The sequence below is a fragment of the Rhizobium sp. CF080 genome (assembly GCF_000282095.2).
GTDB lineage: Bacteria > Pseudomonadota > Alphaproteobacteria > Rhizobiales > Rhizobiaceae > Neorhizobium.
On record NZ_AKKC02000004.1, the window covers coordinates 575,289 to 688,377 of the forward strand.

Below are 113,089 nucleotides of genomic sequence, written 5' to 3' on the forward strand. Positions count from 1 at the left end.
CCACCGTCGGCGGCGCCGGGTCCGTCAGATCTCGGCCGACTGGAGGAAAGGCCTGAAGATGCGGGCGGCCCAATCGCCGACACTCGAAACGATCAAGTGAAGTGAGGGAATAACGATCAGCGACAGGAGGGTGGAAACCAGCAGCCCACCGATGACCGCGATCGCCATGGGAGCGCGGAACTCGCCGCCGTCGCCAATCCCGATCGCGGATGGCAGCATTCCGCCGATCATCGCGAGCGTCGTCATGATGATCGGACGCGCCCGCTCCGAACACGCCTCGACGATGGCGTCGATGCGGGCAAGGCCGTGGGCTTCGCGCTCGATGGCGAAATCCAGCAGCATGATGGCGTTCTTGGTCACGATGCCCATCAGCATCAAGATGCCGATGACGACCGGAAGCGATAGGGCGCTGCCGCTCAACAGCAGGCCCGCCGAAACGCCTCCGATCGAGAGCGGTAGAGAGGACAGGATCGTCCATGGCGCCAAGACGCTTCCGAACAGGAGGATGAGGACCACGAGAACCAGCAGGAGACCGGATCCCATCGCCACGCCGAAACTGGCAAACACCTCGCCCTCGGTATCCGAGTCTCCGGTCGCCTGGATACGCACGCCTTGTGGCAGGTTTTTGACACTGTCCAGTTGCATAAGCCTGTCGAGCCCTTGGCCCGAGGTCATGCCTGAGGCCATGTCCGCTCCGATCTCGATGCGGCGCTCGCGATCGAAACGTTCGATGGTGGACACGGACTCGTCGAGGCTCATATCGACCACGGCGGATAAGGGGACGGCGGTTCCGTCGGCTGCGGGCACCGTCAGCATTTCCAGCGTCGGTAGGTCATTGCGAGCCCTGCTGTCCAGCAGGACCCGGATCGGAATCTGCCGCGAACCGTCGGTGAATTTCGGCAAACGGCTGTCCACGTCGCCAACGGTCGAAACCCGGATAGTTCGAGCGATCTCAGCCGACGACACGCCGATTGTCGAAGCCTTGTCCATCTCAACCGTCATCCGGAGTTCTGGTCGTGTCGCCGCGTTGTCGGCCGTCGGGTTGACGAAACTCTTGTCCGCCGCAAGCGTCTCGAGGATCGTCTCTGCGGCGTGCTGGGCGAGATCGCCATCGGCGGAAAGAACCGCAAAGGACAGATCCCTTCCTCCTCGCGTATTGAGAAAACGGAGCCGCGCGTCGGCAACGGCCGAAAGTGTTTTCTCGAGGCTTTCCTGGATTGCAAAGGATGAACGGTCCCTTTGCGACTTGTGAAGCAGATCGACCAGGACAGCGGCATAGCGCACATCTTCCTGTCCCGTCGTATTGGCACCGGCTCGCACGAAAACGCTCTCCACCCCATCCTCCAGACGAACGAGGTCGGCGATCTCGTTCGTCGTTTTGCGGGTTTCGTCGAGGCTAGCGCCCGGAGGCAGCTCCACGGACAGCGTCAGACGGCCCGTGTCCTCCTCTGGCAGAAATGCCGTTGGCAGCGATCCCATGACGACAAGCGCGAGAGCGAAAACGCCCAGGGCGCAGCCGACCGTCAACCACCGCCAACGGAGCGTTACCCGTAGCAGCCCTTCATAGGCGATCGCGAGACGTCCTTTTTGCCCTGGTGACGATGCGCGGTTCGTCATGAAATACGCAGCCAAAATCGGCGTAACCAGCCGCGCGACAAGAAGAGAGAAGAACACTGCAATGGCAACCGTCAGGCCGAATTCGCGAAAATAAAGACCGACCACGCCGCTCATGAAACCAACCGGTGTGAAGACCGCGATAATCGTCGCGGAAATCGCGATGACAGCAAGTCCGATCTCGTCGGACGCGTCCAGCGCCGCCCGGTATGCGGACTTGCCCATATTGCGATGGCGCACGACGTTCTCGATCTCGACAATAGCATCGTCGACCAGAATGCCGGTGACGAGGGTGATCGCCAGCAGGCTCAGAATGTTGAGCGAGAAGCCTAAAAGATCGATGGCGAAAAAGGTCGGTATGACGGAGAGCGGCAAGGCGACAGCAGCAACGACCGTCGCTCGCCAGTCGCGCAGGAACAGGAACACGATGACGACGGAAAGCGCCGCACCTTCGAACAACGTCTTCATGGCCGAATGATAGTTGCCGGCCGTGTAGGACACGTTGTCTTCCACGAGCTTGAAGCGGGTGCCCACGTCGTCTGAACTGAGGGCTGCAAGCGCCGTCGCTACTTCCTCCGCCACGGTGACGTCGCTGGCGCCCTGCGACCGGTAGACGGAAAAGCCAACGACGTCGGACTTGTCCAGAGTGGCGAAAGATCGGGGCTCGGCGACAGTATCTTCGACCTGGCCGACATCGCTCAACCGGATGCTGGTCGTATCCGATAGGGAGATCCGGAGGGCCGCGAGTTCCGGCACGCTCCGTGCCACGGCGGCGGATATGACTGCCCGTTCCCGCCCGCCGAGATTGCTTTTCCCGCCGGATCCGTCGAATTGGTTGTCGATCAGGCTCTGGTTCACCGCATTGGCCGTCAGCGACAATGCCTGCAGCCGGGTCGGGTCCAGTTCGACATGGATTTCCCGCTCCACACCTCCGACCCGCTCGACCCGCCCCACGCCTTTGAGGCCCTGCAGTCTTCGCGAGACAACGTCGTCCACGAACCAGGACAGGTCCGAAAGAGTCATGTCCTTGTTGGTGACTGCATAGGTCACCACGGACTGGGCCTCTTCCTCCACCCGTTCGATCACGGGTTCATCGATCGTCTCCGGCAAATCGGAGCGCACCTTGACGACCGCATCACGAACGTCTGAGACGGCGCGATCCGGCGATACCAAGCCCAACTCGAACTCGACTTCCGTGATGGAGCGTCCTTGCGTAACGGTCGATTTCATTTCCTTGATGTTCGGTAACGTCGCCACCGCATTCTCGACCGGACGCGTCACTTCGGTCTCGAGTTCGCCGGGCGTCGCTCCCGACTGTTCGATGGTGATCTTGACGACAGGCTCAATGATCGTCGGGAAGTAGGTGATCGGGAGTTGGGTGAAGCTGTAGAGGCCGACGACCATCAGCACCACGAAAAGAAGAAGCGACGGGAGCGGCTTGCGGATTGCCCAGGCCGAAATGTTCATGCTCATCGTGTCAGGGCTCCCACCCGGTTTTCGAGCGATGCGGCGGCGGCAGGCTCTCGGGTTTGAGGCTCAGGCGGCGTTACCATGACGGCTTTGACCCGTTCCTCCGCCTTCAGGAAAGCCCCCGCCTTCAACGCGATCGCCTCCCCATCCTCGATGCCGCCGACGATCTCGACCAACCCTCCCTGCGATGATCCGATGCTCACGCGGCGCACATCCACCACGCCATTGGAGATGACGTAGACATTGTGTGCGCCGCCCGCGCTTCTGACCGCGGAGCTGGGCACGAGGATGTTTCTGCGTTCGGCGACGTCGATGGCGCCGCGGGCGAACACGCCGGGGGTAAGCCCTTCGTCGTCGGCAAGCTCGACCCGAACAGTCCCGCTTCTTGTCTTGGGGTCCAGTTGGGCGGCGTTCAGGCGGATTTTGCCTTCTATGGCTTCATTCCGGCCAGGCAAGGTAACTTCGGCGCGCATTCCCTCATGCAGACGCACGAAGCTTGTTTCGGTCACCTGCGCCACGAATTCCATGTCGTCGTCTTCGGCGATGACGAAAAGTGGCTCGGCCGACCCGGAAGTCATTGCGCCTATGCGCGCTTTGCGGCTCAATATCTTGCCGGAGCTCGGAGCCCGTATCGTGCTCCGCTCGACAGTCAGTTCGATCTCCTGCCGCTCGCGAGCGATCATCTGTTCTTCAGCCTCGGCGAGTTCCAGCGATTGCCGTGCAAGCCGCAGTTCCGCACCGGCGCGTGCATAGGCATTCTGATGCTCATCGAGGACGTTATCGGCGATGGCGCCTTTCGGCTGAAGCGCGCGGCTGCGCTCAAGCTTCCTGCGGGCTTCTCCCTCACTGATCAGAGCCAAGTCTACCCGGCTGCTCTCGACGGCAACAGCTGCCCTGCCGCGCAGCAGGTTGACCGCGTTCTTCCCCAGCAGCATCTGAGCCTCGGTCGTGTCCAGCAGTACAAGCGCCTCGCCCTGGCTGACATGCTGTCCCGCCTCGACGAGGATCTGCCTGATTTCCTTGCCGAGAACCGATGGATAGACTTGGATCTCCTCTCGCGCGGCGAGTGTTCCCACAACCTCGATCCGCTCGGTAATCGCTTTCTGCCGGGCGACCACTGCCGTCACCGGCATCTGCCGCTCCTCGGCAAGCGAGCCGGTGGGCAGGCAGAAGGCGACAAGCGCAGCTCTTGCCGCACGGTTGGCGCTAGATCTCAGCGCAGAGACGATCTTTGGTGATGCAGTCATGAGGCGACCCTGTTTGTACCGGGGCACCGCAGTGCCCAATGTTTCGGATCGCACTGTAGCGAGGTGGAAAGCCCGCGCTGTTTCGTATTCTTAAGAAATGTTTCGGCGTATCGGCCATCGCCGACATCAAGGGCAACCGGGCGAAATATGACTTAACAACAATCAACATCGGGCAGCCCGAGGGCGGCCTACCATCGCTTCTGGATCATGAAGGAAGTGGTGAGATGGTGACAATTGTTTGCATGAAATGGGGAAGCGAGTTCACCGCTGCTCATGTCAACGCGCTTTATGCGGGCGTGCTGCGGAATATGGACGAAGCCTTTGACTTCGTCTGCCTGACGGATGATGGCCGCGACCTTGCCGCCGGTATCGACGTCCGTCCGATACCCGATCCCGGTCTGCCGGAGCGTGCATGGCGCAGGGGATGCTGGCCGAAGGTCGGCGTGTTCGCCCCGCATCTCTTTCCGCTTGAGGACGTCGTGCTTTTTCTCGACCTGGACGTCATGGTCCAACATTCGCTCGCGCCTTTCATCGACCTCGTCCGCCAACGCCGCCATCTCGTCATTCAACGGGAATGGAACCCTGATCTCTGGAGCCTTCTACCCCCTCTTCTCAGGCCCGACCGCGGCGCGCAGTCCTCCGTCTTCGGCTTTAACCCGGCAAACCTGGAACGCGTATACAGCGATTTCACCGCTGAAACTGCCAGGATTATCGAATCGTTCAAGAACGACCAGACCTACCTGACCCATGCCGTGAAGCGGCGAAGCTATTGGCCGGCCGGCTTCTGTGTCAGCTTCAAGAGAAGCTGCACCCATTATTTTCCGATCAACCTGCTCCAGCAGAAGATCAGGCAGCCGAGGAAGGCGAAAGTCATCGTCTTCCACGGGAAGCCGCGTCCCTGGGAAACACTGGTGGAAAACGGTGTGCGCTGGGGATCAAAACGCCGGTTCGGCATCGGTCCGGTTCCGTGGATAAAGCGGTACTTCGATCAGGCGGACGCGATGCTTGCATCGATCCACCGCAGCTCAAACAGGGAATCGCAGCTGCACCTCGTCAAAAGCCAGGATGGTTTTAGCCAAAGCCATTTCGCAACCAAAGGACAGGGCCAGCCAAGTCCGGAGAACGTCGCTCAGCGCAAAGCATTGCCGGTGCCGCAGAACTTGAGCGGCAAGGTTTCTTCATGACTAACGTAAACGTTGCGTCACATCCTCATATTCTTCTCTACGCCCGCAGCCCTATAGCATCCAGGCTCGGCCAGACGCTGTCGGAGCAAGCATTCTGTGTCACAACTGCAACGGATCAGAGGGAGTTTGTGGCGGCGCTCGAGCAGGATTGCTATTGGGCGATCGTGACTGGCACGGCACATGTCCGGGAGGTCCGGGCAAGGGCGAGCCATCCGATCATCAACTACGAGATCTTCATCCACAGCGTACCGCAGACCACCAATCCCTCTTCGGACACCAGGCCCTATTTCGATGCCGGTGAATTTATCAAGCGCGTCCGCTCCCATGCCAAGAACCCAGCGGACGGAATTTAGAAGAACACGTGCTACGGCCATTGTGGCAATGAGCCGGTCCATCAAAAGTTCGTCTGACCCCATCAGCGGCCCCATCGTGTTACGGAAGGTGACCGTATCACGCGACTTGATCTCCAGAAGCGCGCGATGGCATTTGAAATACCGAGCGCGAATATGGACCTCTCGAAGATCAAGACCCTGATCGACTTTGTCGGACGATCGAACATCACCGAACTGACCGTGACGGAAAAGGACCTGACCGTTCGAATCTTCCGATCGCAGCCAGTGGTTGGAGAGGCCCTGGTCGGAGCGGCGGGGAAGCAACAGCCGATTGCGGGTGCGTCGGATGGCTCAAAACACGCTGAGCAAGCGTCGGTCTTTCCCGTAAAGGCGCCGGTTTTCGGCGTGCTGCATCGGAGTTCGGCACCGGGCGAGCGGCCGTTCGTCAAGCTTGGAGATGATGTGAAGGAGGGGCAGACCCTCTTCATCATTGAAGCGATGAAGGTCTTCAACAAGATCACCGCGCCGCGGTCCGGGCGCATTGCCAGCCTGACCGAAACCGACGGCGGCGAAGTCGAGACCGGCGAACTGCTCGCGGAGATCGCGTGATGCCGGAGACGTTCGACAAGACCGCTTTAGCCAGTCGGCGTTTTGATACGGTTCTCATCGCCAATCGCGGGGAGATCGCGGCCAGGATCCAGAAAGCCTGCCGGGAGCTCGGGCTGAAGACCGTCGCCGTCTATTCCGAGGCTGATCGGGAGGCGCCTTACGGCAAGACGGCCGACAGCGCTCTGTGCATCGGCCCGTCGAGCGCGGCAAAAAGCTACCTCAACAAGGACGTTCTTCTTCTGGCGGCGCGTTTGACAGGCGTCGGCGCCATCCATCCAGGTTATGGTTTTCTCTCGGAAAATGCCGCATTCGCCGATGCGGTCGAAAAGGCCGGTCTGGCATTCATCGGCCCGAGCGCGGCGTCGATCGAAACCATGGGCGACAAGATTTCCGCAAAGAGGGCAATGATTGCCGCCGGCGTCCCTTGTGTTCCCGGACCGGATACGGCGCTTGCCGACGATCCGGCGGTCATTGAGCGCGTTGCCCTGGAGATCGGTTATCCCGTTATCATCAAGGCTGCGGGCGGAGGAGGCGGACGGGGCATGCGCGTCGTGCCGGAGGCAGGCCAGCTGCAAGAGGCGGTCGCGCTCACCCGCGAAGAGGCGCGGCAGGCCTTTGGCTCGCCGTCGCTCTACATGGAAAAATTCCTCCAGCATCCGCGTCATATCGAGATCCAGGTCCTTTGCGACACCCACGGCAATGCAGTCTGGCTCGGGCACCGGGATTGTTCGATGCAGCGCCGCCATCAAAAGGTGGTGGAAGAGGCGCCGGCATCCGGGATCGCGCCGGAAGTGATCCGGCCGGTCGGGAGGGCCTGTGTCGAGGCGTGCCGCCAGATCGGCTACCGGGGCGTCGGAACCTTCGAATTCCTCTATGAGGATGGTGCTTTCTATTTCATCGAGATGAACACCCGGCTTCAGGTCGAGCACCCGGTCACCGAGGTGACAAGCGGGATCGACATCGTCCAGGCGCAGATCAAAGTGGCTCAGGGCGATCCCCTCGATCTGTCCCAGGCTGATGTGAACTGCGATGGCCACGCTTTCGAATGCCGCATCAATGCCGAGGATCCCGATACTTTCCTGCCGTCTGCCGGCGTCATTACCGGTCTCGCCCTGCCCGAAGGGCCTGGAATCCGGGTGGATACCCATATCCATGCCGGGTATAAGGTGCCATCCTATTACGACTCGCTGATCGCCAAGCTGATCGTTCATGCGCCGACGCGCGCGGAGGCGATGGCGAGGATGCGCGAGGCGCTCACCGGGATGTGTGTGGACGGAATTTCCACCAATATTCCCTTCCTGCGCGCGCTTTTCGACGACAGCGCGTTCGCGCGCGGCGAGACGGATATCCACTATCTCGAACAATGGCTGAAACAGCGGAGAGCGCCATGAGTGCGATCGATTTCAGCGATCCCGCGACCATCGCGCTCCTGACCGATGCGCTGACGGCAGCCGGGGTGAGCGGCCTGGAAATTTCGCGGCCAGGTGGACAGTTGCGCATCGTCATCGAGACGGGGAATGAGACACGGATCGATGTAACCACCACAACGCAACCGGCCTCGGTGGTTCAGCCGGTGGTCCTCAAGGCGCCGATGGCCGGCCATTTCTGCCCGGGACGGTCATCGCGATCCGCAGCCGCCGATCGTCTGCCGCGATCGGTTTCCGCTGCAGACATCCTCGGTTTCCTTCGCGTTGGCCCCATCCTGCTTCCGCTTTGCGCCGGCCGTGCAGGCATATTGACTAAGCAGCTTGCCGAGCCCGATGCGCTGGTCGGCTTCGGCGATCCCTTGTTCGAGATCGAGCCTCAATCATGATTGCCACATTGAACAACCATATGCCGTTGCGCGAAATCGTACCCGCCGCCCAGGGCCGCGCTCGCGTTTCCTCGATCGGAGCCCGGTCCTTCCTGCTCGAAGCGCCGGGAGAATTCGATCTCGCCGCACAGCGCCGAATCTGGGCGCTGTCGCAGACGGTCAGAGGCTGGCCGGATATCGCGGAAATCGTTCCGGGAATGACCAACCTGCTGGCGATATTCACGGAGGCGCCGGAGGATCCCGATACTGTCGTGGCACGGCTGCTGGAGGCATGGGGCAATGCCCGCAGCATCGATCTGGCGGGCAAGACCATCGAAGTTCCCGTTCATTACGGCGGTGAGCATGCGGTGGACCTGCCCGCGCTTTGCGACCTTGCCCGGCTCAGCGACCGTGAGGTCGTCCGTATTCATCACGAAGCGACCTACCGTGTTTTTGCCTTGGGCAGCGCTCCGGGCTTCGGTTACCTGCACGGCCTCGATCCGCGCATCTACATGCCGCGAAAGACCGTTCCCTCGCTGAAGATGGCGAAGGGCTGCGTGACCATCGGCGGCATGCAGACCGGCGTAGCAATGCTCACCGGCCCGAATGGCTGGAATTCCATAGGTTTCGCAGAATTGCAGATGTTCGACCCGACGTCGCCCATGCCGGCGATGATGGCGCCGGGCGATACGGTGCGGTTCGTGCCGGCAAGGATCGAGCTATGATCGAGATTGTGGAAACCGGCCCGTTCAATACGGTCCAGGATCTCGGGCGACCGGGCTATCGCGATATCGGCGTTTCGGCCAGCGGCGCGATGGATCCGTTTGCCGTGAGGATCGGTAATATTCTCGTCGGGAATGAAGAGGGTGCAGCCGGGATAGAGGTGCAGACCTTTCCGTTCAGCCTGCGTTTCGACCGGCGGACCGTCTTCGCAGTCACCGGCGCCGACGGCGATCCGATACTGGATGCGTTGGAATTGCTTCCCTGGTGCGCCTATACGGCGGAGGCCGGACAGGTGCTTCAGCTGAAGCATCCGCCGACATTGGCGCGCGCCTATGTTTGCATCGGCGGGGGCCTGGATGTCCCCTCAGTGATGGGATCGCGCAGCACATCCCTGCGGGGCAGCTTCGGCGGCAATGCCGGCCGGCCATTGGTCAAGGGCGATCGGATCGCGCTCGGCAAGAGTGCCGACATTGCCCCGGTGCCGGCGAGTGGCTTGGCTGTCATTGAGCCCGCCGTGGCGCTCCGGGACGTCTTTCCGGATCTCGTTGACGGCACGCTGCCGGTCCGTGCCCTGCCTGGTGGTGAGCATGCCCTATTTCCCGATGACGGCGACGCCTTCTGGAGCCAGACCTGGAAGATTTCTTCCCGTAGCGATCGTACGGGCTATCGTCTGTCGGGCGAGCCCATCAAGCCAACGGCGTCGATCGAGATGCGTTCCCATGGGATCGTGCCCGGAGTGATCCAGGTTCCGCCCGGCGGGGAGCCGATCGTCCAGATGAGCGACGCGAACACGGCGGGTGGATATCCGAAGATTGCCGGCGTGATCGAATGCGACCTGTGGCGGCTTGGCCAGGCTCGCATCGGCAGCCGGATACGCTTCGTGCGGTCAACCCATGCGGAGGCGCGCGCGGTGGAGCAGGCGGTCGCCCGCTATGTCGAAGACGTCCGGACCACATCCGAAATGGTCAAACGCGCCTTGAGGGCGATGGCCTGAAAATATCGATCGGTCAAAGGGAGTTGCCGATGAAAATCGATCTGAATTCCGACATGGGCGAAGGCTTCGGTCCTTATCGGCTATGCGACGACGAGGCGATGATGAAGGTCGTGTCGTCTGCCAACATCGCCTGCGGTTTCCACGGCGGCGACCCGGATACGATGGCGCGCATGGTGCGGCTCGCAAAGGCGAACGGTGTCGGCATCGGCGCGCACCCGGGACTGCCCGACCGGCTGGGCTTCGGACGGCGCGAAATGCCCTTCCAGGCGGATGAGCTGCGCCAGCAGATGCTCTACCAGCTCGGTGCGCTGATGGCGATTGCCGCCAGCGAGCGCGTCGCCGTCGGCCATATCAGCTTTCACGCAGCCATGGGCAACATGATCAACCGCGATCCCGTGCTCGCCGATCTGATGATGGATGCCATTGCGACGGTGGATCCGGGGCTCGTCGTGTTCGTGACGCCCGACAGCGAAATAGAACGGGCGGCCAAACGGGCGCGGTTGAAGACGCTGGCGCTCTTCCTGGCCGACCGGGCCTATGATGCCGACGGCCGGCTTGTCGCCCGCGGTCTGCCCGGCGCCGTCATCAAGGATGAAGGTGCCGTGCGGGCGCGGGTGCGCCGCTTCCTTCGCGACGGAGCTGTCGAGACGATCGACGGGGGCGTGATCGCCATGCCGGCTCGGTCGATCCTCGTGCACAGCGATACGCCGGGTTCCCTTGAGCTTGCGCGTATCGTCCGAAGCGAGATCGAAGCCTCGGGCGCAATGCTCGCGCCGGCCGCCGAACTCGCACTTTAACGCATCCCGACCGCCAGCCCGACGGTCTCCCGTTCCAATCCGTATCGAAAGATCATGTCGATGTCTTCTACCGCCGATCGCCTGAAAAACGTCTCCATATCCGCCTCAGCGGCCATGACCCAGCGTGCCAGGGAACTCGCCGCAAAGGGCGTCAAGGTTGTCAGCCTCTCTTCCGGGGAGCCGGACTTCCCCACGCCGCTGCATGCCATCGAGGCGGCCCATGCCGCCGCACTTGGCGGTGATACGAAATATCCGCCGATGGACGGAACGCCGGCGCTCAAGGCGGCGATCAGCCGGAAGTTCAAGCGGGACAACAATCTCGATTATGATGCCAGCCAGATCGTCGTTTCAGCGGGCGGCAAGCAGGTGATCTTCAACACGATGCTCGCCACCTGCAATCCCGGCGACGAAGTCGTCATTCCGACGCCTTCCTGGGTCAGCTACGCCGATATCGTCAAGTTCGCCGGTGGTGTTCCGGTGGCGGTACCCTGCTTCGAACAGGCGGGCTTCAAGCTGCGTCCAGAGGATCTGGAAGCCGCGATCACGCCGCGCACCAAATGGCTGATCCTGAACTTTCCGAACAATCCGACCGGCGCGGCCTGCTCGCGCGCCGAAATGAAGGCGATCGCCGAGGTCATGCTGCGCCATCCGGATGTCTGGATCCTGACCGACGATATCTACGAACATCTGGTCTATGACGGTTTCGAATTCTGCACCATCGTGGATGCTCAGCCCAGGCTCTATGATCGCGTCCTGACCATGAACGGGGTCTCGAAGGCCTATGCCATGACCGGCTGGCGGCTCGGCTTCTGCGCCAGCGGCTCCAAGGAGCTGATTGCTGCGATCAGCAACGTCAATGGCCAGAACGGCGGCGGCATCACCACGGTCACGCAGGCTGCCGCCATCGCGGCGCTGAACGGGCCTCAGGATCTCCTGAAGGAGCGGGCCGCGATCTACAGGCAGAGGCGCGATTTCGTGCTGGACCGGCTGTCGGAAGTGGAAGGATTGCGTTGCCACAAGCCCGAGGGCGCATTTTACCTCTATCCCAATATGTCGGGCTTGATCGGCAAGACCACCAAAGGTGGGCGAAAGATCGAGACCGACGTCGATTTCGTCATGGCCCTGGTGGACGAACATCATGTGGCGACAGTGCAAGGCGCCGCTTACGGGATGAGCCCCTATTTCCGCATTTCATACGCGACCAGCATGGAAATGCTGGATGAGGGATGCGCGCGGATCGCCCAGTTCTGCAGGGACATGCGCTGACGCGTGATCTGATGATCCGGCGCGGCTGCGATCGCATGGGAGTTCGCCTTACGCCCTCAGCCGTGCGGTCAGCTCGAGAAGGATATCCTTGACCGCCAGCGCCGCCTCAGACAGCGAATTCTGATCGGAAACGCAGAGCGACAGCGTTTCCTCTATTCGCGGCGAAACGAGCCGGCAGATGAGCGGCTCGCTCGATTCCGTCACAATGCGGTCGGCGATGGCTTTCGGCATGATGGTCGCCCCGAGACCGCTGCCCACGGCGCGGGCCAATGTCCTTACGATTTCAACTTCAGCCACGACCTTCAGGTTGATCCGGCTGCGTGTGAACGCCGTGTCGACCGCACGGCGGACGAAATTATAGGCCGGTGGCATCAGAAGCGGCATGCCGTCGAGTGCCGTGACCGGAATGGGTTTGGTATCCGCTTCGATCGCGAAGTCGCGGTGTGCGACGAGGAAGAATTCCTCGCTCAGGATCGGTTCGAACCGAACGCCCTTGATCGGCCCCGCTCCGTGGATCAGCGCCATTTCCAGCCGGCCGTTCATGATCATCTGACTGTAGGTCTGACCGACACTTTCGGTGAGATGCAGCAGGATGCCGGGATGGCGTCGGCGTGTCTCGGCCAGCAGGTCGACGGAGAGCGTGGCGGCACTGCTGAAGGGCACGAGGCCTACGGAAACGCGCCCGGCAAAGGAATTGCCGGCGGCGGAAGCATCTGCCTGGGCCTGTTCCATCTGGCGAAGAATGATCTGTGCATGGCGATACACCGCATGTCCCGCATCGGTCATGCTGACGCCCTGCTGGCTTCGTATCAGCAGCTTCTGGCCGAAATGCTCCTCCAGTGCCGCCAGTTGCTGGCTGAGCGCCGGCTGCGCGATGTGCAGCAGGTCCGCCGCGCGCGTGATGCTGCCGCTGTCGACGATCACGATGAAGGATTTGAGGCGTCTGATGTCCATGCGGATTTTCGCCGTTTGCTCTGAGTAGGCGCATGTTTACAGACGCGATTTTCTTTTGCAACGCCGCGGCTGACGTCGGCCTGGATCGGCCGGCCGCCCCCCGCCGTCATTGCGGCACCAAGACTCCATAACCGTTGCCTATTGGTCCACAAATAATCGGTCTTAGGCAAGAGATTAAAGGTTCGCTACTGTCTGGAGCAACAACAAGGGGATCCGAATGCCATTCTCCGATTACAAAACCGCATTGGTTACCGGCGCCTCCTCCGGTATCGGCGCTGCTGTGGTGGAGCGGCTTCGCCGCGAGAATATCGAGGTCCACGCGGTTGCCCGTAGCGCCGATGCTCTGCAGGATCTGGCCAAACGCACTGGCTGCATCGCTCATGTCATCGACGTCACCGACCGCCCGGCACTCGCCGCACTCGCCGACCGCATCGAGTTCGATATCCTCGTCAACAATGCCGGCGTCGACCGGCCCAAGAAATTCCTGGAAGCGGACGAGGGCGATATCGACCTCCTCGTTGATGTCAATCTCCGTGCCGTCCTGCACATCTGCCGTCTGATCGTGCCGGGAATGGTCGCTCGCGATCGAGGCCATGTCGTCAACATTTCCTCGATCGCAGGCAACTACAACTTCGGCGGCAACTCCATCTATCATGCCGTGAAAGCCGGCGTCGCCATGCTGTCGAACCAACTGCGCATCGATGCGTTCGGCAAGCGCGTGCGGGTGACGGAAATCTGCCCCGGGCGGGTCGCCACGGACATTTTCAACCATGTGCATGGCGACGATCCCAGCATCCGGGAGCGGTTCATCGACGGTTTCGAGCTGCCGCAGGCAGCCGACATCGCCGAAGCGATAGCGTTCGCGATCGCCGCGCCGGTCGCGGTCAATATCGGCCACATGGAGATCACGCCGACATTGCAGGTCATGGGTGGCCTACAGACGGCTCGGCCGCAGCCGGCTCCGGCAGGTCTGGACATTTCCAAGGAGCCGGGGCGGTGAACGGGTTCGATCTCTCGGCTATTCTGAGGAATCCCGAATATACCGCGATGCTCTTGCACGGCATCGAGATGACCTTTGTCATCTATATCGGCTCGTGGCTGCTGGCCATGACGCTCGCGCTCCTGCTTCTGTGCATCCGGTTTTCGCCGCTCCGCTTCGGTGACAGGGTCGTGGCCGCCTATGTCTCCTATCACCGGAACGTGCCGACGCTCGTGCAGCTGATGCTGTGGTATTTCGGCATTTTCACACTGTTCCCGGCAGGCTTGACATCCTGGCTCGCGGCTCACAATGCCGAAGCGATTTTCGCCGTCATCGGCCTCGGCCTGTGCCAGGCGGCCTATTTCAGCGAGGACCTGCGGTCCGGCCTTCGCTCGGTAAGCCCCGGCCAGATGGAAGCCGCCAAGGCTCTCGGGCACGGCTATATCTCCGCGATGCGTTTTGTGATCATGCCGCAGGGCGTGCGTAATGCGCTTCCTCCGCTGATCAACCATAGTGTTTCCCTGTTCAAGAACAGCAGCCTCGCCATCGTCATCGGTGCGTCCGAACTGACGCATGCCGTGAAGGAAGTTGAAAATCTGAGCTTCCGCACCTTCGAAATCTACCTGATCGGTACGGTTCTCTACCTGTTCTTCTCGCTCCTGATCATGAGCGCCGGCGCTTATCTCTCGATGCGCGCCGACCCTGTCCGGAGTGCACGCGCATGATCCACGATATCATCGCCATCATCCAGGACTACTGGCTTCTGCTGCTGATCGGTCAATATCCGAACGGCCCGCTAGGCGGGCTTGCAAATACGCTGATCCTGTCGGCGCTCAGCATCGCGCTCGCCTTCCCGGTCAGCATTATGCTTGCCTTAGCGCGGCTGTCGAAATGGCGGCTGCTGCGGTGGCCGGTTACCGCACTCGTCTACATAACCCGCGGTGTGCCGCTCCTGATGCTCATCCTCTGGAGTTACTTCCTTGTCCCGCTTTGGACGGGAGCAGACGTGCCGAGCTTCGTGACGATGCTGACCACGCTTGTCGTCTACCAGGGCGCCTTCCTGAGCGAGGTCGTGCGCGCCGGAATTGTCGCACTCGGCAGCGGCCAGATGGATGCCGCCCGCGCACTTGGACACAGCTCTCTCGGTGCGATGCGCTTCATCATCCTTCCTCAGGCGCTCTACAACATGATCCCGAGCATCATCTCGACCTTCGTCTCGACGATAAAGGACACGACGCTCGGATATGTCATCAATGTCCCGGACCTCACTTTTGCGGCAAGCCAGGTCAACAACCAGCTTTTGACGCAACCCTTCCAAGTCTTCTTCATCCTCGCGGTCGTCTACTACGCGATCTGCTGGAGCCTGACGCATGTCGCCAACATCGTCGAGCGCCGCATAACGCGCCGCCGTGCGGGTCTGTCCGGCGGCGCGGCGCCGGTCGAACTCGTGCCGGCCAAAATCATATCGGAGCAGCTATGAGCACCTCAGCAGCAGAGATCCAGCAGGTACAGACGATCCGCCTTTCGGACGTTTGCAAAAGCTATGGCGACTATGCGGTCCTCAAGAATATCGAGGCGGAAGTCGCCCGAGGCGAGGTCGTGGTGATCTGCGGGCCTTCCGGTTCGGGGAAATCCACCCTCATCCGTACGATCAACCGCCTTGAGGAGATCAACAGCGGATCGATCACCCTCGATGGTCAGAACATTCATGCGGCGATGCGGACGAGGGAACTCAACCTGCTGCGCAGCAGGATCGGTTTCGTATTCCAGAACTTTAACCTGTTCCCGCATCTCTCCGTCGTCGAAAATGTGTCGATGTCGCCGATCCGCGTGAAGGGCGTGGCCGCGGATGTCGCCCATGACAAGGCGCTCAAGCTTCTCGATCGCGTCGGGCTCGCCGACAAGGCGCGGGCCTATCCCGGCCAGCTGTCGGGTGGCCAGCAGCAGCGGGTGGCGATAGCGCGTGCACTCGCCATGGAGCCACCGGTCATGCTGTTCGACGAGCCGACCAGCGCGCTCGATCCGGAAATGGTGGGCGAGGTGCTGGCGGTCATGAAGAGCCTGGCATCCGAAGGCATGACCATGATCTGCGTGACGCATGAAATGGGCTTCGCCCGCGATGTCGCAGACCGAATCTGGTTCATCGATGCGGGGCAGATACTCGAGACGGCCCCGCCCGAAGAGTTTTTCAAGACACCCCGCCATCCCCGGGCTCAGCGGTTCCTCGCCGATCTGCGCCATTGATACTCACGACCAACGACTAACAACAAAGGAGAACAGCAATGAACTGGAAATTCGTAACTCTTACCGCCGTGTTGGCAGGTGCCGCGGCGGCCTTGCCCGCAAAGGCGGACCAGCTCGACACGATCATGTCGGCCAAGACGCTTCGTTGCGCGACGTTCGCAGACGTGGTGCCCTTCGCAGCACCCGACCCGAAGACGCGAGAAATGGCTGGCTTCGACGTCGATCTCTGCAATGCGATCGCCAAGGAACTGGGCGTCAAGGCCGAAATCAAGCCGGTTTCGGTCGAAGCGCGCGTGCCGGAAGTCAAGCTCGGCCGCGTGGACATCACGGTTGCCAATCTCGCTTATACACTGAGCCGCGCAGAGCAGATTCAGTTCAGCGATCCCTACTATCTCGCCAAGGAAATGCTGATCGTCCCGGCCGATGACCCCGGCAAGAAGAGGGCCGACTACGAAGGCCAGCGCATCGCCTCGACCAAGGGCTCGACTTCGGAAATGTCGATCAAGCTCAACAAGTCCGATCCGCTGACCTTCCAGGATACCGCATCCGCCTATCTCGCCGTCCAGCAGGGCAAGGCGCGCGGCATGGTCGCGAATACGATGACGACGACAAAATTCGTCAACGAATCCAAGACCAAGGGCAAGGAAATGCGGATGATCGAGGATCCGATGCTGTTCCAGCCGATCGGCATCGGTATGGCCAAGGACAATCCGGCCCTGACCACCAAGATCAACGAGGTGCTCCGCAAGCTCGATACGTCCGGCGAGCTCAACAAGATCTGGGACAAGTGGCTTGGCCCGAATACCGAATACAAGATGACGCGTAACGACAAGGTCGTACCGCTTTCCGAACTGAAGTTCGACCCGATCCCCTGAGGCCTTTGGCCCAGGTACTCCATCCAATTGCAAATCATCGAAGACTGCAGGCGGCGGGACGTGCCCGCCGTCCGCCTAACTGTGGGAGGTTTCCATGATCCACATAAAAGATATCGCCGAACGGCCAAGCAAGGCCGACATCGAAGCACTTTCCAAATTTTCGCCGGCAACCATCCACGAAGCGCAGGGACGGCGGGGAGCACTCTCCTCCCGCCTCAAGCCGGTGGATTACCGCATGAAGCTGTGCGGCCCGGCATTCACGGTCAAATGCGCGCCGCGTGACAACATCATGCTGCAGCTCGCGATCAACTATGCAAAGCCGGGCGACATCATCGTCGTGTCCGCCGGCGAATACGAAGAGGCCGGCTCGTTCGGTGACGTTCTGGCCAATGCCTGCCTGGCAAAGGGCATCGGCGGCCTGGTGACCGACACGGGCGTGCGCGACACGCTGCAACTGAGGGACCTCGGCTTTCCGGTCTTCTCGCTGAGCGTCTGCATCAAGGGCACCGTCAAGGAAACCATTGCGGCGGTGAACGACACGATCATCGTCGGCGGTGAAACGATCAATCCGGGCGACATCATCGTCGGCGATGCCGATGGACTGGTCGTTGTCCGCCGCGCGGAAGCACAGGAGGCCGCAAGGCTTTCGCAGGCCCGCGAGGATGCCGAAGCCGGCTATATCGCAGCCTACAAGCAGGGCAAGTCGGTGATCGAGGTCAGCAATCTGGAACCGGTTCTGAAAGCCAAGGGCCTGGTCGTCGATATCTGAGCCCCGCCCGCAATCGTCGCGCCAAGCGACGGTCTTTCTTTTCGGAAAGAGGTTTGAATGACCTTCCCATTATTTGATTTAACCGGCCGGCGTGCGTTGGTGACAGGTTCGTCGCAGGGCATTGGGCTGGCGCTTGCGCGGGGGCTGGCGCAGCACGGGGCTTCGGTCGTGCTGAACGGCCGCGACCCGGTGAAGCTTCGGGCTGCCGCTGGCAGCCTGAAGAATGAAGGCTATGAGGCAAGGGTTTCCGACTTCGACGTCACCGACCCAGATGCCGTGAAGCGTGGAGTCGATGCGATCGAGGCCGAAGTCGGTGTGATCGACATCCTGATCAACAATGCCGGCATGCAGTTCCGCAGCCCGCTCGAGGATTTCCCCATCGACCGCTGGGAGCAGTTGCTGAAGACTAACGTCTCCAGTGTCTTCTACGTTGGCCAGGCGGTGGCGCGTCACATGATCGGCCGAGGGCAGGGGAAGATTATCAACATAGCCTCGGTGCAGAGCGAGCTGGCACGCCCGGGCATCGCGCCCTACACGGCCACCAAGGGTGCGGTGAAGAACTTGACGCGCGGCATGTGCGCGGACTGGGCAAAGCACGGCTTGCAGATCAACGCGATCGCACCCGGCTACTTCAAGACACCCCTGAACCAGGCGCTGGTCGATAACCCGGAGTTCTCGTCCTGGCTTGAGAAGCGCACGCCCGCCGCCCGCTGGGGCAATGTCGAGGAACTGGTCGGGGCGGCGGTGTTTCTTGCCGGCAAGGCCTCCTCCTTCGTGAACGGCCACACGCTCTATGTCGATGGCGGCATCACGACCTCTCTCTAGGGGGCCGCGTTGCGTCCATGGCCCGGCGTGGCGCCAGACCGTCATGAGTCTGTCGGAAACAACATGAACATCACAATGGAGGAAACATGAGCAAGCCCGACATTCTTCTGATCGGCCCTTATCCCGAATGGGATCTCCTCGAGCTGGAAGCGCAGTACAATGTGCGCAAGCTTTACGAAGCCGAAGACCGCGATGCATTCGTTCAGGATCATGCGGACGGCATTCGCGCCATCGCCACGCGAGGCGAACTCGGTGCCCCTGCCGAGCTGATCGGCAGGTTGCCGAAGCTGGAGATCGTATCGGTCTATGGTGTCGGCTACGACGCAGTCAATCTCGACGCCTGCCGGGCGCGCGGCATCCGCGTCACCAACACGCCCGACGTGCTCACCAACGACGTCGCCGATCTCGGTGTCGCGATGATGCTTCTCCAGTCGCGCGGCATGATCGGTGCGGAAACCTGGGTGAAGGACGGCAGCTGGGGGACAAAGGGTCTCTATCCGCTGAAGCGCCGCGTCTGGGGCCGCAAGGTCGGAGTCCTCGGCCTCGGCCGCATCGGATTCGAGGTCGCCAAGCGCCTCAAGGGCTTCGATATGGATATCGCCTACAGCGACGTGTCGGCCAAGCCGTATGCGGAAGGCCTGACCTTCATCGCCGATCCGGTCGAACTTGCCCGGCATTCCGACTTCCTCTTCGTCACGCTCGCCGCCTCGGCTGCCACGCGCCATATCGTCTCTAAGGACGTCATCGAGGCACTCGGACCGGATGGCATGCTGATCAATATCTCGCGTGCCTCCAATATCGACGAGGATGCGCTGCTCGACGCGCTGGAAGCCGGCGCGCTCGGGTCTGCCGCGCTCGATGTCTTCGAAGGCGAGCCGAAACTCAACCCACGTTTCCTGAAGCTCGATAACGTCTTGGTGCAGCCGCATCACGCTTCGGGCACGATCGAGACCCGCAAGGCGATGGGCAAGCTGGTGCGCGACAATCTCGCCGCGCACTTTGCCGGCGCTGCCCTGCCAACCCCCGTCATCTGAGGACAAGCCGATGAAAGCCGTCGTCATTCATGCCGCCAAGGATCTGCGGATCGAGGAACGGGAGGTCGAGAAGCTCGAAGCCGGACAGGTCGAGGTCGCCATCGAGGCGGGCGGCATCTGCGGATCTGACCTTCATTACTACAATCACGGTGGTTTCGGCACGGTGCGCGTTCGCGAGCCGATGATCCTCGGCCATGAGGTGGCCGGTACCATCAAGGCGCTCGGCGAAGGTGTCTCCGGCCTTGCAATCGGAGACAGGGTTGCCGTCTCGCCGAGCCGGCCCTGCAAGGCCTGCGACTATTGCCTGAAGGGCCAGCAGAACCATTGCCTCAACATGCGCTTCTACGGTAGCGCCATGCCGATGCCGCATATCCAGGGCGCGTTCCGCCAGCGTCTGGTTGCCGAACAGTGGCAGTGCCACAGGATCGCGGACAGCGTGTCGATCAACGAAGCGGCGATGGCCGAACCTTTCGCGGTCACGTTGCATGCGGTGGCCCGTGCCGGCGCGCTTACCGACAAGCGCGTGCTGGTCACCGGCTGCGGTCCGATCGGGGCGCTGGCGATCATCGCCGCCCGTGCCCATGGTGCCCGCGAGATCGTCGCGACCGACGTCATGGGCGCGGTCCTCGCCAAGGCGCTGGCGGTGGGCGCCGACCGGGTCATCGACGTCGCCAGCAATCCGGAAGAGCTTTCCGCCTATTCTGCCAACAAGGGTTACTTCGACGTGCAGTTCGAGGCGTCCGGCAACGAGCGCGCCGTACGCTCCGGCCTGGACGTGCTCCGGCCCCGCTCCACATTGGTCCAGCTCGGTCTCGGTGGTGATGTCTCCATCCCGCAGAACTTGGTGGTCGCCAAGGAAATCGAGATGAAGGGCACCTTCCGTTTCCACGAGGAATTCGGCCTAGCTGTCGATCTCATCGGCAAAGGCCGAGTCGATCTCAAGCCGCTGCTCACCGGCATCTTCCCGATCGACGACGCCGTCAAGGCATTCGAAACCGCCGGCGACAGATCCAAGTCCATGAAGGTGCAACTCGCATTCTAGCGATCGCACCTGCTGACGGAGGAAGGGAAGGCAGGCAGGCCTCGATCAAATGCGCGCCGGCCTGGGACGCTGAGGGTAAAGCCCCGGTGGCCTTGCTGGCGTGAGCCGTTCAAAGACTGCTCTCGGAACGCAGGACAAAATGGTCTGCCACGGGCAGGTTCCTCCGTACCGCCTTCATGTAGTCGAGATCAAGCGTCGCCGTGACGCTCGTAACGAAATCCGGGCTTTGGGCGATCACATGGCCCCATGGATTGATGACCATGGAATGTCCGAAACACGCCTTTCTGCCCGCCGCGTGGGAGCCGGTCTGTCCGACGGCCAGGAAATAGGTCTGTGTCTCGATCGCCCGCGCCCGCGCCAGGACCTCCCAATGATCCTTGCCTGTCGAGAGGGTGAAGGCGGCCGGCAGTACGATGAGGTTCGCTCCACGGTCCCGCAACGCCTGAAACAATTCAGGAAAGCGGATATCGTAGCAGATCGCGCAGCCCACCTTGAGGTCGCCGATCCGGTAGGTGACGATGTCTCTGCCGCGCGTGACGGAGTCGGACTCCCGATAGCTGATACCTTCCGGCGTATCGACGTCGAAAAGGTGGATCTTCCGGTAACGGGCGATTTCCGCGCCGTCCGGCCCAAAGACCAGGGACGTATTGTGGAAATGCTCCCCGGATTTTTCGACGATCGAGCCGGCATGCAACGTTATTCCGTGCCGGGCTGCAAGCGAGGACAGAAATACATGGGTTTCTCCGCCGGGGAAGGTCTCAGCGCTGGCATGCATGGCGTGCGGGTCGTCATCCAGGAAGGCGAAATATTCGGGCAATACGACAAGCTGCGGCTTCTCGGCCCTGACGACGTTTTCGACAAGCATGGCTGCGGTCCACAGATTGGCGACCTTGTCGTTCTGCGAGTTCAATTGGACCAGTGGGACTTTCATTGTAAGGGTTCCTTTTGGTCAGGCACAAGCATCAGGGTGTCGTTTTCAGGAGCTCCGCCGTGGTGCTCCAGGCGTCTCTGAGGCCGTGCGCGAGGGCACCGTGTTCCATCGTCAGCACGAGCGTATGGGCTTGGTTCGCAAGGGCGAACTGCTTTTCCGATACAGACCAGGCGGGTAGCAGCCAGTGCTTGCCGGCGGCCTTTGCCGCATCCGCGATGGTTTGCAGATCGGCGAAATCGGCCTCGTCCCGCTTGTACGAGCGGCGGCCGCGGCGCAGCGAAAGATCGCTTGGCCCAACGAAGACACCCGCCACCGTGTCGAGCGCCAGGATCCGGGCGACATCCCGCAGTGCCCCGGCGTGCTCTATCATCGGGTAGCACCTGGTGCGATTGTCCTGATCAATGAACCACTGATCGTCGGGACTGCCATAGGCCACGGTCCGGCCGCCGGCGAAACTGCGGTCGCCCGTCGGCGGGAACTTTGCGAAGGCGCAGACTTTCTCGGCATGAGCGGCATCGAGGATATGCGGAATGACCACCGCATCCGCGCCGAAGTCTAGCGCCTGCTGGACGGGACCGCGCTCCGGTGCGAGCACTTTTGCCAGGACTTCGAGACCCAGTCCCTTGAGCAGGGGAATGAAACGATCGAGCGTGTCCAGATCGAAACTGCCATGCTCGACATCGAGCACGGCGGACGTGTAGCCGATCGCGGCAGCGATTTCGGCGGCGGGGACGTTCGGGCCCGAAAGCCAGACGGCCGATTTGTGCTGAGGGATTGTTGTCATCGTATCACGCTGTTGATCTCAGAAGGAGGAGGTGATGGATCGGTGCTTAGCGGTCGTTATCCGAGCATCTGCCGGACGGCATCGGCGGTGACGGACACGACATGATCGGCCTCCTCGCGGGTGAGGCAGAGCGGCGGAGCGAACCCGATGATGTCGCCTTGCGGCATGGCGCGGGCGATGACGCCGCGCTCCAGCATGGCAGCCACCACGGACGGGCCGATCTTGCGCGCCGGGTCGAAGAAGCGGCGGTCGTCGCGATCTTCGACCAGTTCCACGGCAGCCATCAAGCCCTCGCCGCGCACGTCGCCGACATTGGCGTGATCGCCGAGTGCCTGTGCCAGCGCCTCGCGGAAATAGGCTCCGGTCACACGGGCATTTTCCACCAATCCCATTTCATCGATCAGTTCGAGGTTGGCAATGCCTGCGGCGGCGCAAATGGGATGGGCTGAATAGGTCCAGCCATGGCCGATCGGGCCGAGCTGATCCGAGCCCTCAACCAGCACATTCCACATCCTTTCGCCGACAATGCTGGCGGAAAGCGGCGCATAGCCCGAGGTGAGCCCCTTGGCGATGGTGATGAGGTCCGGTTCGAGGCGATAGTGTTGGGAGCCGAACATCGTCCCCAGACGGCCGAAACCTGTAATCACCTCATCGGCCACCAGCAGGATATCGTATTTGCGCAGTACCGCCTGGATTTCCTGCCAATAGCCCTGCGGCGGCGGCACGATGCCGCCGGTGCCGAGAACCGGCTCGCCTATGAAGGCGGCGATCGTATCCGGTCCTTCAGCCAGAATGAGTTCCTCCAGCCTGCGGGCGCAATGGGCGGAAAAATCGGCTTCGCCCATGCTACGGTCCTCGCGCCGGAAGTAATAGGGCGCCTCGGTGTGCAGGACGGGGCTCCGCGGCAGGTCGAAGGCTTTCTGGAAGGCTTCCAGCCCGGTCAGGCTGCCGGTCATGATGCCGGAGCCGTGATAGCCGCGCCAGCGCGAGATGATCTTCTTCTTTTCCGGCCGCTTGAGGATGTTGTTGTAGTACCAGATCAGCTTGATGTTGGTCTCGTTGGCGTCGGAACCGGAGAGGCCGAAATAGACGCGGCTCATGTTGGGCGGCGCACGCTCCACGATCATGCGCGCCAGCGTGATTGAAGCCTCGGTGCCATGACCTGCATAGGCATGGTAATAGGCCAGCGAACGGGCCTGTTCGGCTATGGCCTCGGCGATTTTCTGGCGCCCGTAGCCCGCATTCACGCAATAGAGGCCGCCAAAGGCATCCAGGCTGCGGCGACCTGCCGTGTCGGTGATGTAAACACCTTCGCCACTGACGATAGTGCGGGTCGGGCTTTCCCCGCGTGCATGTGCACCCATGGCGGTGGAGGGATGAAACAGGTGGTTTCGGTCCCAGGCGGTGAGGTCGTTACGGCCGTCGCTCATGCGCGCTTCCTTTCCGGGCCGTCATGGGCGGCCGTATCGATGCAGAGATATTTGAGTTCGGTGAAGGCCTCGATGCCGTGACGGGAGCCTTCGCGACCCAGGCCGGACTGTTTCCAGCCGCCGAACGGCACCGGACCGCCGGTGATTTTCACGCGGTTGATGGCGACCATGCCGAATTGCAGGGCGCGGCCCATGCGCCATTGCCGCGCGCCGTTTTCCGTCAGCACATAGGCCATGAGGCCGTACTCTGTGTCGTTGGCGCGACGAACTGCCTCCTCCTCGGTGTCGAACACGGTGACGGCGGCGACCGGGCCGAAGGTTTCTTCGCGCATGATGGCCGCGTCGTCCGGCACATCCGCCAGAAGGGTGGGGGTGTAGAACAGCGGTCCGGCGGCGTGGCGGCCTCCTCCGACGAGGCAACGTGCGCCGCGTGAGAGCGCATCGTCGACCTGATCCTCCACCTTGGCAATCGCCCGCTCGTGCATCAGCGGGCCGATCTGCGTGGCGGGGTCGAGCCCGGGCCCCACGCGCAGTGCCGCGATGCGGGCGGCGAACCGTTCCAGGAAGACCCGTTCGATAGAGCGATGGACGAAGATGCGGTTGGCTGCCAGGCAATCCTGTCCGGAGGTGGCGAATTTCGCGTCCATGGCAATATCGACCGCGCGCCCGATATCGGTGTCCTCGAAGAGGATGAGGGGTGCATGGCCGCCAAGCTCCATCACCAGCCGTGTCATGGAAGGTGCGCAGCGTGTCGCGATGAGCCTGCCGACGGCGGTGGAGCCGGTGAAGCTCAGTGCGCCTATCCGGGCATCGTCGCACAGCGCCCCCACGATTTCCGGGGAATCACCGGTCAATACGTTCAGAACGCCAGCAGGCATGCCCGCGCGCTCGGCCAATTCCGCCAAGGCTAGTGCAGAAAGCGGCGTTTCGCCAGAAGGATGGGCAACGGCCGTGCAGCCCGCCGCCAGCGCTGCGGCGGCCTTGCGTGTCAGCATGGCGGAAGGGAAGTTCCAGGGCGTGACCAGCGCTACGACGCCGACCGCCTCGCGCCGCACGATCATTTCAGCATTCGCCAGATGTGAGGTCACGCCCTCCACGTTCAGACGGCATCCTTCTTCGGCATACCACGCTGGAAAGGACGCGGCGTAATCTATCTCGCCCCGTGCTTCGGCGAGTGGTTTTCCCTGTTCCAGCACCATGATGCGGGCGAGATCCTCGCGGTTCTCGCGAATGAGATCGGCCCAGCGGCGTAACAGGACGCCGCGTTCTTCCGGCAGCAAAGCCTGCCAGGCGGGAAAGGCAGCGGCGGCGGCGGAAACGGCCTCGGGGACGCCCTCTGCACCGATGGCCGTGACCCGCGCCACGGCCTGGCCGCTGGCGGGGTCATGAACGGCAAAGTCCTTCGGTCCGGCGATCCAGCGTCCATTGGAATAAGACAGCTCCCGCAGTAGACCAGGGTCGCTCAGGCTGTCGAGTGCGGCATGCCGCCTTTCGCAGCGGCTCAGTCGGGCCTCGCTCATCAGATTTGTCCTCGGCTGTTTGTCGAACGCTGCAAGTATTGCAGAACAGCGCCACGAGATCGGGCCGAAGACGGACCGGGTGCGGCCCGTCCGGTCTGATTTGGAGACGGTTTTCAGTCCGCCCGGTCCTTCACCGCTCTTGTCACGATATAGGTGAAGTAGCGCTGGATGCCGATTTCCATGGCCAGCAGCCGATCCACGAGCCGCTGGTAACTGTCGATGTCGGCGGTTTCGACCATGAGGAAATAGTCGACCCCACCTCCAACCGACCAGCACGAGATGGTCTCCGGTATCGCCTCGACCGCAGTCTCAAATCGCTTGAAATCGGCGTGGCGGTGGCTGGCCAGCGTCACCTCCATCAGAACTCGCACACGCGGCGCCTGCGCGAGCCGCGAGACGCGGGCGTGATAGCCGGTGATCACGCCATTGGCCTCCAGCCGTTTCAGCCGCGCCCAGGAGGGCGTAGCCGAAAGGCCCACCACTTCCGCTAGGGCTTGCTTGGTCAGGCGGCCGTTGTGCTTCATCGCCTCGATTATGCGCAGGTCGATGGAATCAAGCTTCACCGAGGCCTCCCATGGATGGGCGGGACCGCAGGGATGCGGCCTGGCCCTTCTTCAAGTGAAATATGTTTTCATAATGCACATTGAAACAAGCTTGACTATGCTTTTTGCATATGAAATGTTTTTTACATCATCATAAAACAAGAGGGTGAACTTATGTCACTGCCGAGATCAATCTTGCGCGCATTCCTGTCTTCCGCAGCCCTGGCTCTTCCCGGCATGGCTGCGGCCAATACGCTGACGGTGCAGATCACGGCCGATATCCGCAGTTCCCAGCCGGGCATCAACCGCGACGCGGGCACGGATTCCGTCGTGCTGAACGTCGTGGAGGGGTTGGTTGCAGCGGGCGACAAGGGCGAAATCCGCCCGATGCTTGCCAAAAGCTGGACCGTTTCCGCGGACGGCAAGACATATACGTTCGCACTGCGCGAAGGAGTGAAATTCCACAATGGCGCGACAATGACCGCCGCCGACGTGCAATGGAGCCTCGAAAAACTGATCCGCGACCCGGAATTCAGCTGCAAGACATTTTTCGACGGCAGTCGCGATGCCAAGGTCGAGAGCATCAAGGCGGCCGGTGACCATACCGTCGTCGTCACGCTCGACCGTCCGGACGCGATGTTCCTGAACTATATGGCGCAGGCGCAATGCGGCTCCACCGGCATCGTTCACCGCTCCTCCTTCAACGAGGACGGGAGCTGGAAGGCTCCGGTCGCTACCGGCCCCTTCGTCTTCGGCGAATGGAAGCGCGGCGAGGGACTGACGCTGAAGAAATTCGCGGATTACTCCATCACCGGCGACAAGCCGGATGGTTATGGCGGACGCAAGGAAGTGCTGCTCGACGAGGTGAAGTATGTGGTCGTGCCGGATACGGCGACGGCCGTGGCAGGCCTGCGCAGCGGCGCATTGGACGTTCTGCCCTACCTGCCGCCAGGCGAGGCTGCAAAACTGAAGGATGAGAAGGGTTTCACGATCGTAGCTGCGCCGCATGGCGGCCTGGTGACCATGCTGTTCCAGACGACCGACCCGCTGATGTCGAACGTGGCGATGCGCCACGCCGTCATTGCCGCGCTGGACACGCCGCAGATCGTCGATTCCGTCACCTACGGCCTCGGCATTCCCAACAATTCACTCGTCGCTTCCGGCTCCCTTTACCATACCGCCGCGCATGACAAGGGCTATGTCTACGACCCTTCCGCTGTTCCGGGGCTGCTGCAGAAAGCAGGCTACAAGGGCGAGAAGATCACCATTCTCACCAATCGCCGCTCGGCCATCAACTACGACACAGCCATCATCGCGCAGGCCATGCTTCAGTCCGTCGGCATCAATGCCGAGATCGAGGTGCTGGAATGGGCGAGCCAGCTCGACCGCTTCAACAGCGGCAAGTATCAGATCATGGCCTTCAACTATTCCAACCGCACCGATCCGGGTCTCGCCTATCAGACGGTCGTCGGCTCCAAGGCCAAGAAGGCCAATACCGTGTGGGACGATACCGAGGCAAGCGCGCTCGTCAACAAGTCGCTCCAGGAGGCCGACCCTGCGAAACGGCAGGCAATCTTTGACGACCTGCACGCTCGTTTCCTCGATCAGGCGCCGTTGGTCATGCTGGCCAATGGTCTCGATGTCGGCGTCGCCGGCCCGAAGGTCAAAGGTTACCGCACCTGGCAGGGCTTCGCCCGCTTCTGGGGCGTCGAACGCCGCAAATGAGAACGGCTGCCGGATACCGACCATGCTGAAATTCGCCTTTACCCGATTGCTCTCGGCAATTCCCACCCTTTTCATCGTCTCCGTGGCGGTATTCGGCCTCATCCGTCTTATCCCGGGCGATCCGGCCAGCCTGATGCTTGGCGATCTCGCCGATGCCGATGCGCTGGCCGCAGCGCGCAAGGCCATGGGCCTGGACCGACCTGTGCCAGTTCAGTTCGCGATCTGGCTCGGCGACGTGGTGCAAGGCGATCTGGGCCGATCGGTCCTGAACGGTCAACCGGTGCTCGACCTTGTGCTGCACCGCTTCGCGACCAGTGCGCAGATGGTGCTGATCGCGGTCGGCCTGTCCGTTCTCGTCGCCGTGCCGCTCGGCATGGCCGCAGCCTGGCGGCAGAACGGCGGTCTCGACCTTGCCATCGTGTCCATGTCGACGCTGCTTCTGTCCGTCCCCACCTTCTGGCTGGGCCTGATGATCCTGCTCGTCTTCGGCCTCAAGCTCGGTTGGCTGCCGGTTCTGGGCTATGTATCTATTGCCGACAATCCGGTTGCCGGACTGATCTATCTGGTCATGCCGGTCCTGACCCTGGTGCTGCACGAGGTGGGGATCATCGTGCGCATGGCCCGTGCCTCGACGCTGGACGTGCTGCGGCTGGACTACATCACCCATGCCCGCGCCAAGGGAATGAGCGAAAGCGCGGTGCTTCTGCACCATGCCGCCCGCAATGCCTTCGGCCCGACCTGGACGCTGATCGGCCTTATTCTCGGCAATCTTCTCGGCGGTGTTGCCGTGGTCGAGACGGTGTTCACCATCCCGGGTCTTGGGCGGCTGATCGTCGATTCCATCTATGCCCGGGATTACGTGGTGGTGCAGGGTTGCCTTCTGTTCGTGGCGCTCACCTATCTGCTCGTCAATCTGGTGGTTGACCTTCTTTACCCCCTCTTCGACCCGAGAGTGACTGCGGAATGAAACGCCATCAACGAAACTATATCCTTGGTGGCGCGCCCCTGGCCTGTTTCCTCGGCGCCGCGCTCATCGGGCGTTTCTGGACGCCCTTCAATCCGATGCGCATCGATCTGCGCTCGAAATTGCAGCCGCCGGGTGCTGCCCACTGGCTGGGAACCGACGAATTTGGCCGCGACTTGCTTTCCCGCCTCATGGCGGCGGCAGGAACCAGCGTTTCAATCAGCCTCACTACGGTGTTCTTCGCGTTGCTGGCGGGCCTCACGCTCGGTGTGATCGCCGGCTATGCCCGCGGTTGGACGGACCGCGTCGTGATGTCGCTCAACGACGCGCTGCTGGCCTTTCCCAGCATGCTGCTGGCGCTGGCGCTGCTTTCCATTACCGGAGCCAATATGTACGGCATCATCCTGGCGCTCGGCATGGCCTACACGCCTTCCATGGTGCGGGTGGTGCGTGGTTCGGTGCTTTCGCTTCGCGAGCGCGAATTCATCGACGCGTCGCGCATCATGGGCAATTCGGCCGCCTATACCATGCTCCGCCACATCCTGCCCAATTGCCTGGGACCGGTCATCGTGCTTGCTACCTCCATGTTCGGTTCGGTACTTCTCACCGAGAGCGCGCTGAGTTTCCTCGGTCTCGGGGTGCCGCCACCGGCTCCCACCTGGGGCAACATGCTGGCCAGCGCACGTCCGCATATAGCCGAGGCCATGTGGCTCGGCATCTTCCCCGGGCTTTGCATTTCCCTTTCCCTGCTCGGCATCAACCTGTTCGGCGATGCCATCCGCGACCGCTTCGACCCCCGCATGAGAGGATTGTAACGCGATGAACCAGCCTCTCGTTGAAGTCGACCGCCTCAGCCTGTCCGTGCGTGGACTATCGGATCACCAGATCGTCCGCGATGTTTCCTTTCGTGTTGATGCCGGAGAAATCGTCGGCATCGTCGGCGAAAGCGGCTCGGGCAAGACCATGGTGGCGCGCAGCCTCATGAACCTCCAGCCGCCTGCCATCAGCATTTCCGGGGGCGATGTCCGTTTCGAAGGCCGCTCCGTACCCGCCATGACCGGCAAGCAGGTTCGCGCCTTGCGCGGGGCACGGCTTGGCATGGTATTCCAGGAACCGATGACCTCGCTCAACCCGTCCATGACCATCGGCAGGCAGCTCGAGGAACCGTTGAAGCTGCATGCGCGGCTGGATGCGCCAAGGCGGCGCGAACGCATTCTCGACATTTTGCGCCGGGTGGACATTCGTGATCCCGAAGCTGCGTTCCGGGCCTTCCCACACCAGTTTTCCGGCGGCATGCGCCAGCGCATCATGCTGGCCTCCGCCATGCTGCTCAAACCGTCGCTGCTGATTGCCGACGAGCCGACCACCGCGCTCGACGCGCTGGTGCAGCGCGAGGTGCTGGAGCTGATGCTGGAAATGGTGCGCGACGAGAAAACCGCTCTATTGATGATCAGCCATGACCTGCCGATGGTGGCGCGTTATTGCGACCGCATCATCGTTATGCGTCAGGGCGAGGTGGTCGAACAGGGGCCGGTGGCCGAGATCATTTCCCGGCCTCGCCACGATTATACCCGTGAGTTGCTTCAATCCATGCCGATGCGAGGCCCGTTGCGCATCATCGATCAGGCGGCGTCTGCCGTCGTGGAGGTGAAGGGACTGGAGGTAGAGTACCGTACGAAAGCGGGCCTGCTTGCGCCCAAGACCATCAAGAAAGCGCTGCATGGAATCGACCTCTGCATACGCTCTGGTGAGATCGTGGCGCTGGTCGGTGCTTCAGGTTCGGGCAAGACGACGCTCGGCCGCTGCATCGCCGGGCTGGTTCCTGCTTCGTCCGGCGGCATCTTCTTTGCCGGCAAGGTCGTGAAGCCTGGTTCTCCCGCCTGGCACCACTACCGGCTGAACTGCCAGATGATCTTTCAGGATCCGTTCGGCTCGCTCGATCCGCGCATGAAGATCCGCGAGATCGTGGTCGAAGCTCTTCGCCACGACCGCCAAGCGGGCAGGGTGGAAAAGGCGGAACGGGTGCGCGCCGTTCTAGAGGAGGTGGGGCTGGACGGGCGTTATCTGGACCGCTACCCGCACGAGCTTTCCGGCGGCCAGCGCCAGCGCGTAGCGATTGCCCGTGCCGTGGTGGGGCGGCCGCAATTCGTGATCGCCGACGAGGCCGTTTCCGCACTCGATGTGACCGTGCGCACCAAGGTGCTGCAATTGCTGGCCGATCTCCAGCGGCGCCATGGCTTCTCATGCCTGTTCATCAGCCACGATCTCAGTGTGGTCGAGCAGCTTGCCGATCGCGTGGTGGTAATGCGCGACGGCGTTATCGTCGAGGAAGGCAAACGCGACGCCATCTTTGTCGCGCCGCAACACGAATATACGCGCGCGCTGCTTTCGGCCATTCCCACCCTCACCCGCACGGATACCGGCGTTTCGCTGAGCTGGCGTTTCGCACAAGCGGACGGAGCGCTGGCGGAAGCATTGCAATGAAAGATACCAGTATGACCACGGATCTGCCGCGCGCCACCCCGCAATCGCGCGGCACGGACCCTGCGATATTGCTCGCCCTGCTCGACGATATCGAACGCCAGGATATCGAGCTGCACAGCTTTCTCGTTTGGCAAGATGGCGCGCTGATCGCCGACGCCTACTGGGTGCCTTACGGGGCCAGGCGACCGCATATGATGCACTCCGTGACCAAGAGCTTCACCTCCATGGCGGTGGGACTGGCAGTGGCCGACGGCCTGCTGTCGGTGGACGATGCCGTGCTGGGCTTCTTCCCGGATTATTCCGGCCCGAAGGAGGAGAACCTGCGCGCCATGACGGTACGCCATCTCCTCACCATGACCAGCGGCCGTGCGCGCGGCATCTCCGGCGGGTCGTGGCGGCGGATGCGTTCCAGCTGGATCGAGGATTTTCTGCGGCAGTCCACGCCGTATCGGCCGGGCGATGTGTTCGTCTATGACAGTGCGGCAAGCTACATGCTCTCGGCCATTGTGCAACGGGTCAGCGGGCGGAGGATCCAGGATTATCTTGCCGAACGCATCTTCCGCCCGATGCGCATGTCGCAGAACATGACCTGGGACACCGGCACCGATGGCGTCAATACCGGCGGCAATGGTCTGAGCTGCACCAGCGAGGACATGCTGAAGCTTGGCATATTGCACCTTCAGGAAGGCATATGGCGGGGGCGCCAGCTTCTGCCGCGTGAATGGGTGCGAGCGGCCACCGGCCTGCAGGTCTGCGATGTGGTGCTCGGGGTTTTCACTGGCGATCACTATTTGGGACCGGAGGAGGCCGGCGACGGCCAATCCGCCAGTCGCCGCGAGGGCTATGGCTATCAATGGTGGCGCGGCCCGCATGGCAGCTTTTCCGCCAACGGTCTGTTCGGGCAATATTGCATCGTACTGCCTGAGGAAAAGACGGTCGTGGCCTTTACCGGCGGGCTTGAGGATAGCGACCGCCGCGTGCATACGCTGATCTATGACGGTCTGCGACCCGCGCTCGGCGCCGGCGTTGCTGATGTCTCCGGCCAAGGCGAAACGCTGGAGGCCCGTCTGGCCGGGCTGCGGCTCAAGACCCGCCCAGGCATTGCCCGCCCCAACCCGGCAGCTGGACCGTTCTGTGGCATCTGGCGCATGCAACCGAACGATCAGGGAGCCGAAAGCATATCCATCGCGCAGGAGGCAAACGCACTGCGCTTTATCCTTCGCGACGCCGATGGCGTGCATGAAGTGCTGGCGGGTTTCGGCTATTTCCTTGAGGCGACGACGACCATGCCCGGCGCCCGGCTTCACCATTCCTATCAGCCCGATGCGGGTCTTCGCATTCTGGCCTGCGCGCGCTGGCTGACGAGCGTTGCGGACGAAATCGTGCTGGAAATGGACTGGATCTTCGTCGAAACCGCCTTCCGCGACACGGTGCGGCTGCATTTCAGCAATGGCCTGCTGCGCCTCACGCGCAGCGTAAACGTCAATTCTTCCGAACGGGTGTTGCCGGATTTGCTCGGTCGCCCCGCGGCTGGGGTGGATGCGCGAAGGGAGATGCAGCATGGTTGAGGGCCGGCTCGAAGAGGGTGAGGGCGAGCGGGTCGCCATCGCCCGCATGACCCATGAGGAGTTTGCCCGGCGGATGGAGCGGCCCGCTGTCATTCTGCTCCCGCTGGCCTCGCAGGAAGAGCAGGGGCCACATGCGCCGATGGGCGATTTCATGCTGACGGAGATGGTGGCGGAAATGAGTGCACGGGCGGGTGGCGGCCTCACGGCTCCCGTTCTGCCCTTCGGGCATGCCGAATTCTTCCGCACGATTAAGGGCGGTATCCAGTTGCGTGCCTCCACCTTCACTGCCGTGCTGGAGGATATTCTCGCTTCCTTCCTTGATCATGGGCACGAAAGGCTACTGATCTTCAACGGGCACACCACGAATGCGCCGCTGATCGACCAGGTTTGCCGCAAGGTTCGGCGCCAGCGCGGTGTGCTCGTTCCCTCTCTCAACATCTGGCAGAGCGTACCGGATCACCTGTGGAGCGCTCTCTATAATGAGGATGCAGGCCGCGTGCGCGGCCATGGCGGCGAGCCGATGACCTCCGCCTATATGCACCTTTTTCCGGATCTCGTGCGCTTCGGCGCGATGCGCGACCCCGGCCCGCGCGGCAGCGTGTTCGGTTTGCCGATCGGCGGCGTTTCGGCCAGTCGCTTCGAGGGACTGCCGGTGCAGATACCGCTCGATTGCACGGAGGTCGACCCGGCAGGCATGCTCGGTGGGTTGGCTTCCCTGGCAAGCGCCGAAAAGGGCAGGGCGATCTGCGACCATATCGTTCGCCATACCGCTCGGCTCATGCACCATCTGGCCGGTTTCGACCCGCGTGATGCCGTCCGTCCGGCGGCCTCGCGGCCCGACGTTCGGCAGCAAGGAGAAAGCCATGACTGAATTGCGCATCGGCCCCATGCCCGCGACCGTGCCGCGCGAGGTTCTTGCCGCGCTGGAGAAGATAGAGACCGCTAGCATCGGCCATCTGCGCCATACGGGTTTCATGAGTGGTAAAATTCAGGCCGTCACACCTCACCAGAAAGCGCGAGCGGGCGTGGCAGTCACGCTTGCCCTGCCGGCCATGTGCTCCACTCTGCTGCACTACGCGCTGAGCCATCTGCGCCCCGGTGACATGCTGGTGATCGACAGGCTCGGCGACAGCCGCCACGCCTGCCTTGGCGGAGCGGTCGCGCGGGCGGCACGCCTGGCAGGGGTCGTGGGCGTCGTCATCGATGGCCCCTGCACCGATGTGGCGGAAATTCTGGCCGAAGGGCTGCCGGTATGGTGCCGAGGTGTCTCGTCCGTCACCACCCGCCAGCTCGATCTTGGAGGCACTTTCAATCGCCCCGTGGCTTGCGGCGGTGTGCCGGTGCTGCCGGGCGACATCGTTCTGGGTGATGCTTCGGGTGTCGTCGTCTTGCCGGCAGACGAGGCAGCGGAGATTGCCGCCACCTGCATCGCCCGGGAAGCTCGCGTTGCCCGGACCATGCAAAGACTGCTCGACGGCGAGAAGCTCGGCGACATAACGCTGGCGGTGGACAAGGTGAACCTGCGCCTGAACGCGGCCGGCGAAGAAGGAAAAAACGGATGAAGACGATATTCGGTGAATTTCAGGACGTAACGGTGGAGGGCGTGCTTTCGCTGGTCGCGCCACGGGCACCGCTGGTGCCCATGGTATTCGACAGCCCGCATAGCGGATTGGAGATGCCTGCGGATTTTCACCCTGCTGTTTCGGTGGAACGGGTCAGGGTTGCCGCGGACACGCACGTGGATGACCTGTTCGAGTCAGCGTCTACGGTTGGCGCCCCTTTTCTCAAGGCTCATTTCCCGCGCAGCTTCCTCGACGTGAATCGTTCGCTTCTCGACATGGATAGACAGCTGGTGGCAGGCGAGTGGCCGCACCCCACGCGCGACAGCGCGACCGCGAAACGGGGTATGGGGCTGATGTGGCGCTTCGCCTGGGGCGACGAGCCGATGTATGCCGCGCCCATGAGCGTTGCCGAGGCGGAAGAGCGCATCTACCGCTACTGGCAACGCAACCACCATCATTTGTCCGAACTGCTCAACGCCGTCTATGCCCGCTTCGGGAGGGTCTATCACCTCAATTGTCATTCCATGACGGCGGTCGGCCATGCCATTTCCTCCGATCCAGCCGGGACGGTTCGAGCCGACATCTGCCTTGGGGATCTTCACGGCACGTCCGCGTCGAAGGAATTTGTCTCGCTGATCGCAGAGACGCTGAAAGCAGAGGGGCTGGACGTCGCCTTGAACCGGCCTTTCCGGGGCGCCGAACTGGTCACGGCCTATTCAAACCCGGCGCATGGTCGCCACAGTGTGCAGTTTGAGATCAACCGCAAGCTCTACATGGACGAGGCGACGCGCGAGCGGAACGCCGGTTACGAAGCATTGAAGGACGTGCTTGCCCGCATGACCCGCGTGCTGGCCGACTATGCCACCCGGTCGTGAATTGAATTAAGAAAAGGATTTGCCATGTCTGCACGGGAACAGACCGCACCGCTGAATTTCTACCGCCGCGGTCGCACGCCGTTCTTCGCCTCGCGGATGGACCAGCGCTTCTCCTGGTGCTGCTACATGCCCAGTGGCTACGACCCCGCCGGGGAAACTGTGCACCCGCTTGCCGTGCTGGTTCACGGGAGCCTTCGCGATGCCGATATCCTGCGCGACGAATTCATCGACTTCGCGGAGGAACAGCAGTGTGTGCTATTGGCGCCGCTCTTTCCGGCCGGTATCCACGACCCGGAAGACCTGCATAACTACAAACACATGATCTATCATGGCATCCGCTATGACCTCGTTCTGCTCGACATGATCGAGGAACTGGCCGCCCGCTACCGCGTGCGCAGGGACAGGGTGCTGATGCACGGCTTCTCAGGCGGGGCGCAGTTCGCCCACCGTTTCCTCTATCTTCATCCAGGCAGGCTTCGCGCCGTTTCGATAGGGGCGCCCGGGACCGTCACCTTGCCCGACGACAGCGCCTCCTGGTGGGTCGGCATCAAAGGCATGGAAGAGATATTCGGTCAGCGGTTCGACGTGGAGGCCATGCGCCGCGTGGCGGTTCAACTGGTCGTCGGTGACGCGGATATCGAAACCTGGGACGTGACGGTGGGGCCGAAGTCACCCTTCTGGATGAATGGCATCAACGACAGCGGCGATACGCGTGTGGAGCGCTTGCACACGCTGGAAAAGCGGTTGAAGGCCATCGGCATCGAGCCGCGTTTCGACACCGTGCCGGGCGTCAGCCATGACGGGACTGGCATTCAGGGACCAGTGAAGGCCTTCTTTTCCGGCATTCTCGCCGGCAAGGACTGAGGCCGGCCGCTGGTTCGCCCGTTCGATGCAGAGGTTGCGGCAGAGGATGCGGGATGCCATTCCGGCCTTCAATCCTCGATCCGGCTGGGCGTGACCGCCGCGCCGGCAGGCGAGCGACTGAGATGCCGGAACAGGATGGCGGAGGCCAATTTGCGGTCGTCGGCGTTTATCGCCTCCAGAATGGCCAGATGGTCGCGTGCGGCTTTTCGCACACCGGCCTCGCTCAATTCCGCGAATTCGGCATATTCGGTCATGCGTCGCAAGCTGTTCTGCCTCCGGATGGACTGTATAAGGAAACGGTTGTTCGACCAGGAAACGACGGTTTCATGAAAGCGGGCATTGGCTTCGAACCACGCCGATCCCTCGATCGAAACGAGGGGCGCATTGAGAAGCGCCGTCTGTTCGCGTTCCAGAGCTTCGAGTGCCTCGGGATCGGCGCGGAACGTGTCCTCCATAACAGCGCCGCATTCGATGATGGCGCGGAAGGCATAGCTTTCGTTCACCGCCTGGCGGTTGTCGAGGCATTCTGCAAAACGCCAGCCATGGCCGTCACGTCGTTCTGCCAGTCCCTCCGCGGAAAGCCGCATGAGCGTGCGGCGCACGATGCCGCGCGAGGTGCCGAAATGTTCCAGGATCTCGGTTTCGGAAGCTTCGCTACCGATCAGTCCGTTGGCCCGAGCATGCATGATCTGCCGGTAGAGCGTGTCCACCTCGGAGGGCGGCACGAACTCGTCCACGTTCTCGCCCGCCGCCGGTGGCCGGACCAGCGTGAAGCCGCGATTGTCGGTTTGGGCGACTGTGCCCCTTTCCGCCAGAAATTGCAGGACCTGTCGGACGGGCGTACGGGAAATGCCGAACTCACGGGCCAGCGCGGCATCGGAGATCTTTTCGCCCACCGCCCAACGTCCGGTGCTGATGATAGGCATAAGCTTGCGGGCAACTTCGATCTGCAAGGAACTAAGCCCACCTGTATCCAATCCGTCCTGTTCCGGTGTTGCGCCCTTTGTGTTCACGGTGGATCAATCCCTTACGGCATAGAAAAATGATTTATATGTATCCATAATACAAAAATACGCTGACATCCAAAGGAGATTTCGTTTTGTGAAACTGAAACCAGCAGCCTCTGGTATGCGTGGTCCTTCGCGCGGCAATTGCCTGAAGGAGGTTCAAAGAGCGGCCCAGCGTTACCAATTCCACTTGTTTGGCGTCGACAAACCTTTTAGAAGACGTCAGACGTCTATTGTCATTTATTCCGGTGCCACGAGGCCGCATGCGCAAGCCCAAGATCGCAATTATCGGCACAGGAGGAACAATCAGTTCCCTTGCCAACCATCCGCTGGAGATCCTGAACTATGGCGCCAGCGGCTTGCTCGACTGCGATGCCGTGGTCGCGATGTTCCCCGTATTGAACGAACTGGCGGACATTCTTCCGATCCCGTTCAAGGCGGTTCCGAGCTTCAACATCTATTATCCGGAATGGCGGGACCTGCTGCGGCTGATACGGGATACGGAAAGAGGTAATCCGGATCTGGACGGTTTCGTCATACTGCACGGAACCGGGTCGCTGGAGGAAACGGCCTATTTCCTGTCTTTGACTGTCGAGACGGCGAAACCCGTCATCATCACGGGGGCACAAAGGCCGCCGAGCGCGCTTTCCAGCGATGCCGGCCTCAATCTTGCAAACGCCGTGCGCGCGGCGGTCGATCCGGCGTGCCGGGATATGGGCGTGCTGGTTCTGATGAACGACGAGTTGCATGCTGCGCGGGACGTTACCAAGACTTCCACGCTGCGGCTGGATACGTTCCGGTCGCCCGATACGGGTCCGCTCGGGTTTGTCGACGGCGATGCCGTCACGATCTATCGCAAGGCGCTGCGCGGACGGGCGCCGGCTGACCGGTTCGATATTTCGAACCTGGAGGAACTTCCACGAGTGGACATTCTCTATTGCTATACCGGGTCGGACGGTGCGGCCGCCCAGGCTTTCGTCGAGGCTGGCGCGAGGGGTGTGGTCTCTGCCGGCTTCGCGCCCGGCTACACCGGAGATGCCGATGCGGCTGTCCTGAGCAAGGCGGTGCGGGAAAATGGTCTTGTCGTGGTGCAGGCTTCCCGCGGAGGCAGCGGCCGGACGTTCGAGAGTGCCCGCGCCCGGGACAGCGGGTTCATCCCCGTCGACAATCTCAATCCACAGAAGGCGCGGTTGCTGCTTGCTTTGGCTTTGACAAGAACCTCTTCCTCGGAGGAGGTAGCCCAATTGTTCCGTTTCTACTAGCTGTGGAGACGGCCGAATGCGTGGAGTTGACATGACTAAATTGGTAGGCCGGGAACGAACCGTCGTCGCCCGTATATGTGATGGCATATTGGACCTTATTAAAACAAAAGAGCTCGGTTTGGGTGACAGGCTTCCCAGCGAGGAGCGCCTTGTCGAGGATTTCGGGGTGGCCCGGCCAACACTTCGCGAGGCGCTGAAAATCCTCGAACAGGACGGCATCATCCGCACGGAACACGGCCGCGGGCGCTTTGTCATGGCGGGGGCAGCGCTCCACATTGAACGCCCGATTACGACCTTCGAAAGCGTAACCGACATGGTGGAGGGCTATGGTTACTCCACGACGACGCAGCTTTTGAAGCTGACGGAAATGGCTGCGGATGATGAAATCGCGTCCGGCTTGCAATGCCTGAGTGGAACGCCTGTCCTGCGGATCGAACGTCTCCGCAGCGAAGGAACCCGTCCGATCCTCTATTCGATCGATTTCATCAAGGCCGAAACAGCAGGCAATGCGATCAGCACGATCGACTGGTCCGGATCGCTGGTTCAGATCCTCCGCCGCAGGGGCGTGGCGCCCGTCGCGTCAACCGCAAATGTGTCTGCAACACTGCTGCCTGCCGATGCCGTGAAGCATTGGAAACTTGCAGACTTCGGACCCGTGTTGCTGGTGACGGAAACGTGCTTCACAGCTGAGGGCACGCCCATTCTTTTTGCCAAGGACTATCACCACGGTAAGTATTTTACGTTCAGCTTTGCCAGGAGGTGAACGGCATCCCGCGTCCTGCTGAGCGGATAGCGGCGCCGCACGGATTCCGTTCCAAGCTCTCGGTTTTCGCCTACCGTCCGTACAGCCCGCTTGACAGTATTTCATTTTTATTGTTGTTAGTCGTCTGACGTCTTTCGTCTGGAGAGCGTGCCATCCCGAGGCGCGCAGGAGGGAACCGAAATATGATGATGACCGCGCCCTACATTGCCCAGTCTTCGACCGTTGAAGCTCCTCTGAGTGTCGAAATGATCGGAGTGAGCAAATGGTACGGTCATTTTCAGGTTCTCGACTCCATCGACTTCAGTGTTCGCCGCGGCGAGAAGATTGTCGTCTGCGGTCCTTCAGGATCGGGAAAGTCGACGATGATCCGGTGCATCAATCGTCTGGAGGTTCATCAGCAGGGCGAGATCCGCGTTAACGGTATCGTGTTGACCGACAATGTCCGCGTCATCGACCAGATCCGTCAGGATGTCGGCATGGTTTTCCAGAGCTTCAATCTCTATCCGCACCTGACCATCCTCGAAAATTGCGTATTGGCGCCCCGCTGGGTCAAGGGCGTGTCGCGCAAGGAAGCGGAAGAGCGGGCGATGGGTTATCTGGAACGCGTGCGCATCCCCGATCAGGCAGGCAAATATCCTTCGCAGCTCTCAGGCGGCCAGCAGCAGCGTGCCGCGATCGCACGTTCCCTGTGCATGAACCCTGACATCATGCTGTTCGACGAGCCGACATCCGCGCTCGATCCGGAGCTCGTCCGGGAGGTCCTGGACACCATGGTCGAACTCGCCCGCGACGGCATGACCATGGTCTGCGTCACCCATGAGATGGGCTTTGCACGGCAGGTCGCCGATCGCGTCGTGTTCATGGATCGCGGCCGCATTGTCGAATCCGCTTCTCCGAACGAGTTTTTCGGCAATCCGAAGGAAGAGCGTACCCGCAATTTCCTCAGCCAGATCCTGCATTGAGGAGCATTTTCGCGCGCCGTTACGGCGTGCGCAACGAGAATGTCGGACGGTCAACGTTCGCATCGTGAAACGAACACCAGCCAAAGGGAACAAGTGAATGAAAATACCATATCGGACTATTCAGCGGGTCCTTGCGTCGGCGGCTTGTGCCGCTGCCGTTTTCCTTCAGGTCCCGGCCCAGGCGCAGGAGCTTCCTCCGCTCCCGGCAGCGATCAAGAGCGCAGGCGTTCTGCGCTTCGGCGTGAAATGCGACTCTCCGCCATTCGGCTCGACCGGCTCTGACGGCAAGCCGATGGGCATCGAAGTGGAAATGGCCAAGCAGATCGCAACCTATGCCTTCGGTTCGCCGGACAAGGCGGAACTGACCTGCGTCACCAGTGAGGCGCGTATCCCGTCGCTCAATGGTGGCAAGATCGATCTCATCCTTGCTACCCTCGGCAAGTTCCCGGCCCGCGAAGAGGTCATCGACTTTTCCGCCATCTATTTCTGGGGCACCAGCAATGTCATCGTGCCGAAAGACAGCCCGGTGCATAAGCTCTCGGATTTCGCGGGCAAAACCATCCTGATCGTCAAGGGTGGCTCTCAGATCAAGTGGCTCCAGACCAATATCCCCGACGTCAAGATGCTGCAGCTCAACACGACGGCGGACGGCGTGCAGGCATTGCAGCAGGAGCGCGGTGACGGCTTCGTCGGCGACGGCGGCCTGATCTGGACGCTCGCCAGCAACTATCCAGCCCTTCGCGTCATTGACGAAGGGTTGGATCTCGGGGTCAATGGCATCGGTCTTCGCAAGAACGAGCCAGAACTGAAGGCCTTCGTCAACGCGGCCCTCGCCAGGCTGAAGGCCGACAAATTCTATGACGCGGCCGCCAAGAAATTCATCGACAACGATCTGGTTCGTCAAGCCATGCTGAAGGGTTTCACGACGGAGCCTCCGGCACTCAAGTAGAACCGCTTCCACGCCACTGGCGGCTGAAACCGCCGGTGGCCCTCCTCCATCGATTGTCGATAGGCGTTTGAGACATGGACTGGGTTTACATCTACAAGGCGTTGCCCGACCTCATGAACGGGCTGGGCATGACACTGCTCATCAGCGGCGTGGCGATCTGCCTGTCCCTTCTATTGGGCGTGATCGGTGCTGCGCTGCGCACGAGCGGTATCCGGCCCTTGGAAATGCTGGTGACCGGCTATGTCGAATTCATCCGTGGCACGCCGTATCTGGTGCAGATCTTCTTCATCTTCTACGGTCTGCCGAGTATCGGGCTCAAGCTGTCGATCTTCTGGTCCGGCGCTCTCGCGCTCACCATCTGGGCGAGCGCCTTCCATATCGAAAGCTTCCGTGCCGGGCTTGCCGCGGTTGGGCAGGGTATCCGGGATGCCTCGGCCTCTCTCAGCCTCAAGCGCTGGCAGCACGCATGGTTCATCGTGTTGCCGCTCGCCCTTCGGGCTGCCCTGCCGTCGGCGATGAACACCATCGTCGCGACGGTCAAGAATTCCTCCTATCTCCAGGCGATCGGCCTTGTCGAACTGACCTTCGTCGCAGTCGACCGCATCGCCTACGAATTCCGTACGGTCGAGATGTTCGCCTCGATTTGCGTCATTTACCTGTTTTGCGTGTTCATTCTCTCCGGGCTCGGCCATTGGCTCGAACACCGCCTCAACCGTCCTTTCGCCGGGAGATAGGCCATGCTGCTCCTTGAATACAAAACCTTTCTGCTGGAAGGCCTCTATCAGACGCTGCTTCTTTCCCTGGTCGTCGCGTTCGGTGGCAGCTTGGTCGCCATCTTTCTTTCCTTCGGATTGACACAGCAATCGAAGGTCGTCAGCCGCCCGTTCTATCTTGTCGTTGAAGTGTTGCGTGATATTCCGCTGATGGTGGCGGTGCTGCTGACCTATTTCGTGCTGCCGAATATCGGACTGTCGCTCGATCCCTTCTGGTCGACATCGCTTTCCATTTCGCTCTGGGGCGGTGCCAACGGCGCCCAGATCATCCGCGCAGGCCTGATGTCCGTGCCGTCGGCCCAGCGGGAAACCGCCGCTGCCTTCGGCCTGCGTTCCTGGAAGGGCCTCGTTTTCGTCATCCTGCCGCAGGCCATGCCCGTCATCCTACCGCCCTATGTCAGCCTCTTGACGTCGCTCGTCCAGGCGACCTCGCTCGGCGCCGTGGTCGGTGTGCACGAACTGCTGCGTTCTGCCCAGGTGCTGATCGAACAGACGACGATCTCCCGCGGCGGCAGCCCGGCATTTGTCGTCTACGGTTTCATCCTCGTCATCTATTTCGTGCTGTGCTGGCTTATCTCGCGAGCGGGACGGGTGTTGGAGAGCCATTTCGCAAGGCCCTATGCCAGGCAGCCCCACGCGACCCGCAAGTCCGATGTCACGGTGATCGCGGCAAAACCGATCGACCTGACCAACGCCTGAAAGACTGACCGATGGAACAGCATTTGATGGATCAGGAACGCGTTCTGGCCGGCATGGTTTGCGGAGCGGCCGCCGCCTTCTCCGAAGCGGAAATGGCGAGGGCGGCACGGCATTTTGCAGATCTTGTCGGCGTGGCGCTCGCCGCCGCGGATGAGCCTTCGGTCGGAGCCGTTGCCGCGCTTTGTCCGGATGCCGCCGGATCTGTCAGGTCGGCCAGGATATGGGGGACCCACCGGCGGGTGCCTTTGCGCGACGCCGGATTGGTAAATGGTTTTGCCGCGCATTGGCATGATTTCGACGACGACGAGACCGAGCTTGCGATGGCACATGTCACCGTCTCCGCGATGACGGCCGCCGCCGTCATTGGCGACAGCCGGCAGGGCATTGCGGGCGCTTCCATTCTGCAGGCCTACCTCATTGGCACCGAGGTGGCGATGCGCATCGGCAGCCTCGTGAACCCCGGCCACTACCGGCGGGGATGGCATGCGACGGCAACGCTCGGCACTTTTGCCGCTGCCGCGGCGGCCGGGCGTCTTCTCGGTCTGGACGCCGAGGCGATGCGCCATGGGCTCGGTATGGCTGCCTCTTTCGCGGCCGGCATCCGCAGCAATTTCGGCAGCGATACCAAGCCGCTGCAGGTTGGTCAGGCGGTTTCCAACGGCATCTTCGCGGCTGAATGCGCCGCGGCCGGATTGCAGTCGTCGCCGGGCAGCCTGTTCGGCCCGAAAGGTTATGTCGCGCTTCAGGACGGCGACCTGTCGCGTCTGGAAAGCGTCGTCGGCGATTTCGGCAGGCCCTATGGTTTCTCAGCCGGCGGCATGGTCATCAAGGCCTATCCGTGCTGCACCGCCTCGCACAGTGCGATTTCCTGCGTGCTTGATCTTGCTGCCCGCTATCGGTTGGCCGCTGCCGACATCGAACGGATCGTGTGCAGCATCGACCCGGCGGTTTCCGGCATCCTGATCTATGACTGGCCCGAAACGCCCGTCCAGGCAAAGTTCAGCCTGCCATTTTCGCTCGCGGTGGCTGCGGTGTTCGGCCGTGCGGGGATTGCCGAGTTTAGCTATAGGACGCTTGCCGATCCCGCCGTCCGTCGCATGATGGAGCGTGTCGAAGTGGTGGCAGATGCCCACCTGCCGAAGGGCCCGAGCGGTATATCCGTGTCCTCCCGCGTCACGCTCTTCCTCAAGGACGGCAGGCGCATCGAGGCATTTTGCGAGGCAGTTCCGGGCAGTGCTGGCAATCCGCTGGATGACGAGGCGCTCCTCGGTAAATTCACCGCGTGCACGACAGGATTTCTCGGCGAAATGCCGGCGAGGCGCCTGTTTGGCCTTCTGCTGGCAGCGGTCTCCTGCAGCGATTTTTCGGATCTCGTCGGCGCGTTCGCGCCATCATCGGCGCCGGCTGCCGCAACCGGCGTAACGCAATTCGGATAATACAGAGGTACAGCCATGAAGAACGCCGTCAGTTCCCGCCTTTCGGAGCGGACCGCCGAGGAAGTCGCGAATGCCATCTACCGACCCGGCATGGCAACATTCGACGATGTCGCGCTGGAAGCCATGTGCCAGCTCAATGAGGCCCATCTCGTCATGCTCGCCGAAAAGGGCCTTGTGGACCGGGCCGTGGCGAAATCGCTGGCTGCGGCCATAGTCCGCGTCCGGGCGGAAGGGCCAGGGGCGATCGATCTCGATCCCCAGTTCGAGGACGGCTATTTCGCTTTCGAAAACCGCCTTTCGAAAATCGCGGGGGCAAGAGATACCGGTTTCATCCATACGGGCCGCAGCCGCAACGATATCGGCGCGACGCTCGACCGCATGCATGCGCGGGACCTGTGCCTGCGAATGATGGAAAGCCTGGACCAGGCGCGCGCCGCCTGTGCGGCAACGGCGCTCAGGCATGCCGAAACCATCATGCCGGGCTACACCCACCTTCAGCCGGCGCAGCCGATGACCTTCGGTTACTTCCTGACGAATGTGGTCGCGGCTCTTTCGCGTGAACACGACAAGATCGCTGCCGTCTACGACCGCATCAACAGAAGCAGTCTCGGCGCGGCCGCCTTTGCAGGCACCACCTTTGCGATCGACCGCCACCGTACTGCCGATCTTCTCGGCTTCGATGGCATTGTGGAGCCCTGCCTGGAGGCGGTCGGTTCCCGGGATTTCGTCACCGAGCTTCTCTGGTCGGCTACGAGCACGCTGACGGTGCTCAGCCGCGTGGCGCAGGACATGTACGTCTTCTGCACCCACGAATTCTCGGCGCTGACGTTTCCGGACCGCGTGGCCGGCACCTCCAGCATCATGCCGCAGAAGAAGAACATGCTGGCGCTCGAATATTTCCGTGCCGCGGCCGGCCGCAGCATCGGCGCACTGACCGGCGCGCTTTCCAGCGTCAAGGGCAGCAACTATTCGATCGGCCTTGATTCTGTCCGGGAAGGCCTCGCCGAGGCATGGCCATCGCTTGATCTTTTCATTGACGGCATGGCGCTGCTGCGGCTGGTCTTCGAGACGGTAACCCCCGATGCCGAGCGGCTGAAGAAGCGTTGCTACGAGAATTTCTCGACCGCGACGGATCTCGCCGACGGGCTGGTGCGCCAGCACGGCCTGTCGTTCCGGGAGGCGCATCATGTCGTCGGCGGCGCGGTACAACGGGCGCTCAATATGGGCCTCGACGCAAGCGGCATGACGGTGGAGATCCTCAATGCCTCGGCAGAGGAAGAGCTCGGCCGCGCATTGCCGATCGATGCCCAATTCGTTCGGGATTGCCTCGATCCGGTCAAATCCGTGCAGGCCCGCACGACGCCCGGCGGAACCGCTCCTTCCGAGGTTCGCCGCATGCTCGAAACCCTGGAGACCAAGCGCGGAAAGGATGCCGGACTGACGAAGGCGCGCCGCGAGGCAGTCGAGGCCGCGATCATCCGATTGCGAAGCGCGGCCGGTGCACTGGCCGCCTGACGGAAGATCTCCCCGGAAACATCAACACCTACTTTCAAGCAGAAAAAGGGATGCCCCATGCTCAACTTCGATGAAGCCCGATTCCTGAAAATCCAGAAGGGGGCCGCATCGCTCGCCCCGCGGATCGACACCGTGATCGCGTCCGCCCTGAACGGCGGTGCCGAGAACCTCTTCTTCCTCGGCACGGGCGGTGTCGCTTATCTCATGCAGCCCGCCTTCCAGCTCCTGCAGCGCAATTCTGGCTTTCCGACCTTCCTCGACTATCCGGCCGAGCTGGTCATCAGCGGCTCGAAGAACCTGACGTCCAAGTCGATCGTCGTCATGCCGTCGCTTTCCGGCACGACGAAGGAAAGCGTCGCCATGCTCGCCAAGCTAAAGGAGATCGGCGCGACGGTTTTGGCGTTCGTCGGTCATGAGGAAACACCGCTCGGCAAGGGCGGAGACCACGTATTCGTCAACTTCGCCGAGGACGACACGTCCTGCGAGTCTTTCTATATGCAATCGCTGTTCGTGGCGCTTTCCGTCATGAAGTTCCGCAAGGAAATCGCCGATTACGATGCCCTCGTCGGGGAGCTGCAGACGATGCCAGAACTGCTTCTGGAGGTGAAGCGCAGCTTCGAGCCGAAGGCAGAGGCCTTTGCCGCAAAAATCGCCGCCGCCGACTATCACATCTTTGCGGGTGGCGGGAATGTATGGCCGGCGGCGCTTTACTACGCCACCTGCATTCTGGAGGAGATGCAGTGGATTCGCACACGTCCCGTCCATGCCTCGGACTTCTTCCACGGCACATTGGAACTCGTGGAAAAAGGCGTCAGCGTCATGCTCTTCAAGGGAGAGGATGTCCATCGCCCGCTTTCCGAGCGGGTCGAAAACTTCGCTCCGAACTACACCGACAAGCTGACGGTGCTGGACAGCAGGGATTTCGCGCTGCCGGGACTTTCCGAAGAGGCGAGGGCTCTGGTCTCGCCGATCGTGCTGGCGACGGTGCTGGAGCGCGTCAGCGCCCATCTCGAAGTCATGCGTAACCATCCGCTGGTTACCCGCCGCTACTACAAGCGGGTCGCCTACTGATCTCGATTGCCCCATATTGCCGCCGCCGGTATCGGCGGCGGTTTCTGCAACTGGAAGAGCATTATGGCTGAATTCGAAGTCGCGACTGTCGGTGACAATTGCATCGACCGGTTCATGCCGCCGGTCGGCCTCTCGGCGATTGGCGGCAATGCGGTGAACGTCGCCGTGCATCTGCGCAAGCATGGCTTGAAGACGGCCTATTTCGGTGCGGTGGGACCCGATGCCGACGGCAACCGCATGCTCGATTGCTTCGGAGAAAACGGGCTGGTGGTCGATCATATACAGATGCGTGATGGGGTGACTGCCTATACCGAGATCGAGTTTGACCAGGGCGGCGACCGCATCTTCGCATTCGAGGAGTTCGGCGTCTGCCGCGGATACCGTCCGACCGAGGAAGAGGTGCAGATCCTGTTTCGCATGCGGCACGTTCATATCGGCTGGTTCGATGATGGCGGGGTCCTCAGGCGCAGGCTGCATGCCGCCGGCGTGAGCGTTTCGCAGGATATTACCGTCAATCCCGGCGCCGAGGGCCTGGCGATCGCGTTCGCTTCCGCGGGCTCCGAGCCCGGCGCGGCGATCGAGCTTGCAAGGCAGCTCATCACCGAAGGCGCGGCCCTTGCCGTCGTCACTCGCGGTGCGCAGGGAAGCCTTGTGACAGACGGCAATGTCGTCGCGGAGACTGGCATCAGGCCGGTCGAGGTCTCGGATACGACCGGCGCCGGCGATACGTTCATCGCCGGATTTATCGCGGCGCATCTCAAAGGGAAGCCGCATCAGGAATGCCTGGAAGCCGGGCGCGACGCCGCGGCCGTCACCTGCACGCATTTCGGAGGTTTTCCGCAAACGCCGATGGCGATCAAGGCCCATCTTTCAACATAGAGACATGGCTTGAAGCGGCCCGAGGATCACGAAAAACAAGGTGAGCGTAATGATCCGGTTCCAAATTTGTCCAGGCTGAGGCTCATCTTGGCGGCCGTCGGCCCTCACCAGGCCGTCATGACCGATTTGGAAGGCGATGGTCTATCGCGACGCCCGAACTCTCTTCATCAGAACAACATTTGGCAAATCTTGTCGCGGTCCGGGCGCTGCAATTTCCGAACCGTTATGTCGCGCAATGTGTCCATGATCGCCACGCTCCACCTCAACTGGAGGCACGTTGTCGAAATATCGCCCCGGCGTCGTTCCCAGCATGCGCCTGAACATGGCGATGAAGGCACTGACGCTCTCATAGCCTAGATCGCCTGCAATGTTCGTCACCATCTCGCCTGTCGCGAGACGCTGCAGTGCCAGACCGACGTGCAGTTGCTGTCGCCACCGTAGGAACGACATGCCCGTTTCCCGCTGGAACAGACGGCTAAGAGTACGGTTGCTTGCGCCGACGCGCGCCCCCCATTCGTCGATCGTGAGCCGTTGTCCGGGGTCCTGGATCATGGATGCTGTCAGACGGCACAGCCTTCGATCATTCGGCATCGGCAGGTGGATGGGTTCGAGAGGTGCGGCAGCCAGTTCATCGAAAAGTACCTCCAAGAGGCGAGCTCTTCGGTTTTGATCCTCGGCGGAATCATGGGAATGCGCTGCGAAACGAAAAATGATCTCCCGAAGCAGGGGCTGCACGAAAAGGATTCCGCAGTCATTGCTCAATGGAGCCTCAAGGGCAGGATCGATGTAAAGGCTGCCGATCTTGACGTGACCCGCTACTTTGCCGGCGTGATCGACCGCACTGGGTATCCATAACGCGCAATGCGGCGGCACCGTCCATATGCCGCCGGCGGCCTTCACTGTCAGGACGCCGCTGATGACGTACATCAGTTGCGCCTTGTTGTGACGATGGGGCTCGATCTCGCCGAAGAAGGTCGTTTCGGTGATGAGACTGAAGACAGGATGGGCAATCTTGTCCACCGCATCGACGATATTGAAGTCGAGAGCACCCACGACGTCACCTCCAGTGTCGCACCATTTCAAGCTGCGTGCTTTTCCAGCAGAGCCAAGCCCTTTGTGACAGCTTGCTCTTCGTCTGACACGAACAGTATAGCAAATCCGAATGCTTTTGCCGCCGCTGTTGCGGCAACACGTAAGACGGCACTTGCCGAAGTCTGACCTTCGATGACGACCATCCCGCAGCAGAATTCACGCATGCGGTGTTTGATCCGCTTGAAGAACAGAGCCTTCTCTTTCCGTTCCTCCTGCGTTTCATCTTCGTGATCGTCGGGAGAGTGATCGGTGATCACCACAAACCTCTCTCGTTTATCGAGGAGCTGCTCGAACTGCTCGTTGATGGAAATGGCAGACTCCGTTTGCGTCCGCAGAAACACGAGAGGGAAACGGGAATCGTCGAACAGCATGAGAAAAGCTCCGGGATGATAAAATCCAGACCGGCTCGGTTCGTGGCACGGATTCTGGTCAGTGAGCATTCCACTTAATGTCACCCCTCATGCTGTCGCTCTTTCCGACCTGCCAAAAGGTGCCGCGAACCTGCCAATCTTCGTGGATGATCACATAGTCCAACCTTACTCGTCTGACGCCGGCACGTGCACGACCAACCCCTCTAACGTCTCATCGACAAGGATCTGGCAGCATAGCCTGCTCTGCGGTCGGACCTCGCTTGCATATTCCAGCATGAATTCCTCTTCCTCGCTACGAATGCCGGTTCGTCCTTGCCAGGCGTCGTCGACATAGACGTGACAGGTACCGCAGGTCATGGATCCACCACACTCTCCGACGACGCCGGGCACGTCATTCTCGACTGCCGCACGCATCACGCTGGTGCCGTTTTCGGCTCGGACCCTATGTTTCGTACCATCCGGCTCGACAAAGGTAATTTCGGTCATTAGTTGGAACCCGCACTCAATACAGATTGTCGGTGTAATCCTGCTTCATCTTTTTCTCGACCAGGCCAGGTGCTGACATAATCTCAGCGGCTTTCTGAGCTTCAACGCTCTTGTTCAGCTTGATATGGCCGATCGCTATTTTGGCCGGTTCGATGCCCATCGGCGCTTCTGTTGCGGACCAGATGCACGCACGAGCTATCGCTTCGCTTTCGGCGAACTCGACCTTCAGATCGTTGATGCCCGTCACCAATTCCGGGATTTTCCCCTGAACCATGAAGCGGGCGCGAATGTCCGGATCGTCGAAAATGCGGGCGAGTCCGGTCAGTCGAACGAAATACGTGGAACCAGGAACGATGACGACCGCCGCGACCTTCGGCTGGGTGACGATATTCCTGAAGCTGTCGATCCGCTTGTTGCCGGGCCTGTCGGCGAACCATAGAGTGCCGTCGCTGACCTGTACCATCGCTCCTGAGGGGTCGCCCTTCGGGCTGAGATCCGCTCTCCCTCGGTCGTCGACCGTCCCGAAAGCGAGAAAGCGGGCAGCGGAGATCAACTGGTCCGCTCCGGCTGGCGGCGCAGTATCTGGAACGATGGCCCAGAACTCGGAGCGGATCAGGGCCTTGCCGCAATGAAGGTAGCATTCCTCGATGGCGACACGGATCGTATCGCCGTCATTATCGACGACCCACCCATTGAGGCGCAGAAGTTCGTTTGTCGACGGTATCACGAAGAAAGATCCGAAGCCGCTTCCAGGCCGCGCCATATGCGGATCGTCGACTGTCGATGTCGGGATGTGGAGTTGGCGGCTGTCGGCGCTCATCCAGCCGGGTTTGCCGCCGCCCAGGGTGACGCCAATGCCGTCGTCACCACCGAAGCTCGCCATCATCAGTGACGACGAGGCCAGCCAGTGCAGGGCGCCAGCGTCGAGGTGATCGATCGACTTCAGATGGACAAGGGCAGATGCCTTTCCAACCCGGTCTTCGAGGTCATCAATTGTTGAGATAATTTTGTCCACGGCAGCCGCCTTCCGGAATTGCTGGCACCGATGTCCGCGTCCAACTGGTGGGGTACCGGGCGCGCCTCGTGTTCGGACAATATTAGGTCTCGTTCTCTCCCGATCAGAGGGCATATCCGGTCACAATCTGTCGCGACCCTGCCAACTCGGCCTGCACGACCCTGCGCCGGTTCCAGCCTAGGCGGAACAACCCTGTGGGCCGATAGCCGCGCCGATGCGGCAGCCTAGGGAACTCGAAGAGCGAACAGCCGTGATCATGTTAAGGGTCGTTGGTTCACCGCCGGCTGATCTAATGCCCCGCTCTTCCTGGCATCTTGAGGCGCGTGATCAATGTTCTAGAGCGGCGGAGCGCCGTGAAGGCTGCACCGAACGCGGTTATTCCCAGACCGATCGTCAGGATCTGGTTATAACCGCTCCACAACGGTTCAAAGATGGATGCCAATCCTGCTGCGGTGATCGTTGCCATCCGATGCTGCTTGGCCATTGGGCCGGAGAAATCGCTCGGGTTGCCTGTGGCCCGGCCGAGTTCCCGGACATAGGCCGTCAGGACGGCGAAAGCGCCGGCGGCCCAGCCGAGGCCCGGCATGCCGATGCCATATCCGACGCCTGCGAAGATCAGAAGGTCGGCGATGCGATCCGGAAACTCGTTCCAGAACGGGCCGTCCGGCTCTCCCTTTCCGCCTTCGACGGCGACCATCCCGTCGAACAGATTGCAAAGCAGGCGGCCCTGGCAAAAAAGGACGGCCAAAAGCAGGCAGGCAACGCGCTCCCAACCGACCGTCTGTCCCGCCAGATAGAAGGCACCGCCGGCCAGGGCGGCTGCGACCATGCTGGCCTGGGATATCTGGTTCGGGGTGATGGTTTTTGACGCCATCCATCGCGCGATCAACCCTGCCCAACGCGTGTTGCGGCTTGCCAGGGGCCGCCTGTCGCCTGTCTCGGTCATGTCCCGGCACCTCGTCTTGCGGAGATCGAATAATTGTAGATCGTGGCGTAGCTCGTCGATACCAGAAGCGGAACCGCGACTGTCTTGAGGATTTCCGGTGTGCCGCTTGCCGCATGGATTGCGACGAGAGCAGCCGTCGAGCCGAGACAGGCAATGAGCGGCGGCGCCCATAACTGTGTCAGGCCATCAAAGCGCTTCGAAAGCCCGTCGATCACCGATTTCAGGAAAAGCGTCAGGCCGGCGGACATCACGCCCTGCACCAGACCGGAATAAAGCGGCCTTGGCATGTCGTAGGCCCGATTGGCGAAGACGGCCCAGCCACCCATCGCGAGAAACGCGAACAGCACATGCACCGTCCCGCTGCGTGCAAGCCGTTTCAGCGCATCCGGCATCACAGCGACCACCAGTAGCGCACAATATGGAAGAAGATCGGTGCCGAGAAAACGACGGAATCCAGCCGGTCGATCAGTCCGCCATGACCTTCGATGAGATTGCCCCAGTCCTTGATGCCGCGATCCCGTTTGATCGCCGACATCACCAGGCCGCCGAAGAAGCCCATCAGCGTAATGACGAAGGCGAGCAGTCCCGCCTGAACTGGCGTGAACGGCGTTATCCACCAAAGTGCTGCACCGATCAGAGTGGCGCTGATGACGCCACCGACAAAGCCTTCGACCGTTTTCGATGGCGACAGTTTCGGAGCGATCTTGGTGCGTCCGAACAGTTTGCCCCATACATATTGCAGCACGTCGCTCAACTGGACGACGATCACCAGGAAGGCGATGAGCAGCACGTTGCGGCCTTCGTAGCCCGGTATGTTCAGGGTCAGCAGCGCCGGGACATGCGAGGCGCAGAAGACGCAAATCATCAGTGCCCATTGCACCTCCGCAATGCGGATCAGGAAGCGCTCCGTATCGCCCCTGAGCACGGATATGATCGGCATCAGCAGGAACGCATAGACCGGAATGAAGATGGAGAAGATGCCGTATTGTTCCGCCCAGAGCAGGTAGTACTGAAGCGGCACCACGACGAAGAAGGCTGCGGCCAATGCCCAGTGATCGGCCCTGCGGGTATTGATGAGGGTGACAAATTCCCGTAGCGCGGCAAAAGAGCAGAAACCGAATAGGATGAGAACGCCGATGCGGCCTGCCACGAAAGCAATGCCGATGAGGATGACCATGATCCACCAGGCCTTGATCCGGGCATTGAGATTTTCGATCGACGCGTTCGTGCCCGTCGGCGACAGGCGCTGCTGCAGCACGTAACCGATGGCCGAGGCGAGAACGAGTACGCCGAAGATACCGGCTACCAGCGTCAGAAGATCGGAACTCGCGGCACTCATTCACCACTCCCTGCAGGCTTCGGGGACAGAGCTAGAAGGGCGGTCTGCATCCGTTCAAGAAACGCTTCCTTGGCTTCATCCGGTGCGAACCGCAGGGCGCTGCCGAAGGTGACGGTGCAGATCAGCGGTATCGGGACGATCTCGCCCTTCGGCATGACCCGATTGAGATTGTTGATCCAGACCGGAACGAGATCGATATCGGGCCGCGCCGCGACCAGATGAAAGATGCCACTCTTGAACGGAAGAAGCGGGGCATCGGTCTGGTTTCGCGTGCCTTCCGGAAAAAGAATGAGGGATGACCCGGCGTCGATCGCCGTTGCCATCTGCTCAATCGGATCCTCTGTCCTCTTGTCTCGCTCTCTTGCGATGAGAACCGCGTTGAAAACGTCACTGCCGATGAAGCGATTGAGCCGCGATTTCAGCCAGTATTCGGCGCCGGCAACCGGACGGGCCTGATGCCGCAGCCTTGGCGGCAGCACCGCCCAGACCAGAACGAAGTCGCCATGGCTGGAATGATTGGCGAAATAGATGCAGGGGCTGGATGGCAGCCCTTCCTCGGGCCATATGGCGCGAACCGCCGTGACCGCGCGGGCAAACAAGACAATTGTCGCTGCCGCGGCCTTTGCAATAAAAACCTTCATCCATCCCCCGGTCGACTTCGTGATCGCGCCGACCAAACTCTAGCACCGTCGCCGACGGAAGAAAGGAACTTTGCAGACTTCCGACTAAAAACAACGGAGGTGCCATCGCGCTCAAGAGATCCGTCCTCTCGTTGGCCCGGTGTGAGGGAAGAGGCCCCAGAAAACCTCATCCATCTAATCGGTTTTATCGGAGGGCGTGCATTGACGCGCAGCCTCGCTTGCATTTTGTATCCGCCCCAAGGTGATCTTGGCCAGGGAGGCAACATGCAGGTCCTATCGAGTATTGAGGCGTTGCGCGCGGCCCTTGCCGGAGCAAGGGCACAAGGCGGGAGGGTCGGCTTCGTTCCAACGATGGGTTATCTCCATGCCGGACATATGGAACTTGTCTCGCGAGCCCGCGCCGAGAACGAAATTGTCGTTGCCTCGATTTTCGTGAACCCGCTTCAGTTCGGCCCGACAGAGGATCTCGGTCGATATCCGCGTGATCTGGAACGCGACAAGGCGATGCTGGAGAAAGCAGGTGTCGATATCCTGTTTGCGCCCGGTGTCGAGGATATGTATCCGCAGCCCATGAAGACCGTGGTTGATGTGCCGGAGCTTGGATGCGAGCTCGAAGGCGCCGTCCGACCCGGGCATTTCGCGGGCGTGGCGACCGTCGTCAGCAAGCTCTTCAATATCGTTCAACCGAGGAATGCCTATTTTGGCGAGAAGGATTACCAACAAGTCGTCATCATCAAACGCATGGTAGACGATCTCGCGCTGCCGGTGCGTGTCGTTTCCGTGCCGACGGTCCGGGATGCGGATGGTCTCGCCTTGTCTTCCCGCAACGTCTATCTCAGCGAGGAAGAAAGACGCGCCGCCGTCGTCGTCCCTCGCGCCCTGGAGGAGGCGGAGCGCCTCGTCGCTGAGGGCCTCACTGACCCGCAGGTTCTGGAAGCAAAGCTCGTCGGCTTCATCAGCCGCGAGCCTCTGGCAAAACCGGAAGTGGTCGCCGTCAGGGACGCCTCGACGTTGCAGACGATCACGGAAATAGGGGATCCCGTGATCGTCGCACTGTTCGTGCGGATCGGCAAGACCAAGCTTCTCGACAACCGGGTGATTGCGAAAAAAGGCCCATCTGGAACAGGAGAGATGCGATGAGTGCCGCGAGCTCCCCGAAGCGCCTGACGCCCATTCGTATCCGGGCGATGAAGGGTGGAACGCCGATCGTATGCCTGACCGCCTACACGACGCCGATGGCGCGGCTGCTGGATGAACACTGCGATCTTCTGCTTGTTGGAGATTCGCTCGGCATGGTCCTTTACGGCATGGAGAGCACCGTGGCGGTGACGCTCGACATGATGATCGCGCACGGAAAGGCGGTGATGCGAGGTGTCGCCAAATCCTGCGTGGTCGTCGACATGCCCTTCGGAAGTTATCAGGAATCCAAGGAATCGGCCTATCGCAATGCCGTGCGCATCCTGCAGGAAACCGGCTGCGATGCGCTCAAGCTCGAGGGTGGTGAAGAGATGGCCGAGACCATCGCCTTCCTCACCGCTCGCGGCATTCCGGTTCTTGGTCACATTGGCCTGATGCCGCAGCAGGTTCATACGGCGGGCGGATACCGATCCGTCGGCCATTCCGACGAAGAAGTCGCGAAGATCCGGCGTGACGCCGAGGCCGTTAGCAATTCAGGAGCCTTTGCAGTCGTTATCGAGGGCACGGTCGAGACTTTCGCTCGCGAGGTGACGACGGCTATTCCAGTTCCGACGATCGGGATTGGCGCCTCGGTCGCCTGTGACGGGCAGATCCTCGTCTCGGACGACATGCTCGGTCTGTTCAACGACTTCACGCCCCGCTTCGTCAAACGTTACGACGAGCTTGGCAAGAGGGTCGGGGTGGCGGTCGCGGCCTATGCGGGCGACGTTCGTTCCCGGGCGTTTCCCGCTGAAGAGCATACGTTCAAGCGTCGGTCGAAATAAACGGGCCTTCTCCAAATGGGGCTTGATGATCTAACGATGGGTCTAGTTGCGCGGAATAGGGCGGTTCAAATCCCAAAACGATGGATGGGTGTGCCGCGGACGCCGGCTTCGAAGGCGAAGAGCGTTCCGTGCTCGAACGTACCGTTGTTGTCGGTGGAGAGCGTGGTGACGTAAATCGTCGCGAGATCGGGGCTGCCGAAACAGGGCATGGTCGGCGATTTCGCCGGCATTTTGTAGATCTCGACGACCTCGCCTTCCGGCGATAGCCGATTGACGCCGCCCGACAGGATGCCAGCGATCCAGTAGAAACCTTTTGCATCCATGGCGGCGCCATCCGGGCGGCCTTCTTCCGGCGTGAAATCGTGCAGCCGGCGAGGGGGACTGGTGACACCTTTCCGCAGATCGAAATCGAAGGCCTGGGCGAAGAGGCCGCTGCTGTCCGAGTGATACATGGTTCGGCCGTCCGGGCTCCAGGCAAGGCCATTGGACGTCAGGAGCCCGCCATCGACAATCGTGGTGAAGGAGCCGTCGGGCATGACCCGGTAGAGGCGGGCGTTGCCGGTCTGCGGGATCGCCTCGTCGCGCGTGCCCACCCAGAAGCAGCCGTCGGGGCCGACCTTGCCGTCATTGAGCCGGCTGTCAGGGCGCCCGCCGTCCGGATCGCAGAGCAGCTTCATCGCCCCGGTTTTCGGGTTCAGGAGGTGAACGCCGTTTTCCAGCGCGACGGCGATATCGTCGCCTTCGCAGAGTGCCAGACAGCCGATCTTGAACGGCATCTCGAAGCGGTCGACACGTCCATCGGCGCGCAGGCAGATCGCTGCCGGGGCCAGGATGTCGACCAGCCAGAGATCCCCGGTGCGGTCGTCCCAGGTCGGCGATTCTCCGACCTTCAGCGGAAAGTCGATGACCCGTCGTACCTCGGGTGTGATGATTTCCGGTTTGCTCATGACGCAGCCCTCACGGGAACGACCAGGCCATTTTCGTCGCGCAGCCTGACTTGCCCATCGTGTTCGGTTTCGCAGAAGCTCCCGCCCTGGAAGAATGCGGCGACGGCACCTTCGCTTGCCTCTTCGATACGCAGGTGATCGCGACTATTGTCCTGCGGGCGATAGCCGAGGCGCTCGGCAGTTTCGTCACGCCACCAGCCGGAATCGTTCCGAGAAACGCCGTACACGACAGCGGCGGCAATTTCCGGGTGGGTGAGGCCGATCCAGACGAGCTGATGAAGGTCGCGAGGGCTTATCCAGATCGCGGCCGAGCGTTCGCTGTTGGGATAGGCGGCGGCATTGCCGATGCGGATCGACAGCGTTGAGATGCCGGCCTTGTCGTAATAAAAGCCGGCCACCATCTCGCCCCAGCATTTCGACAGGCCGTAGCGTGTGTCGGGGCGGGGAATGTCGGACGGGGTGATCGTCTCGGACCGCGGATAAAAGCCGGTGGCGTGATTGCTGGAGGCAAAGACAATCCGATTCACTCCGGTTGCCCGCGCCGCATCGTAGAGATTATAGGTCCCGAGGATATTGGTTTGCAGCATGTCACGGATATCCGCCTCGCGCGGCAGGCCGCCGAGATGGATGACGCCGTCCATCCCTTCGAGGGCGCTGCGCATGGCATCCGAATCCGCAAGATCACCCTCGAAAAAACTCTCGTTCGACGTCAGCTCTGTCGCCGGCCTGACATCGATCAGCCTGATATGTTGCGCAGCAGGGCGCAGGAAACCCCTGAGCTGCGTGGCGATGTGGCCCGCGCCGCCAGTTATTGCGATCCGTTTCAAAATGCTCCTCCTTGCAGCGCCTCCCTGCGCCGTTATCAGCCGTCGAGAGATTGAGCCTCCACGCCTTGGAACATGCGGGCGCGCGCATTCAGGATATGCGTTTTCATGGCTTTGTGCGCATCTGCTTCCCGGCGCGCCAGGATGGCTTCCACGATTGCCGCATGTTCGTCCTGCACATGGCGGACATGCAGCGGTGTCCGCTTGAGGCTGAGGCTCCGTGTCACGGACATGCCGATCGAAAAATGCGGCTTGAACCATTCCCGCACGATCGTGTGGAACTGGTTGCCAGTCGCCATGGCGATGGCGTCATGCAGTCTTTGATCCTCCTCGGTACCCAGCTCTCCGACCTCCAGGCAGTGCTCGAGTGCCGCCAGCGCCGCCATGATGCGGACTTTGTCATTGACCTGCCAGTTGCGCGCCGCGAGTGCAGCAGCTTCCGCCTCGAGCCCGGCCCGGAATTCGAAAAACCGCTGTACATCGGCCAACGAACCGACCGGGACCTGTTTCAGGACCGAAGAGTCTGGCCGCTGCCGCACGTATGAACCCGAACCTTTGCGCGAGACGATCAACTGGTCGGCGCGTAGGCGCTCCAGCGCCTCGCGCACGACCGGCCGCGATGCGCCGAACATGACGGAGAGATTGGGTTCTGACGGAAGCCTTTCATTGACGGGGAAGCGGCCGTCGGCGATCATTTCTACGATCCTCTCGTAGATGATGTCGCTGAAGCGAGGCTCAGCCTTGGCTGCCGCTATCACGCCGGATTGGTCCATCAACGTCCCTTTTCACGTCTCCATTCGAGGAACTCGGCCTGTGCTTCGGCTTCCGGAGGATAAAGGCCAAAAATTCCGCGGCCCGCCTTAACCTGTTCCTCGACGAAGTCCTCGAACACGGTCTGTTCGAAGGCCTCGTCCGCCACCTCTTGAGCCATGGCGGCCGGAATGACAACCACGCCTTCATCGTCGCCCACCATGATGTCGCCGGGATAAACCGGCACGTCGCCGCAGCCGATAGGCTGATTGAGGTCGAGCGCATGATGGCGAATGAGGTTCGTCGGTGCCGAAGGCTCGGCATGATAGGCCGCGAACGGCAGTGCTGCGATATCCGGGGTATCGCGGAAACCGCCATCGGTGACGACACCGGCGGCGCCTCGTTTCCATAACCGGGTCATCAGGATCGCCCCGGCCGAAGCAGCGCTTGAATCCTTGCGGCTGTCTATGACGAGGACATGGCCGGGCGGGCATTCCTCGATGGCAATGCGTTGCGGATGGCTGCGGCCGGCAAAGACGCCGACATGGTCGATGTCCTCGCGTGCCGGGATGTAGCGCAGCGTATAGGCCGGCCCCACGAGCCTCGGCGCGTCCTTGTTGATCTTGTGCACGCCACGAATGAAAACATTCCGAAGTCCGCGCTTCAGCAGGACCGAGGTCAATGTCGCCGTCGATACCGCCTTTAATTTTTCGCGCGATTCATCATTGAAAGTCATGCGTCTCCTCCCGTTCGGCATGTCTCATAGGCGTGTAGCACTAGTGAACCTGTAAAAATCTGTCAATACTTGTAATCATCTGAAAACCGGCATATGGTCCGTTTTGCCGATGGGATGGAGGTCCACGGCGGTCTGTCGGCGGGGAAACCGTTCAGGTCGCCAACTAGCGTCGGCATGGTCTGAATTGGGAGGAGATTTATGCGCGACGATGAAATCATGTCTTCCGGCGTAACCCGCCGGACGTTCCTGGCGGGTGTCGGCGGGGCCGTGGCCCTGTCTGTGGCAGGCAGCAGCGCGAGCGCTGCCGGGACCAAGGAAGCACCGCAACTGGCGGCGCTGGTGAAGGACGGAAAACTTCCGCCGCTTGCCGAACGGCTGCCACAGAACCCCATGGTCGTGAAGCCCTGGGAAAAGATAGGCACGTATGGCGGCACGCTGCGGCGCGGCCTGCGCGGCTCGTCCGACCACAATGGCATTCTGCGCATGGTCGGCAACCAGGGGCTTGTCCGCTGGAATATGGATTTTACGGCAGTTCTGCCAAACCTTGCCGAAAAGTGGGAGGTGAATGCCGACGCCTCGCAATTCACCTTTCATCTGCTGAAGGGTGCGAAATGGTCCGACGGTCATCCGTTCACGGCCGACGACGTGGTGTTCGCGATCGAGGATGTCGTCAAGAACAAGGAGCTGTACAGCTCCACGCCAGCCCAGATCGCAGTGGCAGGCAAGCCTGTGGTTGTCGAGAAGATCGATGATTATACCGTAAAGTTCACGTTTGCTGCGGCAAACGCGCTCTACCTGGAAAACCTGGCGACGCCGCTCGGCCAGCATCCGACGCTGTTCGCAAAGCACTACTGCAGCAAGTTCCTGCCAAAATACAACTCGAACCTTGATGCAGACGTGAAGGCGGCCGGCTCTGCCAGCTGGACGGAGCTTTTCCGCGCCAAATGCGGCGACATCGAAATCCCGTCGCGTTGGGCAAATGTCGACAAGCCGACGCTCGACCCGTGGGTCGTCAAGGAAGCCTATTCGGGCGGCGCTACCCGGGTGCTCATGGTCCGCAATCCGTATTTCTGGCAGGTGGACACCGAAGGCAATCAGCTCCCCTATATCGATGAGCTGAATTTTGGCATCTCGCAGGACGTTGAATCACTGATGCTCAACGTCATCTCGGGCAAGGTCGACATCCAGGAACGCCATATCAACAGCCTGGCGAACAAGCCGACGCTGTCGCAGAATATGAAGAAGGGCGATTATCGCCTGCTTTCGCTGGTGCCGTCTGCAGCGCAGCAGTGCTCGCTCTACCTCAACATGACCCACAAGGATCCGGGGTTGCGCAAGATCTTTGCGGACAAGTCGGTCCGCCAGGCATTGTCGCTGGGCATCAACCGCCAGGAAATCATCGACATCGTCTATTTCGGCCAGAGCGAAGGCTATCAGACCGGTCCGCGTCCGGGTCACCCCTGGTATCACGAGAAACTGGCACGCCAGTTCACCGAATTTGCGGCGGACAAGGCCAATGCACTGCTCGACAAGGCCGGCCTCGACAAGAAAAATGCCAATGGCATCCGCTTGCGGCCGGACGGTCAGCCGTTCTTCTTTGCTGTAGACGTCATTCCGACACTTTACCCGGACCTCGTCGACGTTCTGGAACTGGTCAAGGCGCACTGGGTCAAGATCGGCGTGGACATGAAGGTCAATACGATCGAACGCGCACTCTACTATACGCGCGGCGACGACAACGCCCATGACGCGCAGGTCTGGCCAGGCCCGGGTGGTCTCGACCCGATGCTCGATCCGCGCGACTTCTTCGCCTTCCACCCGCAGGGATCGCGTTACGCTATTCCCTGGACGCTCTGGTACACGTCCAACGGTACCAAGGGCGAAGAGCCGCCGGAAAGCCAGAAGAAGCGCTTCAAGCTGTTCGACGAAGCCCGTTCCACGGCCGACGTCGACAAGCGCGGCGCGATCATGAAGCAGATCTTCGACCTTGCTGCGGAAGACTTCGAAGTCATGGGTATTTGCCTGGCCGTCGGCGGCTTCGGCGTGATCCGCAACAACCTGCGCAACGTGCCGGAAAAACAGCCGGACAGCTGGTCCTGGCCGAACCCCGGTCCGGCCCTGCCGCAGCAGTTCACGTTCACGAGCTGAGCCGGCACGAGCTGATTTGCCTTGACCGTGCCGCCGCTTCCAGGCGGCGGCACCCCTCCAGTCCCATTGCATGAAGTGCTGAAGCGACAGCCCTCGGCCTCGCATCGGCGCGCCGTGCAATCCGAATTGCGAGCTTTCCATGCTGAAATTCGTCGTTAAACGACTCTTTTGGATGATCCCGTCGCTGTTTGCGGTGAGCTTCCTCGCTTTTGTACTAATCCAGCTTCCGCCCGGCGATTTCGTCACCACCTACATCGCCACCCTGGCCTCCTCCAACGAAGTGATCGACCAGAATACCGCCGCCTCCCTGCGCGAGCGTTTCGGGCTCGATCAGCCGATGCTGATACAATATTTCAAATGGATCTGGGGCATCCTCACCCGCGGTGATTTCGGCATCTCGTTCGAATGGCAACAGCCGGTCTCGGGCCTCATCTGGGAACGCATGGCGCTCACTCTTATCCTGGCCCTCGTGAGCCTGATCGCCACCTGGGCGCTGGCGCTGCCGATCGGGGTCTATTCCGCCGTGAAGAAATACTCGATCGGCGACTACACCTTCACGGCCTTCACCTTCTTCGGCCTGTCTATCCCGTCCTTCCTGCTGGCGTTGGTGCTGATGTATGTCGCTGCGGTCGAATTCGGTGCGGATGTCGGCGGGCTTTTCTCTCCGGAATATGAGACCGCTTCCTGGAGCCTCGCCAAGATGTACGACCTGTTGACGCATCTGTGGCTGCCGGTTGCGATCCTTGCGATCTCGTCTACCGCAAGCCTGATCCGCGTCATGCGTGCCAATATGCTTGACGAGTTGCCGAAACCTTATGTGACGACTGCGCGTGCCAAAGGCCTTTCCGAGTTCCGGCTGCTGATCAAATATCCGCTGCGCATCGCGCTCAACCCATTCATCTCGACGATTGCCTGGCTGCTGCCGAACCTAATTTCCGGCTCCGTCGTCGTCGCGATCGTCCTCAATCTGCCGACCGCCGCCCCGCTGCTCCTGCAGTCGCTGATGGCGCAGGACATGTATCTGGCCGGCGCCTTCGTACTGTTGATCTGCGCGCTCACCCTGATTGGTTCGCTGATCAGTGACATCCTGCTTGCGCTGGTCGATCCGCGCATTCGGCTCGAATAGGAGGACACCCATGGTCGATGTCTCCATCACCAATATCAGGCCGGACCGCGCCGCAGTCGCCTCTCAGTGGCAGCTCATCTGGTGGGCTTTCAAGCGGCACAGGCTGGCCATGGCGGCGCTCGTCGTCACGCTTGCCATGTATATCGTCGCGCTCGTGCCGGGCTTTTTCGCGATCAACGACCCGATCATGCAGAATGCCCGCTCGACCTTCCATCCGCCGCAGCGCATTCATCTCTTCGATACTACCAACGGCTTCCAGTTTGGACCTCATTACTATGGGATGAAGCTGACGCGAGACCCGAACACGCTTGCTGCCGTCTTCGTGGAGGATACGGGAGTGAAGGTGCCGATCGCCTTCTTCGGTCGTGGCTACACCTATTCGGTGCTTGGCCTTTTCAACACCGATATTCACCTAATCGCCACCACCGACAAGACCAAGCCGCTTTATCTGTTCGGCGCCGATCGCCTCGGCCGCGACGTCTATAGCCGCACGGTGCAGGGTGCACAGATATCGCTCTCGATCGGTCTGGTCGGGGTCTTCCTGTCGTTGCTGCTCGGCATCGTTCTCGGTGGCATCTCCGGCTACTACGGCGGCCGGATCGATTTCGTCATGCAGCGCGTCATCGATTTCGTGCTGTCGCTGCCGACCATTCCGATCTGGCTGGCGCTGGCTGCGGCATTGCCGCAGGGCTGGCCGGCGACGCTGCAATACATGATGATCACCATCATCCTGTCCTTGACCGGCTGGGCGCAGCTTGCCCGCGTCGTGCGCGGCCGCTTCCTGTCGCTGCGCACGGAGGAGTTCGTCGCCGCCGCCCGCCTCGACGGCGTCTCGGAGGGGCGCATCATCTTCCGGCACATGTTGCCCAGTTTCTCGAGCCACATCATCGCCTCGATGACATTGGCGGTTCCGGCCATGATCCTGGCGGAAACCTCGCTCTCGTTCCTCGGTCTCGGCCTTCAGCCGCCGACGATCTCCTGGGGCGTGCTGCTGCGCGAAGCGCAGAACATCCGCTCCATCGCAACCGCTCCCTGGCTCTTCATGCCGGGGCTCGCGGTCGTCGTCGCTGTCATGGCGCTCAACCTCTTCGGCGACGGCCTGCGTGACGCAGCCGATCCCTACAACAAGTGAGGCGCCGATGACCGATATCCTGTCCATCGCCCCCCGCCCTTCGATTGCACCGGGCAAGCCGCTGCTTGAAGTCAAAAACCTGGTGACGGAGTTTGCGCTCCGCACCGGTGCCTTCAGGGCCGTCGACGATCTTTCCTTCTCGATCGAACCGGGCAAGACGCTTTGCGTGGTCGGCGAGAGCGGATCGGGCAAATCCGTGACCGCCCGCTCGATCCTGCAAATCATAGACTCTCCTGGTGAGATCGCCTCCGGATCGATTTTACTGCACCGCCCGGACGGCACGTCGCTTGACCTTGCCAAGCTCGACCCGCGCAGCCGGGCGATCCGCTCGGTGCGCGGCCGCGACATCGCGATGATCTTCCAGGAACCGATGTCGTCGCTCTCGCCAGTGCACACCGTCGGCGACCAGATCACCGAAGTGCTCCGGCTGCACCTCAACATGAGCAAGGCGCAGGCAAGGACAGAGGCGATCTCGTTGCTGCGGCAGGTGGAAATTCCGGATCCGGAAAAGGCGCTCGACCGCTACGCGTTCCAGTATTCCGGCGGCATGCGCCAGCGCGCTATGATCGCCATGGCGCTCGCCTGCAAACCGCAGCTGCTGATCGCCGACGAGCCGACCACGGCGCTCGATGTGACGACTCAGGCTGAGATCCTCGACCTGATCAAACGGCTGCAGCAGTCGACCGGCATGGCCGTGCTGTTCATCACCCACGACATGGGCGTCGTCGCCCAGATCGCCGATGACGTGCTGGTCATGCATCATGGCGTCGCCAAGGAATACGGACCGGTTGAGCAGATCTTCCATGCGCCGCAGGATCCCTACACGCGCATGCTGATCGGTTCGGTGCTGAAGCTGGAGCAGAAGGCCGAAATCCGGCTTGCCCGGCCGCCGCTCGACACGACCGCCGAGCCGATCCTCGAAATCCGCAATCTCTCCATGCATTTCGGCGAGATGAAGGCGTTGAACGACGTCTCGATCGCGCTGCTTCCCGGCGAGACGCTCGGCATCGTGGGAGAGAGCGGCTCCGGCAAGACGACGATGGGCCGCTCGATCATGCGTCTGTACGACCCGACTGGCGGCGAGATGCTCTATCGCCGCGCCGACGGCAAGGTCGTTGATCTTGCCAAACTCGGAGGTGCCGAGCTGAAGGCGGCGCGGCGTGAGCTCCGCATGGTCTTCCAGGACCCGTTCGGTTCGCTCAACCCGCGCATGACCGTCGCACAGGTAATCGGCGAACCGCTGCTGGTCAACGGCATCGCCCGTGGCAAGGAACTTGACGAGCGGGTCTGCCACCTGATGGATCAGGTCGGCCTCGATCCGGCCGGACGCGAGCGTTACCCGCATGCGTTTTCAGGCGGCCAGCGCCAGCGCATCGGCATTGCCCGGGCGATCACACTGAACCCGCGCATCATCGTGGCGGACGAGGCGACGTCGGCGCTGGACGTTTCCGTGCGCTTCCAGGTGCTCGACCTTCTGATGCGGCTGCAGGACGAGCTCGGCCTCGCCTACATCTTCATCAGCCATGACATTGGTGTCATTCGCTACATGTGCGACCGGGTGGGCGTCATGTATCGCGGCAGGCTCGTCGAAGTGGGCGAGGCGGACAAGGTCTGCAACGCGCCGGACCACCCCTACACCCAAGCGCTCATCTCGGCCATTCCGCGGCCGGACCCGCGCGACCGCGATCGCTCCGGGCGGTTCCGCTACATCGAACCCAGTCCCTACGCCGAACCTAGCAACGTCAAGAATGGAAGTACTGCACGATGAAGATTACAGGAGTTCGTACCTTTCTCATGCATGCCGGCCAGCCGCATCGCTCCAAATGGGCCTCCGACGGTCATGCGAGCCATGTTACCCAGCACAAGCTCGAGGGCACGCGCAACTGGCTGTTCCTGAAGATCGACACGGATGAAGGCATTACCGGCATCGGCGAATGCTCCGGCTGGCCGCGCGTCATCGAAACCGCGATCAAGGATCTAGCACCCCTTCTGATCGGAGAGGATCCGACCCACATCGAAAAGCTGTGGCAGAAGATGGCGATCGCCATGATGGGCCACGGCATGCTCGGCACGGTCGGTGGCGGCGCCATGACCGGCATCGACATGGCGCTGTGGGACATCAAGGGCAAGGTGCTCGGCGTGCCGGTCTGGAACCTGCTCGGCGGCAAACTGCGCGACCGCATTCCGATCTATTCGCACGCCAACACGGTGGAACAGGCGCTTGCCCTCAAGAACCGCGGCATCAAGGCGTTGAAATGCGGCGGCGTTTCCGATCCCGTCCGCAAGGTCGCCATGCTGCGCGACGCTGTCGGCGACGAAATGGACATCGCGATCGACCTGCACGGCCCACCGTGGATGACGCCGGCCGATGCCTGCCGCCTGGTGCGCAAGCTCGAACCCTATGAACTGCTTTGGGTCGAAGACCCGATCGCACCGGACAATGTCGAAGGGTATCGGCGGATTCGCGATGCTGCGCATATTCCGCTTGCGTCGGGTGAACGTATGGCGACCATTTTCGGGGAGCGTCAGCTCATCGAGGAAGAACTCGTCGACGTCATCCAGCCGGATACGGGACGTGCCGGGGGCATTACCCAGATGAAGAAGATCGCCGCGATGGCCGAGGCGCATCACATCCAGATGGCGCCGCATTCCGGCTCTCTCGGCCCCGTGGCCGAATATGCCGCGCTTCACCTTCTGGCGTCGATCCCGAACGCGCTCATGCTCGAGCGTATCGACGACGACTGGGAAGGCCGCGCGAATGTGATCGTACCGCATCCGATCCAGGAAGGCGGCTCGCTTGCAGTGCCGGACGCGCCCGGCCTCGGCTGCGATATCGACGAAGAATTCGTCGCCCGCTTCCCGAGCGAAGGCAATGTTTCGGTGCCGGTACAGGAAAGCGCCAGTTCTTACGCACCGGGCACCTATGGCGAACGCCTGTATGTGCAGACGCGCTTGTCACGCCGGCATTACTTCAATACGTGAGGGCAGGCCGAGCATGAAAAATTGATCGGAGGCCTTGTCCGGCCGACCCCAATGAAATGTTGGGATGGATAGTAATTGGAAGACGTGTGCTTCACGACTTCATCCAATTCCTATCGACTGATGTGCTGAGGCGTGGCTCGTGCGAGGTTTAGCTCGGGTTTGCAGGGCTAATTTGTTCGATCATAAGGGGTAGGCCAAATGAGGAACGAAATTCCCCTAATAGTCCGCTTGTACTAGCTCTCGAGGAGCGCACAATCGCCGCATTGGAGGAACTTTTCAATGCGGTACACTCTCATCATCGCGACCTTGTTCTTCGCAATCGGACCGGTCCTGACATTCGCTTCGAGCGATCATGTCTTGCCGATGCCGACTGTACACGTCCAGAAATCGGATCGGCTGGCACGGTCTAACTGTCTGGCTTCCGAGTTCGACTATTGCTCCGGCGGCCCTGTTGCTTGCATGCAAACGCAAAGTGGAGAAGCGAGCCGCTATCTTCGCTGCTCGAAACTCGCAGTGACCGCGGAGCGACAATAGCCGGAGGCCTTCCGAGGTAATTCTACGGAGGCAACCTAAGTCCGATGCTGTACGGCTGCTGGGCATCCAGCTATGCCCCCTGTCGGTCGGAGCGAACGTTACGGTGTAGTCCGTGCGCCTCACAAAGGGCGGCAACGTCCTGACAACCTGGGCGGGAACGAGTTACGCTGTGGACGGTGCCGGCGGTGTCCTTGCGCTAGTGGAACGGCAGGCTCTCAAATCGAGAAACCGGGCTGGCTGCCCGTGGGATAATTCGAAACCATCATAACATGAATTAATTACTCATGTTCTATTTGCATGGCGCAACTTCCGACGTATAGAGCTTTCCATCATGTAACGTGGCGATCATGTCCCATGGGTATGGAAAACGACGACATGCGCAGCGGCCTTTATGCCACGCATCGAACTGCCCTGGTGGCCTATGCCGCTTCATTGATGGGGTCCAGGGAAGAAGCCGAGGAGGTTGTGCAGGACGCATTCTCGAAGCTGTCCCCGGACAGCATCAAGGGGATCGACACGCCAATCGCGTATCTTCGTCGAATTGTCCGAAATCTTGCGTTGAACAGACGCCGGCGCCAGAAGTATGAGCTGGCACAAGCGACAGAGCAGGCACCGGATTGGATGCAGCCCCTGAGGGTCTCCACGCCGGAACAGGATGCAGTTTTTAACGACCAGGTTCGGCTGATTGCCCAAGAGCTCACCCAGTTCCCCCACCAGACGCGGCTGATCATCGAAATGCATCGGTTTGACGGCTATACGCTTGAAGAAATTGCCAATCACTTGGGCCTCTCCGTGACCACCGTCCATCGGATCTTGACAAACGCAATGGGTCATTTGACCAAGCGGCTTGCCAGCCGCCTAACCTGAATCAGGCAGGTGGAAAAATTTTGCGAGCTATTTGTCTAAGTAGTCACAAACACAATCTGCTCGCTCACGCCGAGGACTTATGAAGCCGATCGTCCCGAATGAAAATGACATGGAGAGGATCCGGGAAGAGGCGGCGACGTGGCTTCTCGATCTGCAGTCGCCTCACTGTCGCGACTTCGACAGATTGAATGCATGGCTGGAGCAGTCGCCCGTGCATCGTCGGGTGTGGGAAGAAACGCGAACGATGTGGCAAATGCTCGGCTCCGCGCCACTGCATTATGAGCGAGTTAGTTCGCCCCGTGACGAGGCAGTCCGCAACATCAAGATTTCCTCCGTCCCGCAAAGGTCGCGGTGGAGGTTTGCCAACAAGGTGGTGGTCGGAGGGATCGTCTCCGCCTGTCTGTGCCTGGCGGCCGTCCTTGCTGTCCCCCGGCTACTGATAAGATGGGAAGCCGATTACCTGACTTCCGCAGGAGAGGTGAGATCGGTGACGCTGGAGGATGGCAGCAAGGTGCAGCTGGCTGCGGCCTCCGCGATACGGACCGAATTTACCGCAGGACGCCGAAGGGTCATTTTGCTGGATGGCGAGGCTTTTTTTGACGTGACCCACGATGCGGTCAGGCCGTTCGTCGTGAATGCATCCGAAATAGAGGTCGAGGTCCTTGGCACTGCGTTCGACGTGCGGATCGGAGAGGACCATGCGGAGGTCGGGTTGGCTCGCGGCTCGGTCCGCGCAACGATATCCGCGAATGGCACGACATCTACCAAGATACTGGTTCCGGGTGACCTCCTGGGCGTCGACACCGAGACTGGCGCCATATCCAACGAACAACTTCCCGCAGATGACATTGGAGCCTGGCGCAACGGACGTCTCTTGGTATCTAACGCCAGCATCAACGATGTCGTGGCACAGATCCAGCGATATCATCCTGCCTGGATCGTCATCGCCGATACCAATTTCGGTAAGCGCAGGGTGACGGGCGTCTATGACCTTTCCGATCCCGACAAAGCTTTAAGAGCTCTCGTTAGCGCCTATGGAGGAAGAGTTCGTGATTTCTCTTCGTTCGTTAGCGTGATCACTCGGCAGTAGCGAAACGCGCCGATCTGATGGTTTCCTAAAATCTCCCATGCGAGCCTTTTTCGAGGCTTAGTCAGATTTTTCGGGCCATCGCAAAAAAATCCGGAAAAAAACTTGTCTCAATTTGTCTAGTTTCTGAATCCCCTCGGAGCGGGGCATGTTTGGAGACGTAAGACAGAAATGACTTGTGGGGTTTTGTGTTCATTGGGGGCCAACCGCGCCGCGGCGTATCTTTGGGGCGGTACGGCATTGGCGGTGCTGCTTTTCGCCGACACCGGTTATACGCAGCAGAGCGAGATCGTCCAGGCAGATCGTGCTGCGCGACTTTTCGACATCCCTTCGCTGCCAGTTCTGGGCGCGATCAGCGCCTTCAACCGGCAATCTGGTCTGCAAGTTACATTGCCGGCCGGCGTCGGGTCGAATGCCAGAACCAATCCCGTAAAAGGCAGCTATCGCCCGGAGGTTGCTCTTGCGCGCATGTTTGAAGGCACGGGCGTGTCGTATGCGATAGGCGATGCGGCGCAGGCAATCTTAAGCGCTTCCGATGGTACGTCGGGAGAAGCTGCGACGACCCTCCGTCCGATCGTCATCGTGGGCAAAAGCAGGCGCGATGCGACCGCCGGCGCCGGTTTTCAGGGCACCCCCGATTGGGTGTATGACGAGGCCGGCAGCGTCAGCGTCGTGTCACGGCAGGCCATCCAGAACTCTGCCGCGCGTAACGCCAACGATGTGCTCGACAACGTTGCCGGCGTTCTGACGAACAGATCGGAATCGCAAAATCCCGGCATCAGCATCAGTGTCCGCGGTCTGCAGGACCAGAACCGCGTCGCGACCAGCATCGATGGTGCACGACAGAGTTTTCAACGCACCAGTCATGGTTCCAGCCAACGCGTCTACGTCGATACGGCATTTATCCGTGCAATCGAAGTGGAGAAGGGCGGCGTTTCCGGGGTCGGAGGCGCGGGCGCGCTCGGGGGCTCGGTCAATTTTCGCACGATTGAAGCCGACGATATCATCCAGGCGGACCGCCGGTGGGGCGTTGAGGTCGATGCGACGACCGGAACGAATGCCTATAATTTCAATGGATCGATCGCAGGCGCGGTTCGCCTGTCGGACGATTTCTCGATCCTCGGCGGCGTCGCGCACAAGAACATCGGCGATTACGAATATGGCAAGAACGGCACGATTACACAGCTCGATGAACTTGGCAGCGGGACCGCCCGTAACGACGCGGTGATCTTTTCCGGGATGGAGTGGACGACAACGCTCCTGAAAGCAGAAGGAAATCTTTCTGATGACCTCAGTTTCGACCTGAGTTGGATGCGCAACGATGCGGATTCCCAGCAGGGCAGTTACGGGGTCGATGACGTGTTGCGTGCCGACGACCAGACTGTCGTCAACGATACAGTCACAGCCTCCTTTACGTGGGATCCAGGCTCCGATCTGATCAATCTGCAAGGCCGCCTTTGGTACAATAATCTGAAGAACGACGAGCAGCGGGGCTATGCCGATGGTGCTCTCCCTCTGACCTATGGGATGGAGAGTTTTGGCGCGAGCCTCGAGAATACCAGCCAAGTCGATACGTCGGTCGGCCTGCTTTCGCTGAACTACGGTTTTGAAGGGTTCAGGGACAACGGCGAGACCAAAACCCCGGTTCTTCTCGATGAAAACGGCTATGATGGAGCATACGGCTTCAAAGGCGCCAATCCTTCCGGCCAACGCGACACCCTGAGTGGTTTCGCCAATGCGACCCTGGAACATGGCGACTGGCTCACCTTCACGGGCGGACTACGTTACGACTATTACCGACTGACGGGCTCCACCGTCGTCCACGGCTGGGAGCAGACGGTTGTCGGGACGCCCGGCGTAAACTGCCTCCTATGGCGGAACGGAACCTGCTTTCGATGGCAAATCCCTCCGTCCCAGACCATCGTCAATTCCTATCCGCAATACCCAGTTGATGTTGACATGTCCGGAGGCGCCTGGCTTCCGTCGGCAACCGTCGCCGTGAAGCCCTTCGACTGGTTACAGCCATTCGTAAAATATGCCCGCACGTACCGCCCGCCGGCAATTACGGAGGCACTGATTTCGGGTGGCCACCCGCTTGTCGCGCCGCTGGAAAACGCGCCGAATCCGTGGCTGAGACCGGAGAGTGCCGACACGTTCGAGATCGGCGCAAATATCACCCAGGATGCCGTCTTTTCCGCCGATGACAGTTTCCGGATGAAGACCGTGTTGTTCTATCGGAACGTCAAGGACTACATCTCGATGGGCACGATCTTCAACGAACAGGCCGGCCGGCTGTACAATACCCACGTCAACCTGGACGGCACCACGCATATGAAAGGCGTCGAGATCGAAGCGAACTATGATGCCGGCGGATATTATATCGGCGGTTCATTCACCTGGCTCCATACCGATTTCGCCGAGACCTACACCTATCAGGGCGTAGATACCGGTCCCTGGACGGGGGGCGGAACCTATCCTGCTACCCCCGCGATCTTGTTCGCTCCGCCCAAGACCAAGTTCACGATCGATGCAGGTGTTCGACTATTGGAGCAGAAGCTCGTGGTGGGCGGTCGGCTCACGCATGTCGGCGGGTCGGAGCCGGCTTATGGGCAGCTCGTCGGCAATTACCTGACCGAGGACTACACGCTGCTGGATATTTACGGCTCCTACGCGTTCAGCGATAGCGTCAAGCTTCGATTCGCGGTGAACAACGTTACCGACAAGGCCTATGTCCCATCGCTCGGAACAGCATCGTTTCCGGCACCGGGGCGGACCATGACAGCGTCCCTTAACTTCAAATTCTAATGTGATCTTTGCCTGGCCTGTAAACGGCCAGCCGAGGTCAATGAGTTCACGAGATTCCACCTCATGTGGAAACGAGGTTCGTCAAGAGGCGAACATGGATCAACCAAGGAGCAATCAGATGCCTGCAACTATGAACTTAACGGCCTTCAGCAGCGACCTGGTAGGGTATCTCGACATATGGACGGCCAATTTCGGCTATAACAGCAACGGCGCCTTCAGCCCCGCCAGTAATCCACATGAGCAGTGGGTGGCGGGCAATGTGGGCGTAGACAGCTCGGCCGTCCTGCTTGAGGGAAGCTTTTCCTACGCCTCGCCAGGCGGCTTCACGGGGACGCTTGACACACTTGACTTCGGTTGGTCGGCAACCGGTTCCGCGTCATCCGGTTTCGCACTGACTGCTACCGACCTTTCGATCGACCTGGGCGGGGCTGCGCCGACAGCCGCGTTCAATCAAGCGATCTACATGCTCTCGCATGGCGGAAACTTGACCGGTGGTACGGTTTTCGGTCAGTCCTTTGACGGTCTCTACGACTATTTTGGTGATGTCGGAACGGTTCAGAACGGAACGAGCTCAGACGATCGTCTCTACAGCTTTGACGGAAACGACGATCTCAACGGCGGCGCTGGACGCGATACGTTCGTCTTCGATCGGGATATCGCCGGTTCGCTTGCTTCTTCGATCGGGAACGACAGCGTTTCTGGCTTCGTGGCCGGCGCCACCGGCGACTTCATCGATCTCTCGGGCCTCGCGAGCACGTCCTTCGATACCTATGCCGAAGTCTTCGCGGCTTCGTCGCAGGTTGGTGCCGATACGGTTATCAATCTCGGTTCGCTCGGCACGATCACGCTCGAGAGCGTATCCAAGTCCGCTCTGATCTCCGGCAATTTCGTATTCTGACAGGGAACGAATTTGTCGGTCTCCACACACACCAAGGCGCCGTCGCAGCTTCGTGCTGCGATGGTCGTCCCGACGGCCAGAGCGGCACTCATCGGCCTTGCTGTGATCAGCGGCGTCGTAAACCTGTTGGCGCTGACCTCGCCCCTGTTCATGCTGCAGGTCTACGATCGCGTTCTCGCGAGCCGCAGCATTCCAACCTTGGTCGGGTTGAGCATGCTTGCGCTCGGTCTTTATGGAGTCCAGGCGGCACTGGATATTGTTCGATCGCGCATTCTGTTGCGGGTCGGCGAAAGCTTCGATCATCAACTGTCCGGTCGGGTACATGAAGCCGTCCTGCGGCTTCCCCTGGAAACGAAAATGCCCGGAGACGGGCTGCAGCCTCTCCGCGATTTGGACAATGTCCGAGGTTTTCTGTCGAGCCAGGGCCCAACGGCGTTTTTCGACCTGCCCTGGATGCCGCTTTATCTGGGCATCTGCTTCGCTTTTCATTTCTGGATCGGGGTCACGGCATCGGTGGGTGCGATCACGCTGGTCGCGATGACCGCGTTGACGGATCTTCTCTCTCGCGGACCCACGCGTGAGGCGACCAGACACGGGATGGTGAGAAGTGCGGCAATGGAAGCGGGGCGTCGCAACGCCGAGGTCGTGCGCGCGCTTGGTCTTCAGCAACGGCTTTCGATGCGCTGGCGCCGGGTCAATCTGGCCTATCTCGCATCGAACCGCCGGGCCGGTGATGTGGCCGGACAGTTTGGCGCAATCTCGCGTTCGCTTCGGCTTACTCTCCAGTCTGCGATCCTTGGCGTCGGCGCATGGCTCGTCATCGAGCAACAGGTGACGGCCGGCATCATGATCGCAAGCTCGATCATGATGGGCCGGGCACTGGCGCCGGTGGATCTCGCCATCGGAAGCTGGAAACCATTTTTGATGGCGCGACAAAGCTGGGACCGGTTGGGTGGCTTGCTATCGATGATGCCGGAGACGCCGGTCCTGATGGCACTTCCCGCACCGCGCGAAAGGCTCGCTGTCGAAAACCTGACGATCATTCCTCCTGGTCCCACGAAGACGCCAACAATCACCGGCGTGAATTTCTCCGCGCCGGCAGGAAGCGCCATCGGGGTGATAGGACCAAGTGGTTCGGGAAAATCGACGCTGAGCCGCGTTCTCGTCGGTGCCTGGTCCCCGGTCGGCGGGAAGGTGCGGCTCGATGGGGCCAGCCTCGACCAATGGGACCGCGAGGCTCTGGGGAAACATCTGGGCTACCTTCCGCAAGGCGTCGAGCTGTTCGAGGGGACGATCGGCGAAAATATCGCGCGGTTCGATCCTGACGCTGATCCGGAAACAATCGTCAATGCTGCTAAAGCGGCAGAGGCCCACGAACTGATCCTCAGGTTCGAAAAGGGCTATGAGACCGAGATTGGTGAAAACGGCTCGCTTTTGTCCGCCGGTCAGCGTCAGCGGATCGGCCTTGCCCGCGCTCTCTATGGTGATCCTTTTCTTGTCGTCCTGGATGAGCCGAATGCCAATCTGGACTCGGAGGGCGAGGCGGCAGTCGTCAAGGCAATTGCAAGCATCCGAGCTCGAAACGGAATCGCCATCGTCATTGCCCATCGGCCAAGCGCCATCGGCGCTGTCGATTTCATCCTGATGATCGATAACGGGCGGATGGCAGCATTCGGCCCGAGAGATGAAATCCTGGCCCGTGTCCTGAAAGCGCCGGTCCGATCCGCGGCGATCACTTCAGAGCCGCGACCGTTTCAGGTCAGCGGACGCACGGTCGCGCCCTTCAGGGTGGTTGCGGACTCCACCGAAGAGAGATCGGAAACGGAAGAAAAGGGCGACGCCGATGTCAAGCACTAGGAACGATCCGGTCTCACGCTCCATCCGCCGTCACCTCGTTGCGGGAACAGTCATCGGGCTGACCTTTATCTTTGGTGCCGGTGCCTGGGCGGCCATGACGAACTTGGCCGGGGCAGTCGTCGCCTCGGGGCACTTCGTCGTCGACTCCTACGTCAAGCGCGTGCAGCATCCGACAGGCGGCGTGGTCGGTGAAATACTGGTCCGCGAAGGCCAGCAGGTGAGCGCCGGGGACGTGCTGATGCGCCTCGATGCCACCCAGACACGCGCCAATCTTGGTATCGTGACCAGACGGCTCGATGAGCTGAATGCCCGTCTCGCAAGATTGGAAGCGGAGCGAGACGATCTCGCTGAAATCCTGTTTCCCGGTTCGCTGCTTGAGCGTGCAGACAACGCTGACGTCGCATCGATCCTGAAGAGTGAACGAAGACTGTTCGAGTTCCGGAGCAGTTCACGTCAGGGCAACAAATCACAGTTGCTGGAACGGATTGCCCAGTTCGACCACGAAATCGAGGGCCTGAAGGCTCAGGAAACCGCATATGATCGCGGCCTCAAGGTGCTCGAAATCGAAATCGCGTCTCTGCGGGGACTGCACGAGAAGGGTATCGTATCCGTGCAGCGGCTGAACGGCCTGGAGACCCAGGCGGCGACATTCGCCGGAGAGCGTGGTGAAAAGATAGCCTTCCAGGCACAGGCGGCGGGCCGGATTTCCGAAACGAAGCTGCAGATCGCCCAGATCGACCAGGACCTGAAAACCGAGGTCGGCCGGGAACTGCGCGAGGTACAAGGCCAGATTGGCGAATTCATCGAGCGCAAGATCGCCGCTGAAGATCAGCTGAAACGCATCGAAATTCTGGCACCCCAGGCGGGGAGGGTGCATGAACTGACGGTGCATACCGTCGGAGGCGTGATATCGCCTGCGGACGTGATCCTGTCGATCGTGCCGGACCGCGACAAACTTGCCCTTGAGGCGCGCATCCTTCCACAGGATATCGATCAGGTCAGCGTCGGACAGATGGCGGTCATAAGGATGTCGGCCTTCAATCAGCGGACGACGCCGGAGCTCAATGGCACCGTCGCACGCATTGCGGCAGATCTTACGGAAGATACTCGCACGGGGTTTTCGTACTATCTGGTTCGCTTGGCAGTTCCGCACGAAGAGCTGGCTCGACTTGATGGACTTCTTCTTGTTCCGGGCATGCCGGCGGAAGCCTTCATACAGACCGGCCAACGCACCGCGCTTTCCTACTTGGCGAAACCGCTCGCCGATCAGATTGAACGGGCGTTTCGAGAAGAATGAGCATATTGGCCCACAGGTGCGGATGGCGAAGACCTCTCCTGCGGCCCCATCGGTTCACCGCACTGATGGGTTCAGCGCAGCAGTGACTTCAGAAGCCTCGCAACGCCCTTAAGAGGCTCGAGATAACGGTCCGCCATTTCGGCGGCGGGGACACTTGCCGCTGGCGCGCCGATATTGATCGCGGCGACCACGCGGCCGCGATCGTTTTCCAGCGGCACGGCAATCGAACAGAGACCGAGTTCCAGCTCCTGGTCGATGACGGCAAAACCCTCTTCGCGGACGCGGGCAAGCTCTGCCATCAGCCGGGCAGGGTCGGTGAGCGTGCGCGGTGTGAAGGATCTGAGGTTCGTTTGCTTCAGAAGCGCACGGGCCTCGTCTTCGGGCAGCGCTGCAAGCAGAACGCGGCCCATCGAGGCGCAATAGGCGGGGAGGCGGCTGCCGGGCATCAGGTTGATCGACATGACCCGCTTCTGCGAGGCGCGGGCGATATAAACGACTTCGGTGCCGTCGAGCACGCTTGCCGATGCGCTCTGGTGAACCTCCTCGGCGAGTTTGTCGAGGAAGGGTTGGACGATATGGGGCAGAGGGGTGGCCGAGAGATAGGCATGGCCGAGCCGCAAAATCTTCGGCGTCAGCACGAAGAATTTTCCGTCATAGTCCGCATAGCCGAGTTCGGCCAAGGTGAGCAGGCAGCGGCGGGCCGTCGCGCGGTCGAGGCCGGTCGCCTTCGCCACGTCGGCGATCGCCAGCCGCGGCGTCGTTTCACCGAAAGCCTCGATGACCTTCAGGCCTCGCGCGAAACCGCTGACGAAATCCGTTTCCTGCATGGTTTCTCCCCTGAACCCGCCCCTTGTCGAGACCGTCGCTCCGCACCGCTAGTTCAGACAATATGTGCGATATATGAACAAAAGTCAATTATCGCACAATCTTCTTGCTGTCCATCCCGCGCTGATCTATCTCTTTTCCCGGAGGCACGGCGGCCACTTCCGCCGATTATAGCGAAGGAGATATCCCGCATGGACAAGACAATCGGGAGCACGGCGGAAGCCGTCTCCGAGATCGGTGATGGCGCGACCATCATGATCGGCGGTTTTGGCGGGTCTGGCGCCCCGATCGAGCTGATCCATGCGCTGATCGACAAGAGAATCAAGGACCTGACCGTCATCAACAACAATGCTGGCAACGGCCGCATCGGCATTGCCGCGATGATCGACGCGGGCATGGTCAGGAAGATGATCTGCTCGTTTCCGAAATCGTCGGATCCGCGCGCCTTTACCGATCGCTATCTGGCGGGACAGATCGAGCTCGAACTGGTGCCGCAAGGCACGCTTGCCGAGCGCATCCGCGCCGGCGGCGCCGGCATTCCGGCCTTCTACACGCCGACCGCCTATGGTACAGAGCTTGCCAACGGCAAGGTAATCGCCGAGTTCGACGGCCGCCACTATGTGCAGGAGCGCTGGCTGAAGGCCGATTTCGCCATCGTCAAGGCGCAGCTCGGTGATCCATTGGGCAACCTCACCTACAACAAGGCCGGCCGTAACTTCAATCCGCTGATGTGCATGGCCGCGGCCAAGACGATCGTGCAGGTGTCGAAGATCGTGCCGCCCGGCGGCATTGATCCCGAGCACGTCGTGACCCCCGGCATCTTCATCGACCGCGTCGTTGAAGTTCCCGATCCTCAGCAGGAAGAAGTCCTCATTCGCGCCGGAGTGGCCTACGTATGACCCTCAACACCCGAGAAGACATCAAGCTTTCCAACGCCCAGATCGCCTGGCGCGCCGCCCAGGACATCCAGGACGGCGCCTATGTGAACCTCGGCATCGGTTTCCCGGAAATGGTCGCCCGTTACCAGCCGCCCGGTCGCGAGGCGATCTTCCACACCGAAAACGGCATCCTGAACTTCGGCGAAGCGCCGGCTGAAGGCGAGGAAGACTGGGACCTGATCAACGCCGGCAAGAAGGCCGTGACGCTGAAGCCGGGTGCCGCCTTCTTCCACCATGCCGACAGCTTTGCCATGGTGCGTGGCGGCCATCTCGACGTCGCCATATTAGGCGCGCTGCAGGTGGCCCAGAACGGCGACCTCGCCAACTGGCGGGTCGGCTCCAAGGGCGTGCCGGCCGTCGGCGGCGCCATGGACCTCGTACATGGCGCCAAGCAGGTCTGCGTCATCACCGAACACGTCACCAAGAACGGTGAGCCGAAATTAGTTGAAGCTTGTACCTTTCCGTTGACCGGCGTTGCCTGTATCACTCGGGTCTATACGAGCCATGCCGTCATCGACATCGTCGAGAAGCATTTCGTCCTGCGCGAAAAGCTGACCGATATGACAGTCGAGGAACTGCAGGCCATGACCGGCGCCCGCCTCCATATCGATGGACCGGTCGCCGATCTCGTCGTGCCGAAACTGTAAAAGAGAAGATCATGACCGAAGCCTATATCTGCGATTATATCCGCACCCCGATCGGCCGCTTCGGCGGTTCGCTCTCCTCCGTTCGTGCCGACGACCTTGGCGCCATCCCCCTGAAGGCGTTGATCGAGCGCAACGCTTCCGTAGATTGGGAAGCCGTCGCGGATGTCATCTACGGCTGCGCCAACCAGGCCGGCGAAGACAACCGCAACGTCGCCCGCATGTCGGCGCTGCTTGCCGGCCTGCCGGTCAGTGTCGGCGGCACCACGATGAATCGCCTCTGCGGTTCGGGCATGGATGCGGTTATCACTGCTGCCCGCGCCATCAAGGCCGGCGAGGCGGAACTGATGATTGCCGGCGGCGTCGAAAGCATGTCCAGAGCGCCCTTCGTCATGCCGAAGGCCGAAACGGCGTTTTCGCGCAACGCCGAGATCTACGACACCACGATCGGCTGGCGCTTCGTCAACCCACTGATGAAAAAGCAGTATGGCGTCGATTCCATGCCGGAAACCGGCGACAACGTGGCGATCGACTATAAGGTTTCGCGCGAGGACCAGGACGCGTTTGCCGTCCGCAGCCAGGCGAAAGCCTCGGCGGCTCAGGAGAACGGTCGTCTTGCTAAGGAAATCACCTCGGTTAGCATCCCGCAGCGCAAAGGCGATCCGGTGGTCGTTTCGAAGGACGAACATCCCCGCGCGACCAATATGGAAGCGCTCGCTAAGCTCAAGGTGCTCAACAAGATCGAGGGCGCGACGGTCACCGCCGGCAACGCATCAGGCGTCAACGACGGCGCGGCAGCCCTGATCATCGCTTCGGAAGCGGCAGCCAGGAAATACGGCCTGACCCCGATCGCCCGCATCATGGGCGGCGCCACAGCCGGCGTTCCGCCGCGCATCATGGGCATCGGACCGGCGCCGGCCACTCAGAAGCTCTGCGCCCGTCTCGGCATCTCGCCGAAGGATTTTGACGTGATCGAGCTCAACGAAGCGTTTGCCAGCCAGGGCATCGCGGTCCTTCGCGAACTCGGCCTGCAGGAAGACGCCGACTATATCAACCCGAACGGCGGCGCGATCGCGCTCGGCCACCCGCTCGGCATGTCCGGCGCCCGCATTTCCGGCACCGCAGCGCTGGAACTGTCGCTCCGCAAGGGCCGCTATGCGCTTGCCACGATGTGCATCGGCGTCGGGCAGGGTATCGCGGTGGCCCTGGAACGCGTGTGATCCAAAGCCTCTCCCTCCCCTCAAGGGAGGGAGCCCCGTTTTACAGAAATGTGGCCGGGGGCAGGTTTGACGCGATGGGGTCATCCCAGATTTAGTTCACCTGAACGCCGCGTTGCTTCAACGTTTCCAAAACTCTGCGTGCGGCCGGCGCCCCGGAAAAACGACCCGCTTGTCTGAGCGACAGCAGATCGAGCAATGCCTCAATGTTTTCGGACGGAACGTTGATGCTGACCCGTTCCAGTTTCTGGAGAGGCACGAGGTCGCGCATATCAACCTTGTCGATCATCGAGATTACGGAGATGAATTTCAGGTTCGGGCAGAAGCGGATACCTGACAGGTCCCTGATATCGAACGCATTTTCCTCGCCGCCCCAGAAATACCAGACATAGGGGTAGATCGCGGAGCCTCCGTCGAATTCGATCCACTCGACGGAAGCCAGGAGTTCGTCGTTCAAAGGATAGCGGGCGAGATAATCCAGCGCTTCCGGAATAAGTTCGTAGCCCTCCTTTTCCAGATTGACCGGGCGGCCGAGCACATGGCTCGCAAGCTCTTCCGGCGTGCCGAGATCAATCGCCTTGGCACGCAAAAGGGCAGAGAGCACTGCCAGCTTCAGGTTCACATCCGAGAAAGGCGCGCCCGGATCGCCGCCTGCGGCCGGGTAGGGCGGCGCGGTCGGCTCCATATATTCGGCATCGGGATTGGAAATGTTGATCTCATAGACCGTGTCATAGGTGATGCGGGCGGAAAGCTCACCTTCCGGCAATTGCTTCCTGCCGAAACGGGTGGCGCGCCGTACCTTGCTTTCCTCGCCGATCTCCATATCGGGCACAGTGGTGCGAAGATCGCTAAGCGAAATACCCATGGGAACTCCGGCAATCGTATGCTCGAAGCGGGAGTTGAAGTTAACGCTGCCGATCAGTCCCTTCCGATCGATCCGCACGACTACTCCATAGGTATTTTCGAGAATGTCGATCAGCCCGCCCTTATGCGGCGCCGGAGCCCGCCAGGCAGAACCCATCGCCTTTTCGACGGCCGACATCGGCATGCCGGGCCGCAGCGCCGCAAGCGCTGCGGCATCAACCGGTTTACTCGAGGCCGCCATACCCTCACCTCCCGCTTTGGCCCACAGGGCCAGCGCTGTTCCACCGATTAGAAATTCCCGCTTCCGCATGATCCTCGTCCTACGCATGAACTCAAAGCCGCATTGCGGCAAAACCGATATGCTGCGATGCGGTGGAATTTCAACATCTGCAACCTGCCGAACGCGACGCTCCCTGTCAGATCGTCGCAATCAGCAGTTAGGCCTTGGGCATGACACCCGCAGAGCCTATATAAGACAGGCCGCAGATGCGACGGAACCCAAGGTCTTGAAATGAGCGACGAATTGCAGGCGCGCGCGGCGCATATCGCGGCGATCCGGAAACGGGCGGAAGCGGAAATGAAGGCGATCGGCATCGACGACGCCTTCATCGGCAAGCTGGTCGATACGTTTTACGGCCGCATCCTGGAGCACCCGGAACTGGGGCCTGTGTTCGACGCGCGGCTTTCCGGACGCTGGCCGGAGCACATGGCGAAGATGAAGAGCTTCTGGTCCTCCGTCGCCTTCCGCAACGGTGCCTATGGCGGAAAGCCGGTCCAGGCGCATCTTGGCGTCGCCAACATGACGGCGGAGCTTTTCCCGAAATGGCTGGAGCTGTTTGCCGCCACGCTGGACGACATTACGCCCAATCCGGAGGCGAAAGCCTGGTTCATGGTGACGGCGGAGCGCATCGCACGAAGCCTGACGCTCTCGCTCTTCTACAATCCGGCGCTCGACGACCCTTCGCTCAAGCAGGCCTGACGACCGCGGGAAACTCTGTCCTCACGCCTTGAGATGGCGGCCTGCATCCAGTGCTTCTTCCGCATCATCAAGCGACATCTCGAAGATTCTTCTTCCTATATCGAAACTGAAACCCGCCCTGGCAAAGGCGGAAAATTCCTTCGCCTTGCGTTTTTCGTCGAGTTCGCCTTTGCGGAACGGCCCAAACGCTCGTTTGCGGGCCAGGACGAGGGCGGCGTGGAAGTCGTCGGCTTCAGCGACGGCGGCCGCGACGGTACTGCTCGCCACGCCCTTCTGCGACAATCTCTGGGCGATGGCTCGTCTGGACTTGCCGCCGCGCATGCCCGAGCGGGTGCTCATTTCGGCAAAGGCGGCATCATCCAGCGCCTTGTTGTCATAGGCGAATTTCACGGCGAATTCGGCAAGCGCCCTGATCTGGACCTCGCCGATATCCTCGAATTTCTGGCGTGCCTTGCGCGCTATGGCATCGAAGAGCTGCCTTTCCGTGTGCATGCGTCGCTCGATGCGATAGATAGTCGAATTGCGCGTCCATGACAGCATGCGCGGCGTCGGCGCATCGGATTGCGGCGTCTCGTCGTCCAGTTCCAGTTTAAGCCTCCGACCTCTTTTCCTGTCGCTTTCTGGGATGCGGCGCCGGGTTGCTTACACCATGCCCCTTAGGGGAAACAACACCATCGCAGCAGCCGTGTCAGACGGCAGGAGCGGCCTTCAGCGCTTCCTGATGCACGACGATCCGGGCGTGGTAGGGCACCCGCGTATAAAGGTCCATCACATCCTGGTTGACCAGGCGCACGCAGCCCGACGAAGTCGCCTTGCCGATCGAAGCCCATTCCGGCGAACCGTGCAGGCGGTAGAGTGTATCCTGGCCGTTCTGGAAGATGTAGAGCGCCCGGGCACCGAGCGGGTTCTTGACGCCCGGATCCATGCCGCCGTTTTCGATGGAAAACTTCTTGAGGCTCGGTTGGCGCGCCACCATCTCGTTCGGCGGCTTCCAGCGCGGCCAGGGCTGCCGCCAGTGGATGACGCCTTCTCCCTGCCAGGCAAAACCGTCCTTGCCAATGCCGACGCCATAGCGCATCGCCGTGCCGCCAGGCTCCACAACATAGAGGAAACGGCCGGGTGTATCGACGACCACCGTGCCCGGCAATTCGCCGGTCGGATCGACCACGCGCTGGCGATAATATTTCGGGTCGATCTGCTTGTAGGGGATCGCCGGCAGGAGGTGGCCGCTGTCCTCGACGGCGGCGTATCTGGCCTGCAGTTCCGCTTCGCTCGGGGGCTCGATTGGGCGGCGGGCCATTTCCGGGACCGGCGCCCGCTCAGCAGTGGTGGCGCAGCCGGCAAGCGTCGCGGTCATCGAAACGGAGCCGATAACGAAGGCGCGCCGCGACATCTGGTATTCGCTGGTCATGGACCGAAAAATCTTTCTGAAAATCAACGTATGTGAGCTAGTAGCGGTTTCGAGCCCAGACCAGCAAGGCGGCTGCGCATCACATCACGGTGACCTTGCCGTCATCGATCTGCTGGCGAATTCAATCCGTCGCCTTGGCCTCGTAAAACGCCCTGACGTCCCCCGCAAAGCTCCTGCGCGAATCCGGCCTGGTGTAGAACATGTGCCCGCCGCGATAGACTTTGAGCTCGGCGCGGCCGGCGGCGAGGTCGGGCGGCAAATGGTCGATGACGTAGCGGCTGGCGCCATAAGGAGTCAGCGCGTCGCTGTAGCCGTGGGCGATCATCAGCTTGAAGGACGGGATGACCGAGAGCAGGTCGCGGATATCCGTTGACGCGCTGGCGAGCGAGCGCGAGTCGCCGCCGCGGCTGCCGTTCCATTCCCAGCGACGGTTCACGTCTTCGTTCAGCAGCGAATAGGTCATTTCGCTCGCAAACCCGAGCTCGTTGCGGGCATAGGCGGAGAAGGCGGCACCATAGGCGCGGGTGTAACCTTCCAGGATCGGGTCGTCGTTGCGGGTGGAGGCATCTTCCGGATAGGCATCCGGCACCGCATAGGAAGCATCGTAGGGGCTGACGACTTTCCCCGTGCCGCCCATCTGCTTGGCATAGACATCGCCGATGAAACCGCGGGTGCGGGCGACGACGTCCTTCGAAATGCCGGTAAGCTCCGAAACCCGGCCATAGAGAGCATCGGCCGCCTGACCGGTGGGGGAGGGGCCGGCAAGCCCGACGAGATAGTCGCTCATCGCGAAACGCTCGGCTTCGGAGAGTTTTTCCTGTGTGAACTGGTTGCGGCGCTCCAACTCGGCCGCCGCGAGCGAGGGAAGCTGCAGCGCGGCACTCAAGGGATCCTCGGAATTGGCGAGGAAACGGCCCTCGACCAGTGGCGACAGCATGATGATGCCGGAGGCGAGTATCCCTTGGCTGTTCTTCAGCGAGACGGCGACCTTGGCGGCGCGAAACCCACCATAGCTCTCGCCGAGCAGGTATTTCGGCGCATCGAGCCGGTTGTTCTTCTGGACGTAGAGCGCGATCGCCTTGGACAGACTGTCGGCATCCTGCCGCACGCCGTAATAACCGCCGGCCGCATCGTTGCTGGCGGGCCGGCTCCAGCCGGTGCCGACCGGGTCGATCAGCACGAGATCGGTGAAGGCGAGCCAGCTTTCCGGATTGTCCTTCAGCTGAGGCGTCGTACCGTTGTCACCGGTCGCACCGAATTCCAGCATTCTAGGGCCGACCAGGCCGAGATGCAGATAAGCGGAAGCAGCGCCCGGACCGCCGTTGAAGGCGAAGGTGAGCGGTCGATCCGGCGTTCTGTTCTTGGTGACATAGGCGGTGTAGAAGATCTTAGCCGAACGGTTGCCGTCCTGGCCGAACAGGTCGAGCGTGCCGGCCGTCGCGGTATAGGGCAGGTCGCCGGAAGGTGCCTTGAAGACGTGTTCGGTGGTGGAATCCGCCGGGATCAGGCTGAATATGGCGCCACCCGCACCTTGCTCCGCCTGGCGCCCGCGCTCGCGGTTCTCGTCGCCACCGCGCTGCTGCTGCGCCAGAACCGGCGCGGAAAGGGTGAGGAGTAAGGCGAGAGACGCGATCATCCGATGAAACGACAAACTGAAATCCTCCTTGGCCAGCCGCATCTTATGTAGGGCGGTGCACCGATCCGCAAAACTCAACTCCTATTGATCGGCGGGGTGGGCGGCTCATTTGTCGATTTTCACCGCGTTTCAGGGTGCGCAGGGGCGTATTGGCGACCGTTTGCGATATGCTATCCAGCGTCCAAAACCACCCTGCTTCGATGCGCGGAAGTGAATCTCAAGAAAACAGTGCAAATCCGCGACAAATGGTGCGGATTGCCGTGTGATCGGTGGCCATAACCGCACATCGCCTTTACGTTCACCTCCATGATTCCCAAGGCCGTATTACCGAAAACGCCGTTCCAGCCCATGTCGGCACCCCGCTGGGCAGCGCCAGCGACATTTGCCGCGGAAACCGCCGACGCGGCATTCATGGCGGGGGGCGCGCTTTATCCGATCGAACAGATCGTTCGGGCGGAGCCTGACTGGGTGGGCGCCTGGCGGCAGCGGCTGGCGCTGAAATGCGCCGTAGCGGCGGTGCGGCTTGCGGGACGTTCGGAAGACGAGGCCGTTCTGCGCGATACGTGGCTGTTGCGAAAGCCGGGAGACGATCCCGGTCCTGCCGGTCAGATCCTGTCGGCCTGGAAACGGCTCGCCTCCCGTTCCACCGCGCTCGATGCGGAGGTGCTGCAGACGATCGCCGGCATGCTGGGCATCAAATGGGACGAGCCGCTGGCAACGCTCGCGCAGACTTTTGACGACCTCGGCCTGAGCGGATCAGCCGCGCCGTTCGCGGCCGCGGCAATCATTCGCGAGACGCACACGATCCGCCCGGATGCCGAAGCGCTCGGCTGGTGGCTTGCCGATCTCCTTCTGGCACAGAAGCTGCGCTGGTCCGTGCCGGTGCCGCTGCTGATGAGCCAGCGCTTTTCTTCGGTGTTTCGCGCCGAGGGTGGACGCGGCCGCATCCGGCCAAGCGAAGAGGGGTTCGAGCGGGCGGTCTGCCTGGCTCTGGTGCATGCCTCGACCGAAGCCGGCCGGCTGGCGACAGAGATTGCCCGGCGCGCCGACCGGCTTGCCGCCGTTACGCCAAAGCTGCGTGCAAAGGGCGCAGAGGATGGGCTCCGCTTGCTGCTCTCCGAAGACGCCGTCTCCGGCTCCCTGCAAACGCCGAACCTTTCCCGCTTCGCTTCGCGCCGGCTGTTTGAGCGACTGCAGCAGCTGGAAGCCGTGCGCGAGCTTTCCGGCCGCTCCACCTTCCGCATCTACGGGCTCTGAGCATGGCGAAGCGGGCGCGGCACATCTCGATCGACCGGGAACTTCTCCACCTGACGCGGGCGGAACGGCACCGCCAATGGGCGGCACGGGTGGAGGCGGTGATCTTTGCCTCTTCCGAGCCGGTTAACCGAAAGGCGCTGGAGCGCGTCGTCGGGGAGGACTGCGATATCGAAGCGATCATCGAGGAGATCCGCGTGGCGCTGGAGGGCCGCCCTTATGAACTCGCCGCGGTCGCCGGTGGCTGGCAGCACCGCACCCGGCCGGAATTTGCGGATGTCATCCACGTCTCCGGCACCGCCAACGCTCCACCTGCAGATCTGACCGATCACCAGGCGCTGGTGCTGATGACGGTCGGCTATTTCCAGCCGGTGACGCGTGCCGAAATTTCGAAGATTTTCGGGCGCGAGGTGAGCCGTGATACGATCGCGACGCTGCGGCAGCTCGGCTTCCTGGCCTCCGGTCCACGCAGTCCGACACCCGGCGCCCCATATACCTATATCACCACGCCCGCCTTCCTCACCGCCTTCGGTTTCGACACGCTGCGCGACCTGCCGGACACGGAAATGCTGGAGGATGCCGGACTGCTGACCCGCAAGCTGCCGGTCGATGATTTCGTAGAGCCGGAGCTGGAAGAAGACGACGATTAGCAGCGGCGCTTGAAATGCGCGTGAATTGGGCTCATATTGGACAGCAGATGATCAAATCTGGATCAGGACTGTTCTGATGGCTCATGGCTTTGAAATTGGCGCCGCCGCCTTCGGCCAACCCCAGTCTTCGCTTCTGTCAGCCCGGCGGGTGTCCGATCTGCTCGGCCTGACGCAGGCGGAACTGGCAAAGCTGATCGGTGTCGCCCGCAACACGCTGACGGCCAAAAGTGGCGCGCGCAAGGTCGATCTGGCGCTGAGCCCGGTCGTGCGCATTCTGGCGATGGCGAGCGAGATGGCCGGCGACGAAAACCGTGCGGCGATCTGGTTCAAGCACCAGCCTATCCCCGGCTGGGCCGGCAAGACGGCCTACGACCTCGTCGGCGAAGGCAAGGCAGACAAGGTGCTCGCCTATCTGGAGGCGGTACGCTCCGGCGTTTATGCCTGAACCCGTGATCCTGTGGCGTGCCTATGTCCCGCGCTGGGCGCATGCGCCGCTTTCCGGCGAAGGTGCTGCCCGCTTTGGCGGCCGCTGGAACCCGATCGGAGCGCCGACCATCTATGCGGCGCGCGAGCTTTCCACCGCTTGGGCCGAATACAATCAGGGTTTCGTACAGCACCCGGCGTTGATCGCCCAGCTTCGTGTCGACGGCGCGCGGATCGCGGATTTGACCGCCCCCGAGGTTCTGACCGGGCTTGGTGTTGATGAGACCATCCACCGTTGCGAATGGCGGGCCGATCTCGATGCGGGCCGGATACCGTCGGCGCATCTCCTCAGGGAGAGATTGCTCCAGCAGGGTTGCGATGGCGTGATCTATCCCTCCTTCATGTCGCCGGGTGGAACCTGCGTCGCCCTGTGGCGCTGGAACGGCGAAGACCAGCCGAAGCTTACGATCACGGACCCCGATGGCCGACTGCCGAAAAGCCCGGCCTCCTGGCTATAGCCGGAAAAGCGGCGGAAGTTTATGAACCCGTGTGGGTTCCCCGAAGAAGTCGGAAAACCATCCGCGCCGGACGTCACAGCCAGAGCTATATAGAAAGTATTCAGTTCAACCTTGGCATTTGAAATTTAGTGGAATGTAATGTTTTGGAGGCACGATGCGCCGACGGAAAGTGGGGCATATGCAGCAGAACATTCGCATCACATCGCACGTCACGATCGTGCTGACATTGCTGACGGCTCTGACGGCGCTTCTTCTCGCCGGCTTCATGTGGCTTGCCTCCGCCAAGGTGGATGATATCGCCTTGACCCGGCAGACAGGGTACCTCAAACAGGGCCTCGACGAGCTGGTGAAAGCCGTGCAGCATGAACTGGAAAGCGTCACGACGTCGAATGACGCGGTTCTGCTTGCTTCCAAAGGTGCTCACCAGTGGATTGCCGACAATATCGGCACGTGGATGCACAGCTATTTCAACCACGACCGCACTTATCTCTTCAACGAACGGGACGAGCTTGTCTTCGCCATGCGGGACGGCCAGGATATTGTGGCCCTGACGTTTCTCGACGATGAAAAGCCTGTGGCAGCCTTGCGAGAGAATGTCCGCGCGGTGTTGCATAGGCGGATCGCGCCCGGTGATTCGGCTCCCCCGGCGATTGCCGAAATTTTCGCGGAGCAAATACTCGCCATTGGCGGCCGGCCCGCTGTCGTCAGCGCGAGGCCGATCGTCCCGCGCACCGACGCGGTCTCGATCGATGCCGGCAAGGAATTCATCACCGTTGCCGTGAAATTCCTGGATGCCGGCGCCGTTGAGAAAATCGCCCGTTCCACGCGGAACGAGACGCTGCATTTTACCACCGACCCGGCCGAATCGATGGCGGCCATTCCGATCATAGCCACCGCAGGCTCGACGCTCGGATATTTGGCATGGCAACCCATCCGGCCAGGCTTGATGCTCATCGAGCAGATCGCACCGGCGGGCATCGCTGGTGTCGCCGTGGCGATGGGCGTCGTCATCTTTCTGGGCCGCGGTTTGCGCAAGACGTCCATCGATCTGTCCGAGAGTCGCTTGGCTCTGATGCGCCATCGCGATCAGCTTGAAGAGAGTGTCAGGCTCCGGACAGCCGAGATCGAGCGCCAGCGGGAGGAACTGGATCGGCTTCTGGCACAGGAGCGGCATGTGAACGCCCTGCAGCGTCAGTTCGTTACCATGGCTTCCCATGAATTCCGCACGCCGCTTGCCATCATCGACGCCGCAGCGCAGCGCCTATCGCGTACGAAAACAAGCCAAAAGCCCGAATATGTGGAAGAGAAGTCGGCCCAGATCCGCTCCGCCGTGCTGCGCATGGTCGATCTGATGGAGAGCATCCTGTCCGCCGGCCGGCTCGAGACCGGCAAGACGACACTGAAGCCGGAGCGCCTTTCACTGGCGGAACTGATCGAAACCTGCTGCGCCCGGCAGACGGATATTCGCAAATCCCACAGGTTTCACCGGGACCTTTCGCATCTGCCGCAGACGATCCTCGCCGATCGCGCCACGATCGAACAGGTTTTCACCAACCTGCTTTCGAATGCTGTCAAATATGCACCCCAGGCGCCGGACATCCATATCCGGACCTGGACGAAGAACGGCATGTCCTATGTATCGATCCAGGATGCCGGCATCGGCATGGATGCCGAGGACCTGCCTAAGCTCTTCCAGCCCTACTACCGAGCCCGGAGCGCAACCGGGATTGCCGGCACCGGCATCGGCCTCAACATCGTCAAGCAGATCGTCGACCTGCATGGCGGTTCGATTTCGGTCGAGAGCGCGATCGGCCAGGGAACAACATTCACAGTGGCGCTCCCGAACAAGGGACCGCTCGCAAATCTCATCAAACGAGCAGCTTAGGGAAATACCAGGATGATCACGGTACTATGCATCGATGACGAAGCGGATATTCGCCAGCTCATCGTCGAGGAGCTGAAGGATGCGGGATTTGCAACTCTGGAGGCCGCCAACGGGCAGGAAGGGCTGGAAGCCATTCTGTCCTACTGGCCGGACATCGTCATCTGCGACATTTCCATGCCCGTCATGGACGGTCATCAGCTCCTCGCGGAAATCCAGCTCAACCATCCCGAGCTCTTCAATATCCCTTTCATCCTTCTGTCGGCCTTGACCGACAAGGACAATGTATTGACGGGTCTGCGCGCAGGCGCGGCGGACTATCTGACCAAGCCGATCGATTTCGATCTGCTGTTGGCCAAGCTCGCCGGTTGCATCGCCCGTCTCGAGAACGACCGGGCCGTCGGCCGGGCGCTTTGACCCCAAGGGCGGCGTAGCCTATCCTGGCATGCTCCCAGCTCATCGCCATCGATGTATCGTCAGCTATGAGTACTGCCGCCGAGGAAGACCATTGCGGATCTCATGGGGATCTTGGGTTCCAGACGAGGCTCGCGGCCCGAATTCGAGCCGGAGTGCGAGCCTCTAACCGCCATCATGGCGGCTGCGTTAACCTAAGAACCGCCCAATGCCGCCGTCAACTGAATGTTTTGCAAAGCGTTGGCGCAAGACCTGCACCATGACGACGAAAGATCTTTCGCCAGCCGCGCGGTTTTGTCACTCGCTCTTGGAAGGTTCGTCGCGTTCGCGAAGATTGCGCGCGACCAGGCGGCAAAGGTCGCGGAGCTGCTGGTAGCTTTCCTGGGGCAGGAAGGAGAAGACATCGCGCTCGACGGCGTCGGCGGCCGCATCGCAGGCTTTGATCATTCGCTTGCCTTCGGTCGTCAGGCTCATGCGCAGGATGCGGCGGTTTGCCGGATCTTCCTTGCGGGTGATGAGATTGCGGCGTTGCAGCCCGCCGATCAGCTCGTTCATTGTCTGCGGCGTCACGAAGAAGCGGCGCGAGAGTTCTGCCGAGGAAAGCCCGTCGCGGCTGCCGATCACGCTCAGCACCGTATATTGGATGCCGGTCATCTGAAGTGCCGTGAGCGCGCCTTCCAGCCGGCTGCGCACCGCATGGTTTGCCTGGTTCAGGAAGTAGATTGCCCGGGGCTGCTGCATCACCCAGTCGCTGGTGCTTGCTTCTTCGGGCTTCACGTCTTCAGCCATCACGATGCGGCGACCTTCTTTAAAACGGTTATATCAGCGGGGTAGCGGAGAAAATGCGGGCGCACAAGTCGCGTTGCACGAAACCCTCAACTTACTGAGGCGCCGAGGCGGAGCGAAAGCGACCTTGCGGCGTGCAACGTGGCGGCCAACGGCTGCCCGGAAGGCGTGATGTCGAAGCCATCCTGGCGGCCGAGCACAGTGATCACCGCCTTCAGGTGTGCGCGGTGATCGAAGACGGGGGCGGCAACTGCGGAAAAATCCGGCACCGTAGACGGTAGCGTCGCGGCATATCCTTCGCGACGCACGTCACCAAGGTCGGTTATGAAACGGGCGATCGAAGCATCGTCTTCGCCGCCCTGGTGCATCATGGCCCGCAGATGGTGCTCCCATTCGGCGTTCGGCAGGTTGGCCATGAAGGCGCGGCCGGTCGCCGTCGGCCAGAGGCGCACGAGAGAGCCGACCTTGATCTCGTAGACACTATCGGAGCGGCCCTCGATCTTGTCGACCACGACCGGAGCATCTCCGTTCCAGACCGCCAGCGTCACCGTTTCGCCGAGCTCGGCGGCAAGCTCGGAGATGGATGCGCGGGCGAGGCTTAGGAAATCCGTGCGAGAGAGCGATGCAAGACCGAGCTGCAACGCCGAATCGCCGAGATCGTAGAAGCCGGAAAGCCGATCCTGTGCGACGAAACCGGTGCGCACCAGGCTGACCAGATAGCCATGCGCCATGCTCGGCGTCATGGCGGCGGCCGCCGCGATATCGTTCAGACGCATGGCGCGGCCGGCGTGCTGGATCGCGGTCAGCACCCGCAGGCCCTTTTCGAGCGACTGGATGCCGGTGCCTTTGATGTCCGGGTCTTTCCCTGCTGTTCCCTGTTTTATCGACGCGTCCATGACCTCTCCGCTTGACGTGTTGGATCCTGACCATACAATATACCTGAATAATTTCAAGAATATTGAAATTAACGCGAAGGAAGGGAGGACAACCTTGGCGGAATATCTGGTTTGTTCGGAAGAAGAGATTGCCGATGGCGGCCGCAGGGTCGTCGCCTGCGGGGAGCGGGAGATCGGCATTTTTCGGGTGAAAGGCGCGCTGCATGCCTGGCACAACATGTGCCCGCATCGGCAGGGGCCGATTTGTCAGGGCCGCATCTATCCCGAGGTCATCGAACCCGTCGATGAAAAAGGCGAGGTGCGGACGCTTCTATATAACGAAGAGAACATGCACGTCGCCTGTCCGTGGCACGGCTGGGAATTCAACCTCGAGACCGGCAGCAATGCAGGCCCTGCGAAATACCGCCTGCACCGTGCCGAACTGGCGATCCGGGAGGGACAGATCTATGTTGTCCTCTGACCCCACGTTGCGCAACGACCCCTATGGCTGGATCGAGGACGCCACCGCCGAGATCGAGAAGGCGACCGCCGAGCTCTTGGAAAACGGCGAGGCGTCGCGCGTCTCGGACGAGGCGGTCGCCCGGATGATGACGGCCGCGATCCGGCTTTATGTCGCCAAAAGCGACGGCGAGGAACGCACGTTCCGGCCGCTGACCGGCACGCGCGACGAAACGGTGACCGCCACCGAGGCGCTGTCGGCCGTCTCGGAAATCCTGCGCGCCCTGCATCTCGGGCCGATGGAACTGGCGCTGTGGTATCGCCGCCGCCCCGACGAACTGTAGCCGCGCCTAAAAGATCCACCCTTTCGCCTGAGGAGAGCGAACATGGATATTTCCAACAAGGATCGCGCCCGCGAATTGCCGGTGCAGCAGATCGACGTCTTTACCGATACGCGCGACATTCTGGCCCATGCCAATCGGGCCGCCAAAAAGCGCGGCTTCGAGGACTGGCTGATCTGCGATGTGGACGCCCACCACACCGAGACGATTTCCTGGCACGAACTGGTGCAATATATCGAGGATCCGGTCATCCGCCATCAGGCGATGCTTTTCCACGACGAGAAGATGGGCACCGCTTCCTACGGCCTCAACGGCGACATGGGCCTTAAATACCAGGATGTCGGCGGCCGCATTCCGCATCAGGCGGGCATACGCGAAAAGGTCGATGACGGCGTGCATCGCGATGTGACCCTGTCGCGGCGAGCTATGAGCGCTCTTGGCGTCGATTACATGGTGCTGTTCCCGACACCCATGCTGACGCTCGGCCTTCATCCCCAGCCGGAAATGGAGGTCTATCTCGGCCGCGCCTATAACCGCTGGCTGATCGACAAGGTGCTCTCCAAGGACGACCGCCTGAAGACGCTCGCCTACCTGCCCTTCAACGTACCCAAGGAAGCGGAACGCACCATCGAGGAATTTTCCGGCCAACCGGGCGTCATAGGCTTCTGTGTACCGTCCGTCCGCCACAAGGCGGTGCATCATAACGACTATATGCGCATCTATGCGATGCTCGAGGAGCGCAACCTGCCGATCGCCTTCCATGCGGCCTATCACTGGCAGGACCAGTCGCTGGCGACCATCAACCGGTTCCTCGGCATGCATGCGCTCGGCTTCGTCTGGTGCAACATGGTGCACATGACCAACTGGATTTTGAACGGCATTCCGGAGCGTTTTCCGAAGCTGAAAAGCATCTGGGTGGAAAGCGGGCTCGCCTGGATCCCCTTCCTGATGCAGCGGCTCGACGACCAGTACCTGATGCGCCCCTCCGAGGCGCCGCAGCTCAAGAAGCTGCCGAGCGAATACATGCGCGAAAACTGCTGGTACACGACCCAGCCGATGGAGACGGTGAACATGAAGGCGCTGCAACTGACGCTGGAGATGATCAACGCCGAGAGCCAGCTCCTGTTTGCATCCGACTGGCCGCATTTCGATTTCGACCTGCCTCAGGAGATCTACGATCTGCCGTTCCTGAGTGAGCAGGCGAAGCGGAATATCCTGGGGCTGAACGCGGCAAAGTTGTTCAATCTGGACCCGACGCCGCGTAAGACTTTGTGAGACGTGGAACCAAGTGATCGCCGATGAGGATACGGGATGATGCGGCATCCCAACCCTTCCCCCTTGTGGGGAGGGTGGCCGGCAGGCGGGAGGGGTTTTGATGCGAAGCATAGTCCTCTCCCCAACCTCTCCCCCACAAGGGGAGGGGCTCCGCGCGACGCTTCAGCTCACCACTGCCATAATCAACATTTTCATTCACAGGGGCGATCTCACATGACCATTACCGGAGGCGATTCCATTGTCGCTTCGCTGCGCGCCCACGATGTAGATACCGTCTTCGGCATACCGGGCGCCCAGCTCTACGGCTTGTTCGACGCCTTTCAGCGCGACGGCATGCGGGTGATCACGCCGCGGCACGAGCAGACCTGCGCCTATATGGCATTCGGTTACGCCCGCGCCTCGGGCAATCCCGGCGTCTATTCCGTCGTGCCGGGGCCGGGCGTTCTCAATACCGGCGCCGCACTGCTCACCGCCTGGGGCTGCAACGAGCCGGTTCTGTGCCTGACCGGGCAGGTACCGACGGCGTTTCTCGGCAAGGGTCGCGGCCATCTGCACGAGATGCGCGACCAGCGCGCCGTGCTTGCCGGCCTCGCCAAGTCCGCCGAACGCTCCGACAAGGCAGGGGACGTTTCTGCCGCTATCGCCCACGCGTTTCGCGAGATGCGCTCGCTGAAGCCCGGCCCGGCGACAGTTGAAATGCCCTGGGAACAATTCGTGGCGGAGGGCGAGTTCGAGATCGCCCGGCCGCTCGAAAACCATCCGGATCCAATGGCGGATGTAGTGATCGGTGAGGCGGCGGCTGTGATCAGCAGGGCAGAACGGCCGATGATCTTCGTCGGGCCCGGCGCGTTCGAGGCCCGTGACGAGGTGCTGCGGCTTGCGGAACGGCTGCATGCGCCGGTAGTCGGCTTTCGTTCCGGGCGCGGCGTGGTCTCCAGCCGCCACGAACTCGGCCTCACCATCGCCGAGGCCCGAAAGCTCTGGCCGGTGGTCGATTGCGTCATCGGCATCGGCACCCGGCTCGAGGTGCCGAGCTGGCGCTGGAAGCCGAGAGCCGAAGTGCCGGTGGTGCGGCTGGAAATCGACGCGGAGGAGTTGACCCGCACGCCGAAGGTCCTCGGCGTACTCGGCCGGGCGAAGACCTCTCTCACAGCGCTGCTTGACGAACTCAAGCCGCGGACGCCTTCCAACGACTGGCAGGAAGCGATCCGAACGGCGCGCGCGGAAACGGCGCAAGCCATCCAGGAAATCTCACCGCATTACGATTATCTGCAGGCGATCCGCGCAGCTCTTCCGGACGACGGCATCCTTGTCGAAGAGGTCTGCCAGTCCGGTTTCGCCTCCTGGTACTGCTATCCGGTCTATGAACCGCGAACCTTCATCTCGACCGGCTTCCAGGGCACACTCGGTTTCGGTTTCCCGACCGCGCTTGGCGTCAAGGTCGCCCGGCCGGACGTGCCGGTCGTGTCGATATCGGGCGACGGCGGCTTCATGTTCGCCGCCCAGGAGCTGGCGACCGCCGCGCAATACGGCATTGATGTCATCACCGTCGTCTTCAACAATTCCGCCTTCGGCAACGTGAAGCGCGACCAGAGCCAAGCGTTCGGCGGAAGACTGATCGGCTCGGAGCTGAAGAATCCGGATTTCGACAAGCTCGCCGCCGCCTTCCATGTGGATTTTGCCAGAGTGAGTGCGCCCGAGGCGCTCCGCGCGGCAATCGAGACTGCAATTGCCCGCGGCGGGCCGTGGCTGATCGAGGTACCGCTGTCGCTCGAAAGCGAAGTCAGCCCCTGGAAGTTCATTCACGGCTGATCCGTCGATAACGAATTCCGTTCGACATCGACGAAAAATGCTATCGCCATGGCAGGGAGCCGTATAAAGTCGAACTCGAAGAATTCGATCCGAGAGGGCGGTTTCCGTGACATCAAATCAGAACACCATCCGTATCGTCGTCCTGACGGCGGTTCTGCCGGTTTCGGTGGTCTCGACGCTCGAAGGCATGGGCGGGCGGCGAATGTCCGTCGCGGACGTGCTTGGCGGAGGTGAGATGCCGGGTGTGCAGGTGCTGGTTACCGATCCCGGCGTCGGCTCCAATGCGGATGTACTTGCAAAATTCCCGGACCTGAAGCTCGTCGCCTGCTACGGCATCGGCATCGACTCGATCCATATGCCGACAGTCAAGACGCGCGGTATCGGTATTTCCAATACGCCAGGCCTTCTGACCGAGGATGTCGCCGACCTCGCCATGGCGCTGATGCTCGCTTCGGCCCGCGATATCGTGCCCCAGACCCAATATATCCGCGACGGCCGATGGACGACGATCGCGGCAAAAGTACCGCTCGGCCGGTCGCTCAAGAACAAGGCGATCGGCATTGTCGGGCTCGGTAATATCGGCACGGCGATTGCAGAACGGGCCAGCGCCTTCCGCATGCGCGTTTCCTATCATGGTCCGCGGCAGAAACCTGTCCCCTATACCTACGTGCCCGATCTCGTCGCGCTGGCGAAGGAGAGCGACTTCCTCGTCATCGCCAGCCGCGGCGGCGAAGACACGAAGAACATCGTCAACCGGCAGGTGCTGGAGGCGCTGGGACCTCAGGGCACGCTGGTCAACGTCTCGCGCGGTTCGATCGTCGACGAGGCTGCGCTGGTGGAGGCGCTCAAAACCGGCAAGTTGGGTTTTGCGGCGCTGGACGTGTTCGCCAACGAGCCAAGGGTTTCGGAAAAGCTGCTGTGGATGCCGAATGTCATCATGACCCCGCACCAGGGCAGCGCGACGACGGACACTCGCCTCGCCATGGCTCTTTTGCTGGTCGCGAATGTCGACGCGTTTTTCAAGGGAACGCCGCTGCCCACGCCGGTGGTTCCGATCGCAATCTGGGCTTTTGAAATATAGGGAGGATGTGTCACATGGCATTTCAACGTCACGTCATCGGACTGGCAGGGCAGGACGAGGGACAGGAAGTCGTCACCGAATTCGACCGGGCCTCGGTCACCGACGAGGAATGGGCCGTGCGCGTCGATCTCGCCGCCGCCTACCGGCTGGCCGCACTCTACGGCTGGGACGACCTCATCTACACGCATATCTCGGCCCGCGTCCCAGGCACCGAAAACCACTTTCTGATCAATCCGTTCGGGATGGCCTTCGACGAGATCAAGGCAAGCAACCTCGTCAAGATCGACCACGAGGCGAAGATCATCGGCAAGTCCGACTATCCGGTGAACGGTGCCGGTTTCGTCATCCATCACGCCGTGCACAAGGCGCGCCACGAACTGAACTGCGTCATGCACCTGCATACCGAGGCCGGCATGGCGCTTTCCATGCTCGATTGCGGCCTGCTGCCGCTCTCCCAGCATTCGATGTTCTTCTACAACCGCATCGGCTATCACGGTTACGAGGGTCTGGCGCTCAACATGGAAGAGCAGGAGCGGCTGATCCACGACCTCGGTCCTCACAAGAACATGATCCTCAAGAACCACGGCACCCTGACCTCGGGCGAAAGTGTCGGCGAGGCGTTCGTGTGGACCTTCTGGCTGGAAAAGGCCGCCCGCGCCCAGCTCGCCGCCATGGCTGCCCAGCCGCAGGGTCTCACGGTTCCGGCAGAGAAGATCGCCGAGCTGACCGCCCATATGTACGAGATGTCGCCGGCAAAACCGGGGCTGAAGGAATGGCCGGCGATGCTGCGCAAGCTGGATCGGATCGATCCGAGCTATCGCGATTGATTGCTGGAATACTCGCTGCCGCGAGGCTGCAGGCTTTGCGCCTCAGCCTCTGACATGAAAAAAGCCGGCTTTTCCGCCGGCTTTCTTTTTGGGTTCGATCACTGCAGCCCCTTACTTTAGCTCGGGGCGGTCGCAGCTTACTGCTGCGGGATCTGGGCGATCGCGACGTAGTCCTTCCACTCCGCGATGGTCTTGATCATCAGAGCCTGGGCTTCGGCCGGGGTAGAGATGTAGGGGTCGCCGCCCTGATCGGCCAGGAACTTCTGGGTTTCCGGCGCCTGCAGAACGGTGTTGAACCAGCCGTTGATCTTGGTGGTGATGTCTGCCGGCGTGCCCTTGGCAACCATGGCGCCCCACCAGCCGAGCTGGTCGACGTCAAAGCCCTGTTCCTTCAGGGTCGGAACGTCGGGAGCGCCCTTCATGCGTTCCGGCGAACCGACGCCGAGCAGACGGAAGCGGCCTTCGCGCTGCTGGGAGAGGGCGAAGACCGGGTCATAGGAACCGAAGTCCATCGCGCCGCTGGTGATGTCGTTGAGCGAGTCGGCGGCGGTCTTGTACTGGACCGAAACGGTCTCCAGGCCGGCTTTCTGCTTGTAGACTTCGGCCATGACCTTGCCGGAAGTGGCGTTGACGGCGTAGGAGCCGCCGTCGCCCTTTGTCTTCATGGCGGCCGTCAGTTCCTTCAGGTCCTTGTAGGGCGCGTCCTTGGCGACCGCGATCATGAAGGCCTGCTTGTTGATGGTAGCGATGGTCATCAGGTCCTTGCCGACGTCGATCGGCGGCTTCTTCATGATCCACATGTTGCCGGCGATCGAGTTGCCGGAGTGGACGAAGATCGTGTAGCCGTCCGGCTTGGAGCGCGACGTGTATTCAGCAGCGATGTTGCTGAGTGCGCCCGGCTTGTTTTCGACAATGATCGTGGCGCCCGCAACCTTGGACACCTTGTCTGCGAAATAGCGGACGAGAACGTCGGCGCCGGAACCTGCCGGGAAGGCGCAGACGAAGGTGATCGTCTGGTCCGGATAAGCGGCCTGAGCGGGCGTAACGTTTGCGATCTGCGCGACCGCCAGCATCGCCATGGCGGCGGTGGCTTGCGCGATCTTCTTAAGCCATTTTGTCACTTTTCATCTCCTGTGGCGGTTCGTAAGGGTCCCTGAGAAAGAACCTGCCGCACTATGGCCACAGGGTCTTTCAAATGGGTTGATTAATTTTGCGGAATCTTGGCCATGGCCACGTACGTTTTCCACTCCTCGACGGTTTTTGCGAGCAGTGCCTGACCCTCGTCCGGGGTGCCGACATAGACGTCGCCGCCGAACTTTGCGAGGAAGGCGACAGTATCGGGCTGAGCCAGGATTTCATTGAACAGCGCGTTGATCTTGTCGACCACCGGCTTCGGCGTCGCCTTCGGAACGAAGGAACCCCACCAGCCGAGTTGGTCGATGTCGTAGCCCTGTTCCTTGGCGGTGGGGATGTTGGGCAGCGACTTCAGCCGTATCGGCGAACCGGTCGCAAGGATCCGGACACGCTTTTCATTGGCCTGCGACAGAGCGAAGACCGGGTCGTGGACGCCGTAGTCGAGAGAGCCGCTCATCATGTCGTTGAGCGAATCCTTGGCGTCCTTGAACGAGACTTCGACAGGATCGACACCGGCGACCTGCTTGTAGATTTCGCCGAGAACCTTTCCCGACGTGGCAGCCGTTGCGTAGCTGGCGTTGTTGCCCTTTTCCTTCAGCACCTTGGTCAGTTCCTTCATGTCCTTGATCGGGCTGTCGTAAGCCACGACGAACATGAAGGCCTGCTTGTTGATGAAGGAGGTGGTCTGCAGTTCCTTGACGACGTCGATCGGCGGCGCCTTGAACAGCGACATGTTGGCCGCCGTCGAGGTGCCCGAATGGACGTAGATCGTATATCCGTCCGGCTTGGCGCGGGCGGTGTACATGGCGGCGATGTTGCCGGCGGCACCCGGCTTGTTTTCGACGATCACCGTCTGGCCGGAGACCTTGGCGAACTTCTCGGCAAAGAAGCGGACCAGAACGTCCGCGCCGGAGCCGGCCGGGAAGGCGCAGACGAACGTGATCTGGCCGTTCGGATAAGCACCCTGCGCGAATGCGCCGAAAGGCGCGAGCGCTGCGGCTGCGGCGGTCGCCATCATCAGGTTTCTGCGTGAGATTTCAGTCGTCATCGGTACAATCCTCCCTTGAATGCCCCAGTCGTTCCCATAGACAGATCCCGTGAAGCCTGTTGAACAGGCCTCAGTTTTGCGGAATCTTCGCAAGCGCCACGTAGGCGCGCCACTCCTCGACGGTCTTCGCAAGAAGCTCGTCGACCTCCTTTGGCGTACCCGTGTAGACGTCTCCGCCGAACTTGTTCAGGAATGCTTCCGTTTCCGGCTTGTTGAGCACCTCCTGGAACAGCGAGTTCAGCTTCAGGACGATATCGTCGGGCGTCTTGGCCGGCACGAACACACCCCACCATCCAAGCTGGTCGACATTGAGACCGTATTCCTTGATGGCCGGAATGTCGGGTGTCGACTTCATGCGCTGCGGCGAACCGACGGCCAGCAGCCTCAGGCGCCCCTCGCGCTGCTGGCTGAGCGCGAAGACCGGGTCAAGTGCAGCGAAATCGAGCTGGCCGCTGGTGATGTCGTTCAAGGAATCCGGCCCTGTCTTGTAGGCGACTTCGGTTGCCGAGACGCCTGCGAGCTGCAGGTAGACCTCGGCGAGAACCTTGCCGGAAGTCGCCGTCGAGCCGTAGGTGGCATCGCCGCCTTTGGCTTTGAGGTGCTCGGTGAGCTGCTTCATGTCCTTGATCGGGCTGTCGGCCGCGACCGCGATCATGAAGGGCTGCTTGTTGATGAACTGGACGCCGCGCAACGCCTTGGTGACGTCGATCGACGGTTTCTTGAACAGCGACATGTTGGCCGCGGTCGAGGTGCCGGAATGGACGTAGACCGTGTAGCCGTCGGGCTTGGCGCGGCTGACATATTCTGCGGCGATATTGCCGTTGGCGCCCGGCTTGTTCTCGACGATCACCGTCTGCTTGGAGACGGCAGCCACCTTTTCGGAGAAGAAGCGGACCAAAACGTCGGCGCCGCTGCCGGCCGGAAAGGCGCAGACGAAGGTGATCGTAGCGTTGGGATAGCCGGATTGCGCGAACGAGACGCCTGGCAGGACGGCGGCCATGGCCGCCGCCGCAATCAGGGTGCGTCTTGTCAGTTTCAGATGTTGTTCAGTCATTGGCTCCTCCTCCAAAACTGTTGCGGAATTGTCGTCTATTCCTCCTGGAACGCCTCCTCGCGGGTCTTGCGGAACTGCGGGAAGATGATCAGGCAGAGCATCAGGACCGTCGCCACCAGAAGCGTGGCCGAGATCGGACGATTGATGAAGATCGTCGGGTCGCCGCGCGAGATGACCAGCGAGCGGCGCAGGTTTTCCTCCATCAGCGGGCCGAGAATGAAGCCGAGCACCATGGGTGCGGGCTCGCAGCCGAGCTTGAAGAGGAGGTAACCGAAGACCGTGAAGACGATCATCAGTACCATCATGAACGGCTCGGTGCTGGTCGAGTACACGCCGATCGCACAGAACAGCAGGATCGCCGGGTAGAGCAGCCGGTAGGGAACCGACAGCAGCTTCACCCAGATGCCGATCATCGGCAGGTTGATGACCACGAGCATCAGGTTGCCGATCCACATCGAGGCGACCATGCCCCAGAAGAGGTCGGGGCGGGTGGTCATGACGGCGGCGCCCGGCTGGATGCCCTGGATGATCATCGCGCCCATCATGATCGCCATGATCGGGTTCGACGGAATGCCGAGCGTCAGCAGCGGGATGAACGAGGTCTGGGCGGCGGCGTTGTTGGCCGATTCTGGACCTGCAACGCCTTCCACGGCGCCGTGGCCGAACTTGCGCGGGTTCTTGGAGATCTTCTTCTCCAGCGTATAACTGGCGAAAGAGGCGAGAACCGCGCCACCACCCGGCAGGATGCCGAGGATGGAACCAAGGCCGGTGCCGCGCAGAGCCGCCGGAATGGAGTCCCTGAATTCCTGCTTGTTGGGCCACAGGTCGCGCATGCGGGTGCTGATCGTTTCGCGCGGCGGCGGCGGGTTTTCCAGGTTGCGGATGATTTCCACGATACCGAAGAGACCGAGGACCAGCGGCAGGAAGTCGATCCCTTCCCAGAGGCCGGAGAGGCTGAACGTATAACGGGTGAGACCGGTGTTGATATCGGTGCCGACGAGGCCGAGCAGCAGTCCGATCAGGACCATGGCGACCGCCTTGAGGACGGAGCCGTGTGCCAGCACGATCGCCATGACGAGGCCGAGCAGCATGAGCGCGAAATAGTCCGGCGAGTTGAACTGCTGGGCGATCGAAGCGAGCGGCGGGCCGAAGGCTGCGATGAAGACCGTACCGATCGTACCAGCGAAAAACGAGCCGAGAGCGGCGATCGCGAGTGCGGCGCCCGCGCGGCCCTTGCGGGCCATTTGATGGCCTTCGATACAGGTGACCACCGAGGAGGCTTCGCCCGGCATGTTGACCAGGATCGAGGTGGTCGAGCCGCCGTATTGGGCGCCGTAATAGATGCCGGCGAGCATGATCAGTGATGACAGAGGATCAAGGCCAAAGGTGATCGGCAAGAGGATGGCGAGCGCCGGGATAGGTCCGATGCCAGGGAGAACGCCGATCAGCGTACCGAGAACGGTGCCGATCAGACAGAACATCAGATTTTCCAGCGAACCCGCCGCCATGAAGCCGGTTGCGAGGTGTTCAAAGACTTCCATGGATTACCTGCCCCACCAGACGGGCATAGGCTGCCCAAGCGCATAGACGAAGATGATGACGACGAACGCCGCGGTGGTGACTGCAAAGACGACGGTCTCGACGAGGTTGACGTCACGCCGCGCATAGGCGGCGAACAGGATCAACAGGATCGAGGAGATGACCGCGCCGATCTCCGCGATCAGCATGCCGAAGGCGGCAATCGCCAGCAGGATGAAGATGATCGGTCGGAACTGGATGCGTTCGATGGCCGGACCTTCGATCGCCAGCGACTTTGCCGTGACGATCAGGCCGATCAGGGCGATCAGACCGCAGATGATCATCGGGAAATAGCCAGGGCCCATATTACGGGCGGAACCGAAGGTGAGGTCCGAACCGACATAGAGGCCGATCGCGCCGAAAAGGATGAACAAGATGCCCGCGCCGAAATCCTGCGGACTTTTGATGACCATGGTTTCCTCCCTGAAAACCTGACTGTGTGAACCGGTCCGGCTCCGCTTGGGCGCCGGCCAGACCGCTATTACGCATGCTCCTCAGACCGCGCCTCGAACCCGCGGCCATGAATTCGTCTATAGGCAACTAGATTTGACTATATACAAGAGTAACCCTCTTGTCAGTCAACCGAATTCCGCTGTTTCCGGTCGACCAGATACCGCAGCCCCCCCTATCTTCGATCCTAGCGCAATTATATCAGGAAACCAGATATCGCAGGTGTAATTTGGTGACATCCTTTCCTGTTTTTGGTCTGTGGATTGAAACTTTCAATTGCAGTCGCCTTCTCCCCTAGGCCTGTCCGCTGGCTCCTTGGGGGGCAGATATGAAATTGGTTTTGAACAAAGTCAATTATACTTTATCAAAAATGGTTGACAGGCGCATGCGCGCCGGGAGAGATTGTCGGTCACGATTTCAAAGGATAACAAAATGAAGATTTCAATTGTGGGAGGGGGAATTGGTGGTCTGACAGCGGCATTGTCGCTGCTCCGCCAAGGGTTTGACGTCGACGTGTACGAGCAGGCGGTCGAGTTGAAGGAGGTCGGCGCCGGCGTTCAGGTCAGCGCCAACGGTACGCGAATCCTGTTTTCGCTCGGGCTTGAAGAAGACATCATGTCGGTCGCCTCGCAGGCGCAGGGCAAGGAGATTCGTCTCTGGAACACCGGGCAGACCTGGAAACTGTTCGACCTCGGTCCGCTCTCCATCGAACGCTACGGCTTTCCCTACATCACCATCCACCGAAACGACCTCCACCAGACACTGGCTGCGGGCGTGCGCCGCATCAAGCCCGATGCGATCAAGCTCTCCAAGAAATGCGTCGGGATAACCCAGGACGACAAGGGTGCGACGATCACCTTCGCCGATGGCACTTCCGCGACGTCTGATATCGTAGTCGGCGCCGACGGCGTGCATTCGAAGATTCGCGAGACGCTGTTCGGCCGCGACGATCCGAAATTCACCGGCATCGTCGCCTGGCGTGGTGTCATCCCGGTCGAGCGCCTGCCGGAGCACATGCTGCGCCCGGTCGGCACGAACTGGATCGGTCCCGGCGGCCACGTCATCCAGTACCTGCTGCGCGGCGGCAAGCTGATGAACTATGTCTCGGTTGTCGAGCGCTCCAACTGGCAGGTGGAATCCTGGTCGGTCGCTGGTACGACGGAAGAGTGCCTAGCCGATTACCAGGGCTGGCATGAGGACATCCACACTCTGATCAAGGCGATCGACGTGCCTTACAAATGGGCGCTGATGTTGCGTCCACCGATGGACGACTGGACCCGCGGCCGCGTCACGCTGCTCGGAGACGCCTGTCATCCCACCTTGCCATTCCTCGCCCAGGGTGCGGTCATGGCGATCGAGGACGGTTTCGTGCTTGCCCGCGCACTTGCCGAGAACAATGGCAAATACGAAGCGGCCTTCGCCGGTTACGAGGCGGCCCGCGTCGAGCGTACCGGCAAGATCGTCCGTGGTGCGGAAGGTAATCTCAGCCGTTTCCACAATGCCGCGCTGAAGGATCCGAAGCTCGCCGAAGACTACGTCAATGCCGAATGGCAGGAAGACAAGGTCAAGCAGCGCTACGAATGGTTATTCACCTACGACGCCACCTCGGTGCCGGTCGTGGCGGGAAGCAAGTCGCCGGAAGCCGTCGCCTAAGGTCGCGACAACAGCTCAATCTCGAAAGCCCGTTCGCCGGTTCCGCCGGCCGAGCGGGTGAAGCATAACGGGTAGGACACCATGACCACCAAGGCGGAATGGCAGCGGATCCCGCTGATCGTCTCCTTTCCGGAGACCGCGAAATATACCGAGACCTACGGCTTCGCCGGCAATTCCGGCAGGGTGAACCTCGAAGGCCAGCTTCTGCGTGGCGCGAACGCGCCGTCGAAGACGGTCTATGTCTTCATGCACCCGACCTCGACGCTGCAGCTTCTGCCGATGCCGACGGCGCTTGCCGCTGCCGGCCTGCACGTACTCTGCGCCGCAAGCCGCTATCCGAAGAACGACACCGCTCTCATCATGGAAAAGGTGGCGATCGACCTCGGCAAGTGGCTCGATTATGCCAGAAGCGAACTCGGCTACGAAAAGGTCGTGCTGGTCGGCTGGTCGGGCGGCGGTTCACTGTCGCTGTTCTACCAGGCTCAGGCCGAGAACCCGACCATCACCCACACGCCGGCCGGCGACGAGGTCAATCTCGTTGAAGCCGGGCTAAAGCCCGCCGACGGCGTGATCTTCATCGCAGCCCACCTGTCGCGTGCCGAAACGCTGACCGAATGGCTCGACCCGTCGGTTCTCGACGAGCTGAACCCGGATCTGCGTGATCCGGAATTCGATATCTATTCGCCGGACTGCTCGCACCAGCCGCCCTATTCGAAGGAATTCGTCGAGCGGTTCCGCGCGGTCCAGGTCGCCCGCAATCGCAAGATCACCCAGTGGGCGCTCGACATGTTGGCCGAACTGAAGCGCCGCGGTTCCTACGAACAGGAACGCGCCTTCGTGGTCCACCGCACCATGTGCGACGTGCGCTGGTTCGACGGCACGATCGACCCCAACGACCGGCCGATCGGCAAAAGCTATATGGGCGATCCGCGCACCGTGAACGTCGGCCCGGTCGGGCTTGCCCGCTTCACGACGCTGCGCTCCTGGCTTTCTCAGTGGAGCTACGATCTGTCGAACGCCAAAGGGCCGATGAACGCGGCGCTGATCAAGCGCTCGCCGGTGCTGCAGATCGAGAACAATGCCGACGAGGCGGTTCCGGCGACGCACAATCCGACGATCCGGGCAGCACTTGCAACCGAGAACAAGGAATACATGACGATCCCGCACGCGACCCATTATTACCTCGGCCAGCCGGAGCTTCTCAAAGCCTGCATCGACCGGGTGATCGACTGGAGCCGCCGCCAGGGACTGTTGGCATGAGAACAGGCCGGAGTTCGCGGGGAGCGGGCTCCGGACCATGGGGAGGTTTGATCGTGCGCTTTAATAAAAAGCACCACCGTCCAGGCCCGATCGGTCGTGCTCCAATTTCATCTTCCGCCTTCATGGCGGGATCGGGGGCTCGACATGCGTCCGGCCTCCAATTGGCTACCTCAAGCGGCGACCGACTTCTTGGCGATCATGCCGGCCTTCTTCTGAATCCACGCCTTCATGGCGTCATGGGCTTCCGAAGCGGCCTGTTCCAGATAGCCCGGTTCTTCCGTGCGGGCGGTGATTTCCAGGCGCAGGCCGTTAGGGTCGAAGAAGTAGATCGAGTTGATGAATTCGTGGTCGATGACGTCGGTCGTCTTCACGCCGGCATCCTGCAGCCGCTTCTTGAACTTCAGGACTTCATCAACCGAATCGACTTCCATGGCGAAGTGCTGGACCCAGTCCGGCGTGTTCGGCGAGGGAAGGGGCATGATGTTTTCGCCGAGGTCGAAGAAGGCCATATAGGAGCCGTCACCCATTTCGAAGAAGAAATGTGCGTAGGGCTTTTCTTCGCCCGTCGAAGGCACCTTGTCTGCGGTCATGCAGTTGACCAGCGGCAGGCCAAGCAGGTCCTCGTAGAACTTGCGGGTCTCTTCGCCATCACGGCAGGGGTAGGAAAAGTGATAGAGTTTGCGAAGCTTAGGTGCGTCAACCATGGTGGTTCCTCCATATCCAGGCTTGTTGCATTGGCCGTGATGGTAGGCCTTTGCCGGTCCTCCCATGTCCACCTTAAGGGTGGACATGCTCAAGACGGATTTATTCTCAGCCCTGGGGGCGTCAATGCCTGCGCTTGATGTAGATAGCGTGGCCGTCATGGCCGCCCTGATGGACGAGGTCGGCGAGCCCGGCTTCCCTGAAAAATTCCTGGAGACGCTGCGCGGCATCGCGGGCACGGACTTCTGTTCCGCCTTCCAGGCCGAGGAAGACGGGTCGCTCACCTATCTCTTCGCCTGCGGTTATCACTCGACCATTCCGGGCTTTGCCGAGCGCGCCTCGCTCGATTACGCCCGCCGTTACTGGCAGCGCGACCGGGTGACCCGCCAGATGCTGAACGGAGGCCTCGGACTTGCCAAGGTGCAGGTGGTGCGTCAGGCCTGGAACGGCATCCGCGACCCAGAATACCGCCGCGACTGTTACGAGCGTGCCCATGTGCTCGAACGCCTGACCATCTATCACTCAGAGGAACCGCGGATCTTCGCCAGCCTCTATCGCACCCGCGAAAGCGGCCCGTTCCCGCTCTCCGCGGTCGAACGGCTGGAAGCCTTCGCACCGCTCCTGATGGCTATGGTCGTCAAGCATGTGCGCCTGCAGGGCAGGCTGCATGCCGCACCATTGCATCCACCGCAGCAGGAAATTGCCGGACGGCTGTTGCAGGCAGGGTTTGCGCTTTCGGGCCGCGAGGCGGAGGTTTCTGCGGGCCTGCTGCTCGGGCGCACACATCGGGAGATTTCTGAAAAGGTCGGGCTCGCACTTTCGAGCATCGTCACTTATCGCCAACGCGCCTACCGCAAGCTGGGGGTCAACGACCGCCGCGGGCTCGAAGCGCTTTATGAAGGAATTTTGCGCGTTTAGCGCATCAATCGGGGGAGTGTTTCGAATGATTTCTATCAAGGACCGTATCGCCATCGTTACCGGCGCCAGCTCAGGGATAGGCTGGGGCATCGCCAAGGCGATTGCCGCGGAAGGCGCCATAACCGTGCTTGCCGCCCGCAGCGCCGACAAGCTTGAAAAACTGGCGGTCGAAATCGAGGCTGAAGGCGGCCGCGCTTTCGTCGTGCCGACCGACGTCACCGATGACGCGCAGGTCGAGAAGCTGTTCGCCGCCGTCAAGGAAAAATACGGCCGGCTCGACATCTTGATCAACAATGCCGGCATCGCCGACCACACGCCGGTCGAAAAGCTCACCAACGAGCGCTGGCACGAGGTGATCGGAGCGAACCTGCACTCGGTGTTCTATTGCAGCCGCGCCGCCTTCACCATCATGCAGGAACAGAAGCGCGGCCGGATCATCAACATGGGCAGCCTGTCGTCCAAGGTTCCGCGCGGCCATACCGCCGCCTATACGGCAAGCAAGTTCGCCCTCGAAGGCCTCACCCGCTCGCTTGCCGTCGATGGCCGGGAACACGGGATCGCGGTCTCCATGGTGCATCCGGGTTCTACGGTCAGCTCGCTGGTTCCCGGCGTCACGGACAAGGTCCGCCCCGCCACCATGATGCCACTGGACGTGGCGCGAATCGTGGTGCTGATGGCGACCCTGCCGGACGATGTGAACCTTTACGAAAGCATCATCCTGCCGGTCGAAATGCCGTTCCTCGGCCGCGGTTAAGCATCGGTTCAGCACATCGTGAAGCGGCTTTCTTTTCGCAGGGTCTCAGACGGAAAGCCGCTTGACGCATATTCGGGTCCCTGATATCCAATTCCCCAGCAGGGAGAAATTGCTATGGAAAACCAGACCGAATCCGCCGCCCCAGACCAGATCGCTGGCAAGTGGGGTGAATATGTTACCGTGGAATTCGACGAGGGCATCGCCTGGGTGACACTCAATCGTCCGAAGCAGCGCAACGCCATCAACCCCGGCATCGTCTGGGAAATGAACGCCATCATGGATGCGCTGGAAGAAGACGACCGCTGCAAGGTGATGGTCGTCACCGGTGCGGGCGAATCCTTCTCTGCCGGCATGGACCTCAAGGAGTATTTTCGCCCCCCCGACAAGGTGCCGCCGATCCAGCGCGAACGCCTTTTCCGGGCAAACGCCGCATGGCAGTGGCGTCGCATGATGTATTACCCGAAGCCGACCATTTCGATGGTCAACGGCTGGTGTTTCGGCGGCGCCTTCCAGTTCCTGGTCGGTTGCGATCTGGCGATCGCTTCCGAAGAAGCCGTGTTCGGCCTCTCGGAAATCAACTGGGGCATCATCCCGGCCGGGATCGTCACCAAGTCGGTGCTGGAGACGATGAGCTTCCGCGACGCGATGTACTATATCATGACCGGCGAGACCTTTACCGGACGCCAGGCTGCCGAGATGAAGCTGGTCAACAAGGCGGTCGCGCCGGAAGAGCTGAAAGCCGAGACCCGCAAGCTTGCCATGACGCTGATCGGCAAGAACCCCTTCGTGCTGCGTCAGGCCAAGACCGCCTGCCGCTTCACCCGCGACCTCACCTGGGAACAGGCCGGCGAATACCTGATGGCGAAGTCCGACCAGACCGAGCTGCGCGATCCGGACAACGGTCGCAATACTGGCATGAGTCAGTTCCTGGACGAGAAATCCTTCCGTCCGGGCCTCGGTGCCTATCGTCGCGACTAAGAAGTGGCTCCCATGGCTGATACGATGACTACAGCTCCCAAGGCGCTTGATCCGGCCAAGCCGTTCGATCTTGACCGTCTGCTCCGCCCACGATCCATCGCGATCGTGGGCGCGTCGCCGGACCCCGCCTCGATCGGCGGCGGCGTACTCGCCAACCTGGAACTCTTCAACTATGCGGGCGACCTGCATCTGGTCAGCCGCTCGCGCGACGAGATCAACGGCCGCCCCTGCGTGAAGACCATCGGCGACCTGCCTGATGGCGTCGACGTGGTGATCCTCATCGTGCCCCAGGCAGCGATCAAGGATTCTGTTCTCGCCTGCGTCGAGCGGGACGTGGCGGGCGTCATCGTCTACTCGTCCGGTTTCGCCGAAGCCGGCGAGGAGGGCCGCCAGCAGCAGGACGAACTTGCCGAGATCTGCCGCAAGGCTGGCATGGCCATGCTCGGCCCCAACTGCATGGGCTATACCAATTATGTCGACGGCATTCCGCTGACCTTCGAACCGGTCGACCTGCGCGGTGTCGGCGAGCGTTCGCGCGTCGCCATCGTTGCCCAGAGCGGTGCTACCGCGGCAAACATCCGCTTTGCCATGCATTCCCGCGAGATCGCGGTTTCTTATGTGATCGCCACCGGCAACGAGGCCGTTATCGCTGTCGAAGACCTGATCGCCTGGCTGATCGAAGGCAAGGACAACGACGCCATCGCGGTTTATGTCGAGCAGGTCAAGAACCCGCAGAAATTCCTCACCGTCGCCCGGCGCGCCCGCGAACTCGGCAAGCCCATCGTCATGCTACATCCGGGCTCTAGCGAACGCGGGAAGGCCGCGGCGCAGTCGCATACCGGGGCGCTCGCCGGCGACCACGCGCTGATGCAGGCCGCCGTCCGGAACGAGGCCGTTGCGCTGGTCGAGACGACCGACGAACTGTTCGACGTTACGGCAATCCTTGCCCGATATCCGTCGCCGCCGCCTGGCGAAGCGGGCATCGTCACCAATTCGGGCGCCATCCGTGGCCTCTGCTTCGATTTCTGCGAACGCGTCGGCCTGCCGATCGCCACCCTGTCGCAAGAGGTGCATGCGGAGCTCACCACGCAGGTACCGCCCTATGTGCATGTCGACAACCCGTTCGACATCGGCACGACCGGGTTTTCCAATCCCGGCATTTTCGGCACCTCCACAGCATCCATGCTGAAGGACCCGAGCGTCGGCATCGTCTTCCTGTCACATGCCGGCGGTTCGCCGCCGATGCAGATCAAGAAGTCCGATGCGATCATCCCGGTTGCCGCGACTGCGACAAAGCCCGTCATCCTCAACATCATCGGCGACGACTATCCCCTCGACCCAACCTTCATGAGGGCGGTGCGCGACAGTGGCATCCCGTTCTTCCGCTCGCCGGAACGCGCATTGCGAGCCATGGCGGTCGTCATGAACTATGCGGCAGCACTTGCCGCTACCCGCGACCGTGCTCCTGAAGGTGCGCGCCTCGCCACGGTCCCGGCATCCGGCCCGGTCGTCGAATACGAAGGCAAGCGGATTCTTTCCGATCTCGGCATCCAGATCCCCAAGGGGGCGCTGGCGAAATCCGCCGCCGAAGCCGTGAAGATCGCATCCGATATCGGTTATCCGGTGGTCATGAAGGCTCAGGCAGCCGAACTTGCGCACAAGAGCGATGTCGGTGGCGTCATCGTCAACATCACCGACGAGGCGGCGCTGCGGGCGGCTCATGAAAAGATGTATGCGAGCATCGCAACGCACAAGCCGGGCCTCACGCTCGACGGCGTGCTGATCGAGGGCATGGCGCGCCAGGGCCTCGAAATGGTGGTCGGCGCCAAGCGCGACCCATTATGGGGTCCGGTGGTGCTTGTCGGCCTTGGCGGCGTCTGGATCGAGGCGCTGGCGGATGCCCGCCTGCTGCCGGCCGATATCAGCCGCGAGCGGGCGATTGCCGAAATCCACAAGCTGAAAGCGTCGAAGCTGCTGGGGCCGTTCCGCGGCCAGCCGGGGCGCGATGTCGAGGCGATCGCCGATGTCGTCGTCAAACTCGGCGCGCTGATGCGCTCGACGCCCGAGATCACCGAAGTCGATATCAACCCGCTCGTTGTCTATGGCGAAGGGGACGGAGTTCTGGCTCTCGACGCACTATTCGTGGTGCGGTGAATTTCGAGTGGGAGGGTTCCCCCTCATCCGCCTGCCGGCACCTTCTCCCCCTTGGGGAGAAGAAATATGCCGCATCGTCGCCGCTTCTCCTCTCCCCTTGGGGAGAGGGTGGCCGAGCGGAGCGGAGGCCGGGTGAGGGGGCGACGCCCACTATTTCCTTAGGCAATCACGAGGGAGGAAACCGTGATGCAGACCCAATCCTACGGTGAATTGAAACTCTTTGTGGACGGCGAGTGGCTCGGCGTGGAAGGCCGGGTCACCGAGGACGTCATCAATCCGGCAACCGGCGAGCCGATCGCCGCCCTGCCGCATGCGACGCCTGCGGATCTCGAGCGCGCAGTCGCTGCCGCCGCCCGCGAATTCAAGACCTGGAAGACGACGACCGCCTTCGACCGCGCCAAGATCATCCGCAAGGCCGCCGATATTCTGCGCGAGCGTGCGAACGAGATCGGCCGGCGGATGGTGCTCGACCAAGGCAAGCCGATCGGTGAAGCGATCCCGGAAGTCCATATCTCGGCCGATATTCTCGACTGGACCGCCGACGAGGGCAGGCGCTCCTATGGCCGCATCGTGCCTGCCCGCATCCCCGGTGTTAAGTGGATGGTCACCAGGGAACCGGTCGGTCCCGTCGCCGGCTTCACGCCCTGGAATTTCCCCGGCGTTATCCCGGCGCGAAAGATTTCCGCAGCACTCGCGACCGGCTGCACGATGGTCATCAAGCCCTCGGAGGAGACGCCTTCGACCGTGCTCGAAATCGCCCGGGCGCTGCAGGATGCAGGCCTGCCCAATGGCGTGCTGAACGTCGTGCACGGCAAGCCGGCCGAAGTCTCCGAACACCTGATCGCCTCGGACGGCATCCGCAAGATCACCTTCACGGGCTCCACCGCTGTGGGCCAGCATCTCGCTGTCCTCGCCGCGCAGGCCGGCGTGAAGCGCGCCACGATGGAGCTCGGCGGCCATGCGCCGGTGCTGATCTTTGAGGATGCCGATATCGACCATGCCGTCCGTGTCATGGTGCATGCGAAATACCGCAATGCCGGTCAGGTCTGCATATCGCCGACCCGGTTCTATGTGCATGACAGCGTACACGACAAGTTCGTCGACGGGTTTGCCAAGGCAGCGTCCGCTCTGAATGTCGGCGAAGGCCTCGACCCGTCCAACCAGATGGGGCCACTCGCCAACAGCCGGCGCGTACCCGCCATGGAACGCATGGTTGCCGATGCGGTCCAGCGCGGCGCCAAGGTGAAGGCCGGTGGCGAGCGCGGCAGCAATCGCGGCTATTTCTTCCAGCCGACGGTTCTCGCCGACGTGCCGCAGGACGCGATCATCATGAATGACGAGCCCTTCGGCCCGGTCGCCGTCACCGCCCGCTTCACCTCATTCGACGAAGTGATCGAGCAGGCGAACCGGCTGCCTTACGGACTTGCCTCCTATGCCTTCACCCGGTCGAGTCAGACCGCCGCGATGGTGAGCGACGCGCTCGAGGCCGGCATGGTCGGCATCAACAACAACTTCATCTCGATGGCCGAAACGCCGTTCGGTGGCGTCAAGCAGAGCGGTTACGGCTCTGAAGGCGGCACCGAGGGCATGGACGCCTACCTCGTCACCAAAATGACCAGCCTGTCATAGGGCCCGGATCTTCAGGAGAACAAGATGACTATAGAAGCGAGCGATCTGGGCGGCGAGAACGTCAAGGTTGAATTCGAAGATGGCATTGCCTGGGTAAAGCTGAACCGCCCGGACAAGCGCAACGCCATGAGCGTCGGCCTTGCCGAAGACATGATCCGGGTGCTCGACGCGCTTGAAATCGACGACCGCGCCGGCGTCGTCATCCTGACCGGCGAGGGCGAAGCCTTTTCCGCCGGCATGGACCTCAAGGACTTCTTCCGCGCCACCGATGGCGGCTCCGACATCCAGCGCATGCGCGCCTACCGCTCCACCCGCGCCTGGCAATGGCGCCTGCTGATGCACTATGCCAAGCCGACGATCGCCATGGTCAACGGCTGGTGCTTTGGCGGTGCGTTCACACCGCTGATCTGCTGCGATCTGGCGATCGCCTCCGAAGACGCTGTGTTCGGGCTTTCGGAAATCAACTGGGGCGTCATCCCCGGCGGCGTCGTCTCCAAGGCGATCTCGACGCTGATGAACGACCGCAAGGCGATGTACTACGTCATGACCGGCGAAAAGTTCGGCGGCAAGATGGCTGAACAGCTCGGCCTGGTGAACGAAGCGGTTCCGGCGGACAAACTCCGCGAACGCACCGTCGAGATTGCCCGCGTTCTCCTTGAAAAGAACCCGACCGTGCTGCGCCAGGCCCGCATGGCCTACAAGTATGTGCGTGAGATGACCTGGGAAGAATCCGCCGAATACCTCACCGCCAAGGCCGACCAGACGACGTTCGTCGATCCGGAAAAGGGACGCGAGAAGGGATTGTCGCAGTTCCTGGATACGAAGACCTATCGTCCGGGGCATGGGGTTTACAAGCGCGAGGAATAGTCGCTGCCGGTCGGAGGACGCTTGTGGAAAGTCTGCCTCCCACCCTCTTCCCGTTTTGACGGGGGAGAGGGGCGTGCCCCGCTTAGCGCTCAATGATGCCAGGACGGTACGGCATCTGTCCTTCTCCCTGCAGGCGGGGAAAAGGTGCCGGCAGGCGGATGAGGGGCGAACCTCTCCAGCCGATTTAAACGCGAGACCCAATCATGGACCTGAACTATTCGGACGAGCAGCTTCTGTTGAAGGAAAGCGCCGAGCGTTTTCTGAAGGAACGTTACGACTTCGAGAGGCGCGGCAAGATCATCGCCTCGGAAACCGGGTTCGACTCAGGCATCTGGTCCGACATGGCGGATCTCGGTTGGCTGGCTCTGCCGTTCGCCGAAGAGAATGGCGGGCTTGGCGGCGGGGCGGTGGAGATATCGCTGATCATGGAAGCGGTCGGCCGCGCTTTGATGGTCGAGCCTTATCTCACGTCCGTCATTCTTGCCGGCGGGCTTGTCGAAAAGCTTGGCTCCGAAGAACAGAGAGTCGAAATCCTCGGCGGGCTTATCGCCGGCACGTCGCGTCCGGCGCTCGCACATGCCGAACGGCAGACCGGTTTTGACCTCGGCAATATCGCCGCAACCGCGATCAGGAGCGGTGAGGG

109 protein-coding genes (1 of these 109 running past the window's edge) are annotated in these 113,089 nt (G+C 61.4%); 75 read left to right on the forward strand and 34 right to left on the reverse strand.

Annotation, left to right across the window (positions count from 1 at the left end):
• Positions 1–24: 24 nt before the first annotated feature.
• Positions 25–3,087 carry an efflux RND transporter permease subunit gene (locus PMI07_RS09720; protein WP_007762012.1) on the reverse strand — a complete coding sequence of 1,021 codons (3,063 nt, stop codon included), beginning with the start codon at positions 3,085–3,087 and terminating at the stop codon, positions 25–27.
• On the reverse strand, positions 3,084–4,331 hold the full coding sequence (locus PMI07_RS09725; RefSeq protein WP_155956427.1) for an efflux RND transporter periplasmic adaptor subunit: 1,248 nt from the start codon (positions 4,329–4,331) through the stop codon (positions 3,084–3,086). Before PMI07_RS09725 ends, PMI07_RS09720 begins: the two co-directional genes overlap by 4 nt.
• A gap of 224 nt (positions 4,332–4,555) precedes the next feature.
• Between PMI07_RS09725 and PMI07_RS09730 the strand changes: the two genes are divergently transcribed.
• From PMI07_RS09730 to PMI07_RS09770, 9 genes are all read left to right on the forward strand, one after another.
• On the forward strand, positions 4,556–5,515 hold the full coding sequence (locus PMI07_RS09730; RefSeq protein WP_007762026.1) for a hypothetical protein: 960 nt from the start codon (positions 4,556–4,558) through the stop codon (positions 5,513–5,515).
• Between the two features lie 128 nt (positions 5,516–5,643).
• Entirely contained in the window at positions 5,644–5,868 is a 225-nt protein-coding gene (locus PMI07_RS09735; protein WP_037086133.1) for a hypothetical protein, read from the forward strand.
• Positions 5,869–6,021: 153 nt separating this feature from the next.
• Positions 6,022–6,456 carry an acetyl-CoA carboxylase biotin carboxyl carrier protein subunit gene (locus PMI07_RS09740; protein ID WP_024163699.1) on the forward strand — a complete coding sequence of 145 codons (435 nt, stop codon included), beginning with the start codon at positions 6,022–6,024 and terminating at the stop codon, positions 6,454–6,456.
• On the forward strand, positions 6,456–7,847 hold the full coding sequence (accC, locus tag PMI07_RS09745) for an acetyl-CoA carboxylase biotin carboxylase subunit (protein ID WP_007752123.1): 1,392 nt from the start codon (positions 6,456–6,458) through the stop codon (positions 7,845–7,847). The genes PMI07_RS09740 and accC overlap by 1 nt, the downstream gene beginning before the upstream one ends.
• Positions 7,844–8,269, forward strand: a complete 426-nt coding sequence (locus PMI07_RS09750; RefSeq protein WP_007752125.1) for a hypothetical protein — start codon at positions 7,844–7,846, stop codon at positions 8,267–8,269. The genes accC and PMI07_RS09750 overlap by 4 nt, the downstream gene beginning before the upstream one ends.
• Positions 8,266–8,973, forward strand: a complete 708-nt coding sequence (gene pxpB / locus PMI07_RS09755; RefSeq protein WP_007752136.1) for a 5-oxoprolinase subunit PxpB — start codon at positions 8,266–8,268, stop codon at positions 8,971–8,973. The genes PMI07_RS09750 and pxpB overlap by 4 nt, the downstream gene beginning before the upstream one ends.
• A complete protein-coding gene (locus PMI07_RS09760; RefSeq protein WP_007752139.1) occupies positions 8,970–9,965 on the forward strand; it encodes a biotin-dependent carboxyltransferase family protein in 996 nt (331 codons plus the stop codon). The genes pxpB and PMI07_RS09760 overlap by 4 nt, the downstream gene beginning before the upstream one ends.
• A 29-nt stretch (positions 9,966–9,994) precedes the next feature.
• Positions 9,995–10,762 carry a 5-oxoprolinase subunit PxpA gene (locus PMI07_RS09765; RefSeq protein WP_007752141.1) on the forward strand — a complete coding sequence of 256 codons (768 nt, stop codon included), beginning with the start codon at positions 9,995–9,997 and terminating at the stop codon, positions 10,760–10,762.
• A gap of 54 nt (positions 10,763–10,816) precedes the next feature.
• Entirely contained in the window at positions 10,817–12,028 is a 1,212-nt protein-coding gene (locus tag PMI07_RS09770; RefSeq protein WP_037086138.1) for a pyridoxal phosphate-dependent aminotransferase, read from the forward strand.
• Between the two features lie 48 nt (positions 12,029–12,076).
• On the opposite strand, the gene nac is transcribed toward PMI07_RS09770, so the two are convergent.
• Positions 12,077–12,982: a nitrogen assimilation transcriptional regulator NAC gene (nac, locus tag PMI07_RS09775; protein ID WP_007752149.1), complete on the reverse strand. Its 906-nt coding sequence runs from the start codon at positions 12,980–12,982 to the stop codon at positions 12,077–12,079.
• A 217-nt stretch (positions 12,983–13,199) separates the two neighbouring features.
• Here nac and PMI07_RS09780 point away from each other — a divergent pair, with 217 nt between their 5' ends.
• The 9 genes from PMI07_RS09780 (at position 13,200) to PMI07_RS09820 (ending at position 20,750) form a co-directional block, all read left to right on the forward strand.
• On the forward strand, positions 13,200–13,982 hold the full coding sequence (locus PMI07_RS09780; RefSeq protein WP_007752151.1) for an SDR family oxidoreductase: 783 nt from the start codon (positions 13,200–13,202) through the stop codon (positions 13,980–13,982).
• Positions 13,979–14,686 carry an amino acid ABC transporter permease gene (locus PMI07_RS09785; protein ID WP_007752153.1) on the forward strand — a complete coding sequence of 236 codons (708 nt, stop codon included), beginning with the start codon at positions 13,979–13,981 and terminating at the stop codon, positions 14,684–14,686. The genes PMI07_RS09780 and PMI07_RS09785 overlap by 4 nt, the downstream gene beginning before the upstream one ends.
• Positions 14,683–15,441 carry an amino acid ABC transporter permease gene (locus tag PMI07_RS09790; RefSeq protein WP_007752154.1) on the forward strand — a complete coding sequence of 253 codons (759 nt, stop codon included), beginning with the start codon at positions 14,683–14,685 and terminating at the stop codon, positions 15,439–15,441. The genes PMI07_RS09785 and PMI07_RS09790 overlap by 4 nt, the downstream gene beginning before the upstream one ends.
• Positions 15,438–16,205: an amino acid ABC transporter ATP-binding protein gene (locus PMI07_RS09795; protein ID WP_007752157.1), complete on the forward strand. Its 768-nt coding sequence runs from the start codon at positions 15,438–15,440 to the stop codon at positions 16,203–16,205. The genes PMI07_RS09790 and PMI07_RS09795 overlap by 4 nt, the downstream gene beginning before the upstream one ends.
• 38 nt (positions 16,206–16,243) lie before the next feature.
• Positions 16,244–17,080, forward strand: coding sequence for an ABC transporter substrate-binding protein (locus tag PMI07_RS09800; RefSeq protein WP_007752166.1), 837 nt, complete (start codon positions 16,244–16,246; stop codon positions 17,078–17,080).
• Positions 17,081–17,174: 94 nt separating this feature from the next.
• Positions 17,175–17,849 (forward strand): 4-carboxy-4-hydroxy-2-oxoadipate aldolase/oxaloacetate decarboxylase, encoded by a 675-nt coding sequence (locus PMI07_RS09805; RefSeq protein ID WP_007752169.1) that lies wholly within the window; start codon positions 17,175–17,177, stop codon positions 17,847–17,849.
• 57 nt (positions 17,850–17,906) lie between these two features.
• Positions 17,907–18,674, forward strand: a complete 768-nt coding sequence (locus PMI07_RS09810; protein WP_007752171.1) for an SDR family oxidoreductase — start codon at positions 17,907–17,909, stop codon at positions 18,672–18,674.
• Positions 18,675–18,760: 86 nt separating this feature from the next.
• Positions 18,761–19,708 carry a 2-hydroxyacid dehydrogenase gene (locus tag PMI07_RS09815; RefSeq protein WP_007752178.1) on the forward strand — a complete coding sequence of 316 codons (948 nt, stop codon included), beginning with the start codon at positions 18,761–18,763 and terminating at the stop codon, positions 19,706–19,708.
• 10 nt (positions 19,709–19,718) lie between these two features.
• A complete protein-coding gene (locus tag PMI07_RS09820; protein WP_007752180.1) occupies positions 19,719–20,750 on the forward strand; it encodes an L-idonate 5-dehydrogenase in 1,032 nt (343 codons plus the stop codon).
• Between the two features lie 109 nt (positions 20,751–20,859).
• Here the strand turns inward: PMI07_RS09820 and PMI07_RS09825 are convergent, their stop codons facing one another.
• From PMI07_RS09825 to PMI07_RS09845, 5 genes are all read right to left on the reverse strand, one after another.
• Positions 20,860–21,681 carry a carbon-nitrogen hydrolase family protein gene (locus PMI07_RS09825; protein ID WP_007752185.1) on the reverse strand — a complete coding sequence of 274 codons (822 nt, stop codon included), beginning with the start codon at positions 21,679–21,681 and terminating at the stop codon, positions 20,860–20,862.
• A gap of 31 nt (positions 21,682–21,712) precedes the next feature.
• On the reverse strand, positions 21,713–22,465 hold the full coding sequence (locus PMI07_RS09830; protein ID WP_007752188.1) for an aldolase/citrate lyase family protein: 753 nt from the start codon (positions 22,463–22,465) through the stop codon (positions 21,713–21,715).
• Positions 22,466–22,521: 56 nt separating this feature from the next.
• Complete coding sequence (locus PMI07_RS09835; RefSeq protein WP_024163700.1) at positions 22,522–23,895, reverse strand: aspartate aminotransferase family protein; 1,374 nt, start codon at positions 23,893–23,895, stop codon at positions 22,522–22,524.
• The gene (locus tag PMI07_RS09840; protein ID WP_007773334.1) at positions 23,892–25,415 is read right to left on the reverse strand and encodes an NAD-dependent succinate-semialdehyde dehydrogenase; all 1,524 of its coding nucleotides are present in this window, start codon (positions 25,413–25,415) and stop codon (positions 23,892–23,894) included. The genes PMI07_RS09835 and PMI07_RS09840 overlap by 4 nt, the downstream gene beginning before the upstream one ends.
• 113 nt (positions 25,416–25,528) lie before the next feature.
• Positions 25,529–25,978 (reverse strand): Lrp/AsnC family transcriptional regulator, encoded by a 450-nt coding sequence (locus PMI07_RS09845; RefSeq protein WP_024163701.1) that lies wholly within the window; start codon positions 25,976–25,978, stop codon positions 25,529–25,531.
• Between the two features lie 174 nt (positions 25,979–26,152).
• Between PMI07_RS09845 and PMI07_RS09850 the strand changes: the two genes are divergently transcribed.
• From PMI07_RS09850 to PMI07_RS09890, 9 genes are read left to right on the forward strand one after another with little or no spacing between them, the layout of a single operon-like run.
• The gene (locus PMI07_RS09850) at positions 26,153–27,682 is read left to right on the forward strand and encodes an ABC transporter substrate-binding protein (protein WP_245277117.1); all 1,530 of its coding nucleotides are present in this window, start codon (positions 26,153–26,155) and stop codon (positions 27,680–27,682) included.
• A gap of 22 nt (positions 27,683–27,704) precedes the next feature.
• On the forward strand, positions 27,705–28,649 hold the full coding sequence (locus PMI07_RS09855) for an ABC transporter permease (RefSeq protein WP_007770517.1): 945 nt from the start codon (positions 27,705–27,707) through the stop codon (positions 28,647–28,649).
• Positions 28,646–29,461, forward strand: coding sequence for an ABC transporter permease (locus PMI07_RS09860; RefSeq protein ID WP_007770515.1), 816 nt, complete (start codon positions 28,646–28,648; stop codon positions 29,459–29,461). Before PMI07_RS09855 ends, PMI07_RS09860 begins: the two co-directional genes overlap by 4 nt.
• Before the next feature lie 4 nt (positions 29,462–29,465).
• Positions 29,466–31,130, forward strand: a complete 1,665-nt coding sequence (locus PMI07_RS09865; protein WP_007770513.1) for an ABC transporter ATP-binding protein — start codon at positions 29,466–29,468, stop codon at positions 31,128–31,130.
• Positions 31,131–31,141: 11 nt separating this feature from the next.
• On the forward strand, positions 31,142–32,698 hold the full coding sequence (locus tag PMI07_RS09870; RefSeq protein ID WP_245277118.1) for a serine hydrolase: 1,557 nt from the start codon (positions 31,142–31,144) through the stop codon (positions 32,696–32,698).
• Positions 32,691–33,569: a creatininase family protein gene (locus tag PMI07_RS09875; protein ID WP_024163702.1), complete on the forward strand. Its 879-nt coding sequence runs from the start codon at positions 32,691–32,693 to the stop codon at positions 33,567–33,569. The genes PMI07_RS09870 and PMI07_RS09875 overlap by 8 nt, the downstream gene beginning before the upstream one ends.
• Positions 33,562–34,260, forward strand: a complete 699-nt coding sequence (locus PMI07_RS09880; protein ID WP_024163703.1) for a dimethylmenaquinone methyltransferase — start codon at positions 33,562–33,564, stop codon at positions 34,258–34,260. Before PMI07_RS09875 ends, PMI07_RS09880 begins: the two co-directional genes overlap by 8 nt.
• Positions 34,257–35,135, forward strand: a complete 879-nt coding sequence (locus tag PMI07_RS09885; RefSeq protein ID WP_007766922.1) for an N-formylglutamate amidohydrolase — start codon at positions 34,257–34,259, stop codon at positions 35,133–35,135. The genes PMI07_RS09880 and PMI07_RS09885 overlap by 4 nt, the downstream gene beginning before the upstream one ends.
• A 24-nt stretch (positions 35,136–35,159) precedes the next feature.
• Complete coding sequence (locus PMI07_RS09890; protein ID WP_007766926.1) at positions 35,160–35,999, forward strand: hypothetical protein; 840 nt, start codon at positions 35,160–35,162, stop codon at positions 35,997–35,999.
• Positions 36,000–36,067: 68 nt separating this feature from the next.
• On the opposite strand, the gene PMI07_RS09895 is transcribed toward PMI07_RS09890, so the two are convergent.
• Positions 36,068–36,952: a GntR family transcriptional regulator gene (locus PMI07_RS09895; protein WP_245277119.1), complete on the reverse strand. Its 885-nt coding sequence runs from the start codon at positions 36,950–36,952 to the stop codon at positions 36,068–36,070.
• A 317-nt stretch (positions 36,953–37,269) separates the two neighbouring features.
• On the opposite strand from PMI07_RS09895, the gene PMI07_RS09900 reads away from it, so the two are divergent.
• The 10 genes from PMI07_RS09900 to PMI07_RS09945 all read left to right on the forward strand — a co-directional run bounded on the left by PMI07_RS09900 (position 37,270) and on the right by PMI07_RS09945 (position 47,315).
• Positions 37,270–38,268 (forward strand): asparaginase, encoded by a 999-nt coding sequence (locus PMI07_RS09900; RefSeq protein WP_007766952.1) that lies wholly within the window; start codon positions 37,270–37,272, stop codon positions 38,266–38,268.
• A gap of 31 nt (positions 38,269–38,299) precedes the next feature.
• Positions 38,300–39,031, forward strand: a complete 732-nt coding sequence (locus PMI07_RS09905; protein WP_007766954.1) for a GntR family transcriptional regulator — start codon at positions 38,300–38,302, stop codon at positions 39,029–39,031.
• 188 nt (positions 39,032–39,219) lie between these two features.
• Positions 39,220–39,993, forward strand: coding sequence for an amino acid ABC transporter ATP-binding protein (locus PMI07_RS09910; RefSeq protein WP_155956485.1), 774 nt, complete (start codon positions 39,220–39,222; stop codon positions 39,991–39,993).
• Between the two features lie 97 nt (positions 39,994–40,090).
• Positions 40,091–40,942, forward strand: coding sequence for a transporter substrate-binding domain-containing protein (locus PMI07_RS09915; protein ID WP_007766958.1), 852 nt, complete (start codon positions 40,091–40,093; stop codon positions 40,940–40,942).
• Between the two features lie 74 nt (positions 40,943–41,016).
• Complete coding sequence (locus PMI07_RS09920) at positions 41,017–41,676, forward strand: amino acid ABC transporter permease (protein WP_007769823.1); 660 nt, start codon at positions 41,017–41,019, stop codon at positions 41,674–41,676.
• A gap of 3 nt (positions 41,677–41,679) precedes the next feature.
• Positions 41,680–42,414: an amino acid ABC transporter permease gene (locus tag PMI07_RS09925; RefSeq protein ID WP_007769825.1), complete on the forward strand. Its 735-nt coding sequence runs from the start codon at positions 41,680–41,682 to the stop codon at positions 42,412–42,414.
• Positions 42,415–42,440: 26 nt separating this feature from the next.
• Positions 42,441–43,850 carry an MmgE/PrpD family protein gene (locus PMI07_RS09930; RefSeq protein ID WP_024163704.1) on the forward strand — a complete coding sequence of 470 codons (1,410 nt, stop codon included), beginning with the start codon at positions 42,441–42,443 and terminating at the stop codon, positions 43,848–43,850.
• A gap of 15 nt (positions 43,851–43,865) precedes the next feature.
• Positions 43,866–45,365: an argininosuccinate lyase gene (gene argH / locus PMI07_RS09935; RefSeq protein WP_007768524.1), complete on the forward strand. Its 1,500-nt coding sequence runs from the start codon at positions 43,866–43,868 to the stop codon at positions 45,363–45,365.
• A 57-nt stretch (positions 45,366–45,422) separates the two neighbouring features.
• Entirely contained in the window at positions 45,423–46,436 is a 1,014-nt protein-coding gene (locus PMI07_RS09940; protein WP_007768526.1) for an SIS domain-containing protein, read from the forward strand.
• A 63-nt stretch (positions 46,437–46,499) separates the two neighbouring features.
• Complete coding sequence (locus PMI07_RS09945) at positions 46,500–47,315, forward strand: PfkB family carbohydrate kinase (protein WP_024163705.1); 816 nt, start codon at positions 46,500–46,502, stop codon at positions 47,313–47,315.
• Positions 47,316–47,456: 141 nt separating this feature from the next.
• Here the strand turns inward: PMI07_RS09945 and PMI07_RS09950 are convergent, their stop codons facing one another.
• The 8 genes from PMI07_RS09950 to PMI07_RS09985 all read right to left on the reverse strand — a co-directional run bounded on the left by PMI07_RS09950 (position 47,457) and on the right by PMI07_RS09985 (position 53,205).
• The gene (locus tag PMI07_RS09950; RefSeq protein ID WP_007753104.1) at positions 47,457–48,368 is read right to left on the reverse strand and encodes a helix-turn-helix transcriptional regulator; all 912 of its coding nucleotides are present in this window, start codon (positions 48,366–48,368) and stop codon (positions 47,457–47,459) included.
• Positions 48,369–48,394: 26 nt separating this feature from the next.
• A complete protein-coding gene (locus tag PMI07_RS09955) occupies positions 48,395–48,778 on the reverse strand; it encodes a hypothetical protein (RefSeq protein WP_007753107.1) in 384 nt (127 codons plus the stop codon).
• A gap of 165 nt (positions 48,779–48,943) precedes the next feature.
• Positions 48,944–49,264, reverse strand: a complete 321-nt coding sequence (locus tag PMI07_RS09960) for a 2Fe-2S iron-sulfur cluster-binding protein (protein WP_007753110.1) — start codon at positions 49,262–49,264, stop codon at positions 48,944–48,946.
• A gap of 16 nt (positions 49,265–49,280) precedes the next feature.
• A complete protein-coding gene (locus PMI07_RS09965) occupies positions 49,281–50,393 on the reverse strand; it encodes a pyridoxamine 5'-phosphate oxidase family protein (protein WP_155956428.1) in 1,113 nt (370 codons plus the stop codon).
• A 175-nt stretch (positions 50,394–50,568) separates the two neighbouring features.
• Positions 50,569–51,225 carry a CDP-alcohol phosphatidyltransferase family protein gene (locus tag PMI07_RS09970; RefSeq protein WP_007753133.1) on the reverse strand — a complete coding sequence of 219 codons (657 nt, stop codon included), beginning with the start codon at positions 51,223–51,225 and terminating at the stop codon, positions 50,569–50,571.
• Positions 51,222–51,617, reverse strand: a complete 396-nt coding sequence (locus tag PMI07_RS09975; protein ID WP_007753135.1) for a hypothetical protein — start codon at positions 51,615–51,617, stop codon at positions 51,222–51,224. The genes PMI07_RS09970 and PMI07_RS09975 overlap by 4 nt, the downstream gene beginning before the upstream one ends.
• Positions 51,617–52,564 (reverse strand): phosphatidate cytidylyltransferase, encoded by a 948-nt coding sequence (locus PMI07_RS09980; protein ID WP_007753151.1) that lies wholly within the window; start codon positions 52,562–52,564, stop codon positions 51,617–51,619. The genes PMI07_RS09975 and PMI07_RS09980 overlap by 1 nt, the downstream gene beginning before the upstream one ends.
• Positions 52,561–53,205, reverse strand: a complete 645-nt coding sequence (locus PMI07_RS09985; protein WP_007753154.1) for a lysophospholipid acyltransferase family protein — start codon at positions 53,203–53,205, stop codon at positions 52,561–52,563. Before PMI07_RS09985 ends, PMI07_RS09980 begins: the two co-directional genes overlap by 4 nt.
• Positions 53,206–53,469: 264 nt before the next feature.
• Between PMI07_RS09985 and panC the strand changes: the two genes are divergently transcribed.
• Both panC and panB read left to right on the forward strand, forming a co-directional pair.
• On the forward strand, positions 53,470–54,345 hold the full coding sequence (gene panC, locus PMI07_RS09990; protein WP_007753156.1) for a pantoate--beta-alanine ligase: 876 nt from the start codon (positions 53,470–53,472) through the stop codon (positions 54,343–54,345).
• Complete coding sequence (gene panB, locus PMI07_RS09995; protein WP_007753159.1) at positions 54,342–55,166, forward strand: 3-methyl-2-oxobutanoate hydroxymethyltransferase; 825 nt, start codon at positions 54,342–54,344, stop codon at positions 55,164–55,166. The genes panC and panB overlap by 4 nt, the downstream gene beginning before the upstream one ends.
• A 65-nt stretch (positions 55,167–55,231) precedes the next feature.
• Here panB and PMI07_RS10000 read toward each other — a convergent pair whose 3' ends face one another.
• Genes PMI07_RS10000 through PMI07_RS10015 form a run of 4 tightly spaced genes read right to left on the reverse strand, consistent with a single transcriptional unit; the run spans position 55,232 to position 58,423 of the window.
• Positions 55,232–56,113, reverse strand: coding sequence for an SMP-30/gluconolactonase/LRE family protein (locus PMI07_RS10000; protein ID WP_007753161.1), 882 nt, complete (start codon positions 56,111–56,113; stop codon positions 55,232–55,234).
• Positions 56,110–56,940 carry an NAD(P)-dependent oxidoreductase gene (locus tag PMI07_RS10005; RefSeq protein ID WP_007753176.1) on the reverse strand — a complete coding sequence of 277 codons (831 nt, stop codon included), beginning with the start codon at positions 56,938–56,940 and terminating at the stop codon, positions 56,110–56,112. The genes PMI07_RS10000 and PMI07_RS10005 overlap by 4 nt, the downstream gene beginning before the upstream one ends.
• 35 nt (positions 56,941–56,975) lie before the next feature.
• Entirely contained in the window at positions 56,976–57,710 is a 735-nt protein-coding gene (locus PMI07_RS10010; RefSeq protein ID WP_007753184.1) for a FadR/GntR family transcriptional regulator, read from the reverse strand.
• Entirely contained in the window at positions 57,710–58,423 is a 714-nt protein-coding gene (locus PMI07_RS10015) for a ribonuclease activity regulator RraA (RefSeq protein WP_007753187.1), read from the reverse strand. Before PMI07_RS10015 ends, PMI07_RS10010 begins: the two co-directional genes overlap by 1 nt.
• A gap of 198 nt (positions 58,424–58,621) precedes the next feature.
• Here PMI07_RS10015 and PMI07_RS10020 point away from each other — a divergent pair, with 198 nt between their 5' ends.
• The 11 genes from PMI07_RS10020 (at position 58,622) to PMI07_RS10075 (ending at position 75,156) form a co-directional block, all read left to right on the forward strand.
• Complete coding sequence (locus PMI07_RS10020) at positions 58,622–60,571, forward strand: ABC transporter substrate-binding protein (protein ID WP_007753189.1); 1,950 nt, start codon at positions 58,622–58,624, stop codon at positions 60,569–60,571.
• A gap of 139 nt (positions 60,572–60,710) precedes the next feature.
• Positions 60,711–61,697, forward strand: a complete 987-nt coding sequence (locus PMI07_RS10025) for an ABC transporter permease (RefSeq protein WP_007753190.1) — start codon at positions 60,711–60,713, stop codon at positions 61,695–61,697.
• A gap of 10 nt (positions 61,698–61,707) precedes the next feature.
• Complete coding sequence (locus PMI07_RS10030) at positions 61,708–62,829, forward strand: ABC transporter permease (protein WP_024163706.1); 1,122 nt, start codon at positions 61,708–61,710, stop codon at positions 62,827–62,829.
• A 7-nt stretch (positions 62,830–62,836) separates the two neighbouring features.
• Positions 62,837–64,597 (forward strand): ABC transporter ATP-binding protein, encoded by a 1,761-nt coding sequence (locus tag PMI07_RS10035; RefSeq protein ID WP_007761618.1) that lies wholly within the window; start codon positions 62,837–62,839, stop codon positions 64,595–64,597.
• Positions 64,594–65,811 (forward strand): mandelate racemase/muconate lactonizing enzyme family protein, encoded by a 1,218-nt coding sequence (locus tag PMI07_RS10040; RefSeq protein ID WP_007761619.1) that lies wholly within the window; start codon positions 64,594–64,596, stop codon positions 65,809–65,811. Before PMI07_RS10035 ends, PMI07_RS10040 begins: the two co-directional genes overlap by 4 nt.
• Before the next feature lie 888 nt (positions 65,812–66,699).
• Entirely contained in the window at positions 66,700–67,212 is a 513-nt protein-coding gene (locus PMI07_RS10050; protein WP_007761623.1) for a sigma-70 family RNA polymerase sigma factor, read from the forward strand.
• Positions 67,213–67,291: 79 nt separating this feature from the next.
• Complete coding sequence (locus tag PMI07_RS10055) at positions 67,292–68,302, forward strand: FecR family protein (RefSeq protein ID WP_007761625.1); 1,011 nt, start codon at positions 67,292–67,294, stop codon at positions 68,300–68,302.
• 243 nt (positions 68,303–68,545) lie between these two features.
• Positions 68,546–71,104 carry a TonB-dependent hemoglobin/transferrin/lactoferrin family receptor gene (locus PMI07_RS10060; RefSeq protein ID WP_245277159.1) on the forward strand — a complete coding sequence of 853 codons (2,559 nt, stop codon included), beginning with the start codon at positions 68,546–68,548 and terminating at the stop codon, positions 71,102–71,104.
• 118 nt (positions 71,105–71,222) lie between these two features.
• On the forward strand, positions 71,223–72,002 hold the full coding sequence (locus tag PMI07_RS10065) for a hypothetical protein (RefSeq protein WP_007761630.1): 780 nt from the start codon (positions 71,223–71,225) through the stop codon (positions 72,000–72,002).
• A gap of 60 nt (positions 72,003–72,062) precedes the next feature.
• Positions 72,063–73,859, forward strand: a complete 1,797-nt coding sequence (locus PMI07_RS10070; RefSeq protein WP_051484164.1) for a type I secretion system permease/ATPase — start codon at positions 72,063–72,065, stop codon at positions 73,857–73,859.
• On the forward strand, positions 73,846–75,156 hold the full coding sequence (locus tag PMI07_RS10075; protein ID WP_007761633.1) for an HlyD family type I secretion periplasmic adaptor subunit: 1,311 nt from the start codon (positions 73,846–73,848) through the stop codon (positions 75,154–75,156). Before PMI07_RS10070 ends, PMI07_RS10075 begins: the two co-directional genes overlap by 14 nt.
• A gap of 71 nt (positions 75,157–75,227) precedes the next feature.
• On the opposite strand, the gene PMI07_RS10080 is transcribed toward PMI07_RS10075, so the two are convergent.
• Positions 75,228–75,983 carry an IclR family transcriptional regulator gene (locus tag PMI07_RS10080; protein ID WP_007761634.1) on the reverse strand — a complete coding sequence of 252 codons (756 nt, stop codon included), beginning with the start codon at positions 75,981–75,983 and terminating at the stop codon, positions 75,228–75,230.
• Between the two features lie 189 nt (positions 75,984–76,172).
• On the opposite strand from PMI07_RS10080, the gene PMI07_RS10085 reads away from it, so the two are divergent.
• Genes PMI07_RS10085 through pcaF form a run of 3 tightly spaced genes read left to right on the forward strand, consistent with a single transcriptional unit; the run spans position 76,173 to position 78,783 of the window.
• On the forward strand, positions 76,173–76,880 hold the full coding sequence (locus tag PMI07_RS10085) for a 3-oxoacid CoA-transferase subunit A (protein ID WP_007761635.1): 708 nt from the start codon (positions 76,173–76,175) through the stop codon (positions 76,878–76,880).
• Positions 76,877–77,566, forward strand: coding sequence for a CoA transferase subunit B (locus PMI07_RS10090; RefSeq protein ID WP_007761637.1), 690 nt, complete (start codon positions 76,877–76,879; stop codon positions 77,564–77,566). The genes PMI07_RS10085 and PMI07_RS10090 overlap by 4 nt, the downstream gene beginning before the upstream one ends.
• A gap of 11 nt (positions 77,567–77,577) precedes the next feature.
• Entirely contained in the window at positions 77,578–78,783 is a 1,206-nt protein-coding gene (pcaF, locus tag PMI07_RS10095) for a 3-oxoadipyl-CoA thiolase (protein ID WP_007761641.1), read from the forward strand.
• A gap of 91 nt (positions 78,784–78,874) precedes the next feature.
• On the opposite strand, the gene PMI07_RS10100 is transcribed toward pcaF, so the two are convergent.
• Positions 78,875–79,885: a hypothetical protein gene (locus PMI07_RS10100; RefSeq protein WP_007761642.1), complete on the reverse strand. Its 1,011-nt coding sequence runs from the start codon at positions 79,883–79,885 to the stop codon at positions 78,875–78,877.
• A gap of 270 nt (positions 79,886–80,155) precedes the next feature.
• On the opposite strand from PMI07_RS10100, the gene PMI07_RS10105 reads away from it, so the two are divergent.
• A complete protein-coding gene (locus PMI07_RS10105) occupies positions 80,156–80,623 on the forward strand; it encodes a truncated hemoglobin (RefSeq protein WP_007761643.1) in 468 nt (155 codons plus the stop codon).
• Positions 80,624–80,644: 21 nt separating this feature from the next.
• Here the strand turns inward: PMI07_RS10105 and recX are convergent, their stop codons facing one another.
• From recX to PMI07_RS10120, 3 genes are all read right to left on the reverse strand, one after another.
• On the reverse strand, positions 80,645–81,205 hold the full coding sequence (gene recX / locus PMI07_RS10110) for a recombination regulator RecX (protein ID WP_037086159.1): 561 nt from the start codon (positions 81,203–81,205) through the stop codon (positions 80,645–80,647).
• Positions 81,206–81,311: 106 nt separating this feature from the next.
• On the reverse strand, positions 81,312–82,034 hold the full coding sequence (locus PMI07_RS10115; RefSeq protein ID WP_024163707.1) for a L,D-transpeptidase: 723 nt from the start codon (positions 82,032–82,034) through the stop codon (positions 81,312–81,314).
• Between the two features lie 121 nt (positions 82,035–82,155).
• The gene (locus PMI07_RS10120; RefSeq protein WP_037086162.1) at positions 82,156–83,670 is read right to left on the reverse strand and encodes a carboxypeptidase; all 1,515 of its coding nucleotides are present in this window, start codon (positions 83,668–83,670) and stop codon (positions 82,156–82,158) included.
• A 348-nt stretch (positions 83,671–84,018) separates the two neighbouring features.
• Here PMI07_RS10120 and PMI07_RS10125 point away from each other — a divergent pair, with 348 nt between their 5' ends.
• From PMI07_RS10125 to PMI07_RS10150, 6 genes are all read left to right on the forward strand, one after another.
• Positions 84,019–84,927, forward strand: a complete 909-nt coding sequence (locus PMI07_RS10125) for a DUF1403 family protein (RefSeq protein WP_051484116.1) — start codon at positions 84,019–84,021, stop codon at positions 84,925–84,927.
• A gap of 2 nt (positions 84,928–84,929) precedes the next feature.
• On the forward strand, positions 84,930–85,574 hold the full coding sequence (locus PMI07_RS10130) for an SMC-Scp complex subunit ScpB (protein WP_007770636.1): 645 nt from the start codon (positions 84,930–84,932) through the stop codon (positions 85,572–85,574).
• A gap of 73 nt (positions 85,575–85,647) precedes the next feature.
• Positions 85,648–86,019: an antitoxin Xre/MbcA/ParS toxin-binding domain-containing protein gene (locus PMI07_RS10135; protein ID WP_155956488.1), complete on the forward strand. Its 372-nt coding sequence runs from the start codon at positions 85,648–85,650 to the stop codon at positions 86,017–86,019.
• Positions 86,012–86,515, forward strand: coding sequence for an RES domain-containing protein (locus tag PMI07_RS10140; RefSeq protein ID WP_007770639.1), 504 nt, complete (start codon positions 86,012–86,014; stop codon positions 86,513–86,515). Before PMI07_RS10135 ends, PMI07_RS10140 begins: the two co-directional genes overlap by 8 nt.
• Before the next feature lie 178 nt (positions 86,516–86,693).
• Positions 86,694–88,400 carry an ATP-binding protein gene (locus PMI07_RS10145; RefSeq protein ID WP_037086165.1) on the forward strand — a complete coding sequence of 569 codons (1,707 nt, stop codon included), beginning with the start codon at positions 86,694–86,696 and terminating at the stop codon, positions 88,398–88,400.
• Positions 88,401–88,412: 12 nt separating this feature from the next.
• The gene (locus PMI07_RS10150) at positions 88,413–88,814 is read left to right on the forward strand and encodes a response regulator (protein ID WP_007770642.1); all 402 of its coding nucleotides are present in this window, start codon (positions 88,413–88,415) and stop codon (positions 88,812–88,814) included.
• A gap of 294 nt (positions 88,815–89,108) precedes the next feature.
• Here the strand turns inward: PMI07_RS10150 and PMI07_RS10155 are convergent, their stop codons facing one another.
• Both PMI07_RS10155 and PMI07_RS10160 read right to left on the reverse strand, forming a co-directional pair.
• Positions 89,109–89,600, reverse strand: a complete 492-nt coding sequence (locus PMI07_RS10155) for a MarR family transcriptional regulator (RefSeq protein ID WP_007761612.1) — start codon at positions 89,598–89,600, stop codon at positions 89,109–89,111.
• An 86-nt stretch (positions 89,601–89,686) separates the two neighbouring features.
• Positions 89,687–90,493 carry an IclR family transcriptional regulator gene (locus tag PMI07_RS10160; protein WP_007761611.1) on the reverse strand — a complete coding sequence of 269 codons (807 nt, stop codon included), beginning with the start codon at positions 90,491–90,493 and terminating at the stop codon, positions 89,687–89,689.
• Here PMI07_RS10160 and PMI07_RS10165 point away from each other — a divergent pair.
• The 6 genes from PMI07_RS10165 (at position 90,492) to PMI07_RS10190 (ending at position 96,267) form a co-directional block, all read left to right on the forward strand.
• Positions 90,492–90,953, forward strand: a complete 462-nt coding sequence (locus PMI07_RS10165) for a Rieske 2Fe-2S domain-containing protein (protein WP_155956430.1) — start codon at positions 90,492–90,494, stop codon at positions 90,951–90,953. The genes PMI07_RS10160 and PMI07_RS10165 overlap by 2 nt on opposite strands.
• The gene (locus PMI07_RS10170) at positions 90,940–91,275 is read left to right on the forward strand and encodes a hypothetical protein (RefSeq protein WP_007761609.1); all 336 of its coding nucleotides are present in this window, start codon (positions 90,940–90,942) and stop codon (positions 91,273–91,275) included. Before PMI07_RS10165 ends, PMI07_RS10170 begins: the two co-directional genes overlap by 14 nt.
• 42 nt (positions 91,276–91,317) lie before the next feature.
• Positions 91,318–92,547, forward strand: coding sequence for an amidohydrolase family protein (locus tag PMI07_RS10175; RefSeq protein WP_007761608.1), 1,230 nt, complete (start codon positions 91,318–91,320; stop codon positions 92,545–92,547).
• 213 nt (positions 92,548–92,760) lie between these two features.
• Positions 92,761–94,359, forward strand: a complete 1,599-nt coding sequence (locus tag PMI07_RS10180) for a thiamine pyrophosphate-dependent enzyme (RefSeq protein WP_007761606.1) — start codon at positions 92,761–92,763, stop codon at positions 94,357–94,359.
• 106 nt (positions 94,360–94,465) lie between these two features.
• Positions 94,466–95,440 (forward strand): 2-hydroxyacid dehydrogenase, encoded by a 975-nt coding sequence (locus PMI07_RS10185; RefSeq protein WP_007761604.1) that lies wholly within the window; start codon positions 94,466–94,468, stop codon positions 95,438–95,440.
• Between the two features lie 14 nt (positions 95,441–95,454).
• The gene (locus tag PMI07_RS10190; RefSeq protein ID WP_007761602.1) at positions 95,455–96,267 is read left to right on the forward strand and encodes a class II aldolase/adducin family protein; all 813 of its coding nucleotides are present in this window, start codon (positions 95,455–95,457) and stop codon (positions 96,265–96,267) included.
• A gap of 137 nt (positions 96,268–96,404) precedes the next feature.
• Here the strand turns inward: PMI07_RS10190 and PMI07_RS10195 are convergent, their stop codons facing one another.
• The 5 genes from PMI07_RS10195 to PMI07_RS10215 all read right to left on the reverse strand — a co-directional run bounded on the left by PMI07_RS10195 (position 96,405) and on the right by PMI07_RS10215 (position 101,494).
• The gene (locus PMI07_RS10195) at positions 96,405–97,388 is read right to left on the reverse strand and encodes a tripartite tricarboxylate transporter substrate binding protein (protein WP_007761600.1); all 984 of its coding nucleotides are present in this window, start codon (positions 97,386–97,388) and stop codon (positions 96,405–96,407) included.
• A gap of 83 nt (positions 97,389–97,471) precedes the next feature.
• Positions 97,472–98,449 (reverse strand): tripartite tricarboxylate transporter substrate binding protein, encoded by a 978-nt coding sequence (locus PMI07_RS10200; protein ID WP_007761597.1) that lies wholly within the window; start codon positions 98,447–98,449, stop codon positions 97,472–97,474.
• A 70-nt stretch (positions 98,450–98,519) separates the two neighbouring features.
• A complete protein-coding gene (locus PMI07_RS10205; protein ID WP_024163710.1) occupies positions 98,520–99,503 on the reverse strand; it encodes a tripartite tricarboxylate transporter substrate binding protein in 984 nt (327 codons plus the stop codon).
• 35 nt (positions 99,504–99,538) lie between these two features.
• Positions 99,539–101,044 (reverse strand): tripartite tricarboxylate transporter permease, encoded by a 1,506-nt coding sequence (locus PMI07_RS10210; protein ID WP_007772806.1) that lies wholly within the window; start codon positions 101,042–101,044, stop codon positions 99,539–99,541.
• A gap of 3 nt (positions 101,045–101,047) precedes the next feature.
• On the reverse strand, positions 101,048–101,494 hold the full coding sequence (locus tag PMI07_RS10215) for a tripartite tricarboxylate transporter TctB family protein (RefSeq protein WP_007772804.1): 447 nt from the start codon (positions 101,492–101,494) through the stop codon (positions 101,048–101,050).
• A gap of 469 nt (positions 101,495–101,963) precedes the next feature.
• Between PMI07_RS10215 and PMI07_RS10220 the strand changes: the two genes are divergently transcribed.
• Both PMI07_RS10220 and PMI07_RS10225 read left to right on the forward strand, forming a co-directional pair.
• Complete coding sequence (locus PMI07_RS10220; RefSeq protein ID WP_007772802.1) at positions 101,964–103,184, forward strand: FAD-dependent monooxygenase; 1,221 nt, start codon at positions 101,964–101,966, stop codon at positions 103,182–103,184.
• An 81-nt stretch (positions 103,185–103,265) separates the two neighbouring features.
• Positions 103,266–104,444, forward strand: coding sequence for a hypothetical protein (locus PMI07_RS10225; RefSeq protein WP_007772800.1), 1,179 nt, complete (start codon positions 103,266–103,268; stop codon positions 104,442–104,444).
• Between the two features lie 170 nt (positions 104,445–104,614).
• On the opposite strand, the gene PMI07_RS10230 is transcribed toward PMI07_RS10225, so the two are convergent.
• Positions 104,615–105,148: a VOC family protein gene (locus PMI07_RS10230; RefSeq protein ID WP_007772798.1), complete on the reverse strand. Its 534-nt coding sequence runs from the start codon at positions 105,146–105,148 to the stop codon at positions 104,615–104,617.
• Between the two features lie 124 nt (positions 105,149–105,272).
• On the opposite strand from PMI07_RS10230, the gene PMI07_RS33520 reads away from it, so the two are divergent.
• From PMI07_RS33520 to PMI07_RS10265, 7 genes are all read left to right on the forward strand, one after another.
• Complete coding sequence (locus tag PMI07_RS33520) at positions 105,273–106,064, forward strand: LuxR C-terminal-related transcriptional regulator (protein WP_197032483.1); 792 nt, start codon at positions 105,273–105,275, stop codon at positions 106,062–106,064.
• A 25-nt stretch (positions 106,065–106,089) separates the two neighbouring features.
• Positions 106,090–106,818 (forward strand): SDR family oxidoreductase, encoded by a 729-nt coding sequence (locus PMI07_RS10240; protein ID WP_007772793.1) that lies wholly within the window; start codon positions 106,090–106,092, stop codon positions 106,816–106,818.
• Positions 106,819–106,932: 114 nt separating this feature from the next.
• On the forward strand, positions 106,933–107,796 hold the full coding sequence (locus PMI07_RS10245; RefSeq protein ID WP_024163711.1) for a p-hydroxycinnamoyl CoA hydratase/lyase: 864 nt from the start codon (positions 106,933–106,935) through the stop codon (positions 107,794–107,796).
• Positions 107,797–107,808: 12 nt separating this feature from the next.
• Positions 107,809–109,950, forward strand: coding sequence for an acetate--CoA ligase family protein (locus tag PMI07_RS10250; RefSeq protein WP_024163712.1), 2,142 nt, complete (start codon positions 107,809–107,811; stop codon positions 109,948–109,950).
• A 186-nt stretch (positions 109,951–110,136) separates the two neighbouring features.
• The gene (locus tag PMI07_RS10255) at positions 110,137–111,579 is read left to right on the forward strand and encodes an NAD-dependent succinate-semialdehyde dehydrogenase (protein ID WP_007757817.1); all 1,443 of its coding nucleotides are present in this window, start codon (positions 110,137–110,139) and stop codon (positions 111,577–111,579) included.
• 24 nt (positions 111,580–111,603) lie between these two features.
• Positions 111,604–112,446, forward strand: a complete 843-nt coding sequence (locus PMI07_RS10260; RefSeq protein ID WP_007757819.1) for a p-hydroxycinnamoyl CoA hydratase/lyase — start codon at positions 111,604–111,606, stop codon at positions 112,444–112,446.
• Between the two features lie 203 nt (positions 112,447–112,649).
• Positions 112,650–113,089, forward strand: the 5' portion of a protein-coding gene (locus tag PMI07_RS10265; protein ID WP_007771442.1) for an acyl-CoA dehydrogenase. Its footprint extends 718 nt past the window's final position; only the first 440 of its 1,158 coding nucleotides appear in the window; it begins with the start codon at positions 112,650–112,652; its stop codon lies beyond the right edge, outside the window.

What these genes read in the sequence shown, in the direction of transcription:
- PMI07_RS09720 (WP_007762012.1), bottom strand. Translation starts at nt 3,087, where the DNA reads ATGAGCATGAACATTTCGGCCTGGGCAATCCGCAAGCCGCTCCCGTCG.
- PMI07_RS09725 (WP_155956427.1), bottom strand. Translation starts at nt 4,331, where the DNA reads ATGACTGCATCACCAAAGATCGTCTCTGCGCTGAGATCTAGCGCCAAC.
- PMI07_RS09730 (WP_007762026.1), top strand. Translation starts at nt 4,556, where the DNA reads ATGGTGACAATTGTTTGCATGAAATGGGGAAGCGAGTTCACCGCTGCT.
- PMI07_RS09740 (WP_024163699.1), top strand. Translation starts at nt 6,022, where the DNA reads ATGGACCTCTCGAAGATCAAGACCCTGATCGACTTTGTCGGACGATCG.
- accC (WP_007752123.1), top strand. Translation starts at nt 6,456, where the DNA reads ATGCCGGAGACGTTCGACAAGACCGCTTTAGCCAGTCGGCGTTTTGAT.
- PMI07_RS09750 (WP_007752125.1), top strand. Translation starts at nt 7,844, where the DNA reads ATGAGTGCGATCGATTTCAGCGATCCCGCGACCATCGCGCTCCTGACC.
- pxpB (WP_007752136.1), top strand. Translation starts at nt 8,266, where the DNA reads ATGATTGCCACATTGAACAACCATATGCCGTTGCGCGAAATCGTACCC.
- PMI07_RS09760 (WP_007752139.1), top strand. Translation starts at nt 8,970, where the DNA reads ATGATCGAGATTGTGGAAACCGGCCCGTTCAATACGGTCCAGGATCTC.
- PMI07_RS09765 (WP_007752141.1), top strand. Translation starts at nt 9,995, where the DNA reads ATGAAAATCGATCTGAATTCCGACATGGGCGAAGGCTTCGGTCCTTAT.
- PMI07_RS09770 (WP_037086138.1), top strand. Translation starts at nt 10,817, where the DNA reads ATGTCGATGTCTTCTACCGCCGATCGCCTGAAAAACGTCTCCATATCC.
- nac (WP_007752149.1), bottom strand. Translation starts at nt 12,982, where the DNA reads ATGGACATCAGACGCCTCAAATCCTTCATCGTGATCGTCGACAGCGGC.
- PMI07_RS09780 (WP_007752151.1), top strand. Translation starts at nt 13,200, where the DNA reads ATGCCATTCTCCGATTACAAAACCGCATTGGTTACCGGCGCCTCCTCC.
- PMI07_RS09790 (WP_007752154.1), top strand. Translation starts at nt 14,683, where the DNA reads ATGATCCACGATATCATCGCCATCATCCAGGACTACTGGCTTCTGCTG.
- PMI07_RS09795 (WP_007752157.1), top strand. Translation starts at nt 15,438, where the DNA reads ATGAGCACCTCAGCAGCAGAGATCCAGCAGGTACAGACGATCCGCCTT.
- PMI07_RS09800 (WP_007752166.1), top strand. Translation starts at nt 16,244, where the DNA reads ATGAACTGGAAATTCGTAACTCTTACCGCCGTGTTGGCAGGTGCCGCG.
- PMI07_RS09805 (WP_007752169.1), top strand. Translation starts at nt 17,175, where the DNA reads ATGATCCACATAAAAGATATCGCCGAACGGCCAAGCAAGGCCGACATC.
- PMI07_RS09810 (WP_007752171.1), top strand. Translation starts at nt 17,907, where the DNA reads ATGACCTTCCCATTATTTGATTTAACCGGCCGGCGTGCGTTGGTGACA.
- PMI07_RS09815 (WP_007752178.1), top strand. Translation starts at nt 18,761, where the DNA reads ATGAGCAAGCCCGACATTCTTCTGATCGGCCCTTATCCCGAATGGGAT.
- PMI07_RS09820 (WP_007752180.1), top strand. Translation starts at nt 19,719, where the DNA reads ATGAAAGCCGTCGTCATTCATGCCGCCAAGGATCTGCGGATCGAGGAA.
- PMI07_RS09825 (WP_007752185.1), bottom strand. Translation starts at nt 21,681, where the DNA reads ATGAAAGTCCCACTGGTCCAATTGAACTCGCAGAACGACAAGGTCGCC.
- PMI07_RS09830 (WP_007752188.1), bottom strand. Translation starts at nt 22,465, where the DNA reads ATGACAACAATCCCTCAGCACAAATCGGCCGTCTGGCTTTCGGGCCCG.
- PMI07_RS09835 (WP_024163700.1), bottom strand. Translation starts at nt 23,895, where the DNA reads ATGAGCGACGGCCGTAACGACCTCACCGCCTGGGACCGAAACCACCTG.
- PMI07_RS09840 (WP_007773334.1), bottom strand. Translation starts at nt 25,415, where the DNA reads ATGAGCGAGGCCCGACTGAGCCGCTGCGAAAGGCGGCATGCCGCACTC.
- PMI07_RS09855 (WP_007770517.1), top strand. Translation starts at nt 27,705, where the DNA reads ATGCTGAAATTCGCCTTTACCCGATTGCTCTCGGCAATTCCCACCCTT.
- PMI07_RS09860 (WP_007770515.1), top strand. Translation starts at nt 28,646, where the DNA reads ATGAAACGCCATCAACGAAACTATATCCTTGGTGGCGCGCCCCTGGCC.
- PMI07_RS09865 (WP_007770513.1), top strand. Translation starts at nt 29,466, where the DNA reads ATGAACCAGCCTCTCGTTGAAGTCGACCGCCTCAGCCTGTCCGTGCGT.
- PMI07_RS09870 (WP_245277118.1), top strand. Translation starts at nt 31,142, where the DNA reads ATGACCACGGATCTGCCGCGCGCCACCCCGCAATCGCGCGGCACGGAC.
- PMI07_RS09875 (WP_024163702.1), top strand. Translation starts at nt 32,691, where the DNA reads ATGGTTGAGGGCCGGCTCGAAGAGGGTGAGGGCGAGCGGGTCGCCATC.
- PMI07_RS09880 (WP_024163703.1), top strand. Translation starts at nt 33,562, where the DNA reads ATGACTGAATTGCGCATCGGCCCCATGCCCGCGACCGTGCCGCGCGAG.
- PMI07_RS09885 (WP_007766922.1), top strand. Translation starts at nt 34,257, where the DNA reads ATGAAGACGATATTCGGTGAATTTCAGGACGTAACGGTGGAGGGCGTG.
- PMI07_RS09890 (WP_007766926.1), top strand. Translation starts at nt 35,160, where the DNA reads ATGTCTGCACGGGAACAGACCGCACCGCTGAATTTCTACCGCCGCGGT.
- PMI07_RS09900 (WP_007766952.1), top strand. Translation starts at nt 37,270, where the DNA reads ATGCGCAAGCCCAAGATCGCAATTATCGGCACAGGAGGAACAATCAGT.
- PMI07_RS09905 (WP_007766954.1), top strand. Translation starts at nt 38,300, where the DNA reads ATGACTAAATTGGTAGGCCGGGAACGAACCGTCGTCGCCCGTATATGT.
- PMI07_RS09910 (WP_155956485.1), top strand. Translation starts at nt 39,220, where the DNA reads ATGACCGCGCCCTACATTGCCCAGTCTTCGACCGTTGAAGCTCCTCTG.
- PMI07_RS09915 (WP_007766958.1), top strand. Translation starts at nt 40,091, where the DNA reads ATGAAAATACCATATCGGACTATTCAGCGGGTCCTTGCGTCGGCGGCT.
- PMI07_RS09920 (WP_007769823.1), top strand. Translation starts at nt 41,017, where the DNA reads ATGGACTGGGTTTACATCTACAAGGCGTTGCCCGACCTCATGAACGGG.
- PMI07_RS09925 (WP_007769825.1), top strand. Translation starts at nt 41,680, where the DNA reads ATGCTGCTCCTTGAATACAAAACCTTTCTGCTGGAAGGCCTCTATCAG.
- PMI07_RS09930 (WP_024163704.1), top strand. Translation starts at nt 42,441, where the DNA reads ATGGATCAGGAACGCGTTCTGGCCGGCATGGTTTGCGGAGCGGCCGCC.
- argH (WP_007768524.1), top strand. Translation starts at nt 43,866, where the DNA reads ATGAAGAACGCCGTCAGTTCCCGCCTTTCGGAGCGGACCGCCGAGGAA.
- PMI07_RS09940 (WP_007768526.1), top strand. Translation starts at nt 45,423, where the DNA reads ATGCTCAACTTCGATGAAGCCCGATTCCTGAAAATCCAGAAGGGGGCC.
- PMI07_RS09945 (WP_024163705.1), top strand. Translation starts at nt 46,500, where the DNA reads ATGGCTGAATTCGAAGTCGCGACTGTCGGTGACAATTGCATCGACCGG.
- PMI07_RS09955 (WP_007753107.1), bottom strand. Translation starts at nt 48,778, where the DNA reads ATGCTGTTCGACGATTCCCGTTTCCCTCTCGTGTTTCTGCGGACGCAA.
- PMI07_RS09960 (WP_007753110.1), bottom strand. Translation starts at nt 49,264, where the DNA reads ATGACCGAAATTACCTTTGTCGAGCCGGATGGTACGAAACATAGGGTC.
- PMI07_RS09965 (WP_155956428.1), bottom strand. Translation starts at nt 50,393, where the DNA reads ATGCCCTCTGATCGGGAGAGAACGAGACCTAATATTGTCCGAACACGA.
- PMI07_RS09970 (WP_007753133.1), bottom strand. Translation starts at nt 51,225, where the DNA reads ATGACCGAGACAGGCGACAGGCGGCCCCTGGCAAGCCGCAACACGCGT.
- PMI07_RS09975 (WP_007753135.1), bottom strand. Translation starts at nt 51,617, where the DNA reads ATGCCGGATGCGCTGAAACGGCTTGCACGCAGCGGGACGGTGCATGTG.
- PMI07_RS09980 (WP_007753151.1), bottom strand. Translation starts at nt 52,564, where the DNA reads ATGAGTGCCGCGAGTTCCGATCTTCTGACGCTGGTAGCCGGTATCTTC.
- PMI07_RS09985 (WP_007753154.1), bottom strand. Translation starts at nt 53,205, where the DNA reads ATGAAGGTTTTTATTGCAAAGGCCGCGGCAGCGACAATTGTCTTGTTT.
- panC (WP_007753156.1), top strand. Translation starts at nt 53,470, where the DNA reads ATGCAGGTCCTATCGAGTATTGAGGCGTTGCGCGCGGCCCTTGCCGGA.
- panB (WP_007753159.1), top strand. Translation starts at nt 54,342, where the DNA reads ATGAGTGCCGCGAGCTCCCCGAAGCGCCTGACGCCCATTCGTATCCGG.
- PMI07_RS10000 (WP_007753161.1), bottom strand. Translation starts at nt 56,113, where the DNA reads ATGAGCAAACCGGAAATCATCACACCCGAGGTACGACGGGTCATCGAC.
- PMI07_RS10010 (WP_007753184.1), bottom strand. Translation starts at nt 57,710, where the DNA reads ATGGACCAATCCGGCGTGATAGCGGCAGCCAAGGCTGAGCCTCGCTTC.
- PMI07_RS10015 (WP_007753187.1), bottom strand. Translation starts at nt 58,423, where the DNA reads ATGACTTTCAATGATGAATCGCGCGAAAAATTAAAGGCGGTATCGACG.
- PMI07_RS10020 (WP_007753189.1), top strand. Translation starts at nt 58,622, where the DNA reads ATGCGCGACGATGAAATCATGTCTTCCGGCGTAACCCGCCGGACGTTC.
- PMI07_RS10025 (WP_007753190.1), top strand. Translation starts at nt 60,711, where the DNA reads ATGCTGAAATTCGTCGTTAAACGACTCTTTTGGATGATCCCGTCGCTG.
- PMI07_RS10030 (WP_024163706.1), top strand. Translation starts at nt 61,708, where the DNA reads ATGGTCGATGTCTCCATCACCAATATCAGGCCGGACCGCGCCGCAGTC.
- PMI07_RS10035 (WP_007761618.1), top strand. Translation starts at nt 62,837, where the DNA reads ATGACCGATATCCTGTCCATCGCCCCCCGCCCTTCGATTGCACCGGGC.
- PMI07_RS10040 (WP_007761619.1), top strand. Translation starts at nt 64,594, where the DNA reads ATGAAGATTACAGGAGTTCGTACCTTTCTCATGCATGCCGGCCAGCCG.
- PMI07_RS10050 (WP_007761623.1), top strand. Translation starts at nt 66,700, where the DNA reads ATGGGTATGGAAAACGACGACATGCGCAGCGGCCTTTATGCCACGCAT.
- PMI07_RS10055 (WP_007761625.1), top strand. Translation starts at nt 67,292, where the DNA reads ATGAAGCCGATCGTCCCGAATGAAAATGACATGGAGAGGATCCGGGAA.
- PMI07_RS10065 (WP_007761630.1), top strand. Translation starts at nt 71,223, where the DNA reads ATGCCTGCAACTATGAACTTAACGGCCTTCAGCAGCGACCTGGTAGGG.
- PMI07_RS10070 (WP_051484164.1), top strand. Translation starts at nt 72,063, where the DNA reads ATGGTCGTCCCGACGGCCAGAGCGGCACTCATCGGCCTTGCTGTGATC.
- PMI07_RS10075 (WP_007761633.1), top strand. Translation starts at nt 73,846, where the DNA reads ATGTCAAGCACTAGGAACGATCCGGTCTCACGCTCCATCCGCCGTCAC.
- PMI07_RS10080 (WP_007761634.1), bottom strand. Translation starts at nt 75,983, where the DNA reads ATGCAGGAAACGGATTTCGTCAGCGGTTTCGCGCGAGGCCTGAAGGTC.
- PMI07_RS10085 (WP_007761635.1), top strand. Translation starts at nt 76,173, where the DNA reads ATGGACAAGACAATCGGGAGCACGGCGGAAGCCGTCTCCGAGATCGGT.
- PMI07_RS10090 (WP_007761637.1), top strand. Translation starts at nt 76,877, where the DNA reads ATGACCCTCAACACCCGAGAAGACATCAAGCTTTCCAACGCCCAGATC.
- pcaF (WP_007761641.1), top strand. Translation starts at nt 77,578, where the DNA reads ATGACCGAAGCCTATATCTGCGATTATATCCGCACCCCGATCGGCCGC.
- PMI07_RS10100 (WP_007761642.1), bottom strand. Translation starts at nt 79,885, where the DNA reads ATGGCGGCCTCGAGTAAACCGGTTGATGCCGCAGCGCTTGCGGCGCTG.
- PMI07_RS10105 (WP_007761643.1), top strand. Translation starts at nt 80,156, where the DNA reads ATGAGCGACGAATTGCAGGCGCGCGCGGCGCATATCGCGGCGATCCGG.
- PMI07_RS10115 (WP_024163707.1), bottom strand. Translation starts at nt 82,034, where the DNA reads ATGACCAGCGAATACCAGATGTCGCGGCGCGCCTTCGTTATCGGCTCC.
- PMI07_RS10120 (WP_037086162.1), bottom strand. Translation starts at nt 83,670, where the DNA reads ATGATCGCGTCTCTCGCCTTACTCCTCACCCTTTCCGCGCCGGTTCTG.
- PMI07_RS10125 (WP_051484116.1), top strand. Translation starts at nt 84,019, where the DNA reads ATGTCGGCACCCCGCTGGGCAGCGCCAGCGACATTTGCCGCGGAAACC.
- PMI07_RS10130 (WP_007770636.1), top strand. Translation starts at nt 84,930, where the DNA reads ATGGCGAAGCGGGCGCGGCACATCTCGATCGACCGGGAACTTCTCCAC.
- PMI07_RS10140 (WP_007770639.1), top strand. Translation starts at nt 86,012, where the DNA reads ATGCCTGAACCCGTGATCCTGTGGCGTGCCTATGTCCCGCGCTGGGCG.
- PMI07_RS10145 (WP_037086165.1), top strand. Translation starts at nt 86,694, where the DNA reads ATGCAGCAGAACATTCGCATCACATCGCACGTCACGATCGTGCTGACA.
- PMI07_RS10150 (WP_007770642.1), top strand. Translation starts at nt 88,413, where the DNA reads ATGATCACGGTACTATGCATCGATGACGAAGCGGATATTCGCCAGCTC.
- PMI07_RS10155 (WP_007761612.1), bottom strand. Translation starts at nt 89,600, where the DNA reads ATGGCTGAAGACGTGAAGCCCGAAGAAGCAAGCACCAGCGACTGGGTG.
- PMI07_RS10165 (WP_155956430.1), top strand. Translation starts at nt 90,492, where the DNA reads ATGACCTCTCCGCTTGACGTGTTGGATCCTGACCATACAATATACCTG.
- PMI07_RS10160 (WP_007761611.1), bottom strand. Translation starts at nt 90,493, where the DNA reads ATGGACGCGTCGATAAAACAGGGAACAGCAGGGAAAGACCCGGACATC.
- PMI07_RS10170 (WP_007761609.1), top strand. Translation starts at nt 90,940, where the DNA reads ATGTTGTCCTCTGACCCCACGTTGCGCAACGACCCCTATGGCTGGATC.
- PMI07_RS10175 (WP_007761608.1), top strand. Translation starts at nt 91,318, where the DNA reads ATGGATATTTCCAACAAGGATCGCGCCCGCGAATTGCCGGTGCAGCAG.
- PMI07_RS10180 (WP_007761606.1), top strand. Translation starts at nt 92,761, where the DNA reads ATGACCATTACCGGAGGCGATTCCATTGTCGCTTCGCTGCGCGCCCAC.
- PMI07_RS10190 (WP_007761602.1), top strand. Translation starts at nt 95,455, where the DNA reads ATGGCATTTCAACGTCACGTCATCGGACTGGCAGGGCAGGACGAGGGA.
- PMI07_RS10200 (WP_007761597.1), bottom strand. Translation starts at nt 98,449, where the DNA reads ATGACGACTGAAATCTCACGCAGAAACCTGATGATGGCGACCGCCGCA.
- PMI07_RS10205 (WP_024163710.1), bottom strand. Translation starts at nt 99,503, where the DNA reads ATGACTGAACAACATCTGAAACTGACAAGACGCACCCTGATTGCGGCG.
- PMI07_RS10210 (WP_007772806.1), bottom strand. Translation starts at nt 101,044, where the DNA reads ATGGAAGTCTTTGAACACCTCGCAACCGGCTTCATGGCGGCGGGTTCG.
- PMI07_RS10215 (WP_007772804.1), bottom strand. Translation starts at nt 101,494, where the DNA reads ATGGTCATCAAAAGTCCGCAGGATTTCGGCGCGGGCATCTTGTTCATC.
- PMI07_RS10220 (WP_007772802.1), top strand. Translation starts at nt 101,964, where the DNA reads ATGAAGATTTCAATTGTGGGAGGGGGAATTGGTGGTCTGACAGCGGCA.
- PMI07_RS10225 (WP_007772800.1), top strand. Translation starts at nt 103,266, where the DNA reads ATGACCACCAAGGCGGAATGGCAGCGGATCCCGCTGATCGTCTCCTTT.
- PMI07_RS10230 (WP_007772798.1), bottom strand. Translation starts at nt 105,148, where the DNA reads ATGGTTGACGCACCTAAGCTTCGCAAACTCTATCACTTTTCCTACCCC.
- PMI07_RS33520 (WP_197032483.1), top strand. Translation starts at nt 105,273, where the DNA reads ATGCCTGCGCTTGATGTAGATAGCGTGGCCGTCATGGCCGCCCTGATG.
- PMI07_RS10240 (WP_007772793.1), top strand. Translation starts at nt 106,090, where the DNA reads ATGATTTCTATCAAGGACCGTATCGCCATCGTTACCGGCGCCAGCTCA.
- PMI07_RS10245 (WP_024163711.1), top strand. Translation starts at nt 106,933, where the DNA reads ATGGAAAACCAGACCGAATCCGCCGCCCCAGACCAGATCGCTGGCAAG.
- PMI07_RS10250 (WP_024163712.1), top strand. Translation starts at nt 107,809, where the DNA reads ATGGCTGATACGATGACTACAGCTCCCAAGGCGCTTGATCCGGCCAAG.
- PMI07_RS10255 (WP_007757817.1), top strand. Translation starts at nt 110,137, where the DNA reads ATGCAGACCCAATCCTACGGTGAATTGAAACTCTTTGTGGACGGCGAG.
- PMI07_RS10260 (WP_007757819.1), top strand. Translation starts at nt 111,604, where the DNA reads ATGACTATAGAAGCGAGCGATCTGGGCGGCGAGAACGTCAAGGTTGAA.